Genomic DNA, 115,343 nt, shown 5'->3' with positions numbered 1-115,343 from the left:
TGGCCGTCGCAGAGGAAGCGGTGCGTCTCGATCGTGCACAAGCAGCGCGGGCGGTGGACCGCAAACAGCGTTTCCTGCGCTTGTTCCCTGGTGAGGAGGAGCTTCTTCACTCGGGTGATCAGCCGGTGGGCAGGGAACTTTTCGCCGATGGCGGGTTGCGGGAAGTCAACGATCTCTTTGACGACGACGAACTTGGTGAGGAATTTCTCGAATCCATCGATTTCGACGATGAGATCCGAGAGGAACACCTCAGTGACTTCCGCGCGAAGGTCCGCGAGGCCGACATGGGCTTGTGCGTCACGCTCTACAACCTCGGCGGTAGCCTGCACAACCTGAACCGGGTCGAGGAGGCGCTTGCGGCGGACTCCGAGGCGGTCGAAATCGCCCGACGCCACCACGATGACGGCCCGAAACTCGCAATAGCATTGAACAACAAGGCATGCGTCCTGGTGGAGCTGGGGCGTCCGGAGGAGGCGGTGGTGGCCGCTCGGGAAGCTGTCGCACTGCTCACCACACTCGTGGTCGCCGATCCTGACGAGCATGAACCGACGCTCGCGCTCGCCTTGCACACGTTGTCCCTGTCGGCACCGGATCGCGAGGAGGCGCTGAGTGCTTCGATGCAGTGCCTGGACATTTACCGACGCCGGTACCAGCTCGATCCGCACGGTCTGGCGGGACGACTCGCCGAGGCGCTGACGGATCACGGCCGCATACGAGCCCGGCGAGGCGAACACGCCGAGGCGCTGGCCGCCGCGGCGGAGTCGGTGGCGATGTACGAGCGGCTGGCCGCCCAGAATCCGGCTCGCTACCGCGGCGGACACGCATGCGCACTGTTGAACCTCGCGGAGGTCCACGCGGCTGCGGGAGGCGCGCAGCTGGAGGCAAGCATGGCGGCGGAACGGGCGGTCGCACTATACGAGGCGCTGGCCGCGGACCTGCCTGAGGCGTATGAGCACCGTCTGGCCCACGCACGCTCCGTCCTACGTCCGTGATGTGCTGCGAACCCGCAGCACGCCGATGCCGCCGTCGACGCCCTCGAGGCGGTCCCCGGCCGCTTCGTGCTGGCGTACGGGAACATCCAGCAGGGGCCGTGGGAGTTGGGCGACCAGCCCGGAGTTCCGCGACGTCGTGCAGCGCCGGAGGGCGAGCAAGGGCGACATGCTCGGCTTCCAGATGGCCTTCGACCTCCACGGCGACCCCGCCTTCCCGGAGCGGGCCGCCTTCGAGGTAGCCCGCCGAACTCGGGGTACCGGTCACCACCCATGCCGGTGTCTGGGGCGCCACCAACGACGACGGCATCCGGCTGATGCACGAGAACGGGTTCATGACCCCGGCCACCGTCTACGTGCACGCGGTCACGCTGACCCGGGACTCGTACAACCGGATCGCCGCCACCGGCGGATCTGTCTCGCTCTCTCCACGGAGAGCGAGCAGAGCGCCGGCCAGGGTTACCCACCCACCTGGCAACTGCGGCACCACGACATCCCGGTCTCGCTCTCCATGGACACCAGCGTCTGGTGGAGCGGCGACCTGTTCACCGCGATGCAGGCCACGCTCGGCGCGGACCGTTCCCGGGAGCACCTGGAGGCACACGCCCGACAGGACACCGTCACGCACTGCCATCTGCGCGCCGAGCAGGTCGTCGAGTGGGCCACCCGGGGCGGCAGCCGCGCCCTTCGGCCTGGACGACCGGGTGGGCAGCCTGGAGCCGGGCAAGAAGGCGGACGTCGTACTCGTCAAGAACGACGACTCGCCGGTGATGTTCCCGATCCTCAACCCATACGGCCACGTCGCCTTCCATGCGCAGCGCGGTGACATGCTGGACAACCCGTACACCTACAACGAGTGGGACGCCGGCTCGGCCCAGTGGAAACGCGGAGTCCGGCGATCGACAGTCGATCTCCAGGTGGCGAGTTCGTGCTGGTCATGGGCGACCGGGGCGGCGGGTAGAGTTGCCGTCGTGCCGGCCCGTCGCGGGCGTCGAGCGTCACCTGAAGGGACTGTGCATTGACACCGCCAGCGGGCAGCACGTCGGGTACGTCCGTCAACCGCCTGGCCACCGCCATCCCGCTACTCGCGGTGGCGGCCCTGGCCGCGGTCTGGGGACGCAGCCTGCCGGCGGCGGTCGAGGTCGTCGTGGTGATCCTGCTGGCCGGCTCGGTACTCGCCGCGGTGCACCATGCGGAGGTCGTCGCCCACCGGGTCGGCGAGCCGTTCGGTTCGCTGATCCTCGCAGTCGCCGTGACCGTCATCGAGGTGGGGCTGATCATCACGCTGATGGTCTCCGGCGGTCCCGGCACGGCCTCGCTGGCCCGGGACACCGTTTTCGCGGCCGTGATGATCACCTGCAACGGCATCGTCGGGCTGTCCCTACTGGTGGCCACCGCACGCCGTCGGGTGACGTCGTTCAACGCCGAGGGCACCGGCGCCGCCCTGGCCACCGTCGTCACGCTCGCCGCGCTCAGTCTGGTGCTGCCCACCTTCACCCTCGGTACCTCGGGACCGGAGTTCACCGGTGCCCAGCTGGCGTTCGCCGCGGTCGCGTCACTGGTCCTCTACGCCCTCTTCGTGGTGGTGCAGAACGTCCGGCACCGGGACTACTTCCTGCCGGTCGACGACGGCATCATCCAGCGGCGCGCCAAGCCCAGGACGACGCCGGCACCGAAGCCGAAACCGAAACCGGCGCCGGTCGGCGGCAACGCCGCGGTGAACGACAACGCCGCAGTGGACGGCAACGCCACGGTGGACGACGACGAGGAGCACGCGGCAGCGCCTCCCACGTCGACCACGCTGGTCAGCCTCGGCATGCTGGTCGCCGCCCTCGTCGCGGTAGTCGGCCTTGCCAAGGTGGAGTCCAAGACCATCGAGGACGGGGTCACCAGCGCCGGCCTGCCGCACGCGGTCGTCGGTGTGGTCATCGCGCTGCTGATCCTGCTGCCGGAGACCATCGCGGCGGTCCGCAACGCCCGCCGCCAGCGGGTGCAGATCAGTCTCAACCTCGCTCTCGGCTCCGCCATGGCCAGCATCGGCCTCACCATTCCGGCCATCGCGATCGCCTCGCTCTGGCTGGACGGCCCGCTACTGCTCGGTCTCGGTTCGACCCAGATCGTCCTGCTGGCGCTGACCGCCGGGGTCGGCATCCTGACCGTGATGCCCGGCCGGGCCACCGTGTTGCAGGGCGCCGTACACCTCTCCGTCTGCGCCGCGTTCCTGTTCCTGGCCGCCAACCCCTGACGCCGCGCCGTCGAGGCCGACGTCGAGGGCGGGGACCGGGCGAGAGCAAAGGGGTCAGCGCGGCGGTGTGGCACCGGCCGGATCGGGCTTGACCGCGCGGGTCGCGAAGTAGCCCGGCAGCCAGCCGGCGGTGGCGTCGGAGTGGTGCGGCGCCTCGGCGAATCCGACGACGACGAAACCGGCGGCGAGCTGACCGCCGATCTGCTCGGCCAGGCTGTGACTGTACTCCAGTGGTGCGTCCGGCCCCCACAGCCGCTCGCGTTCCTCGGCCGGCACGTGCGTGAGATCGCTGTACGGAAGCCGGTGCCGCACCAGCAGCTCGCCGCGCCCGTCCAACGCCTCGTGGTCGAAGAGGTAGACGTCGGGGTTGACGAAGCCGCAGAGCAGCGCGCCGCCCGGCCGCAGCACCCGGAAACACTCCCGCCACACCGGGCCGAGCTCCGGGACGAAGAGGTTCGAGACCGGGTTGAAGACCAGGTCGAAGGAGTCGTCGGCAAAGACCGACAGGTCCCGCATGTCGCCGAGTACCGTCCGCAGCGCCAAACCGTCCCGCCGGGCCACCAGCTCGTCCTGGTCGAGCTGCCGGGGCGAGTTGTCGAAGACGGTGACCCGGGCACCGGCGGCGGCGAGCGTCGGGCCCTGCTGCCCGCCGCCGGAGGCCAGGCAAAGTATGTCCGCGTCCGCCAGGTCAGCCGGAAACCACGCCCGGTCCACGGGCTGATGACCGATGAGTACGACGGACCAGTCGCCGGCCCGGGCCCTGGCGACCGTCTCCGCCGAGACCGGTCGGGACCACTCGTTGCCCTTGTCGACCTGCCGGTCCCAGGCCGCCCGGTTGTGCAGCACCGGATCGAGGTTCATCGGCCCACGTTAGCGGCCGGCCCACGGACCGCCGGGCGAATTTCCCACGCCGTGCTGGGGCTGGCCGTGCTGGGGCTGGCTGTGCTGGGGCTGGCTGTGCTGGTGCTGGGCGGGTGTCGGCTGGCGGTGCTCGACCGGACCCCGGTGCGCCGACGCCAGCCAGGCCGGCAGGCTCTCCGGGCTCACCGGCTCGCCGTAGAGGCCGCCCTGGGCGCCTGAACAACCGGACCGGGCGACCGCGTCGAGCAGGACCGGCGAGGCGATCCCGGCCACGACGGTGGGCATGCCCAGGGACCGGGCCAGTTCCACGGTCGAGCGGACCACGACGGCGTCCTGCGGGCTGTCGAGCATCGGCTCGACGAACGACGGGTCCAGCTTCAGCTCGTCGACCGGCGTGCTGCGCAACCGGGTCAGGGACGGAGCCGACCGGCCGTAGTGGTCGAGGCAGAGCCGGACCCCGAAGTGCCGGAACTGACCCAGCGCCATCGCCGTCCGGCGGGCGTCGACCAGCAGCACCTCCTCGGCGATCTCCAGGGTCAGCGCCGCCGAGGGCATGCCCACCTTGTTGATCATCTTCGCCACGTCGTACGGAAGGTGGGAGTCGAGCAGGTCGGCCACCGAGATGTCCGCGGCAACCCCCAGGTCGTAGCCCTTGGCACGCCAGGCCGCGCAGCTCTCCGTCGCCGACCGCAACAGGAGCCGGGTGAGTTGCCGGGTCAGTCCGACCTGTGCCGCCAGTCGTTGCAACCGCTCCGGCTCGATCCAGCCGTAGACCGGGTGACGCCAGCGCAGCAGCGCTTCCAGCGCCACCGGGCGGCGCGTCGCCAACTCGATCTTCGGCTGGTAGTACACGAAGAGCTGCTCGTTCTCGACGGCGCGCAACAGGTCCGGCAGCAGGTGCGAACTCAGGTCGCCGCGCAGGCTCGGATCGTAGATCTCGACCTCCGAGCGGTTCGCCTTCGCCGCGTGCAACGCGTCGGCGGCGCAGTGGATCAGCTCGGCGGCGGTGGTCGCGTGCCCGGGCGCGATGGCCACCCCGGCGCTCAGCTCGATCCGCACCGGGACCGGGCCGGCGGTGACCGGACTGCCCAGGCTGCGCAGCAGGTGAGCGGTGTCCCTGGCGATGCTCTCCGGGGTGCCGGCCGCCACCGTACGCAGGATGGCGATCTCCGCGCCGCCGAGCCGCACCGCGACCGCATCGCCCGGCAGCGCCGCACGCAACCGGGAGCCGACGGTGTGCAGGATCGTGTCGCCGGCCGTGTACCCGAGGGTGCGGTTCATCTCCCGCAGATGGTCCACGCTCACGATGGTGAGCGGCAGCGCCGCGCCCGGCGGCAGGCCGCCGAGCATGCCGGGCAGCGCCGAGTCGAGCACCCGCCGGTTGCCCAGGCCGCTCAGCTCGTCCGTCGTCGCCTCGACCCGGGTACGGGTCAACTCGCGGGTCTGCTCGAAGGTGAGCGCCGTCCGGACGCCCGCCGCGACCAGGCACCCGCCGGCCAGGACGATCGAGACCGGATGCAGCGGTACGAGCGTGCCGACGATCAGCACCCCGAGCGCGCAGAGCGAGAAGAGGATCGGCACCAGCAGCGCGGCGAAACCCTTCACCTCGTCGACCCGGCGGCGGCGGCGCAGCGAGCCGGCCAGCGCCATCAGGCCGAGGCCGACCATCCACACTCCGTCGATCCAGGTACCGTCCTGGTAGGTGTCGTCGGCCAGGCTGAACAGGTATGCCGTGTCGGCCACCGCGAAGGCCCCGGCACCCAGCCCCAGCAGCCACCACACCGGATCGGTACGCCACCGCACCATGGCCAGCGCCGCCACCGCGACGACCGTCAGCACCAGGTCGCCGATCGGATAGCTCAGGTTGGTGACGGTCTCCCCGAACGCCGCACCGGCGCTGGTCGGCAGCACGTCGGTGAGCGTCACCGCCGAGAAGACCGCCCCGGCGGCCAGCGAGGTGACCACGCCGTCCAGCCACACCGAGGCGGGTAGGCGACGTACGGTGGCCCGGGCCAGGGCGATGAAGCCGACGTACGCCAGCGGGTAGAGGCCCACGTAGAAGACGTCCGCGAGGGAGGGCACCGGGATGTCACCGGCCTCGGCACTGGCGAAGTTGGCCGCCCAGTAGATGTCGCCGGCCGACCACGAGGCGATCCCGGCCCCGACGCAACCCCAGGCGAGCCGGTTCTGCCGAACCAGGATCGGCCGGGCCAGCGCCAGCAGTGCGGCGGCGACCAGCACCGCGGAATAGCACCAGGTGTCCAGGAAGACGGGTCGCTGGCCACCGAACGGGATCAGGGTGCTGACCGCGTACGCCACGGCGAGCGTCGCGACCAGCACCTTGGCCGCCCGGTAGAGGGGCGAGTCCAGTACGGCCAGATCGGGGTCCAGGGCGGGGTCGGCCGCGCGGAGACTGCTCACTACTGTCCTACTTCCGATCCGGGTGCGAAGCGTCGCCGGGCAGGGCGGTGGGCGCCGGCCGGTTCGCCGCAGACGTGAGCCCGGGGCGGCCCACCAACCGGGGATGGACCTGTTCGGCTGGGCCCGTCAACCGTTCGGGGACACCGGTGCGGGAAACGGAAATGCCTTCGCGGCACCGGACTTTGCCGGTGGACGCAGGTGCGCCCCGCTGCCCGCATCCGCGGCCCCATTGGTCGCCACGCCTGGCAGCGTCGGTCGCCATTGCTCTGCTCGCCCCGTCTGAGCACCGACTTCAATATCCGAAATCACGCACTCGTCGGTGCGAGCCGCGCGCCCTGCGCTGTGCCGGACCGTAAGCTATCACGCCCGCTTTCCGTCCACAATCAACACCCGCTCCGCACTTCCCGACGCGTGGCACACGACAGGTGCGGCGGCTCGATCTGATCATCGTGGCCAATATGATCATGTCATTCCCGCCGCTCCGCCACCCTCGCCGGCGACACCGGCTCGTCAATCCGGACGAGCCGGACCCTGGGCAGGAAGTTCACCCTGTCGTCCCGACCGCCGGCACTCGGCATCCGCATTCGCGCAGGCCCCCACACAGTCGCTCGTACCGTTTGCGGAACTGACTACCCGGTCAGTTTTTTCCGCCTGGTGCGAACACTCGCTTGGTCCTATGGAGGTGGTGCGGGGTAAAGTCCGGCACAGAGACCAGCCAACGGGAGGAGTCGGGGCGTGGCTAAGCAAGTAATCCACAAGTTGGTCGATGACCTGGACGGCGGCGACGCCGACGAAACCGTCAGGTTTTCCCTCGACGGGGTGCAGTACGAAATCGACCTTTCCGCGAAGAACGCTGGTAGGTTGCGGGACGCCTTCGCGCCGTACACGGCATCCGGCCAGCGCCTCGGTCGGGGCGCAGCGGCGGTCGGTGGCCGCTCGGCCCGGAGCAGGAGCGGTGCGGCCGGAACCCGGGAACAGAACAAGGCCATCCGGGCCTGGGCCAAGGAGTCCGGCCGGGGGATATCGGATCGTGGGCGTATCCCGCAGGAGATCGTCGACGAGTACCACGCGACGACCGGTCGGTGAGTCCCGGTTCCGGCCCCGTGGAGGCGGCGCGGAAATTGGGATTGCCGCCCGTCGCAGAACTCGTCGACTGTTGTCGTTTGCTGACCTGATCCGGAGTTTGTGCGTTCGTCGTGCGGGGCTGTGTCGAAGGGCGGGGTCGGCACGGTCACGCGGCAGGGTCGCGGTCCCGCATGGCAAGGTCGGCGGGGCTGCCCGGCAGGGTCGACGAGGTCGCACGGCGGGGCGGCGGGGCGACGAGTTCGGGCGGCAAGGCGGCGAGTCGACGGCCGGCGCGCGAGCCGTCGGCGATGCGCTCAGCCGGGTGGCGGCAGCCCGGCGGTCAGGTCCAGCGCGGTCGCGATGAGTGCGTGCGCCCGGGTGGTGATCGCGGTGAGCAGCCCGTTGGCGTGCTCGTCGCTGTGCCGGGCGGCGGCCTGGAGGGCGTGCAGGGCGTTGTCGAGTTGGTCGAGCCTGGCGTCGAGGTCGTCGGCTACCGGTCGGCGCAGGGCCGCCGCGATCTCCTGCAACGGCACTCCGTGCGCCTCCAGTGCCCGGATCGTCGCGATCCGCTCGACCACCTCGGGCTGGTATAGCCGGTAGTTTCCGCCGGAGCGGGCAGCGGGGGTGATGAGGTCGAGACTGGTGTAGAAGTCGACGGTACGCGGGGAGACGCCGGCCTGAGCCGCCACCTCACCGATCCGCAACAGAGTCTGGTCGACGACGGTCCACCTCCGCGCCTCGTCCCCTTCCGCCGGAACCTTACAACGGCCGGACGGTACGGCCACAGACGCCTGCCGCCGGTCGGCCGACCGACCGGCGGCACCGGCACGCCGCTCAGTCGGCCGGGGTGCCCGACTTCCCGGTCGCGCCCTCGGCCTCGGCCCCGGCCCGGATACCCGCCTCGGCCCGGATACCCGCCTCGGCCTGGATACCTGCCTCGGTCGAGGGTGACTTCACGTAGGTGGGGTGCAGGTGCACGGGCTGTGCCGCGCCGCGCTGTGCCGCGCTGCGCTGCTGGCGGGCCCGGACCCGCAGGTTGAGGAACTCGACGAAGATGGAGAACGCGATCGGGCCGTACACGTAGCCCTTCGGGATGTGCTGGTCGAAGCCCTCGGCGATCAGGCTGGCGCCGATGAGCAGCAGGAACGACAGGGCCAGCATCTTCACCGTCGGGTGGGTGTTGACGAAGCGGCTCACGGCACCGGCCGAGACCAGCATGATCACCATCGCCACCACGACCGCCGCCACCATGATGAACAACTGGTCCACCATGCCGACAGCGGTGATCACCGAGTCGAGCGAGAAGACGATGTCGAGGACGAGGATCTGCGCGATCACCGCCGCGAACGACGAGGTGGCCCGGGCCGATTTGCCGTGCTCGGCACCTTCCAGATGCTCGTGTATCTCGTAGGTCGCCTTGCCCAGCAGGAACAACCCGCCCAGTAGCAGGATCAGGTCGCGGCCGGAGATCTCCTGACCGACGACCGTGAACAGCGGCGCGGTCAGCCCGATCACCCAGGAGAGCGACGCCAGCAGCAGCAGCCGGGTCACCAGGGCCAGTGACAGCCCGATGGTGCGGGCCCGCGCCTGCTGATGCTCGGGCAGCCGGCCGGCCAGGATCGAGATGAACACCACGTTGTCGATGCCCAGCACGACCTCCAGCAGCAGCAGCGTCGCGAACGCCACCCACAGCTCGGGACTGCTCAAGAACTCCATGTCACCCTCGACGTCTCGGCGGGCCGGCGGGGGCCGCCAGCCAGATCCGAGAACCATACAGCCTCACGTAATGGTGAGAGCGTGCCGGCCACGACCGGATGCCGGCCACCGGGGTACGTCGGGCGCGGTTTCCGAAGTGCACCTCCGGACCGCGTCCGCGACCACCGTTCCCGCCGAGCCGGCGCCGGGCCTCGCCACGGCACCGCCGGGTCAGGGGGCCACGGAGCGGCCGGGTCAGGGGGTTACGGAGCGGCCGTTGCCGGCCGGCAGTGCGCTCAGCGAGAAGCGCTGACGGAGACTGGTCATCATCGGGTGCAGGGCCTTCACCGTCTCCCGCCGGTCGCCGCCGGCGTCGTGCAGCAGCACGATCGAGCCGGGACGCACACCGGAGGTCACGACGCGGCTGATCGTGCCGCTGCCGGGCCGGGTCCAGTCCCGCGGGTCCACCGCCCAGTGCAGTGACGTCATGCCGAGCCGCCCGGCCACCGCGACCACGGCCCGAGTCCAGGCACCACCAGGCTGCCGGAAGTACCCGATCTCGACCCCCGGCGCGGCGGCCTGGATGGCCCGGTTCGTACGCGTCAGGTCCGCCATGATGGCGGCCGGGGACCGACGGCCGAGGCGTACGTCGTGCGACCAGGAGTGGTTGCAGAGGGTGTGGCCGTCGTCGGCGATCGCCCGGACCAGTTCCGGATGGGCCCGCACGTTGACCCCGACCACGCAGAAGGTGGCCCTGACCTGTTGCCGTCGCAGCAGTGCGAGAACCTGCGGGGTGTAGCGGGGGTCCGGACCGTCGTCGAAGGTGAGCGCCACCTGTGCTGACCCGCTGGTGATCCTCGCCCCGAACGGTCCACCGGGCTCGGGTCCGAGCCGCCGGACGAGGTCCGATGCCGCACGGTCGCCCGGGTCGGCGGCCCGGACGGTCGGAGTGGGTTCGGGCGGAACCGGTCCGGTCGCGGTCGGCGCGACGGCCGCCGTCGACTGCCGCGGGGCGCGCGAGTCCGCGACGGCGTCGACGAGCAGATAGGAGCCGGCGACGATTCCGCCCACACCCAGTACGGCGGCGATCGCGATCCAGGGTCTCGACATGCCGGCGAGCTTATGTAGTTTTGATAACTAAAAGGATGGAATGCCGGATTTACCAGGCGCCGGGACCACCGACCAGCGAGGGCAAGCGGACGCGACTAACACAGAGTCATGGTATAGATACTTTCAGTACAGATTCGCGTAACCTGTCCGGTTTCGGGTCGTTCTGCGGATGGAAGGGCGCGTGTGAACAGGCGTCTTCCACTCGCTGCCGCCTGACTTCCACGGGGGAAACGTGACATCCATTCGGAGAAAGCTGTCCATCCTGGCGGTGACCCTGGTCGCCGGCGCTGCCGTACTGCACCTCCAGTCACCGGCGCTGGCCCAACCCGGTTCCGCCAGCGCCCGAGGGCTGGGGGTCGACCTCTCGGCTACCGTCGGCGGTCTCGTGGTGATCGAAGCCGACGCCGTGATCGGCAGCGCGGTCGCGCCAGCCGGTGGCGGCACCGACACCTCGACCCTGGTGGACATCTCCCTGACCGGTGCGACCGGGGTCACCGCCTCGGGCACCGTGGAGGAGGTCACCGCCACCCGTGGCGCGACCGAATCCTCCGCGTTCTCCGCCGTCACCGACCTGAACCTGACAGTGCTCGGCATCGACGTGATCCAGGCACCCGAGGCGACCGCCGTGGTCACCTGCCCACTGACCGGGGCGCAGACCGCCGAGACCACGCTCGCCGAGATCCTCCTCTTCGGTCAGACAGTGGTGCTGACCGCGAACGGCCCCAGTGTGCAGGGCAGCGGGGCCGTCGCCGTACCGGGACTGCTAGACGCTGCGCTGAACGCGACGTTGACGCGTACCGAGACCACCACCGCGGACGGCGCGGCGGCGACCGCCATCCTGGCCGCCCTCACCCTGACCGGGACCGTGGCCGGTGAACCGGTGACCATCCCGGTCGGCACGGTGGTCGTGGCCCAGGCGACCTGCGAACGTCCGCTGGCACCAGCGCCGCCGACCAGCACCGCCATCGACCCGGACTCCGGACCGCAGTCCGGCGGCCAGACCGTCACCATCACCGGCACCAACTTCGTACCCGGCCAGACCACCGTCACCTTCGACGGAGTACCCGCCACCGACGTCACCGTGGCCCCCGGCGGCACCACCCTCACCGCCGTCACCCCGGCGAATCCGATCGGCCCGGCCGACGTGGTAGTCACCACCCCCGGCGGCTCGGCCGAACCACTCGACTACACCTACCTCGCCGACGGCAGCGACGCCACCTTCACCGGGCTGACCCCACCCTCCGGCCCCACCAGCGGCGGCACCACCGTCACCATCACCGGCACCGGCCTGACCGGCGCCATCGCGGTCGACTTCAACGGGCTGCCCAGCACCGACTTCACCATCGACCCGGCCGGTACGACGATCACCGTCGTCACCCCGCCGAACCCGGCCGGTCCGGCCCTGGTCGAGGTGATCTTCCCGGCCGGCCGGGTCACCGCGCCGACCTTCAGCTACGTCGCACCGACGATCACCTCGATCGTGCCGGACACCGGCCCGAGCGCCGGCGGTACCCGGGTGACGATCACCGGAACCGGCTTCACCGACGCCACCGGAGTCACCTTCGACGACAACCCCGGCACCGACCTGGTGGTCGACCCGAGCGGCACGTCGCTCACCGTCACCACCCCGCCGGGCCCACCCGGACCCGTCGACGTCCTCGTGCTGATACCCGGCGCCGACGCCGCGGCGCCCGGTGGCTTCACCTACCAGGCGGCCGCGCCGACCACCACCGCCATCGACCCGGACTCCGGACCGCAGTCCGGCGGCCAGACCGTCACCATCACCGGCACCAACTTCGTACCCGGCCAGACCACCGTCACCCTCGACGGAGTACCCGCCACCGACGTCACCGTGGCCCCCGGCGGCACCACCCTCACCGCCGTCACCCCGGCGAACCCGATCGGCCCGGCCGACGTGGTAGTCACCACCCCCGGCGGCTCGGCCGAACCACTCGACTACACCTACCTCGCCGACGGCAGTGACGCCGTGGTGACCGGGCTCGACCCGACCTCCGGCCCGACCAGTGGCGGCACCACCGTCACCATCACGGGCACCGGCTTCACCGGCGCCACCGGCGTCAGTTTCGACGGCGTCGCGGGCACCGGCTTCACCGTCGACCCGGCCGGCACGACGATCACCGTCGTCACCCCGCCGAACGCCGCCGGTCCGGCCGACGTCAGCCTGGTCTTCCCGGCCGGCACCGCCGCGGGCGGCACCTTCGGCTACATCGGACCGACGGTCACGTCGGTCTCCCCGCCGGCCGGGCCGAGCACCGGGGGCACCCGGGTGACGGTCACCGGCACCGGCCTCACCGGCGCCACCGGAGTCGACTTCGGCGGCAACCCCGGCACCGACCTGGTAGTCGACCCGGACGGCACCTCGCTCACCGTCACCACCCCGCCCGGCACGCCGGGCACGGTCGACGTCACCGTGCTGCTACCCGGCGCCGACGCCGTCGCCGAGGACGGCTTCGACTACCAGGCGGTGGCCCCGGTCATCAACACGGTCGATCCCGGCCAGGGGCCGACTGTGGGTGGCCCGGTCGTGACGGTCGGCGGTATCGGCTTCGTGCCGGGACAGACCACCGTGACGATCTGTGGTCGTACCATCCCGGCAGGTGAGGTCACTGTCAGCCAGGACGGCACCTCGCTGACGTTCCGCGCACCGGCCTGCCCGCCCGGGGACACCGCGATCACCGTCGGCACGCCGGGGGGCGTCTCCAACACGCTCTTCTTCCGGTACGTCGGGGTGCCACCACTTCCGGTCACCGGTGATCCGGTACGCCCGCTGATCGGCTTCAGTGCGGCAGTGACGGCGCTCGGGATCGTCCTGTTGCTGTCCACCCGCCGACGCCGTACCGGTGACCCGGTCGGCTGAGCAGAAGCGGACGCCTCGCGGGCCTCGGGACCAACCGTCCCGGGGCCCGCGACACATCTCGTGCCGCGCCGGCCGGCAACGGGGGTCGACCGGTGACGCCGCTCGGGTGCTCGTTCCGCTGAGCATGCGGGCAGCAGCCTCAGGTGCCGAGCATGCCGACAGCTCCGGGGGGCTCGGGTGGGGCGGCCTCAGGTGGTCGGGGTGGGCAGCGCGGGTGCCGGACCGGGGTCCGGGAGTGGGTCCGCCACACCGAGCGGGGCGTACCGGCCGGTGGAGAGCGGTCGGAACCGCGGCGGCGCCGCGGCCACGACCTCGTCCTCGTCGAGCCGGCCGGCCAGGTAGCGGCTGGTGTCGTCGAGCCGCAGCACCCGGAAGCCGGGCTGCTCGTGCAGCCAGCGTCGCACCTCGGCGGCGGCGAACCAGCCGTTGACCCACCGAACCGGCCACCAGCGCCAGCCGAAGGACAGCAGGGCCGGCGGCGTGGCCTGCCATATCGAGGAGCCGTCGAACTCGACCCGCAGTCGCCGCCCGCGCAGCCGGCGCGGCCGGTGCACCAGCAGGATCCGCCGGTCGTCCACGCGTTCCCCGGTGACGATCCGGAAGTAGTGCTCGGCAGCCCACTGGCCGTCGCCGGAGAGTACCGACCATGGCCGCACGTCGCCCTCGGGAAGCGCACCGACGTCGCCCCGGAGTGCCGCCGCGAGGTCGCGCAGACCGATGCCCGTCCGGCGGCGGCCGATCCGCCTGCCGAGATGTTCCGCCAGCAGTACGAGCCGGAACACCGCCAGCCGGTGCCGGGGCTCGGTCAGTCGCAGGTAGCGGACCAGTCCGCCGACGCGGTGCCGGCTACCCGACGCGGTGCCGAGCAGTCGGCCGGAGGTACCCGGGTCACGGCTGGCGAGCGCCTGCGGAACCGTCCAGAGCCGGTGCCCGGCGTCCCGCAGCGAGCGGGCCAGCATCAGGCCGTGCCCGTGGACCGGGAAGCGCTCGTCGAGGACCCACTCCTGCTCCAGCACCTCGCGGCGGAGCAGCAGGCAGTCGCAGGAGGCGAGTTGACGTGGCCGGGTCAGGGCGTCGCCGCCCGACGGGATCCGGTGCCGCGCGGGCCGGAAGCCCGGGAGCCGGCGCAGCGACGGGGCGCCGGCACCGACGACGGAGCGGAACCCCGGCAGCGGAAGGTCCGGCTGCCGGATCGTCCCGTCCGGGTCGAGCAGCAGCGGTCCGACCCCGGCGGCGTCGGGCCGGTCGCGGAGGAAGCCGGCCATGAGGTCCAGCGCGCCGGGACGGATCCGGACGGCGCCGGTGAGCAGCAGGATCAGCTCACCGACGGCCTGCCGGTACGCCTGGTTCACCGCCGCCGCGTAGCCGACGTTGCACCGGTTGCGGATCAGCCGTACCAACGGATCCGCCGCGAGCATCTCGGCGGATCCGTCCGTCGAGGCATTGTCGACGGCCACCACCTCGAACGGGAGGGCGCCGTCGCTGGCGTCGCGAAGCGCGTCCAGGCAGCGACGCGTCTGCTCCCGGGCGTTCCAACTGACCAACAGCACCGAGACCGCCGGGCGGTTCACGGCCGCCCCGTCACCCGGATCGGCAGCGTGCCGGGGCCGCCGCGCCGAGCGCCCCGACCGGCCCGGTGCGGTGGGGCCTGGTGCGGCGGCGCGCTACGACGGCGGTACGCCGGCCTGCTCCGGACACCCGGGTGCGGGTTGCTGGTCAGCACGTCGGCCTTCCTGCTGCGGTGTGGTCTGCCGGTGCGCCAGGACTCCGACGCCCGTCTTCACCAAGCTTAATCCGCATGAATCCGTCATATCTGCCGAATCACATCTCCGGCGACCGGTGGTCGGCACCCCCGCACGGTCACGACGGCAGCGAGACTTCGCCGTCCCAGGACGGCAGCGAAAGTTCGCCGTGTCACGACGGCAGCGAAAGTTCGCCGTTCACCCGGCGCGGGATACCCAGCGGGTTGCTGGCGCGCAGGGCTGCCGGCAGCAGCTCGTCGGGCATCCCCTGGTAGGCGACGGGACGCAGGAAGCGGCGAACCGCGGTGACCCCGACCGAGGTGTGCAACGAGCCGGTGGTCGCCGGCCACGGCCCGCCGTGCTGCATCGCCCAGGTCACCGCCACCCCGGTCGGCCAGCCGTTCCAGATGACCCGACCGGCCCGCCGGGCCGCCAGCTCCACCACCCGGGCCGCCACCTCGTCGGCTTCCTCGCCGTGCACGGTGGCGGTCAGCGCGCCCGGGACCACGGCGAGCGCCGCCAGCAGTTCCGCCTCGTCGGCGTACTCGACCAGCAGGGCGGCCGGGCCGAAGCACTCCTCGAGCAGCCGGTCGGCATACCGAACCAGGTCACCGGCGGAGACGGCCAGCAGTTGTGCGCCGGCCCGGAAGCCCGGCTCCTCGACCGGGGCGGGCGGCACCACCGTGCGTACCCCGGGCACCGCGGCCAGCGCGGCGGCCCCCTCCTGGTACGCGTCGCGGATCCGGGCGTTCAGCAGCGGGCCGAGCGACGCCTCCCCGACCGCCTTGCCGAGTACCCCGTCGAGGTGGTGCCCGGCGGGCAGGAAGAGCAGGCCGGGCTTGGTGCAGAACTGGCCCGAGCCCATGGTGACCGAGCCGACGAAAGCCTCGGCGATCGCGTTGCCCCGGGCCGCCAGTGCGGCCGGGGTGACCACGGTCGGGTTCAGCGAGCCGAGTTCGCCGTAGAACGGGATCGGGTCGGGGCGGCCGGCGGCCAGGTCGGCCAGCGCCCGACCGCCCGCGGCGGAGCCGGTGAAGGCGCCGGCCGCGATGGCCGGATGGGTGATCAGCTCCCGGCCGGCTTCCATCCCCCGGACCACCGCGAAGGTGCCGACCGGGGCGCCCCCCTCGGCCAACGCGCTGGTGACCAGCGCACCGCACAGGTCGGAGAGCCCGGGGTGACCGGGATGTGCCTTCACCACCACCGGGCAGCCGGCGGCGAGCGCGCTGGCGGTGTCGCCGCCCGGCACCGAGAAGGCGAGCGGGAAGTTCGACGCGGCGTAGACCGCCACCGGGCCGACCGGGACCAGCATCCGGCGTAGGTCCGGCCGGGGTGCCGGCAGCGCATCCGGATCCGGCAGGTCGATCACCGCCTCCAGGAAGGACCCTTCCGCCACGGCGTCGGCGAACATCTCCAGCTGCACCCGGGTACGGGTCAGCTCGGTGTGCAGCCGGGGCGTACCGAGGCCGGTCTCGGCGTCGCCGAGCGCCACGATCTCGTCCCGGGAACCCTCCAGCGCGGCACCGATCCGGCGGAGCAGTTCCGCCCGGGTGGTCAGCGGCAGGGCCGCGTACGCCGGTACGGCGGCGGCCACCACCCGGCACACCGCGTCGAGTCCGTCGGTGCCGGTGTGCGGCACCGCGTCGCCGTTCGGCGCACCGGTGTAGGGGTTCATCGGCTGGTCGGTGTCCATCCCAGTCTCCGTCGGTCCAGTGGTGGTCACGGGGCGAGTACAAGTGTGCGCAACGTACTGTCCAGGGCGGTCGCCTCCACCCCGCCGGGCCAGCCGCGCAGCAGCGTGCCGCCCTTGGCGACGACGACCACCGCCGGAGGTTCCCGGACCGCGTACGCGCGCGCGACGCGCTGGTCGGCGTCGACGAGTACCGGATATTCCACCCGGTGCCCGCGAAGGTACTCCTGGAGGGCGTCCGGTTCGTCGTCGCCGGCCACGCCGACGAAGACCACCCGGTCGCGCAGCTCGCGGGCGAGCTGGCTGAGGCCGTCCTGCCGGGCGGCGCAGGTGTTGCACCAGGAGGTGAAGAAGGTCAGCACCACCGGCCGGTCAACCCACAGGTCCGCCAGCGCGAGCGGACTGCCGTCGGTGAGCGTACCGGTTGCCTTCGGCGCGCCGGGCAGGTCGGTCGGCGCGGGACGCAGCGCGAGGTCGGCCGGCGCCGGACCGGGCAGCACGGCGGCGCCGCCGGCGGTCGGTGGGGCCGGCTCGCGGCCGCCGCCGTCCCCGGTGCAGCCGGCCGCGACCACCGTGGCAGTCATCACCAGCCCGACCAGGACGGCGAGTCGGTGCCGGCGGGTCACGACGGCACCACCGCGACCAGCGCGGGTCCCTCGCTGTCGTCCCGGGTCAGCTCGATCGGCCGGCGGTCGTCCACGACCAGTCGGTACGCCTTCCGGTCGGCCACCGTCACCGGTACGGCGAACTCGCAGAACGTCGGGATGCGGGACACCTCCAGATCCTCGGTGAAGGTCCGGACCGACTTCCCCGGCGGCAGCGCACCCTCGGCCAGCGTCTCTCCGTCGCCGTCCACCACTCGGTACGCCGCCCGGTTGTGGAAGTAGGTGTACGGCCCGGTGCCGGCGCACTCGACACCCTCGGGTCGGATGTTGATGTCCCGGACCAGCACCCGGACGGTCAGCTCGGCGCGCGGCTCCTCGCCGCCGCAGCCGGCCAGCGCCGCGAGCAGCAGCAGCGCCAGCAGTGGCAGCGGCAGCAGGAGCCGTGACCGCAGTGGCAGGGGCAGCAGGGGCCGTGACCGCAGTGGCAGGGGCAGCAGGGGCCGTGACCGCAGTGGCAGGGGCCGTGGCGGCGCCGCCGGCAGGCGAGGTCGCATCTTCCCTCCCCCAGGGTTGGCGGCGAGCTGCCCGGGGGGGCGGCGCGCCACCCCCCGGGCGTCCCGCCGGGTGCGTCAGGACTTCTGGACCCGGCACTGCCTGGTCACGGACTTCGTCGGGTCGCTCTCCGAGGTGGCGGTGAGCCTGACGACGCCGGTCTGGGTGGCCGACGGGGTCGCCCCGACCGAGACCCGGACCGTGTCGGATTTGCCGAACCCGGCCGTGGCCAGCGCGTTCGGCAACTCGACCCGCCAGCCCTTTCCGTTGACCGTCGCGGAGAGGCGGTAGACGTCGGACTTCAGGTAGGCGGTGACGTTCTCCGGGTGCGCCTGGCCGCCGGCCGCGTACGCGCCGGTGTTGGTCAGGGTGAACGAGCAGGTCACGCCCCGGTTGGTCGGCCGGGTCGCGGTGGTCACCTCGCCACTGGAGAGGGCCACGCCGTGGCTGGCCGGCCCGGCGCCGTCGAGCGAGCGCACCGCCACCGTGTACGACAGCACGCCGTCACCGTCCCGCTTGTGGTCGAGCACGTAGAAGTGCAGCCGGTTGGCCTCGTCCACGTACTCGTACTCGCTGCCGGAGCGGGTGCCGGCGTGGAACAGCGCGTCGGAGAGCTGCCGGTAGTCCCCCATGGTGATCTTCTGCGGGGTGCCGTCCGGCCGGTAGAAGTCGATCATGTCGATGTCCTGCGGATTGGCGTCGACCACCCAAACGAAGGGCGCGCTGTCGGCGTTCTTCGTCTTCGACAGCAGTACCCCGCTGTCCGGGGTGAACGAGTCCGCGCCCATCCGGTCCACGACCTCGACGGTGTAGTTGTTGAAGCTGCCGCCGTCGCAGAGCGGTTCGGTGCTGGTGTCGCAGGCCGGTGACCGGTCCCGGTTCATCGCGATGTTGATCCCGGTGAGCCCCTTCGGGCCGGCGTCCACCGCCCGGGCGGTCACCGTCGCCACCACCATGCCGGAGGTGGCCAGCGCCTCCCGGTTCAGCCGCAGCAGGTGCTCCTCGCCGAGCAGACCGATCTTGACCTTGTCGCGGACGGTGTGCAGCGAACCCATCGAGCCGCCGTTGACCGGCGGGATCTGCCACCGGGTGTGCGGTCCGCCGGGCCCGTTGAACGAGCCGCGCGACATCATGCTCCAGATCCCGGTGTACGCCCGCCGCAACGGCACGCCGTACGGGTTGTTGTAGTTGTCGCCGATGCTGAGCAGGTGGCTCAGCTCGTGCGCGTACACGCCCATGCCGGAACTCTCGGCCTGGGTGGAGGAGCCACCTCCGGCGTTCGGCCAGATGGTCGAGGCCGCCTTCCAGGAGGTCCACTCGACGTACCGGGTACGGGCGTGGTTCGGCAGGTTCGGGTCCGGCGGGCCCCAGGCGTCCGGCACGTCCTCCTTGGTCTGGAACATCATCTGGCCGAACTCCTGCCAGGTGGACGACTCGTCCTGTCCGGCGGAGAGGATGAAGACCAGCTCGAACGAGTCGGCCACCTCGTCACCGACCGCCGCCCGCCAGGCACCCAGCCCGTCGGTGCGGATGTTCTTGGCACACTGCTCGCCGGCGGGGCAGGCACCGGGGTTGAAGCCGTTGTCGATGCCGTACTGGTAGGACTTCGCCGGCATCTCGTACGGGCCGAACCCGGTCAGGTCCACCCCGTACCGTCCGTTGGAGTCCTGCATCCAGTACTCGTGCAGGGTGTGGCCGCGGTTGAGGTCGTTCGGCCGGTTGAGGAAGTCGGTGTAGAAGGTCGCCACCTGGTCGCGCGGGATGTTCGCGGCCGTCGACTGGGGGTTGCCGAAGACCGTCGACCGGGGCCGCTGGGTCACCACGAACGGCTGGTCCGGATAGTCGAGGGTGACCAGAGCGATCTTGAAGTTGCGGACCGAGCCGGCGATGCCCGGGTCGGCCCAGTTCGTGTTCGGCGGGGTGACGTAGTCGTCCCAGCTCATGCCGTCCGGGTTCACCCAGGACTGCGGGTCGAGTACGTCGAACGGGCCGTTGCCACCGGCCGGGTTGCCCGGTGCGGCGGTGGCCGGCGTGCTGGCGGCGCCGGCGACCAGCGCTGCCGCGAGCGTCGCGGCCAGCGCCGACTGCCACGCCCGTGGCCTGGCGGACAGTAGGTGCATCCAGTCACCTCTCGTTCTGCCTCGGGGCGCCGGTCGGGGGTTCGTCCGGCACTCCCGACGTCGATCATCCATGATCATGCCGACGCGAATCTATGCCACGCGGCCCGCGCCGTCACCCTACTGATGCCGCCAGGTCCCCCGGCCGCTTCAGACACCTGCCGAACCCCGACCGCCGCCCGGACCGCTCGACTCTCCACAAGGGACGGTCAGCCTGGGGCGGAGGTCGGATCCGGAAGCTCTCCGCGAACGGGTCCGCGCGGCAGGCTCACGGTGCCGTCAGCCGGCCGCCGCCGTAGGAGTTGAGCAATGCCTGACCGCCCGGGTCGTCGGCGCCGAGCAACTCCACCGTCGCCTCGGTCACCTTGCGCAGCAGTTCCGCCCGGGCCGCCCGGACGGTGGCCAGGATCTCCTCGGCCACCCGGTCGGCGGGCTGTTGCCGGGTCCGCTCGTCCAACCGCAGTCCGACCAGCGCACCGGCCGGGTCGAGCGTCGCCTCGACCAGCCCGTCGGCGCCGCGGACCGTCACCCGCAGTCCGGCCAGCCGGCGGGGACAGCTCGGCGGCCCGCTCCGCCCGGTCGGCGAAGGACGACTGCCAGGCGTCGACCCGGCGCTGCGCCGCGTCGAGTTCCGCGCCGTTCTCCCATCTGCCGGCATCCGCTGCGGCCACCGCGTCACCCCCCGGTCCCAGTCTGCCCGGCGCCGACGGTTTCCGGTCGCCCGGCGCCGACGGTTTCGGTTGCCCGGTCAGGGGATCTCCAGCACCGGCCGCACCGGCGTCTCCCCGGCGAGGTCACCGTCGTAGACCGCCTCGGCCAGGCACGCGTCCCGGTAGGCGGTGGCGAGGGTGAGCCAGCTCAGGAAGTCGCCGAGGTGTGACCGGAACCGTCCGACGGCGCAGGGTTCCGGGTCGGGCCGCCGGCCGGCGCTGGAGACGGCGCCCCGGATCCCGGGTGAGCGGGCTGGCGGGTGCTCGACAACCAGACGGCGCCGGAGTTGCCGGACCCGGCCGCGCCGGACCGGCCCGCCAGGTAGTCGGCGATCCGCGCCTCGGTCCAGCCGTGACTGGCCCGCAGCCCACGGGCGATCGTCGCCAGATACGCCGGTGCCGGCGGGTTCGCGGGTACGTCCCCGGCCCGCCACGGCGCGGTCAGGGTGAGCACCGGATGCCCGTCCAGGATGCCGGCGCAGAGCACCGTCTCGTAACGGCCCGGACCGGTGCTGACCCGCCCGGTGGCGACCGCCGCCTCGACCAGGTCCAGCGGACCGCCCGGTACCCGGTGCATCTCCTGCGCGGCCACGTCCGCGAACTGGTCGGCGCTGAGCAGGTACGCCCGGGCCGCCACCACCCCGGGCAGCTCCGGGTCGTAGAAGGCCATCCCGCCGGTCCAGGTTCGCGACTCGAGCGCGAAGTAGAGGCCGCCGGGCAGCAGGACCGGGCGGTCCTGCCGGGGCGGGGTGCTGTCCCGGCAGCCGGGGTGCTCCCGGAGCCCGCCGACCGGCCGGCCACCGGCCAGATAGCAGCCGAACCGGTCGGCGTCCATGTTCGACCCGTAGGCCGCGTACCAGACCGGGTCGGGGCCGGCCGGTCGGGCGGACGGGTCAGGCCGCCGGGACGTACTTCTCCAGGTCGTCGAGGATCCTGCCGGCGGCGGTTACACCGATCCCGGTCATCCAGGTCTCGTCGGCCACCACGTACGCCTTGCCGGCCCTGACCGCCGAGAGGTTCTTCCAGAGGCTGCCGCCGGTCACCTTCGCCTGCTCGGCGGCGGCCTTCTCGCCGTACGCCGTGACGAAGATGATGTCGCCGTCGACCTCCGGGATCCGCTCCGGGCTGACCTTGTCGAACCGCTTGTCCTCCTTGGCCGCCAGCAGTTGCCGCTCCGGCCGGCCCACCCCGACGTCACCGAGGACGAGGCCGGAGAAGGAGTCCGGACCGTAGATCCGGATCTCGGTGGGCAGGAATCGGACGATGGAGATCTTCCGGGCGGCGGCGTCGCCGAGCCTGGCGCCGAGTTCCCGGGCCCGCTTCTCGTAACCGGCCAGCAGGTCCCTGGCCTCCTGCTCCTTGCCGAGCGCCTTGCCGTCGAGCAGGAAGTTCTCCTTCCAGGTGATGCCGACCTTCTCGGTGAAGACGGTGGGCGCGATCGCGGAGAGCTCGTCGTAGAACTTCTCCTGCCGGAACTTGCTGCCGAGGATCAGGTCCGGCCGCAACGCGGTGATCGCCTCCAGGTCCGGCTCGGCGAGCAGCCCCACCGGCTCGATCCCGGCGACCTTCTCCGCACCGAAGTACGACGGCCAGGCGCCGACCTCGGTTCGGGCGGCACCGACCGGCACGACGCCGAGGGAGAGGGCGGTGTCGAACTTGTCGGTGTCGAGCACCACCACCCGGTTCGGCTGGGCCGGCACCTCGGTGCTGCCCATGGCGTGTGCGACGGTCCGGGTCCCCTGCCCGGCGGCGTCCTCCCCGACCACCGGGTCACTGCTGGTGCAGCCGGTCAGGCCGGCACCGAGGGCGGCGACGGCGAGCAGGGTTATGACGGTGCGGCGCATGGCGTACCTTTCTTCAGCGTGAGCGTGCCGAGCGTCGGGACGACGAGTGGTGCCCCGGTCACCGGGCAGGGCACGACGACACAGTCGAGCCCGAACACCTCGCGGACCAGGTCCACGGTGAGCATCTGCCGGGGCGGCCCGGCCGCGACGACCGTGCCGTCGCGCATCGCGATCAGGTGGTCGGCGTACCGGGCGGCCTGGTTGAGGTCGTGCAGGACGGCGACGACGGTCCGGCCCCGCTCGGCACGCAGCCGGTGCAGCAGGTCCAGCACCTCCACCTGGTGGGCCAGGTCGAGGAAGGTGGTCGGCTCGTCCAGCAGCAGCGCCTCGGTGTCCTGGGCCAGCGTCATGGCGATCCAGACCCGCTGCCGCTGCCCGCCGGAGAGGGTGTCGACGGGGCGTTCGGCCAGTGCCGAGACGTCGGCCAACGCCATCGCATCCCGGACCGCCGCCTCGTCCTCCGGCGACCACTGCCGCCACCACCGCTGGTACGGCTGCCGCCCCCGCCCGACCAGGTCGGCCACGGTCACCCCCTCGGGCACCAGCGGGCTCTGCGGGAGTACGCCCAGCCGGCGGGCGACGGCGCGGGTCGGCAGTTCCCGGATCGCCGCCCCGTCGAGCAGTACGGTGCCCCGGCGCGGGGTGAGCAGCCGGGCCATGGTCCGCAGCAGCGTCGACTTTCCGCAGGCGTTCGGCCCGACGATCACGGTGAACGCGTCGGAGGGCAGGTCCAGGTCGAGGCCGTCGAGCACCGTCCGGTCCTCGTACCCGACCGCCAGGTCGCGGGTGGAGAGCATCTAGGACACCTTCCGTCGGCCACGGAGCAGCAGGTAGATCAGGTAGGGGCCACCAAGGGCGGCGGTGAGTACCCCAGCCGGAAGCTGGGTGGGTGCGAAGAGCCGGCGGGCGGCCAGGTCGGCGAGGACCACCAGCAGGGCGCCGACCAGGGCGGCGCAGAGCAGCGACGGCCGTTCGGCCCGGACCAGCCGGCGGGCCAGTTGCGGGGCGACCAGGGCGACGAAGTCCACGGCACCGACCTGGGCGGTGACCATCGCGGCGGCCACTACCCCGGTGGTGGCCAGGCCGATCCGGCGGGCGACCGGGCGCAGCCCGATGCCGCGTGCGGTGTCGTCGTCCAGCGCGCTGCCGTGCAGCGCCCAGCCGGCCCAGAGGAGCACCGGCAGCAGCACCAGCAGGGTCGCCCCGAGATAGCCGGTCTCCTGCCAGCCCTTGCCGGCCAGGGTGCCGACCAGCCAGAGCTGCGCCCGGATTCCGTCGATCGGGTCCGCCGAGAGCATCACCACCTCGGTCAGCGCCCGCAGCGCCACCGCGACGGCGACGCCGGCCAGCACGAACCGCTGCGCCGCCAGCCCGTGCCGCAGCCCGAGCAGCAGCACCGCGACCGCTGCCAGCAGGCCACCCGCGAGCGCCGCCGGAGCGATCAGCACCGCGCTCGCGCCGGTGGTCAGCGCCACGGTGGCGGCGAGTCCGGCGCCCTGGCTGACGCCGATCACGTCGGGACTGGCCAGCGGGTTGCGGGCGACGCTCTGGATCAGCGTGCCGGCGATGCCGAAGACGGCACCGACCGCCGCCGCCAGGACCACCCGGGGCAGCCGCAGGTCGAGGACGACGAGGTCGTACCGGGTACCGGCGCCGGCCAGCGCGGCGAGCACGTCCTGCGGGGCGACGTACGGGGTGCCGAGGCAAAGCGCCAGCACCATGGCGGCGGCGAGCAGGACGACGAGTACCCCGCCGACCAGCAGCGGCCGGTGCCGTACGACCAGTCGGGCGGGACCGAGCCGGATCCGGGTCCGCCCGGCCGGCACCGCTGCCGCCACCGCCGGTTGGCTCCGGGCGGTAACGCGGGCATCGAGTTGGCCGGGAGTGGTCACTTCGCCACCCAGTTGATCGCGGGCGGTCATGTGGTCACCACCCGGGCCCGGCGGATCAGCAGGGCGAGCAGCGGCGCTCCGACGAGCGCGGTGACGATGCCGGCCGGTACCTCGCTGGGCGGCGCGACCAGCCGGCCGACGACGTCGGCGGCGAGCAGCAGTGTCGGCCCGAGCAGCGCCGCGACCGCCAGGGTCCAGCGGTGGTCGGCGCCGACCAGGGCGCGCGCCAGGTGCGGGACGGCGAGACCGACGAACGCGATCGGCCCGGCCGCCGCGACCGCCGCCCCGACCAGCAGGACCGCGCCGGCCCCTCCGGCGAGCCGGACCAGTCCGACCCGGTGGCCGAGCCCCCGGGCGACGTCGTCACCGAGGGCGAGCGCGTCCAGACCGCGCGCGGCGAAGCCGGCCAGCAGGACGCCGGCCAGCACGAACGGGGCCACCTGCCCGGCGACGGCGACGTCCCGGCCGGTCAGCCCGCCGACCACCCAGAACCGGTACTCCTCGAAGGTGCGGGCGTCGACGGTCAGCAGCGCGATGACCGTCGCGCCGATGCTCGCGTCCAGGGCGACGCCGACCAGTGCCAGGGTGACCGGGCTGGCCCCCTCCCGGGCCCGGTTGGCGATGCCGAAGACGAGCAGGCCGGTGAGGAGGGCGCCGACGACTCCGAACCAGACATAGCCGGCGAGGGTCCCGATCCCGAACACCGCGATCGCGAGCACCACACCGAGCGACGCCCCGGCGCTGATCCCGAGGATCCGGGGTTCGGCCAACGGGTTGCGGGTCAGCGCCTGGAGCAGTACTCCGGCCAGGGCCAGGGCGGGGCCGACGACCAGGCCGAGCAGGGTACGCGGCACCCGCAGTTCCCGGACGATCGTGCTCGCCTCGCCGCCGTCCGGTGCGACGAGCGCGTCCCAGACCTGGGCGGGTGCGAGCGACCTGCTGCCGAGTGCGAGGCTGGCCAGCACCGCCAGCACCAGCATTACGGCCGCCGTGCCGGTGACCGCGACGCGCCGGCCGACCCGACGGCGTGGCCGGGTCTCCGGCCTGGTCACCCCGGCCGCTACCGTCGTCACGATCTTCCTCGCACCTCTCGTATTAGGTTCGGCTAACCTTACGATCCGGGCTGTGCCGCGCCTAACCGGGATGACGGATCTCACCGCCGCGACCTGCGCCTCCGTCAGCTGCGGGACGGTCCCGGCGGCGCCGAGCCACACGTCGAACACGCAAGGTCACGTAACGATCACCTGTCGTCCGGACCGACGTCGACGCTGGGACTGGCGGACTTGCCGGCCGGAACTAGGCTGAGGCCGCCTCCAGCCGTCCTGGACCAGGCAGCATCCCGTCGCGACCGGAGCACCGGGCGAGCGCCACCCCGCCCGGACCAGCGCCGACTGGCGGCTCGGAGACGTGCGCTGGTGGGAGGTCATGGGATGAGACTGACGAGATTCGCCGCCGCCTCGGTCGCCGTCGCGGTGCTGGCCTGGCCCGGCGCCGCAACCGCATCCCCGACCTTGGCCACCGCATCGGCATCGGCATCGGCATCGGCATCGGCATCGGCATCGGCATCGGCATCGGCGCCCAACGACGACTTCGACGACGCGACCACGGTCAGCGGACCACTGCCGTTCACCGACACGGTCCCCAGCGCCGACGCCACGACGGCGCCCGACGACCCGACCACCTGCGACGGTGCCCTCTCCTCCATCTGGTACCGCTTCACCCCGCAGCGCGGTGGCACCTACGCGGCGGGCGGCACGGCGCAGCCGTACGGGGCGTACCTGGCCATCTTCACCGGTGAGCGGGGAAACCTGACGCTGGTCCACTGTGGCTACGGCATCCTCGGCTGGTCCGCCGAGGCCGGCACGACGTACCACTTCATGGTCAGTGCCTTTTCCTGGGCGCCGCCCGGCGACTTCGTCTTCACCCTGGACGGACCGGCGACCACCGATGTCACGTTCCACTCGCAGGGACAGCTGAACCGCGGCAACAGCGCTCCGCGAATCTCCGGCACCCTCACCTGCTACGCCACCGGGCTGGCCATGGTCTTCGTCGAGGTGTCCCAGCAGAACCGCGGCGGAACCGCCACCGCCGGTGCCATGACGACGAGGACCGACTGCGACGGGACGCCCAAGGTCTGGGTGCTGGACACCAACCTCTACGAGGGCTCGTTCAGCAGAGGTCAGGCGACCGTGACGGTCCGCGCGGAGGGCTGTGTCAACGCCGAGGTGTGCGTGGTCGACGTCGCGGCCGGCACGGTCACCCTGAAACGGCGTTTCGCACCACCCGGCTGGCCGGTCTGACCGGGCCGACGGACGACCGCCACGAGCCGGTGGGCAGGCGGACCGGTCAGTCCCCCTGGCCGAGCACCGGCGGCGGCGCGTCCGTCTCGTCGCTCCACTGCGGACCGCCGTCGCCGGACCACGCCGTCGGCTCGGCCGCCAACCGCGGATCGGTGACCGGGTAGCCGTCGGCGGGCCGGCCGCTGAGGCCGGCCGCACCGGCGGCGCCGGTCATCGGCACCGCGCCCGCGGTCGCGGCCCCCGCACCGGCGGTCCCGACACCGGAGCCGGGACGGCCCTCGGCAGCACCGGCCCGGGTGATCAGGTGGTTGCCGACGCCGGCCAGGGCCGGTCCCGCCCCACTCAGCACGCTGCCGGGCTGGGCGGGTGCGGACGCGGCCGGCGGTACGGCGGCGAGCGCGGCACCGCCGGGTGCCTCGCCGAACGCCCCGGCACCGGCCAGCGCGGTGCCGACCACCGGCGCGTCGGTGGCCAGCGGCGACGGCTCGGGCATCGTGACCGCCGCCGGCAGGTGGAGGTCGTCGACCAGCCCGCCGAGCACCGGCAGGTCGCCGGGTTCGAGCGGAATCGTCGCCGGCCAGCTCCGGTGATCGGTGACGGCGTAGTCGGCGGCCAGCCGGGCCACCTGCGCCGCGACCCGCTCCCGCGCCTTGGCCCGCTCCTCCTCGGACAGGGTGTGCCCGAGCACCGGGGAGAACTCGTCGTAGCGTGCCTGGGCCAGCTCGGGCCGGTCCGCCTCCGCCTGGCGCTGCGCCTCGGCGAGCGAGCCGGACATCACGGTGAGCCCGCCGCGCATCGCCGCCGCCTCCTCGGCCAGCTTCCCGGCGAAACTGATGATCAGACCCAGCCGGTACTGGAACTCCCGGCTGCCCGGCCCGGTCCAGCCGGGCAGCACCCGGGCGAGGTCCTCGTGCAGCCCGGATGCGATCGCCCCGACGCGCGACTCGACGGTGTGCCAGGTGTCGGCGATGCCGTCCACCTGCGCCGGCAGGCCGGCCATCAGCAACCGGTAGAGCTCCTCGTGGCTCTGCTGCCGGTAGCGCTCGTGATATTCGTCGGCCATCGAAACTCTCCGCACCTCCCCGGACGATCGGTCGTTGCCGGCGTCGGACGCCGGGACGGATGTGCCGCGCGGGTCAGGTCGCGGGGGGTTTGTCGCGTCGGCCACCATGCAGAGCCTCACTCACCGCGCCGAGGGCGCCTGCGATCTGTCGGGCGTTCGTGCCGCTGAGTTCGTCGACGGTCCGGTAGCTCTCGATGATCCGGGCGGTGGCCGCCTGTGCCACCGTCAACGCGGCGACCAGCCGGCGCAGCCGGGCGACGTACTCGTCGTGCAGGTCCTGGTGCCGGTCGGCGGTCTTCTGCGCGTCGTGGAAGCCGCCCAGCGCGGGCCGGTCGCTGCCCGGCGCGGTGCTGAGCGCGGTCAGCGCGGCGTACGCCGCCTCGATCCGGGGCTGGAGCCGCTGCTGGAAGTCCCGCAGCGACAGGAGATTGACGGCGAACTCGTCGGCGGCCATCGCAACCTTCCAAGCGCCGAGTCGGGGTGACGGCAAGTGTAGCCAACGATGCGTAGGGTGCCGGGCAGCTCTCCGGATAGTATCCCGGGTCGTGGAGGTCACCGAGGCACAGTCTCGCCTTCCGGGCACCCGCGAGAGTGCCGCGGGCACCGTGCTGTTCCGCCGGCCGCCCCGCCAGCCGTCGCCGCCGCTGCCCCGCGGCGAGCTGGTCCTGGAGTCGCCGCCGGAGCTGTCGGAGCCGCTGCCCCGCAACCTCCTCCAGCTGATGATGCTGGTCCCGATGGTGGCCGGGGTCGCGGCGATGGCAATCCTCTACTCCGGACGCGGCGGCGGAGTGCTCACATACGTCGTCGGCGGCCTCTTCGGACTCTCCATGTTGGGCATGGCCGCCACCTCGCTCGGCGGCGGGCACGGCAACAGCCGGGCCGAGCTGGACGCGCAGCGCCGCGACTACCTGCGCTACCTGACCCAGAGCCGGCGCAGGGCCCGCAACGCGGCCGCGCAGCAGCGCACCGCGCTGCTCTGGCGGCACCCGGCCCCGACCGCGCTCTGGGCGGTCTGCGCGTCCCGCCGAATGTGGGAGCGGCGCAGCACCGACGACGACTTCGCCGAGGTGCGGGTGGCGACCGGCACCCAGAAGCTGTCGGTGACGATCAAGCCGCCGGAGACCAGGCCGGTGGAGGACCTGGAGCCGTTGACCGCGCTCGCGCTGCGCCGCTTCGTCCGGGCCCAGTCCGTGGTGCCGGACCTGCCACTGGCGGTCCAGCTCCGCTCGTTCAGCCGGCTGGTGCTGCGCGGCGACCGGGAGCCGGTGCTCGACCTCGCCCGGGCGCTGCTCTGCCAGCTCGCGACGTTCCACTCGCCGGACGACATCCGGATCGCGGTGGTGATCGCGCCGGAGCGGCGGCCGGACTGGGACTGGGTCAAGTGGCTGCCGCACGCCCAGGACGACCGGGTCACCGACGGAGCCGGCGCGACCCGGCTGGTGTTCGAGTCGTCGAGCGCGCTGGAGGACGCGTTCCGGGACGAGTTCGCCGCCCGGCCACGGCACTCCCCGGACGCCCGGCCGCTGACCACGGCGGCGCATTTGATGGTGGTCCTCGACGGCGGCGACGTGCCCGCGACGTCGCAGCTGCACGGTGCGGGCGTGCTCGGCTGCACCGTGCTGGACCTCTCCGGGATGGTGCCCCGGGACGCCGGCCGCTGGCTGCTCTGCCTGGACGTCGGGGCCGAGGCGCTCACCGCGGACCGGGGCGACCGGAGCATGTCGCTCGGCATACCGGACCGGCTCACTTTCGAGCAGGCCCGCGGGCTGGCCCGGCAGCTCGCCCCGCACCGCCTCTCCCGGCACGTCGAGACCGAGGAGGCGACAGCACGGGTCACCGAGCTGCCCGAACTGCTCGGCTTCGGCGACGCGGGCGCGGTCGACCCGGCCCGGAGTTGGCGCCCCCGCCCGGACCGGGACCGGCTGCGCATCCCGCTCGGCATCGGCGCGGACGGCTCGGTGGTGGAGCTGGACTTCAAGGAGGCCGCCCAGGACGGGATGGGCCCGCACGGACTGATCATCGGCGCCACCGGCTCCGGCAAGAGCGAACTGCTGCGCACCATCGTGGTCTCGCTGGCCGTCACGCACTCCTCCGAGGAACTCAACCTCGTCCTGGTCGACTTCAAGGGCGGCGCCACCTTCGCCTCGCTGGACGCGTTGCCGCACACCAGTGCGGTGATCACCAACCTGGCCGACGAGCTGGCCATGGTGGACCGGATGGAGGACGCCGTCGCGGGCGAGCTGGTCCGCCGGCAGGAGCTGCTGCGGGCCGCCGGCAACTTCGTCTCGCGGTACGAGTACGAGAAGGCGCGCCGGGCCGGTGAACCGCTCGCACCGATGCCCAGCCTGCTGATCATCTGTGACGAGTTCAGTGAGCTGCTCGCCGCCAAGCCCGACTTCATCGACCTCTTCGTCACCATCGGCCGGCTGGGCCGCTCCCTCGGGGTGCACCTGCTGCTGGCCAGCCAGCGCCTGGAGGAGGGCCGGCTGCGCGGGCTGGACACCCACCTGTCGTACCGGATCGGGTTGCGGACCTTCTCGGCAATGGAGAGCCGGGTGGTGCTCGGCGTACCGGACGCCTACGAGCTGCCGAACGCTCCCGGGCACGGCTACCTGAAGGCCGGTACGCAGACCATGTTGCGCTTCCGGGCCGCGTACGTCTCCGGCCCGTACCGGACGGCCGTGCCGAGCGGCCTGGTGGCACAGGAACTGGTACGCCGCCGGATCATGCCGTACGGCACCGTGCACGTACCGGTCCCGCCGGAGTTGCCGGTGGCGGTGCCCGACGAGCCGGCCGAGTCCGCCGGGAGCCGGGCCGACGCCGGCCGGCAGACCAGCATGCTCGACGTGATCGTGGACCGGCTGCGGCACGGCCCGCCCGCGCACCAGGTCTGGTTGCCGCCGCTGGACGTGGCGCCGGGGCTGGACGCGCTGCTCGGCGAGCCGGTCGTCGACGAGCGGCGGGGCCTGGTCACCGCCACCTGGCCCGGCGTCGGCCGGCTGGTGGCGCCGGTCGGCATCGAGGACCGCCCCTACGAGCAGCGCCGGGACCCGCTCCTGGTGGAGCTGGCCGGGGCCGGCGGCAACGTGGTGATCGTCGGCGGGCCGCGTACCGGCAAGAGCACCCTGCTGCGGTCGCTGCTCTGCGCGCTGGCGCTCACGCACAGCCCGCGCGAGGTGCAGTTCCTCTGCCTCGACTTCGGTGGCGGCACGCTGCGCTCCCTGGAGGGGCTGCCGCACCTGTCCGGGGTGGCGGTACGCCGCAACCACGAGGCGGTCCGCCGTACCGTCGCCGAGGTAAGCGTCCTGCTGGACGAGCGGGAGGCGCGCTTCGCCGAACTCGGCGTCGAGTCGATCGACGCGTACCGGGAGCTGCGGGCGGGCGGGCAGGTCACCGACGACCCGTTCGGCGACGTCTTCCTGGTCGTCGACGGCTGGGGCACGGTACGCGAGGAGTTCGAACAGCAGGAGGAGGTGATCACCCGGCTCGCCGCCCGCTGTCTCGGCTTCGGCATCCACGTGGTGCTCACCGCGACCCGCTGGTCGGAGATCCGCTACAACCTCCGCGAACTCTTCGGCACCCGGCTCGAACTGCGGCTGGGCGACCCGAGCGACTCCGAGCTGGACCGGCGGGCCGCGGCGAACGTGCCCGAGAACTCCCCCGGCCGCGGCGTCACCCGGGACAAGTTGCAGTTCCTGGCCGCGCTGCCCCGGATCGACGGCCGGGCCGGGCCGGACGACCTGCCGGGCGGCACCGCCGACCTGGTGGCCCGGGTCCGGGACGCCTGGCGGCACGACCCGGCCCCGGCGGTACGCCTGCTGCCCCGGATGCTCCCCGCGGACGAGCTGCGCGACGTCACCGGGCCGGGCATCCCGATCGGACTGAACGAGACCCACCTGGCCCCGGTGCACCTGGCCTTCGACACCGAGCCGCACCTGATCGTCCTCGGCGACGCGCAGTGCGGCAAGACGAACCTGCTCCGGCTGATCGCCCGGACCATCGTGGCCCGGCATACGCCCGACGAGGCGAAACTGGTCATCGTCGACTACCGCCGTACGCTGCTCGGCGCGGTCGACGGCGAACATCTGCTGGACTACATCCCGTCCGCGCAGGCCGCGACGGCGATGGTGGGCGGGATCGCGCAGGCGATGGCCGCCCGGCTGCCCGGCCCGGACCTGACCACCGAACAGCTCCGCAACCGTTCCTGGTGGGCGGGGCCGGACATCTACCTGCTGGTCGACGACTACGACATGGTCGCGGCCAGCAGCGGGAACCCGTTGGACGGGCTGGTGGATCTGCTCTCGGCGGCCCGGGACATCGGGCTGCACCTGATCCTGGCCCGCCGGTGTGGCGGGGTCGGGCGGGCACTCTACGAGCCGGTGCTGCAACAGCTCACCGACCTGAACACCCCGGGACTGCTGATGTCCGGCAACCCGGACGAGGGCGCCGTACTCGGGCACGTCCGGCCCAGCCCGCAGCCGCCGGGCCGGGGCACGCTGATCCGGCGCAGCGACGGGATCAACCTGGTGCAGACGGCGTGGCTCGATCCACAGTGAACGCGGCGTTGCCGCGATCCACAGTGCTTGGTGGCCGAAGGGTGGGAGCCGGGCCGGCCCGAGGGCCTGAAGTGTCACCGGTCCGCGGGTCGGCGTTCGGGCGATGTGGCGGGCGGCGGCCATCGGCTACCCTGGCCGGATAGAGACGCCGATGAGTCTGGCGTCCCGCCGCTGCCTAGTTCCCGGAGGGAAGCGTGGCACAGACATTCGCCCACGAAGAGGGTAACGCCCAGCAGGCCGCACAGCTCGTCGACAGCGCCCGTGGCGCGATCAACTTCCAGGTCAAGAACATCGAACTGGCGGTGCACCAGCTCAGGTCGCGGGGCTGGGAGGGCGAGGCGGCGAACAAGTTCTACGCCGTGGCCGCCGAGATGGTCGACGGGGCCCGCCGCCTACAGGCCAAGATGGACGAGATGCGGGTCGGCTTGGAGGACGTGAACCGCACCTTCACCGACGTGAGCGAGACGATGTCGTCCTCGGTCAACACGATCAACGTCTACAACATCACCTAGGCCGGTCGTCCGGTCGGACCGGCAGGTGGGTCGGAAGCCGTCTCGGGAGCGCCCGTGCGGACCACCCCAACCGTGCACACGGAGGAACCCATGAGCAACCAGATCCGGATGGTCCACGGTGAGGCAGAGGCCGCGGCCATGAAGCTCAAGAAGCACGGCACCAACATCGAGGTCACCACCAAGAACTTCGTCGCCGACATCGCCAGGATCCCGTGGGACAGCGACGCCCGGGCCGAGTTCGAGGTCTGGAAGGCCCAGATGGAGCAGCTCTGGAACGAGTTCCACCAGGTGGTGCTGAAGGCCGGTACGGTCGTCGCGGACGCGAGCGAGTCGCTCAAGGAGGCCGACCGGCGGGCGGCGTCGATGATGGGCCAGAGCGGTCGATGAGCGGTCCGGTCGCTGCCGCATGCTGAGGTAGCCGGGAGGACTTCCCTCCCGGCTACCGTCGCGATCCGTCCGTTCCGGCTCCGCGCCGGGCGGCGGTCAACCGAGCACACCGTCCGGGGCGTCACCGGAGGCCCACGGGTCGCCCTCCTCGACCAGCCAGCTCGCCGCCTCGCGCTCACCGGAGTCGCCCGCCGCACCACCGTGCCCGGCGAAGCCGCCGACGCCCATCATCGACGTGCCGGCTGCCGCCCGGCCGGCTCCGGCCGCACCGGCGGCACCGACCCCGGTCATGCCGACCCCGGCGACGCCGCCCTGCATCGCGACGGCCGGGTTCCCGGCCGAGGCGCCGCCCAGCGCCAGCCCGGCCGCCCCGGCCCCGCTGAGGGCGCCGGCACCGCCGATCGGGCCACCGGCACCGCCCGCCCCGGCCAGGGCGGTCCCGCCCGGCAGTTCGACGTCGGCGCCGAGACCCGCCCCGCTGCTGCCCACCGGCAGTGGCGCCGGAACCGGACCGCCCGGGAACGCGCCGCCCGGCACAGAAAGGTCCGGCGTCGGAAGCGGTGGCGGCGGGGGCACGGCCGGAACGGTCGGCAGCGAGGTGGTGCCGGCGCCGGTCCCCTGCTGGAACAGGCTGCTGAGATAGTCGGTGGCGAGCTTGACCAACGCCGACGTGAGCTGGGCGTCCAGGGCGGAAGCCTGGGTCGTGGTGGCGGCGATCTGCGCCGTGTACTGCGCGGCGCGCATCTCGTACATCGCCCATCTGGCGGCGCCGCCGTGTGACCAGGTCGCCTTGCAGTATGCCCGCTGGGCGGCGCTCGGCGTCACCTGCCCGGTCGGCAACACCTGGTAGCCGCCGGCCGTGGCGCTGGCGACGATCGCGTCGAGCCGGGCCTTGCTGGCCTGCAACTGGGCGCTGCCGGTGCTGGTGGTCGTCATCGCCTGCGCGACCGTGCCGCTGACCTGCTGCAACGCGTTCAGCGCGACGGTCCGACGGTCCTGCTGCGCGGTGCCGGTCGCACCGACGAGGTTCGGCAGCGTGGCGGCGGTGCCGAAGTCGGTCCTGGTGTTGGTCATGTTCTGGACGAAGGCCTGGACGACCGGGCCGAGCAGTGCCTGGGCCACCCCGGGATCGGAGAGTTTCAGGCCCATGAAGCTGACGGTGCCCATCAGGCCCTCCCCGTCCCCGGCGGCATCCGGTCGTCGAAGCGCAGGGTCGCGACCCGCTCCCGCTGTTGCAGGTCGACCTCCTCGAAGTGCTGCGCCGCCTGCCGGACCTGCACGGCCTGGGTGTCCAGCTCCTCGGCGACGGTCCGGACCGCCGCCGAGACGGCGACCGTGAAGAACTGCGCCACAGTGGCGAAGCTGGGCAGCCCGGCGTTACCGGCCACGGTGCCCTCGACCGCGCCGGTGATCGGCGAGAAGGAGTTGCGGTAATCCTCGGCCAGCCCGGCGATCCGGTTGGCGGCCGCCCGCATCTCCGGTAGCTGTGCCTGGAACTCCGGTGCGCCAGCGGCGACGAGCCCGTCTGGCGCGCCCGTGGCGGAGAAACCGTCTGGAACGCTCAACGCCGTCCTCCCGGTCTGTGACTGCTCGCTGGCACGGAGGAACATCGAGATGGTTCTCCGTAAAATATAGTGCCTGGCGGACAGTGTCCCAACGCGTCTTTCCGGCATCTGTGCCCACGGCCCACCGAGGCATGCGGACGGGATCGTGGTATCGGCGGAGGTCGGGGCGTGGACGCCGACGGATCAGTCGGAACAGGCACGATGCTGCGGAGGTGGCGATGCCGACGGAGGATCCACCGGGCCGGACCGGCGACACCCCGGACGGCGTCCCGGCCGAGCTGGCCGTGCTGGAGGCGTCGATCGCCCGGACCGAGGCGCGCTGGCAGCAGCTGCTGGCCGGCACCTACCAGGGCACCGACCCGGCCCGCCTGGTCACCGCTGTGGTGGACGGCGAGGGCGTCGTGGTCGAGGTGAGATTCGTCAGGACGATCACCCGGCACGACCCCGCGGTGGTCGAGCAGGCGGTGCTGGCCGCGGTCTCCGCCGCCCAGCAGCGGCTCGGCGCCGCGCTCGCCGACGTCACCGCCGAGGTACTGCCGCCCGGCGCGGAACCGGCGCGGGGGCGTACCGGCGCGGAACCGGCGCGGGGGCGTACCGGCGCGGACGCCTGGCGCCGGACCGGAGCCGAGCCCGCCGACGGGCCGCAGGCCGGCGGTGGAGTGTTGGGAGGGGAGGGGTGATGACCCGACACGAAGACCCGGGCGACGACGTGCCGCTGGTCTACTCGCCGCACGACGAGGCGGGCTACGAGGAACTGGCCCGACGGGCACTCGCCGCCCTGGCGACGATGGACGGTGAGCTGGACCGGCTGGCGGAGACGCCTGTCGAGGGACACAGCCGGGACGGCCGGGTCAGCGTCCGGGTTTCCGGCGCCGGCACTGTCACCGAGATCCGGCTGCGCGGCGGGGCACTGCGGCAGTACCCGCCCGACAAGCTCGGCGAGGTGGTCACCCGGGTGATCCAGGACACCCAGCGGCGGGCCCGCGCGGCGTACGAGCGGGCGGCGGCGGAACTCGCCCCGCCCGAGGTGGCCGAATGCGACCGGCTGCTCCGCAGGACGCCACCGCCCCGCCGGACGGGGGCGTAGCCGGGCGCTCGCCGTACACCCGGTCCTCCGGGTCAGGTGGGCCCGGGACCCGGCTCCGGCGCCCGGCCGCCGCCCCCGGCCGGGCCGGTCGGGGCGAGCGTCGGCAGCGGCGAGAGCCGTAGTGCGGCCTGCGGGTCGAGCGGCACCCCGGTCGGCACCAGCGCCAGGATGCTCGCCGGCACCTGCACCGGCTGGACACCCGCGTAGCCGAGCGAGGTCTGCACCTTCTCCAGCTCGGGCCGGGCCAGCGGGAACTTCACTCCCTGGTCGGTGACGAGATAGACGTTGCCGGCGGCGTTCGCCCCGATCGGGTTGGCGGCCCGCACCAGGGCGGCGTGCCCGCCGGGCAGTGCCACCCGGTCCGCCGGGCGTACCCCGTCCGGCCCCGCCCCCGTCGCGGCCGGCGGCCCGTCGATCGGCGGGACCTCGGCGGGCACCGCGCCGAAGGTCTCGACGGTGACCGGATGCTCCGCCGCGCCGACGTCGTCCCGGTAGCTCGCGCAGACCATCGGTGCCGGGGTCTGCGCCCCCCGCACCTCCGGCACCGCGTCGGGGAAGCCCGGCGGCTCCGCCACCCGGTTCACGATCAGCCCGCCGGCCTGCTGGGCGGAGATCTCGTTGACCGCACGGCCGGCCGCCTCCATCAACCGGGCGGTGACCGCGCCGACCGGGGCGAGACCGTCGGGAAGCATCACGTACGACCTGCCGGCGGCCCGGAACAACTGCCCGATCCGGGTCGGCTGCCCGCCGATCGTCGGCTCGGCCGGCGTGCCGGCGCCGGGCAGGACGAGCGCCACGAGATCCGGCCCCGGGGGGACGGAGTTGAGGAACGCCTCGCCGACCGCGACCGGCGGGATCCCGGCCCAGCCGAGGGCGGCGAGCACGGCGTTGCCCCGGATCCGCAGCCGGTGCTCGTTCCAGAGCAGGTAGCGGTCGCCACCGTCCACATCGACCAGCAGGCCCTGCCGACCCACCGGCGTACCCCCGGACGGTGCCCGGCCGAACAGCACATGGGTGGCCCGGGCGACCGAGGTCAGCGAACGGGGTGCGCTGCACACGCTGATCGGCAGGCCCAGCAGCGCCGACCGGGTCGGCAGCGAGTCGGGCGCGCCGGGGATCCCGATCGGCAGCCCGCGCGGCACCGCCCGCAGCGAGGACTCCGCCATGGTCCGCACCGCCGGCTCTGGCTGGCCGAGGATGAGCAGCGCCGACGTCCAGTTGAGCACCGGATGCAGCCGGCCCTGCGTGTAGACGAACTTCGCGCCGGTGTTCCGCTCCACGATGATGGCGTTCTCCACCGGCTGCCGGCCGCCCGGCCGGAGCAGCCCGTAGACGCCGAAGCCGGCGAAGAGCAGCACCGCGACCAGCAGGCCACCGAGCATCGCCAGGGCGTACCGCCGCATCGGCAGCTCGTTGGTCTCGGGCTCGCCGGCCAGCAGCGCGGAGACGATCCGCCGGATGAGGAACCGGTAGGCCTGCACCTGTTCCCGACGGCTGCGCATCCCCACCCCGCCTTCGCGTCGATGCGACATCTTAGCGTCGGCACGTAGGGTGTGTGCCATGCCGGAGTTGATGGCTGTCGGTCGATCCACCGGCCGGTTCGGCACGGTCCAACTCGTCGCCGTCGAGCTGGCGCTCTTCGCCACCGGCGCCGCCGCCTACGCGCTGCCCCCGGTGCCGGGCGCGCTGGCCGGTGCCGCCACCGGGGTGCTGCTGCTCGGCACCTTCGGCCGGGCGGGCGGCCGCTGGTGGTACGAGGTCCTCGGCGCGCGGCTGCGGCTGACCCGACGCCGCCGCGCGGGCGTACGCGCGCTGCGCCGGACCGGCACCGGGGATTCGCTGCTGGTGGTGCTCTCGCCGACCCCGGTCACCAGTACGGTCAACGACCGTTCCGGCACGATCGGAATCGGCCAGGACGCGCTCGGCTGGTTCGCGGCGATCGCGATCCGGCATCCCGACGGGCTGACCGGGGAGTCCCGGACGGCGTTGCGACTGGACTGGCTCGCCACCCTGGCAGCCGACCCGGCACTGCCGGCCAGCACGGTGCAGCTCGTGCTGCGGCACTCGTCGCTGCCGACCGCCGCCGTCGACCCGCGCTCCGCCGCCAGCCAGTCCTACCTGGAACTCTGCCGGCTGCTGGCGGTCCCGGTGCACCACGACGTCTGGATCGCCGCCCGGGTCTCGGCCCGGGACGCGGCGACGGTGGCGGCGGACCGGGGCGGCGGGCTGGCCGGCGTACACCGGGCACTCGTCGCGGCGATCACCCGGGTCGGCACCGGACTGGCCAGCCTCGGCGTCGAACACGCCGTGCTGGACGGGGACGGCCTGCGGCAGGCGGTGGCGTACTCCTGCGGTGTCGAGGGGACCGGGGCGCCCGGTCCCGGCGCGGAGCGGTGGTCCCGCTGGCAGGGCGGTTGGCGGGTGCAGGTCTGCTTCGCGGTACGGGCCTGGCCGGCGAGGCCCGCCGTGGACCCGATCCGGGCCCTCACCCAGGTGCCGTCCGCGCTCGACGTGAGCGTGGCGGTGGTGTTCGGCCGGCGGGACGGCTCCACCGGGCCGGAGCGCAGGACCGGCGCCCGGACCCTGGTCCGGGTCGCCTGTGCCCCGGAGACGGTCGAGGAGTGCGTACGCCAACTGCTGGCCAGCGCGGCCGGCGCCGGTGTCCGGCTGGTCCGGCTCAACGGCGAACACGGCACCGGGCTGTATGCGACGGCGCCCACCGGCGCCACCCTGGGCCTGGTGACCCGGTGACCGCCACCCGCGACGTCACGTCCACGCCCCCGGCCGGGTCCGTCGGGACGGGGGCCCGCGATGTCGACAGGTGACCCGAAGACCGTCGCCCCGGAACGCCGGCTCGGCGGCGACCTGCTCGGCCGGCTCAGCCTCGACGTCGACGCCGTCGGCGTGCTGCTCGGCCGGGACGCCGCCAACCAGCCGGTGCTGGTGCGGCTGTTCCGGCCCGAGCCGCTGACCGTGGCGTTCGTCGGCGACTGGTGGACCGCACAGCTGCTGGTCTTCCGCTGTCTCGGTCACGGTGCCCGGGTCGCGGTGGACGCCGTGGACGCGGTCGTCCCGGCGGCGGCCGGCACCATCGCCACGCTGGCGCACTGGCTCGCCCTGGACCGGACCGCCGGAGGTGCCGGGGATCGGGTGTGGCGGTCGGCGTACCCGGGCGGTGACGAGCCGGCCGATCCGACCCGGCCACTGCTGCGGCTGCGCGACGTCGGCGTGCACGGCCCGGAACGCCGGCCGCCGACCCGGGCCTGGGAGACCCAGTTGACCGTGCTGCCCCGGTTGACCCCGGCCGGCGTACCCGCGCTGGCCGGCGCCGACGTGGTGCTGGCGCAGCGGCTGACCCAGCCGGAGGCGGCGCTTGTCGGTTCGGCACTCGCGCTGCCCCGGACGGTCTGGTCGGCGCTGACCACGATGGGCAACGAGATGGTCGCCGCCTTCGGCGGCGGCGCCGCCCGCTATGCCTGGCTCACCCCGACCCGGTTCGAACGCCAACTCTTCGGCTGACGGGCAGGCGCGGCGGGCCCCCGAGCACCCGACCCGAAGTGGGCTGTGAGGCGGCGGGGATCAGCCTCGGATCGCGCGGATCCAGTCGAGCAGCCCGCTGACCCACACCGCCAGCGGGAATACGGCGAGGACGAGCAGAACCTCGACGATGTCGAGAGTGCGTCCCCAGATCGGCGAACCCGGCCGGCGCCCGGCGGCCAGCGCGAAGCCGACACTGATCGCGGCGACCAGCAGCAGTACCCCGAGCAGCAGCGTCAGCCGCCACACCAGTCCCAGGTCGTCGTAGGCGGCGACCACGGCGGCGGTCAGGGCCACGGCTCCCGCGCCGAGCAGCGGCAGCCGCTGCGCCCGGCCGAGGAACCAGCGGGCCCGGGCCATCATCGTCAGTCCCAGCACGGCGCAGAGCGCCAGTCCGGCGATCCCGTCGGCGGCCACCGCGACGGCGGCCACCGCACCGATCAGCGACAGCGCGCTGAGCAGGCTGGCCAGGAAGGCGTCGGCCCGGTCGGCCCGGGCGAACGTCTCGTGGCCGTCGACCGTGTGGACGTCCTGGCGCAGCTGCTCCGGGTCGGTCGGCACCGGCGAGACCGGCAGCCGGCCGAGCCGGTAGGCGAACATCGGCAGCAGCGGGAGCGTGGCGAAGGCCAGGGTGACGGTGATCGCCGCCGCCGCCGGGGTGCCCACCCCGAAGAGCACCCGGATCGCGGCGGCCACCAGCAGCGCCACCGCACCGGCAGCACCGCACAGGAAGACCGGCCCGGCGTCGCCGACGCCGATCGCGGCGGCCGCCGCCACCAGCACCACAGCGGTCGCGGCGACCAGCACGTGCGGCGGGGCGAGCTGGCCGACGGTCCGGTCACCGGCGAGCACCAGCAGCCCGCCGACCGCCGCGTGGCAGAGCGCCACCAGGGCGAGGACGGTGGCGCTCTGTGGATCGCCCACGGCCCGGGCCAGCACCACCGCGCCGAGCAGCAGGGCGGCGGCGAGGCCGAGTCCGACCAGGCCGCCGGGCAGTTGCGGCGGCCCGGCCAGCAGTACCGCGACCGCGCCGCCGAGCAGGGCCACCACCCCGAGGGTCAGCCCGAGCGCCCGGGTGGCGGCCGGGCTCCACCGGCCGGTACGTCGCTGTGCGGCGGTGGCGACGGCGTCCACCACGTCGTCGAAGACCGGCAGCGGCGCCTCCTCGCCCCGGGGACGCAGGTAGAGCAGCTCGCCGTCGCGTACCTCGAGTTGGGCCGGGGTGCGCGAGCTGTCCAGCGCCGCACCGCCGAGCCGGGACAGCGTCCAGCCGTTGCGCGCCGCCGAATCGTCGGCCAGGGCGTCGCCCGCCCAGCTGAGCACCGTCGGCAACAGGTCGGCCAGGGGTACGTCCGCGGGTAGCGCGAGATCGACGCGGTTGCGTGGAGCTACCACCGTGACCCGGCTGAACCCACTGGCCACGCCTCAACCTCCGTGTCGACGATGCCGGGACATTATCACCGCTCGGGCACACCGGGAGGTGCCCAGGCACCGCTCGGCTTCGCCGGTCGACTTCAGACGATCGACAGTGCACCGGCTGTCACTTCCGGGCCGTCCGCCAGCCCCGGCGGCGGCCACGCCGGACGACGGGTACCGAGGCCAGCAGGAGTGCCGCCAGCGCGACGCCGATCACGGCGACCACGCCCGAGACGGCGCTCACCGCGCCCAGCGGGCCGGGGCGGGCGGCCGGGCGCGGCACGCTCACCGCGGCGCCGGGTTCGGCGGCGCCGGCCGGGCGCAGCGCGCCGACCGCGCGTACCGGGTTGACGACCCCGTGCCCCACCTGGGAGTTCCACAGCCCGTCCGGGTGGTCGGCGGTCTGGGTGATCCGGTCGGCGACCTGCTCGGGCGAGAGCGTCGGGTCGTACGCCCGGATCAGCGCGGCCAGCCCGGAGACGTACCCGGCGGCGAAGCTGGTGCCGCCCTCGGCGGTGAACAGGTAGCCTCCGCCGGCCACCGCCGGGCCGGCGATCCGCTCGCCGGGTGCCGCCACGTCGACGAAGTCGCCGCTTGTCGACGTCTGCACGTGCGCGTCCGCGGCGTTCACCCCGGCCACCGCCAGCACCCCCGGATAGGCCGCCGGAAAGGTCGGCTGCCCCGCCTGCGCGTTCGACTCGCCGGCGTTGCCCGCGGCGGCGACCACCACGACCCGGCGGTCCAGGGCGTGCGCGACGGCCGACTGCAACTGCCGGGTCGGCGGGGTGGTCAGCGACAGGTTCACCACGTCGGCCCCCGCCTCGTCGACCGCCCAGCGGATCGCCTCGGCGATCCGGCCGGAGAGATCGGCCTCCTCGGACCTGCGCTGGTCGCGGAGTACGCGTACCGGCACGATCTCGGCTCCCGGTGCGACGCCGTAGAAGCGGAAGCCGGCGCTGACCGCCTCCCGGCCGGCGATGATCCCGGCGATCAGGGTGCCGTGGCCGTTCTCGTCGCACCGGCCGTCGCCGTCGGAGTCGGACAGCAGGTCGCGGCCGGGCAGCACCTTCCCGGCCAGGGTGGGGTGGTCGGCGGAGACACCGGAGTCGACGACGGCGACCCTGATCCCGACCCCGGTGCTCAACGGCCAGGCGAGATCGGGGCGGAGCCGGGTCAGCGGCCAGGGCGCGGCGGCGAGCGGGTCGGTGACGGCGGGGCCGCAGCGGGCGGCGGCGTACCGGTGTGGAGGGCTGGCCGCCGCCGGGCCGCCGGCCGTGGCGATCAGGCCGGCCAGCAGCGCGGCCAGCACCGACGCCGTACGCCGGGCCGGGAGGGGTGCCGGTCGGCCCGGCGCCGCGCCTGCCGCCGTACGTCGGGTGCGTCGCGCGTCCGGGTCAGCTCGCACTCTCGCATTATGCCGCCGTACCCGGGAATCCGGACCTCCCGTCCGTCCACGGTGGCCGGTGCGGTGCCGCTCGGCGGGCGGGTCCGCCGTGCGCCCCCGGTGGGACGGCCCTTGGCAGGATACGAACGATCGTGCTATCAATACCGGGTGAGCAAGGGTGAAGCCACCCGCCAGGCGGTGCTGGCCGAGGCGACCGAGGTCGCCAGCCGGCTCGGCCTGGGCGGCCTCACCATCGGTTCGCTCGCCGCCCGGCTCGACATGTCCAAGAGCGGCCTCTTCGCGCACTTCCGCTCCAAGGAGACGCTGCACCTCCAGGTGCTCGGTTACGCCCGGGACATCTTCACCGCCGAGGTGGTCCGCCCGGCGCTGCGCGCCCCCCGGGGCGAGGCCCGGATGCGGGCCCTCTTCGACAACTGGATGCGCAGCGTCGGCCTGGCCGGCGCCTGCCTCTTCGTCTCGGCCGCCACGGAGTTCGACGACCAGCCCGGCCCGGTCCGGGACCAGCTGGTGGCCGACCACCGGGACCTGGCCGACGCGATCGCGCAGATCTTCCGCACCGGGATCGCCGAGGGGCAGTTCGACGAGGGCGCCGACCCCGAGCGGTTCGCCCACGACCTGCACAGCGTCATGCTCGGCGCGTTCCACGCCCGCCGCCTGCTGCACGACCCGCGCACCGAGACCTGGTCCCGGCTGGCCTTCGAGGCCCTGCTCGACGCCGCCCGGCCGAAGTCCGACTGACACCAAACCGAGGAGCCGTCATGGCCAGTCCATCTACCCGAGGCAAAAAAAGCACGATCGTTCGTTCGTTTCAGCAGACTGTCGTCACCATCGGGTTACGGGCTGCCTTCCGTACCCTGGAACACCTGGCGCCGGACGTCGGAGGCCGGCTCGCGCTGCGGCTCTGGTGCACCCCGCCCCGCCGGCGCACCGTCCCCGGCGCGACTCCGCCGCCCGGAACCGGCGGCGCCACCACCTTCACCGGCCCGCACGACGGGGCCGCCTTCTCGCTCGAGGTCGACGGCGGTACGGTCACCGGCCGGGTCTGGGGCAGCGGCCCGCTCGTCTATCTCGCGCACGGCTGGGGCGGCTCCGCCGGCCAACTGCACGGATTCGTCCCCACGCTGGTGGCGGCCGGCTACCGGGTGGTCAGCTGGGACGCGCTCAGCCACGGCCGCTCCGGACCGGGGGCGCTCGGCCCACACCGGGCGACGCTCGCCGAGTTCGCCGACGTGCTCGCGGCGGTCGTCCGGGCGCACGGCCCGGCGCACGCCGTGATCGCCCACTCGCTGGGCGCCAGCGCGACCGGGGTCGCCGTGCTGGACGGACTGCCGGTGGGCCGGCTGGTGATGATCGCCCCGCTGGCCGACCCACTCCCCTACATCCGGGTGTTCCAGCACAGGCTCGGCATCGGGCCGGTCGTCGGTGAGCGGCTGGTCGCCGCGATGGAGTCGCTGGTCGGCCGTTCGATCACCGACTACGACCTGCTCTCCCGGGCCCGCCGCTCCGCTGGACTGCCGCCGCTGCTGGTGATCCACGACCGCCGGGACCGCGAGGTGATCCCGGCCGACGGTGCCGCGACGGCCGCCGCCTGGCCCGGCCGGCTGTACCGCACCAGCGGGCTCGGGCACGGCCGGATCCTCGCCGACCCCGAGGTCGTACGCCGGGCCGTCGACTTCGTCCGGCAGACCGGCCCCGACAGCACGCTCCCGGCCGACACCGCACCCCCGGCCGACAACCCGCTCCCGGCCGACACCGCACCCCCGGCCGACAACCCGCTCCCGGCCGACACCGCACCCCCGGCCGACAACCCGCTCCCGGCCGACACCGCACCCCCGGCCGACAACCCGGTCCCGGCCGACAGCGCGGTCCCGAGCGGCCTCGACCAGATCCCCGGGATACCCGTGGAGCGGGCGCATCCGATGTCCCAGGGGGCCGCCTGACGGGTGTCCCGCCATCGGCTGACCCGACCCGGACGGCGGCCCGGAAACGTGAAACCCCGTGCCACACTTGCCGGATGCGGCGACTGGTGACCCCGGTGGTGGTGGCGGTGCTGGCCCTGCCGTTCGGCGGCGCGGCGGCCCGGCCCGCCGCCGGCCAGCCGGCCGGGCAACTGACGACCGGCACCCGCACTGCGGCCGGCGCCGCCGCCGGCGCCCGGGTCTGCACGGTCGACGACGAGCGGCTGCCCGAGGTCTCCGGGCTGGCCGCCGTCGGCGACGGCTACGTCGTGGTCAACGACAGCTCGGACGCGGACGACCGGCGACGGATCTTCTTCCTGGACCGGGACTGCGCGGTCACCCGTACCGTCCGCTATCCGTCCCGGCCCCGGGACACCGAGGACCTGATCCGGGCGCCGGACGGCACGATCTGGGTCGGCGACATCGGCGACAACGACCGGGAACGCGAGACCGTGGCGCTCTGGAAACTCGCGCCGGGCGCCCGGTCGCCGGTGCTGCACCGGGTCAGCTATCCCGACGGCCCGCACGACGCGGAGGCGCTGCTGCTGACCGGCGACGGCACCCCGGTCATCGTCACCAAGGACCCGGGCATCCCCGGCCTCTACGTCCCGGCTCGGACGCTGCGGGCCGGGCAGACCACAGCGCTGCGCAAGGTCGGCCAGTTCACCCTGCCGACCAGCACCACCAGCAACCCGTTCTCGTTCTTCGGACGGCAACTCGTCACCGGCGGGGCGGTCAGCCCGGACGGCGGCCGGGTGGTGCTGCGCACCTATGCCGACGCCCTGGAGTTCGAGGTGACCGGCGGTGACGTGGTCCGCTCCGTCACCGAGGGGACCCCCCGGGTGGTGCCGCTGCCCGACGAGCCACAGGGCGAGACGGTCACGTACAGCCCGGACGGTACGGCGCTGCTGACGCTCTCGGAGAAGGCGGAGGGTGGGTCGGCCACCGATCCGGCACTGCTGCGCTATCCGCTGCCGGACCGGGAGCCCAAGCCGGCGCCCGCGACCAGCACCCCGGCTCCGGTCGCCTCCGACGGTGCCGGGTCCGGCGAACGGTCGGCGAACTCGACTCTCGACATCACCGGCCGCTTCGTCGGTGCGGTGGTGGCGACCCTGCTGGTCATGCTGGCCTTCGGCGTCTTCGCCGTCCGGCGGGCCCGCCGCGGGCCCGGCCGAGGACGCTAGGGCGGTCGGCCCCGGGCGGGTCGGCGGGAGAACCCCGCACCGCGGGCGTTCACCGTCGGGGGTGACCCCGGCGGTTTCGCTGGGTACCTGGGAAGGAGTCGAACGAAGGAGCTGATCATGGCCAAGCCACCCGTCGTGGACCATCCCAGCTGGCGCAGGGCGCTCGACGAGCTGCGCGTACGCGAGAAGGCGGCCACCCGGGAACTCGACGCCATCGCCGCCGAGCGACGAAGACTCCCGATGGTGAAGATGCCCGAATACACCCTGGTCGGCGCCGAGGGACCAGTTCGGCTCGTCGAGATCTTCGAGGGCAGGTCGCAGTTGATCGTCTACAACCACATGTGGGACCCGGACGCCGAGTGGCAGTGCGGCGGCTGCACCAGTCTCACCTCGTCGTACACCCGGCTGGACTTCCTCGACAACTACGACGCACGGTTCGTCATCGTCACCCAGGGCCCGATCGAGGCGGCCCTCGCCTACGCCGAACGCGTCGGCAACACGATGACGTGGTACTCCACCGCCGACAGCCCGTTCGGGGCAGACGTCGACGCGCCGCCCGGCGGCGGCTTCGCGGTCAACGTCTTCCTGCGTGACGGCGAGACCGTCTACCGCACCTGGCACACGACCGGTCGCGGCGTCGAACAGCTCACCTTCACGTTTCCGCTGGCCGATGTGCTGCCCTACGGACGGCGGGAGGAGTGGCAGGACTCTCCCGAAGGCTGGCCGCAGGGACCGACCTTCAACGCCTGGCTCGACTCCCCCGACATCGCCCGGCTCTACGGTCGGGTGTCCTGATCCGCCCGCCCGCCCGCCGCGACCGCCGGCCGGGTCGCGGGCTCGGCGGCCCGGTCGGCGGCGGGGCCGTTCCCGGCACCGCCACTACCGGGAACTGCTGGCGACCATTCCCGCCGCCCGGACGTTCGACCCGGCGGAGCTGACCGCCTCGCAGATCGCCGCCGCGATCGTGCACGAGCTGGCCGGTCAGCCCTGGCCCGTCAGCCGTCGGCGCCGTCGAAGAGCCGGCGGTACTCGCCGTAGCCCTCGCGCTCCAGGTCCGCCAGCGGTACGAAGCGCAGCGACGCGGAGTTCATGCAGTACCGCCTCCCGCCCCGGTCCCGTGGGCCGTCGTCGAAGAGATGCCCGAGGTGGCTGTCCCCGTGCGCCGACCGCACCTCGGTCCGGACCATCCCGTAGCTGGCGTCGGCGATCTCGACGACGTTCGCCGCCTCGATCGGGGCGGTGAAGCTCGGCCAGCCGGTGCCGCTGTCGTACTTGTCGACCGAGGCGAACAGCGGCTCGCCGGAGACGACGTCGACGTAGATGCCCGGCTCCTTGCTGTCCCAGTAGGCGTTCCGGAACGGCGGTTCCGTCCCGCTCTCCTGCGTGACGTGGTACTGCTGCTCGGTCAGCCGGGAAACGGCCTCCGGGTCCTTGCGGTACTCCTTCGACACCACGGTCCTCCTTACCCCGGATCCTGCCCGGACGGGTGCGCCGGGCACTGCCGCCACGGCCCGCGGCGGGCGACGGTTCCAGCCGGGAGGGCTGGCGGCAGGACCGGACTGCCCTACCCGACCGCCGGCACCGGAAACACGGCTGCCGGTTCCGGCTCCGGCGGGGCTGCCGGCTCCGGCGGGGCTGCCGTTCGCGTGCGGTTGATCCGCTGGTCACCGAAGGGCGGTGGGCAGGCGGTAGCCTGCGCACCGCCCCCGGGCGCGGCGACCGACGCGACGACATCCGGTTCGTCTGGACCGGTGACATCGCCGGCCAGGGCTGGGGCATCGCCCCCGACCTCGGCGGGATGGGCATCTTCCGGGCGATACGCGAAACCCGCCCCGACTTCTACCTGTGCAGCGGCGACACCGTCTACGCCGACGGCCCGCTGACCGAGACGGTGGCGCTGCCGGACGGGCGGACCTGGCGAAACATCGTGACGCCGGAGAAGAGCAAGGTCGCCGAGACGCTCGCCGAATACCGGGGGCAGTTCGCCTACAACCTGCTCGACGAGCACTTCCGGGCCTTCGTCGCCGAGGTGCCGCAGGTCAACCAGTGGGACGACCACGAGGTGACGAACAACTGGTATCCCGGCGAGAACCTGGACGACGCCCGGTACACCGAGCGCCGGGTCGACGTACTCGCCGCCCGCGCCCGGCAGGCGTTCCACGAGTGGGTACCGACCCCGTCGGACGATCGGCTCTACCGGCGGCTGCCGTACGGGCCGCTGCTGGACCTCTTCGTGCTGGACATGCGTACCCACAAGGACCCCAACGACGGCAACACGTACGCCGACCCGAGGCGCGGACTGCTCGGCGCCGAACAGCTGGAGTGGCTGGTCCGGGAGCTGAAGCGGTCGACGGCCACCTGGAAGGTGATCGCCGCCGACCTGCCGATCGGGCTGGTGGTGCCGGACGGCGCGACCGCCCAGGAGGGGATCGCCCAGGGCGACGGCGGCGCGCCGGCCGGCCGGGAGCTGGAGTTCGCCGAGATCCTCCGCGGCACGCACCGGGCCGGGGTACGCGGCATCGTCTTCCTCACCGCCGACGTGCACTACCCGGCGGCGCACCACTACGACCCGGCCCGGGCGGCGGTCGCCGACTTCACCCCGTTCTGGGAGTTCGTCTCCGGCCCGGCGCACGCCGGTGCGTTCGGGCCGAACACCCTGGACGGCACGTTCGGGCCCCAGGCGGTCTTCGTGCACGCCCCGCCGCGGGCGAACACGTCGCCGGCCGAGGGCTACCAGCACTTCGGCGAGGTGGCCATCGACGGGCCGTCCGGGGCGCTCACCGTGCACCTGCGGGACCAGGACGGCCGTTCACTCTGGACGACCACGCTGCCGGCGCCGCGCTGACGGGTGCCCCGGCACAGGTGGCGGCGTACCACCTGATGCGCTGCCGCTGGTGACCGGGCACCGCCGGGTCGCGGACCTGGCTGGCCCGGTCACCAGGGGCGTGCGCCGGAGCCGTCGGCGCCGACCCCGGTGCCGACGATCCGGCTCGGCTCGTCCAGCGCGGCGAGCTTGCCGCGTACCCTGCCCGCCTCGACGTGGTCCACCTCGTGGAGCACCTGCAACGCCTCCCGCCAGACGTCCCCGGCGGCGCGCGGGTCGCCAAAAGCGTGGTGGGTGTCGCCAACGTGCGACAGCGTGATGCCCTCCAGGTGGCGGTCGCCGATCGTCCGGAACAGCCGCAGCGCGTGGTCGTAGCAGCGCAGCGACCGGGACCGGTCGCCGAGGTGGTGGTGGACCCGGCCCAGGCTGCCCCAGGTGTTGGCCTGGCCGCCGCGGTCGTCGAGTTCCTGGAGCCGCACGAGGGCCCGCTCGCAGTAGGCCAGCGCCGAGGAGTGGTCCGCCAGCAGGGTGTGGCACCAGCCGACCGCGTTCAGCGCCCGTGCCTCCCCGTGCCGGTTGCCGGCGGCCCGGAGGAGGTCGAGACCCTGCCGGGCGTGGTCGAGCGCCTCGGCGAGCCCGCCCCGGCGCTCCCACATCAGCGACAGGTTCAGGTGGGTGTGGCCCTGCCCGGCCTGGTCGCCGGCGTCCCGGTAGAGCACCAGGGCGTGCCGGAGCTGGGCGTCGGCGTCGTCGAGCCGGGCCAGCCGGGTGTACGCGCGGGCGAGGAAGCGGTGCGCGACAGCCTGCGCCGTCGGGTCGGCCAGCCGGCGGGCGGCGGCCACCGCGGCCCGCTGGGTGCCGACCAGGTCGTACCAGTGGCTGCTGCGGTCCAGGTAGGTGCCGAGCGCCCAGGCGAGCTGCCAGGTCTGCGCGTCGCGTCCGGTGCCGGCGGCGTAGTCCAGCACGGCCAGCAGCACGACGCGTTCGGCGGCGAACCAGTCCAGTGCCCGCTGGTGCTCGCCGGGACGTTCCGGGGTCACCCCCGGACCGGGCCGGCCGGGTGGGACCGGGCTCGGCTCGGTGCGCAGCAGTTCGTCGGCGGCGTTGCCGCTCTGCACGTAGTGGTCGATCAGCCGGTCCACGGCGCCCCGGCGGCGCGGCTCCGAGTCGGTCCGCTCGGCCATCTCGGCCGCGTACGCCCGCAGCAGGTCGTGCGGGGTGTACCGGCCGTCGGAACGTTGCCCGAGCAGGTTCGCGCGGGTCAGTTCGGCGAGCGTCTCGCGTACCTCGGCGGGTGGCCGGCCGGCCAGACTCGCCGCGGCGGCGGCCGACAGGTCCGGGCCCGGATGCAGGCCGATCAGCCGGAACAGTCGGGCGGCGGCGGGGCGGAGGGAGCGGTACGACCAGGAGAAGACCGCCCGCAGGTCGGTGGTCGGGTCACCGGTGCTGAGCGCGTCGAGCCGGTCGGCGCCCCGGCGCAGCTGGTTGGCGAGGTCGGCCAGCGAGAGGTCCGGGTCGGTGGCGACCCGGGCGGCCACGATCGCCAGCGCCAGCGGCAGCCCGGCGCACCGGGCCAGGATCTCGGCCACCGCCTGGGGTTCGTCGCCGGCCCGGTCCCCGCCGATCCGCCGCAGCAGCAGCTCCCGGGCCTCCCGGGCAGGCAACGGACCGACCGGCACCGGTCCGGCGCCCTCGATCGCGACCAGGTCGGCCAGCCGGGCCCGGCTGGTGACCAGGACCAGGCAGCCGGGGCCGCCGGGCAGCAGCGGGCGGAGCTGGGCGGCGTCCCGGGCGTTGTCCAGCAGCACCAGCATCCTGCGGTGGAACATCTGGCTGCGGTAGAGCGCGGCCTGGGCGTCGAGGTCGGTCGGGATCCGTTCGGCGGGAACTCCGAGCGCGTCGAGGAACTGCCGCACCGCCTCGGCCGGCTGCACCGCCGGGCCAACCGGGTCGAAGCCGCGCAGGTTGACGTAGAGCTGGCCGTCGGGGAACCGGTGCGCCACCCGGTGTGCCCAGTGCACCGCCAGGGTGGTCTTGCCGACGCCGGCCGTGCCGGAGACCGCGGCGACCACCGTGGCGGCCGGTCCCGGTGGCCGGGTCGCCCGGTCCAGCAGCCCGTCGAGCCGGGCCAACTCGGTCGTCCGGCCGGCGAACTCGGCCAGGTCCGCCGGAAGCTGCGCCGGCCTGGGCGCGCTCCGCGCGGCGGTCACGGTCACGCTCTCCGGGCGGGGCGGCCGGACGCCCGCCTCCTCGTCGTGCAGCAGCGCGGCGTGTGCGGCCGCCAGCTCCGGGCCGGGCACCACGCCCAGGTCGTCGGCGAGCCGCCGGCGCACCTCGTGGTACGCCGCGAACGCCTGCCCCCGCCGCCCAGCCGCGTGGTACGCCCGGATCAGCCGGGCGTGTGCCGCCTCGTCCAGCGGTGCGGCGACCGCCGCCTCGGCCAGGATCGGCAGTCCCTCGGCGGACCGGCCGGCGGCGATCATCACCTCGCCGTACCGGCCGAGGGCCGCCTGCCGTTCGCCGGCCAGCGCGACCACCTTCGGGTGGCTGGCCAGGGTCGGGATGTCGGCCAGTGGTGGACCGTGCCACAGGGCCAACGCCTCGCCGAGCAGTTCCGCCGCCCGGTCGAACTGCCCGCACCGCTGTGCGGTGGCGGCGGTGCCGATCCGCTGCCGGAACCGTGTGACGTCCAGCCCGGCGTCCGGCAGGTGCAGCGCGTAGCCGTCGCCGACGAGCCGGAGCACGTTACCCCGGTCCCGGGGTCGCCGCTCCGGCTCCAGCAGCCGGCGCAGGTGCTTGACGTGGGTCTGGATGACGTTGGCCGCGCTGGTCGGCGGCTCCCGGTCGTACCAGAGTCCACTCATGAGTTCGGCGCGCAGCAGCGGCTTGCCGCCGGCCAGCGCCAGCAGGCTGAGCACCACCCGTCGGGCCGAAGGCCCCAGGTCGAGCGGTTCACCGTCGCGCCAGGCCCGCACCGGACCGAGCAGCTGAATCCGCACCAGCGCCCCCCGCCGTCCGTCCACCGTTGCCGCCGCGCGCACCGGTGATCGGCGCGGCGGCCGACTGCCGTCGAACTTAATCAGCGTCGGTTGATGTGCCTATCGGACCAACGGCGGTTTCCGTCGGGTAGGTCCAAGCCGCCCTCCGATGCGGACGGCCCGCCGGCGGGGTGCCGGCGGGCCGTCGTCGCAGCGCGGCGCGGGCTACTGCCCGGCGCCGTTCCAGTCGACCAACTGCACGATGACGCCGTTGGGGTCGCGCACCTGGAAGGCCCGCTCACCCCACTCCTCGACGGTGAGCGGCATCGTGATGGTGACGCCCTCGGCCTGGAGGCGGGCGAGTTCGCCCTCCAGGTCCTCGACGACGAAGGCCAGGATCAGCCCGCGGGCGTGGTCGTCGCGCTGGTCGGCCGGCAGCGTCGGCAGGCCCTGCCGGAGGAACACGACGTTCATCCCGACGTCGTCCCTGGTCAGCGAGGCGAAGCCGTCGGCGGCCATCGCCTCGCGGAACCCGAAGTGGGTGACGAGGAAACTGCTGGAGGCGGTGACGTCCGCCACGTTCAACGAGACGGCGGAGGATGTGATCTTCACAAGCGGCTCCCTGACGGTGTACTTGAACTCCTTACATTGTACGCCGTACGGAGTACGGATATTCCCGGCCGGCGTCGGCGGGGTTCGACACGCCCCGGCCCCACCCGGGCGGTTCGCACACCTGTCCGGTAATTTCTGTTCCTGGCCGTCGCCCACCGAGTAGCGGGGCGTAAGGCGGCCCCGCCCGGACAGGAGAACGCACAGGCATGGGTAAGCGGACGGTTCACGTCTCCGACTTCAGTGGCAAGGTGATCCACTCCGCCGACCAGGTGGTCCGGATCGTGGTGCTCGACCACCCCGACCTGGTCGCCGGGCCGGTGCAGCTCGAAGCCGAGCCGACCGAGGTGGAGAGCATCGACGACGCGGCCCTCGACGTGGCCGTGGTGGAGATCCACGACGGCCGGCCCGGCGAGGCGCCCCGCCGGGTGGTGCTCACCGCCAGCGAGTTCGACGCGCTCGCCACCGACGTGCCGATGGCCCAACTGCTACGGACCGCCGAACGGGTACGCCCGGCCAAGGCCAGCCGGGAACGGATCGACTACGGCACTATGGAGCACGCCGGCCGGCCGCACCGGGGGCGGGTCACCGAGGAGGAGGCCCGACTGGTGCGCGAGCACCTCGACGACGTCAACAAGCGCCTCGCCGACCAGGGGCTCCGGCAGATCGACCCGGCCGACCCGGAACACGCCACCCGGTACGGCTTCCCGACCCCCTGACCGGTCGCCCGGCGGGTCACCCCGAGGCCCGGGTGGTGAAGAGTTTCTTAAGCCGACCGGTCCCGGCTCGGCCGGGCGGGCGTCGACGCCTACGATCTGCCGGTGCGTAACAGGTTCACGTCCGCGCTGCTGGTGAGCGTCCTGGTGGCGGTCGCCGGGCTGGCCGGCTGCGGCTCTTCGGCGGACGACCGGCCGGCCGGGCCGCAGTGGGCTCCGGCCGCCGCCGGCAGCGGCGCGGCGACCCCGCCGCCGTCCACCCCGGCGGGCCCGTCGACCAGCCCGAAGCCGTCCGCCTCGTCCCGGGCACCGGCGGCGTTGCCCAGACCCGGCAACCCGGACGGGCGGGCCGCCGTCCCCGCCGAGGCCCGCGCGGTGGACACCTCGGAGCCGACCCGGGTGATCGGCACCGGTACGCCGGCGAGCTGCACCTCGGAGGCGGTGGTCGCGGCCGTCGCCAAGGGCGGCGTGATCACCTTCTCCTGCGGCCCCGCCCCGGTGACCATCACGATGAAGGCGACCGCGAAGATCCGTAACTCGACCGGTCCCCGGATCGTGCTCGACGGCGGCGGCCGGGTCACCCTCAGCGGCGGCGGCAAGCGCCGGATCCTCTACATGAACACCTGCGACCAGGCACAGGGCTGGACCACCTCGCACTGCCAGGACCAGGACCACCCGCAGCTCACCGTGCAGAACCTCGTCTTCGCCGACGGCAACTCCACCGGGCAGCGGGCCGAGGGCGGCGGTGGCGGCGCGATCTTCGTCCGGGGCGGTCGGTTCAAGGTGGTCAACTCGCGGTTCGTCCGCAACCGCTGCGACCAGACCGGCCCGGACCTGGGCGGCGCGGCGATCCGGGTGCTCAGCCAGCACCGGGGACTTCCGGTGTACGTCGTGCACAGCACCTTCGGCGGCGCCGCCGGGCAGGGCGGCAGCTGCGCCAACGGTGGCGCGCTGAGCAGCATCGGAGTCTCCTGGGTGGTGCTCAACAGCGTGCTGAGCCACAACCGGGCGGTCGGCCGGGGCGCCAACCCGGCCCGGTCCGGTACGCCCGGCGGCGGCAGCGGCGGAGCCGTCTACACCGACGGCAACCGGTTCACGGTGACGATCGCCGGCAGCGTGGTGCAGGACAACCGGGCCAACGAGGGCGGCGGTGCGGTCTTCTTCGTCAGCAACGACCGGACCGGGACGATGCGGATCGAGTCGTCGACACTGCGCCGCAACCGCAGCGACGGCTTCGAGACCCGGGGCTTTCCCGGGATCTTCTTCCTCGGTGCCCGCAACCCGACCGTCAGCGGCTCCAGCCTGCGGTGACGGCTGCGGCGTAACGACTGTGGTGCCGGGCCGGCAAAGTGGATAATGGACCGGCCATGGCCGAAGAACAGCTCGTCCTGCTGGACACCGACATCGGCAACGACATCGACGATGCCGTCTGCCTCGCCTACCTGCTGGCGCAGCCGCGCTGCGAGCTGCTCGGCATCACCACCGTCACCGCCGAACCGGAGGCCCGGGCGGCGCTGGCCAGTGTGCTCTGCCGGGCCGCCGGCCGGGACGTGCCGATCCTGCCCGGAGCCGCCGAGCCGCTGGCCAGCCCGCCGGTGCAGGGGCCGCCGCCGCAGGCCGCCGCGCTGGCCCGGTGGGACCACGAGACGTCCTTCGAAGCCGGGGCGGCGGTGGAGTTCCTGCGGCAGACGATCCGCGCCCGACCGGGCGAGGTGACCCTGCTGGCGATCGGGCCGCTGACGAACGTGGCCCTGCTCTTCGCGGTGGACCCGCAGATCCCGGCCCTGCTCCGCTCGCTGGTGCTGATGGGTGGCGCGTTCGGCGCCGTACCGGGTCCGGAGTGGAACATCCACTGCGACCCGTACGCGGCCGCCCGGGTCTACGGCACCGCCGTGCCGGTGCACCGCTCGGTCGGCCTCGACGTCACCACCCGGGTACGGCTGGACGCCGGGGCGTTCCTGGAGCGCTGCGCGAACCCGCTGCTGCGGCCGGTGGCCGACATGGCGGCCTCCTGGTTCGCGCAGCGGCCGGAGGTCACCTTCCACGACCCGCTGGCCGCGGCGGTGCTCTTCGCGCCCTCGCTCTGCACCTTCGCACCGGGCCAGGTGACCGTCGACGTCGACGCCGGGCCGGCGGCCGGCACCACCACCTTCCGGCCGGTGGACGGCGGCGTGCACGAGGTCGCCGTCGACGTCCGCCCGGAGGAGGCCCTGGCGCACTACTTCGAGATCGTCAACCGGGGCCGCTGAGCTGAGCCGCCTCGCCTGCGCCGGACCGGTCGCCCCGGCGCGGACCGGTCGGCCCCGGCAGGCCGGTGTCTGCCCGGCACGAACGGAGCGCGCCAGCGGCGGAACGAACCGGCCGCGGAACGAACCGGCCGCGGATCAGGCCGGTAGGGTCCAGAGGGGCGGGCGCCGGGGCGCGGCGTCGAGCTTGTCGGCGACGGCTTGGTAGGCGGGCTTGCGTACTCCTGCTGGTCTTCACGGCGATCCAGCTCCGGCTCTACCGGAAGGCGGACCTGTGAGCAGCCCGAACCGAGGAGCCGCCGTGACCGCGACAGTGCCGGACGCCCCGCCCGCCCCGAACGGGTCGCAGCCCACCCCGAAACCGGCCCGCCGGCCCACCCTGCGGCGCCGGCCTGGCTGGCCGTCTGCTACCTCCTGCTGGTGCCCGGCGCGATCCTCTTCGTCGCGCCGTTCGCCTGGCTGGTCAGCGCCTCGCGCCAGCACGTCGGCGACATCTTCTCCTGGCCGCCGCAGTGGATACCGGAGAACCCGACGCTGGACGGCTACCGGGGCTTCTTCGGCATCGGCAAGGCCGGCGAGCTGGCCCAGGGCAGCGAGGGTGCCTGGCGCTGGTTCCTGAACAGCGCCTTCGTGGCCACCTCGGTGACCATGCTGCAACTGTTCTTCAACTCGCTGGCCGCCTACACCTTCGCCAAGCGGAAGTTCCCCGGCCGGGACGCGATCTTCCTGCTCTTCCTGGCCACCATGATGGTGCCGCCGCAGGTCACGCTGATCCCGAACTATCTCGTGCTCAAGCACATCCCGTTCTTCGGCGGCAACGACGCGCTCGGCAACGGCGGGCACGGCTGGCTCGACTCGTACTGGGGGCTGATCCTGCCCGGTGCGGTGAGCGCGTTCGGGATCTTCCTGCTGCGGCAGTACATGCTCTCCATCCCGGACGAGCTGCTGGACGCGGCCCGGATCGACGGGGCCGGCGAGTTCCGGGTCTTCTGGCGGGTGGTGCTGCCGCTCTGCGGCCCGGCCCTGGCCGCCACCGCGATCTTCACCTTCACCTACGCCTGGGAGGACTTTCTCTGGCCGCTGATCGTCATCTCCAGCTCGGACAAGTACACCGCTCCGCTGGGTTTGGCCCTCTTCGTGGTGAAGAATCGGACATCCTGGAACCTGCTGATGGCCGGCTCGGTCGTCGCCACCCTTCCGATGATCGTCACCTTCCTGGTGTTCCAACGCCGGTTCATCCAGGGCATATCGATGAGCGGACTCAAGGGATGACCGGAAACGACAGCGGACCGACCGGGGCGGGGACCAGGGCGGGGACCGACGCGTCGGCCCGGGAACTGGTCGAGGAGCTGCTGAACGAGGGCAACGGGGTGCTCCGGCTCGGGCCGGCCTTCGTCGCCCGCGACCTGGTGCCGCCGGGCCGCCGGCTGGGGCTGCCGGAGCAGGCGTACGACCTCGGCGAGCGGGGCTTCGTCTGCGAGCGCTGGCTCGGTTCGACCACCCGGGCGGACAACCGGATCGGTCCGCCGGACGAGGGGCTCGGGCAGGTCGTCGACCGGGACGGGCGGGCCCGGGTGACGCTGCGCGACGCGGTACGCGGCGCCCCGGCCGCCGTGCTGGGTGTCGAGTACGCGGCCAGCCACCCGCACGGGCTCGGCCGGCTCGCCAAGCTGCTCGACTACGGCGCCCGGATCCCGTACCACATCCATCCGCCGCAGCGCTTCGCCGAGCTGGTCGGGCGGCGGTCCAAGGACGAGGCGTACTACTTCCCGGCCGGGGTGGAGCCCGGTCCGCACCCGGAGACGTTCTTCGGGGTGCACCCGTGGATCGTCCGGGAGCGGGCCTACGAGGTGTTGCTGCCGTACCTGGTCGACTGGGACAGCGACCTGATCCTGCGGCACGCGCGGGCCGACCTCCAGGTGCCGGACGACGGGTTTTCGGTGCCGTCCGGGGTGCTGCACGCGCCCGGCACCGCGCTGACGGTGGAGCTCCAGGAGGACTCGGACGTCTTCGCCATGTTCCAGGCGCTCAACGCCGGCCGGATCATCTCCAAGGAGCTGCTCTACAAGGACGTCCGGCCGGCCGACCGGCAGGCGCACGGCGAGCGGTTCCCGCTCGGCTTCGTGGAGTGGGAACTCAACGGCGACCCGTACTTCTACGAGAACAACCACCTGCCGCCGCGCCCGGTCGAACCGGACGACGCGGGTGAAAGTGGCCGGGAGTGGTGGATCTTCTACAACACGCCGAAGTTCAGCGGAAAGAAGCTGGTGGTGCCGCCCGGCCGGACACACCTGTCGACCGAGCGCGGGGTGTACTCGATCCTGGTCTGGTCCGGCAGCGGGCGCTACTGCGGCCACGACGTGCGCGGCGGGGACGCCGACCGGGACGAGTTGCTTGTCGCGCACGACACCGCCACGGCACCGCACCCGGTGGAGAACACCGGCGACGACGACCTGGTGGTCTTCAAGTTCTTCGGCCCGGACGTCAACCACGACGCGCCGGCACTCCCCCAAATCACGTCGACCTGACCTCGGAACGACCCCGCCGCCATCGGCCGCTAATGACGTCTGGCTGCCTCGCCAGCCCGACGAAGCCGTGCTCATGCCGGATTCTTGGAGAATTGTGGTTCGCAGCACGCCATAGTTCTCCAAGAATCTTGGGACCTGCCGGCGTAGCCGGCAACTCCCCGGGTGGGGCGCCTGGGCGGGGTATCGGGCGCAGGGCGGATCGTGGGGCCATTTCGGCAACTTCGGCTGTGCTCCTGGTGCCGACGGGACAGGCTTGTCAGCGCGAGGTGGGATTGCATACTGTAGTCAGCATAACGCATACAACTAGGCACGCCGCTGCCGCGTCGCCTCGACGCCGTGCGGACGTCGTACGAGAAGGGAGCAGCCCGTGCGAGTTGCAGTGCTCGGGGCCGGCGCCATCGGCGCGTACGTCGGTGCGTCCCTCTGCCGGGCCGGGGTGGACGTGCGGTTGATCGCCCGCGGCGCACACCTGGCCGCGTTGCGGGCCCACGGGGTACGGGTGTTGAGCCCGCGCGGCGACTTCGCCGCACACCCGTACGCCACCGACGACCCGAGCGAGGTCGGTCCGGTCGACTACGTGTTCCTGGGGCTGAAGGCGCACTCCTACGCCTCGGCCGGCCCGCTGCTCGAACCACTGCTCGGTCCGGAGACCGCCCTGGTCGCCGGGCAGAACGGCATCCCATGGTGGTACTTCCACAAGCTCACGGGGCCGTACGAGGGGCAGCGGATCGAGGCCGTCGACCCGGGCGGGGCGACCTCGGCGGTGATGGCCCCGGAGCGGGCGATCGGCTGCGTGGTCTACCCGGCGACGGTGATCGAGTCGCCCGGGGTGATCCGGCACCTGGAGGGGACCCGGTTCTCCATCGGCGAGCCGGACGGCACCCTGTCGCAGCGCTGCCAGCGGTTCAGCGCCGCGATGGTGGCCGGCGGGCTGAAGTGCCCGGTCGAGCCCCGGCTGCGGGACGACATCTGGATCAAGCTGATGGGCAACGTGTCGCTGAACCCGATCAGCGCGTTGACCAGGGCCACCATGGCGGAGATCTGCGAGAGCCCGGGGACCCGCCGGGTGGTCGAGCAGATGATGGCGGAGACCCTCGACATCGCCGGCCGGGTCGGCAGTACGCCGGAGATCTCGATCGGCAAACGGGTGGAGGGCGCCCGCCGGGTCGGCCACCACAAGACCTCGATGTTGCAGGACCTCGAGGCGGGCAAGGAACTCGAACTCGACGCGGTCGTCGCCGCCGTGGTGGAGATCGCCGACATCACCGGTGCGCCGGCACCGACCCTGCGCACCGTCTACGCCGCGACCGAGCTGTTGGCCAAGACCATGGCCCGGCCGGCGCCCGCCCCGAGCGCGCCGGCGGCCTGACCGGCCGATCGGCCCACTCCCCCGGCCTTCCCACCCCACCGTCCCGGCGCCGGGAAGGCACCGAGGACTCACACCCCGACCACCTGACATCCGACGCCCTGGAGGCTTCCGTGACCCTGATCCGCGACCCAGGTACCGGCTGGGACGACATCTCCGCCCGCTACCGGCCGACCACCCCCGAGGCGTTCGGCCGCTCCGACGCCGCCGGGACCCTCGCCGACGCCCGGCGCCGGGAGGTCTGAAGCCATGGCCAGGATCCCCTGCATGGACGCGGTCGTCTCGGTGCTCGCCTCGGAGGGCGTGGACGTCGCCTTCGGTTGCCCCGGCGCCGCGATCCTGCCGCTCTACGCGGCGCTGCGGCGCAGCGACATCCGGCACCTGATCGTCCGGCACGAGGAGGGCGCCACGCACATGGCCGACGGCTGGGCCAGGACCAACGGCCGGGTCGGCGTCGCGATCGGCACCTCCGGCCCGGCCGGCACGAACATGATCACCGGGCTCTACACCGCCCAGGCGGACTCCATCCCGATCATCTGCATCACCGGCCAGGCGCCGACCACCAAGCTGCACCAGGAGGCGTTCCAGGCGGTCGACATCGTCGAGATCGCCAAGCCGGTGACCAAGTGGGCGGTGCAGGTCAGGGAGGCGGCGCAGGCGCCGTGGATCTTCCGGGAGGCGTTCCGGATCGCCCGCTCCGGGCGGCCCGGACCGGTGCTGATCGACCTGCCGATCGACGTGGCACGGCAGGAGATCGAGTGGGACGCCTCGATCGACGCCCCGCTGCCGGTGCCCCGGGTCGAGCCGCACCCGCCCCGGGTCGAGCGGGCCCTGGACATGCTGCTCGCCGCCGAGCGGCCACTGATCCTGGCCGGCGGCGGGGTGATCATCGGCGAGGCGACGGACCTGCTCCGGGAGGTCGCCGAGACGCTGGACGTGCCGGTCCAGGTGACCCTGATGGGCAAGGGCGCGATCCCCGAGGACCACGACCTGTTCGCCGGGATGACAGGCATCCAGACCACCCAGCGCTTCGGCAACGCCTCCTTCCTGGAGTCCGACCTGGTGCTGGCGCTCGGCGCCCGGTTCGGCGACCGGCACACCGGTGACCTGGCGACCTACCGGGGCGACCGGAAGTTCGTGCACGTCGACATCGAGCCGACCCAGCTCGGCAAGGTGTTCGGCCCGGACCTCGGGATCGTCTCGGACACCGGGGCGTTCCTCGCCGCGCTGCTGGCCGCCGCACGCCGCCGGGGGGTGCGGCGGGACCGGGGCGAGTGGGTCTCGCGGGTACGCACGCTGCGCGCGACGCTGGGCCGCCGGGACGACTTCGAGGACGTACCGGTGAAGGCGCCCCGGGTCTTCAGGGAGATCAACGAGTACTTCGGCCCGGACACCTACTTCGTCACCGCGATCGGCCTCTACCAGATCTGGTCCGGCCAGTTCCAGCAGGTCTTCAAGCCCCGGCACTACCAGGTCTGCGGGCAGGCCGGACCGCTGGGCTGGGAGATCCCGGCGGCGATCGGGGTGAAGTGCGCCAGGCCGGACGCCGAGGTGGTCGGCGTGGTCGGGGACTACTCGTTCCAGTTCCTGGTCGAGGAGCTGGCGGTGGCCGCGCAGTACGACATCCCGTTCGTGCTGGTGATGCTCAACAACGAGTACCTCGGGCTGATCCGGCAGGCCGAGATCGGCTACGAGATGAACTACGAGGTGGACATCCACTACGACGAGTACGGCACCGACAACGTCAAGGTGATGGAGGCGTACGGCTGCTCCGGCCGCCGGGTGCTCCGGCCCGACGAGATCGCCAACGCGCTCGCCTGGGCAAGCAAGGAGGCCCGCCGGACCAGCCGGCCGGTGCTCGTCGAGGTGATGATCGAACGGGAGGGGAACACCGCGCACGGGCTCTCGATCGCGCAGGTGAACGAGTTCGAGCCGGTACCGGAGATCGAGTACCGGGACCCGGTCTCGGGCTGAGCCGAGAGGAGCCGAACCGGCCGACGGCGATCGGTCCCCCGCCACGACAAAGCGGCGGGGGACGATTGCATCTGGGCGACTGTATGCTATAACCCACAAACGGCCGGCAGACCCGCCGCCGCCGCGCGGCCGGTCCCGCCGGCCGACGACTCTCTCGCAGCCGGAGGTGCTCCATGACCGATTGGGGGGGCTCGCCCTCGCCCGCCGACGCCAACGGCGGCCGGCGTCGGGCGAGCACGACCCGCCGCACGCCACGCGCCGTGCGGCAGCCCCTTGAGCGGCCCGCGCCACTGCGCCAGGCGGTCTACGACGTCATCGCCGAGATGATCATCAACCGTGAGCTGCGCCCCGGCGAGCACCTGGTGGAGAACGAGCTGGCGGCCCAGCTCGGCGTCAGCCGGCAACCCGTGCGGGAGGCGCTGCAACGGCTGCAGAGCGAGGGCTGGGTCGACCTGCGCCCGGCCCTCGGCGCGTTCGTGCACGTGCCGACCGAGGAGGAGGCGGACCAACTGCTCGCCACCCGCACCCTGCTGGAGTCCGAGTCCGCCCGGCTGGCCGCCCGGCAGGCCACTCCGGAACAGGTCGAGCGGCTGCGCGAGCTGCAACAGGCCGGCGAGCAGGCGTTGCGGGACGACGACCAGGTGGAGCTGGTCGCGGCTAACGCGGCGCTGCACGCGTACGTGGTGGAGATGTCCGGCAACAAGGTCCTCGCCGAACTGATCGCGATGGTCGACCGGCGGGTGCGCTGGTACTACGCCCCGATCGCCCGGTCCCGGGGCCGGGAGGCGTGGGACGAGCACGCCGAGCTGATCGAGGTGATCGCCAGCCGGAACGGCCGGCGGGCCGGCGAGATGATGCGCCGGCACACCGAGCGGACGAGGGAGAGCTACCACCAGCGCCGCAAGGAGGCGGCCGAGCGGGAGGCCCTGGGCTGATCCAGGCCGGGAAACCCGTGCCGGGTTCCGGGTTCGGGTTGACTAGGGTTCGGTGTCGACATCGGCGGGGCCGCACCGACGTTCCAGGCGAGTGACGGAACGCACCGTCGCACGAGCCCGAGGTGGTCCGATGAAGTACGTGATCCTGATCCACTCGAACCCGCAGCCGTGGGGGCACCCCACCAGCGACTACCTGGCCGAGCACCAGGAGCTGCCCGAGGAGCTGCGTCAGCGGCTGAACGCCGACTTCGAGCAGGTGATGACCGAGTTGCAGGCCAACGGTGAGCTGCTCGGCGGCGAGGCGCTGGGCGCCCCGTCGGCCGCTCGGCTCTACCGCTGGCGCGACGGCGCCCCGCTGGCCAGCGACGGCCCGTACTCGGAGGCGAAGGAGCATCTCGCGGGCTTCTTCCTGGTCGACGTGCAGGACCAGGCCCGCGCCGAGGAGGTCGCCGCGAAATTCGCCGGCCCCGGGGAGACGGTGGAACTGCGGCCGATGATGTGGCCCGGTGGCGACGACCAGTAGCCGGCCCACCGGCGCCGGGCCGGCGCGGTCCGCGACGGTGTCGGGCCGGGAGGCGCTCGCGGAGGTGTGGCGCCGGGAGGCGCCGCACGTCCTCGGCGCGCTGCTGCGCCGGTACGGTGACCTGGCCGACTGCGAAGACGCCGTGCAGGACGCGGCGGAGGCCGCCGCCGCGCGGTGGACCGTCGACACGGTGCCGGACGACCCCCGGGCCTGGCTGATCCGGGTCGCCTCGCGACGCCTGATCGACCGGTTCCGCGCGGATTCCGCCCGCAGCCGCCGCGAGGTGCTGGACGCGGCCCGCCGGCCGGAGGACGTCGGCGTCGCGCCGGCCCCGGACGAGGTGCCGGAGCCGGCGGTCGACGACACCCTCCGGCTGCTCTTCCTCTGCTGCCATCCGGCGCTGAGCCGGCCGTCACAGGTGGCGCTCAGTCTGCGCGCGGTGGCCGGGCTCGGCGTGGAGCAGATCGCCGCCGCCTACCTGGTGCCGGCCCGCACCATGACCCAGCGCCTCACCCGGGCCCGCACCGCGCTGCGGCAGGCGGGCGCCCGGTTCGGCATGCCGGCGGAGTCGGAGTTGCCGGCCCGGGTCGCCGCGGTGCTGGACGTCTGCCACCTGGTCTTCACCGAGGGCTACACCCGGACCTCCGGCGAGTCCCTGCTCGACGTCCCGCTCGCCGAGGAGGCGATCCGGCTCACCCGGCAGGTGCACGCCGCGCTGCCCGAGCACGCCGAGGCGGCCGGCGCGCTCGCGCTGATGCTGCTCACCCACGCGCGGTCGCCGGCCCGGACCGACGCCGCCGGTGACCTCGTACCACTGGCCGAGCAGGACCGGAGCCGCTGGCGGCGGGACCTGGTCGAGGAGGGCGTCGCGCTGCTGGAGGCGCACCTGCCCCGGGGGCACGTCGGCCGTTACCAGCTCCAGGCGGCGATCGCCGCGGTGCACGCCGAGGCGGACCGCTACGAGGCCACCGACTGGCTCCAGATCAGCGTGCTCTACGACATGCTGCGCCGGATCGCGCCCGGCCCGACCGTCACGCTCAACCACGCGGTCGCCGCCGCGATGGCGCACTCCCCGGCGGTCGGCCTCGCCCTGCTCGACCCGCTCCGCGCCGACCCCGCCATGCGACGGCACCACCGGCTGTACGCGGTCCGCGCCCACCTGCTCGAACTCGACGGCGATCGGGCCGGCGCGACCGAAGAGTACCGGCGGGCGGCACGGTTGACCGCGAGCCTGCCGGAGCAGCGCTATCTCAACCGCCGGCTGGCCCGGCTGGAGAAGCCGCCGGCCCGGCTGGAGAACCGGCCCGGGTAGCCGCTCCCGCCACCCGCCCCCGTGCCGGTCCCGCCCTGTGCCGGTCCCGGCCCCTTGCCGGTCCCGCCCCGTGCCGATCCCGCCCTGACCTGCCTGCGTCCGGTCGACCGCCTCACAGCCGGATGGACTTCTTGTTCATGAACTCCTCGATGCCGGCCGGGCCGAGTTCCCGGCCCATCCCGGAGCGTTTGATCCCGCCGAACGGCAGGTCGGCCTGTGACCCACCGGCGCTGTTCAGGTAGACCATGCCGGACTCGATCTGCCCGGCGACCCGGCGCAGCCGGTCGGGATCGGTGCCCCACACGCTGGCGCCGAGCCCGAACGGCGAGTCGTTCGCGATGGCGACCGCCTCCTTCTCGGTCTCCGCCCGGAAGACCAGTACGACAGGGCCGAAGATCTCCTCGTGGTAGGCGTCCATCTCCCGGGTCACGTCGGTGAGCACGGTGGCCTCGAAATAGGCCCCGGGCCGGTCGACCCGGCGCCCACCGGTGCGCAGCGTCGCGCCCTGCCGGACGGCCTTCTCGACCTGGCCGGCCACCTCGTCGGCCGCCGCGACCGACGCCAGTGGCGGCAGCTTCGTCGCGGGATCGCCGGGGTCGCCCGGCACGAAGGTCTCGGCCACGTGTTTGGTCAGCCGGTCGACGAACTCCTGGTAGATGTCGGCGAGCACGATCATCCGCTTCGGCGCGTTGCACGACTGGCCGCAGTTGCGCATCCGGGCAGTCGCGGTGGCCTGCACCGTCCGGTCCATGTGGTCGGTGTCCAGCAGGATCAGCGGGTCGGACCCGCCGAGTTCCAGGACGGCCTTCTTCAGGTTCCTGCCGGCCTCGGCGGCGACCGAGATGCCCGCCCGCTCGCTGCCGGTCAGCGAGACGCCCTGGATGCGGGGGTCCGCGAGCATCCCGGGGATCTGCGAGCTGGACGCGAAGATGTTCACGTACGCGTCCCCGGGCACCCCGGCGTCGTGCAGGATCCGCTCGATCGCGGCCGCCGACCGGGGGCAGATCGAGGCGTGTTTCAGCAGGATCGTGTTGCCGAGCACCAGGTTCGGCGCCACGAACCTGGCGACCTGATAGCAGGGGAAGTTCCACGGCATGATGCCGAGCAGCGCCCCGACCGGGTTCTTGGTGATGACGGCCCGGCCGCCCCTGATCTCCAGCGGTTCGTCGGCCAGCAGCGCGGGCCCGTTGTCGGCGTAGTACCGGAAGATGTCGACGACGACGCCGATCTCGCCCCGGCCCTCGTTGATCCGCTTGCCCATCTCCAGCGTCATCGTCGCGGCCAGCTCGTCGGCGCGCTCGGCGAACAGGTCCGCCGCGCGGGCCACGATTTCGGCCCGCTCGGCGACCGGTCGACGCCGCCACGACAGGTATCCCCGGTGGACCCGGTCGATCGCCGCCCGGACCTCTCCGTCGGTCGCGTTCTCGATCTCCTCGACCAGTTCACCTGTCGCCGGGTCGGTAACTGTGTACATAGGGATTCCAAGCTCCGTTCTCTACCGGCGCTGGGTCACCGACCCTGCCCGGTCGTCGACGCGCACTCCTGGGATGCGCCGGTGACGGTCTCACCGCTGCACTGTGATGCCCTTGGGGTTGAGGTGGGCGATGTTGCCGCTCTCGGTGCCGTCGGCGGGGTCGATGACGCAGTCGACGAGGGCGGGCTTGCCCAGCGCCAGTGCCTCGCGCAGGGCGGCGGCGACCTCCACCGGCGTGGTCGCCCGGTAGCCTCGGCCACCGAAGGCGGCGATCATCAGATCGTGCCGGGCCCGGAGGGCGGTCGGTGCCGGGTCCGCGGACTCGGACGCCTCGTCGCCGCGGTAGACACCGCTGTTGTTCAACACCACCGTGACGACGGGCAGGTCGTAGCGGCAGATCGTCTCGATCTCCATGCCACTGAACCCGAACGCGCTGTCGCCCTCGATCGCGACGACCGGGTCGCCGGTCTCGACCGCGGCGGCGATCGCGTAGCCCATGCCGATGCCCATCACGCCCCAGGTGCCGCTGTCCAGGCGGTGTCGCGGCACCTGCATCCCGATCGTGTTGCGGGCCAGGTCCAGCGCGTTGGCGCCCTCGTTGACGACGTATGTCCGGGGGTTGTCCCGGAGGACGTCGCGGATGGCCTGGAGGGCGCCGAGGAACTTCATCGGGTGCGCCGTCTCGGCGGCCTCGAGGCGCTTGGCCATCTTGCCGACGTTCGCCGCCGAGCGGGCCGAGAGTTCGTCCCGCCACTGCGTCGGGACCGCGATCCGGTCGGGTCCGGTCCGGTCGATCAGGGCCTGCATCACCGAGCCGACGTCACCGACCAGCGGTGCCGCGATGGGCTGGTTGCTGTCCATCTCGGTGCTGGCGATGTCCACCTGGATGAACTTGGCGTCGGCGTTCCACTGCGGTGCGTCGCCGTGTCCGAGCAGCCAGTTCAGCCGCGCGCCGACGAGCATCACGACGTCGGCCCGGCGGATGGCGAGCGACCTGGCGCTGGCCACCGACTGTGCGTGGTCGTCGGGCAGCAGGCCCTTCGCCATCGACATGGGCAGGTAGGGCACGCCGGTGAGCTCGACGAACTGGCGGATCTGGTCGTCCGCCTGGGCGTACGCGGCGCCCTTGCCGAGCACCACGAGCGGGCGCCGGGCGTTCGCGAGCAGCTCGATCGCGCGGTCCAGGGCCGCGGGTTCGGGCACCTGGCGCGGTGCCGGGTCGACGACCCGCCACAGTGACGCCGCGCCCAGCTCCGCGTCGATGACCTCACCGAGGACCGCGGCCGGGATGTCGAGGTAGACCCCTCCCGGTCGTCCGGACACGGCGGTACGGATCGCCCGGGCCACGCCGCGACCGATGTCCTCCGCCCGCTGGACCCGGTAGGCCGCCTTGCAGAACTGTCGAGCCGCCGAGAGCTGGTCCATCTCCTCGTAGTCGCCGCGTTGCAGGTCGACGAGGTGCCGTTCGCTGGACCCGGAGATCTGCACCATCGGGAAGCAGTTCACGGTGGCGTTGGCCAGCGCCACCAGCCCGTTGAGGAATCCCGGAGCGGAGACGGTCAGGCAGATTCCCGGCTTCTTCGTCAGGAAGCCGGCCGCCGCCGCCGCGTGCCCGGCGGCACTCTCGTGCCGGAAGCCGATGAAGCGGATGCCGGAGGCCTGTGCCAGCCGGGCCAGGTCGGTGATCGGGATGCCTACGACGCCGTAGATGGCGTCGACCTCGTTGAGCTTGAGCGCGTCGACGACCAGGTGGATCCCGTCGGTGAGTTTCTCCGCACCTACGAGACCGCCAGCTTCGGACTCCCGGAGGGAAGCGATGGTCATGATCAGAGTCCTCCATCATCGTCGTGCGTCCCCGACGATTGCATACCGTATGGGGTAGGCAATAATCGTGGACCATCTGACGGTGGGGTGTCTAGGGGTGACAGGACGTTTTCCGGGCCGGCCGCCCCGTTCCGGCGACGAGCCGGCGATCGCGCTCCGGCCCGGCGACGCTGGTGGCTTTGGTCACTAGATCGTTTTTTGTATACCGAAGGCGGTATCCTAGGGGGCGTCGAAGACACCTGTCGCCGGAGAAGAGCACGAGGGTTTGTGGCAAGACGGCACCGGGTAGCTCCACACCGGAGGAATCCGCGTACGGTGCGGACCGGCGTGCTCCGGGTTGCCAGGCCGCAGCCCCGCACGGCCGCCGCGGGCGATCCCCGCCGGTCGTCGATCCGGCGACCGACATGGGTCCGCCGCCACGCGACGAGGCGTGCCGGCGGAAAGATCCGGCGACCCGGGTGTGCCCGGCCCCACCAGGCACACCCGGATGTCCTGCCGGACCACCGTCGGCGGACGGATCGTCGTCCGGTCCGGTGCGCACGGTCCCGGGAAGCGTCGTTTCCCGGGAAGAACGACAAGCAGGAGTGATGCTGTCATGACCACCTGGCGGACGTTCTCACGTTCCCTGACCCGACTCTCCGACCGGCTGGCCCTGCCGACCGGCTCCCCGGCCGACGGCCGCTCCCTCGGGCTCGGCCTGGCCGCCGCGCTGGAGAACCAGCGTCGGGCCGCCCGGCCGAGCGACGAGGAGATCGAGCGCTTCCTCCGTGGCTCCGCCACGGACGAAGACCTGATCAAGGTCTGACCTGCCGTCAGACCGCGTCCCGATCCGCCGTCACGGTGTCGCGGGCAGCGGGGGTCTCCGCCCCCACCCCCTCCGTGGCGGCGGTCGGCCGTTCGCGCCGATCCCGTCGGGACTTTGCCAGGCTGGCCACGGTGGTGACCAGCAGCGTGCCGACGATGACCCCGAGCGAGACGGCGATCGGCACCGACGGCGCCCAGGAGACCCCGTCGTGGTGCGCCGCCTCCAGCACCAGCTTGACCCCGATGAAGGCCAGGATGAACGCCAGGCCCTTGCTCAGGTAGACCAGCCGGTCCAGCAGCCCGCCGATCAGGAAGTACAGCTGCCGCAGCCCCATCAACGCGAAGGTGTTCGCGGTGAAGACCAGGTACGGCTCCTGGGTCAGCCCGAAGATCGCCGGGATGGAGTCCAGCGCGAAGAGCAGGTCGGTGGTGCCGATGGCGACCATCACGATCAGCATCGGCGTCACCATCAGCCGGCCGTCCACCCGGGCCAGCACCGAGGCACCCCGGTACGACTCGGTGGTCGGCAGGATCCGCTTCGCCGTACGCAGTGCGATGTTCTCGGAGAACTCGTCCTCCTGCTGCGGCCCGACCAGCTTGACCGCGGTGTAGATCAGGAAGGCGCCGAACAGGTAGAACAGCCAGTCGAACCGGGTGATCGCCTGCGCGCCGACCGCGATGAAGACGCCCCGCATCAGCAGTGCCAGCACGATGCCGATGAGCAGCACCTTCTGCCGGTACTTCAGCGGCACCGCGAACCGGCTCATGATGATGATGAACACGAACAGGTTGTCGACACTCAGCGAGTACTCGGTGAGCCAGCCGGCGAAGAACTGCCCGCCGTACCCGACCCCGGCCGTCGCCGTCAGCACGATCCCGAAGGCGACCGCGGCCAGCACGTAGAAGCTCACCCAGGCCACGCACTCCCGGAAGGCCGGCTCGCGCGGATTGCGGGCGACCAGGTAGAAGTCGAAGGCGATCATCACCAGGAAGCCGGCGATCGTCACGGCCCAGACCCAGACCGGCAGGTTCACGGCTCTCCCTTCGCTCGGCCGAGGGTCGCGGCGGTCCGGCGTCGCCCGGCGGCCCGAGCCCGCCGACGGCTCTCCCGGGCCTTCCACTGCGCCTCGGCGTGTCGCAGGTAGAAGGCGTACAGCCGGTCGGCGGCCGGATTGCGGTGCCGGACCCGACGCAGCCAGCCCGGAGCGATCCGCTCGTGCAGCCAACTGAACCCGATCGCGAAGCCGAGGCTGACGATCGCCTGGTAGGCGAGGAAGCCGGGCAGGTCCGGCGGCAGCACCGGCCGACCGGTGAGCAGCAGGGCTACCAGCAGCTCGTGGACCACCCGGGCGAGCGGAAAGCCGAGGAACCAGTAGAGCGCCACCGGGGCGAAGACGCCCGGCGACACGATGCCGGAACCGAGCAGCAGCCCGAAGCTGCCGCCGAGCAGCACCAGCGGCAGGCCGAGCCCCAGGCCGGTGGCCAGGGCCCAGCCGGTCGGTTGGCCGGCGAGCAGGGCGAGCCCGCCGGCCGCCACCCCGGCGGTCGCCCCGATGCCGGCTCCCGGCAGGGCGAGCTCACCGAGGTGGCGTACGTCGCCGCCGGTCATCCCAGCACTCCACCGGGCCGGATCGATTCGGTGTGCCGGCTCATATGACGACACCGAACCGGATCAGGCTGTAGACCAGCATCCCGAGGTAGAACACCGCACCGAACCCGATCACCGCGTTCTGCAGGATGCCGGGACGGATCGGCTTGGGCAGCATCCGGTTGTTCACCAGCAGCAGCACGACGCAGTACGCGCCCATCGCGAAGGTGGAGAGGAAGGCGAGTACGTCGAGGATCGCCCCCGGGCCGTCGGCCGGACCGAAGTTCAGGATCAGGATGCCGAAGGTGATGACACCCCAGAGGAACCCGGCGTACAGCTTCGACACGCTGAACCGCTTCGCCCCGGGTACGAAGTGGTAGGTCATGTCCGCCTGGCCCCGGGAGAACGAGTCGAAGAGGCCGAGGGTGGCGTTCAGACCGATCAGCGCGATGAAGCCGAGGAAGACCCCGTGCAGCACCGGCGCACCGGCGGAGGCGAACGCCTCGGCCATCGCGGTGAGTGCCGCCTCGCGCTCGCCGTCCCGGATCACGTCCCCGACGCCCGGGTTCTCCCGGACGGCGGTCTGGGCCAGCACCGTGAACGAGATGGTGACGAGCATCGTGACGCCCCAGAAGAGCAGCAGGGCGTCGAAGGTGACCCAGCGCCGCCAGCCCTTCCACTTCTTCATCTCCGCCGGGTTGTCGGTGTCGAACATGAAGCCCCGGGAGGGCATCTCCTCCTGCTCCCCCGCGTGCCGCAGCCCGCGGATCTTGGGGATGTGCGCGCCCATCCCGGCGCCGGAGTCCCGCAGGTGCAGCGTGTACCACATCTGCTGCATCCCGGACGGGCCGGCGAAGGCGATCGCTCCGACGATCACCGGGAACCAGGCCGCCGACATCGCCTCGCTGGGCAGGTAGCCGAAGTGGAACATGCCGGCGAGGGTGGAGGTGACGTCGCTCCACTGCCCGACGATCGAGGCGACCACCGAGGTGCCGACCACGAGTACGCCGATCAGCAGCCCGAGCAGGCTCTCCAGCAGCGGATAGATCACCTTCGCCAGGCTGAAGACGATGCCGACCAGGATCAGCCCGACACAGGCACTCACCGTCCAGGGTATTCCGGTCACCTGCTCGAAGGCGGCGGCCCCGGTGGAGAGGTGTCCGGGCCAGATGTAGACCAGGATGGCCACGCTGAAGAAGAACCACATGAGGGGTTTGAAGACCCGGGCGGCGCCGAAGAAGATGCTCTCGCCGGTCGCCATCGCGTACCTGGCCATCTCCAGCATCACGAACGCCTGGAGGGTCACGCCGATCAGGAAGAGCCACCGGATCTCCGGTCCGAAGATCAGGACCAGCCGGGGCCACATGTACGACTCGCCCATGCCCACGCCGAGCGCGACCAGGAAGACGGTCGGGCCGAGCAGGTGGACCGAGGGCGGAGCCTTGGGAAGTTCCCGGATCGGCATCGGTTCGAGCCGTCCGGCCCGCCACACGCGCTCCTCGGCGGGCGGGGCCGGCGGTACGGTGCCGCCGCGCTGCTCGGGCAACGCGGCGGTACCGGCCGCCGGGGTGGTACTCGTCGGCTGGGTCGGGAAAGGGCTGTTCGAAGCGTCCACGCTGGACCTCCTCGGGACTGTGCCGTCGTACGGAGCCGGAGGACGGACCGGCTCCGACGCATGTGTCCGTTGACCCCTGGCCGCAGGGCGGGTCGCCGTCTCGCTCAGTGGCCCCTCCCACCGCCTGGTCTGGCGGAACCGTGCACTGCTCGGCGGCCCTCCGGTCAGCCGCCGAGCAGACCGGCGGAACGTGCCCACCGGTACTTGGCACCGAGCACCGCGACCGGCTTCTCCGTGGTGTACGGATAGGCGACGATCCCGTGCCGGTACAGGTGTTCGCTGGCCTGGTCGACCTCGACGTCTCCGGCGAGCGAGGCGACCACCGGCTTGTGGACGCCCTTGGCCCGGAACTCCTCGACCACGTCGACGACCAGCTCGGCGAAGACCATCGGCGGGGTGACGATGGTGTGCCAGTAGCCGAGGATCAGCGCGTGGATGCGGGGGTCGGACAGGCCGAGGGCGATGGTGTTGCGATAGGTGGCCGGCGGCTCACCGCCGGTGATGTCGACCGGGTTGCCGGCCGCGCCGAACGGCGGGATGAACCTGCGGAACGCCTCGTCGAGGTCCGGCGGGATCTCCATCAGGGTGAGTTCGTTGTCCACGCAGGCGTCCGAGAGGAGCACCCCGGAGCCGCCGGCACCGGTGATGATGACGACGTTATCGCCCTGCGGGGTGGGCAGCAGCGGGATGCCCCGGGCGTACTCGAGCAGGTCGTTCAGGCCCGGTGCCCGGATCACGCCGTTGGAGCGCAGGATGTCGTCGTAGACCTTGTCGTTGCCGGCCAGCGCGCCGGTGTGCGAGCTGGCCGCCCTGGCGCCCTGGGCGGTGCGGCCCGCCTTGAGCACCACCACCGGCTTGGTCTTCGAGACCCGGCGGGCGGTGTCGGCGAACGAGCGGCCGTCCTTGAGGTCCTCCAGGTGCATGGCGACGAGCTGGGTGTTCGGGTCGCTCTCGAAGAAGGTCAGCAGGTCGTCCTCGTCGATGTCGGCCTTGTTGCCGACCCCGACGATGGCGGAGACCCCCATCCGGGCGGCCCGGCTGAAGCCGAGGATGGCCATCCCGATGCCGCCGCTCTGCGAGGAGAGCGCCACCCCGCCCTTGACGTCGTACGGGGTGCAGAACGTCGCCGACAGGTTCTCCGGGGTGTAGTAGTAGCCGTAGATGTTCGGGCCGAGGATGCGTACGCCGTGTTCGCGGGCGATCCGGACCACCTCGGCCTGCAACTCGTGGTTGCCGGTCTCGCCGAAGCCGGACGGGATCAGGATCGCCCCGGCGACGCCCTTGGCGCCGACCTCGGCCAGTGCCTGCGGCACGAACTTCGCCGGGATGGCGAAGACCGCCACGTCGACCGGGCCGGGCACGTCGGAGATGCTGCGGTACGCCTTGCGGTCCAGGATCTCGGTGGCCTTCGGGTTGATCGGGTAGATCTCGCCCCGGTAGCCGCCGTTGACCAGGTTCTTCATCACCGAGTTGCCGATCTTGCCGGCCTCGGCCGAGGCACCGATCACCGCTACCGAGGCGGGCCGCATGATCCGGTTCATGCTGGCCAGGATCTCCTCGTCGGTGAACCGCTCGGGCGTCGCCGCGGCGGCCGGGTCGACCAGGATCCGCACGTCGACAGCCGTCGCGCCGGTGGCGGTGGCGAGCACCGGGTTGAGGTCCACCTCGGCCAGCTCGGGGAAGTCGGTGACCAGCTCCGACAGCCGGACGACGAGGTCGGCCAGCACCTCCCGGTTGGCCGGCTCGGCGCCGCGTACCCCGCGCAGGATCTCGGCCGAGGCGATGCCGTCGATCATCGACAGCGCGGTCCCGGTGTCGGTCGGGGCGAGCCGGAACTGGACGTCCTTGAGCACCTCGACGAGTACGCCGCCGAGGCCGAAGGCGACCACCTTGCCGAAGGTCGGGTCGGTGACCGTACCGACGATCACCTCGTGCCCGGAGTCGAGCTGCTGCTGCACCTGCACACCGATGATCTTGGCATTCGCCTGGTACGCCCGAGCGTTGGCGATGATCGTGTCGTACCCGGAAGCCACCTCCTCGGCGGTGCGCAACCCGACCAGTACGCCGCCGGCCTCGGTCTTGTGCAGGATGTCCGGCGAGACGATCTTCAGCACCACCGGCAGGCCGATCCGCTCGGCCAGCGCCACCGCCTCCGGCGCGCTGCCGGCCAGCCCCTCACCAGGGGTGGCGATCCCGTACGCCTCGACCACCAGCCGCCCCTCCGGAGCGGTGAGCGAGCTGCGGCCCTGCGCGGCGGCCTGGTCCAGCACCCGCCGCACTGCATCGCGGTCGTGGCTGCTGTCGTTGGATGGCATGACGTCGTCTCCTTTGCAACGCCGGTGCCGGCGGGGCCGACGGCCGGGGAACGTGCGGGGTTCTCGTCGGACGGGGCGGTGGTGGACGCGGTGCGCCACCGCAGGCGGCTCAGACGGCGCCGGCGGCGCGCAGCTCGTCGACCTGCTCCTGGGTGTAGCCGAGTTCGCCGAGGACCTGGCCGGTGTGCTCGCCGAGCAGCGGTGAGCGTTCCACCTCGACGTGCGAGTCGGAGAGCTTGATCGGGTTGCCGACCGTCTTGTACGCCCCCCGTGCCGGGTGCGCGACCTCGACCACCGAGCCGAGCTGGGCGAGGGTCTCGTCCTCGATCAGCTCCCTGGTCGACAGGATCGGCCCGCACGGGATGTTGTGGGCGTTGAGCTTCTCCATGACCTCCTGCTTGGTGTGCCGCTCGGTCCACTCCTCGATCAGCGCGAACGCCTTGTCGAGTTTGGAGAGGCGCACCTGCGGGGTGTTCCAGGCCGGGTCGTCGGCCAGCTCCGGCCTGCCGATCAGCTCGCAGATCGGCTTCCAGCCGACCGGTTGGATGATCACGTAGATGTAGTCGTTCGGCCCGCCGGGGGCGCACCGCACCGCCCAGCCGGGCTGGCCGCCGCCGGAGGCGTTGCCGGAGCGCGGCACCTCGTCGCCGAAGCTCTCGTTCGGGTACTCCCCCAGCGGGCCGTGCGCCAGCCGCTGCTGGTCACGCAACTTGACCCGGCAGAGGTTGAGCACCGCGTCCTGCATGGCGACCTGCACCCGCTGGCCCCGGCCGGTGTGGGTGCGCTGGTAGAGCGCGGCGAGGATGCCGGCGACCAGGTGGATGCCGGTGCCCGAGTCGCCGATCTGCGCCCCCGTCGCGGTCGGCGGACCGTCCTCGAAGCCGGTGGTGCTCATCGCCCCGCCCATGGCCTGCGCGATCACCTCGTACGCCTTGAAGTTGGCGTACCGCCCCGGGCCGAAGCCCTTGATCGAGGCGTAGACCAGGCCGGGGTTGATCTCCTGTAGCCGCTCCCAGGGGAAGCCGAACCGCTCCACCACGCCGGGGCCGAAGTTCTCCACCAGGACGTCCACCCCGGAGACGAGCCGGGTGAAGACCTCCTTGCCGCGCTCGTTCTTCATGTTCAGCGTGATGCTGCGCTTGTTGCTGTTCAGCATGGTGAAGTAGAGGCTGTCCACCTCCGGGAGGTCGCGCAGCTGGCTGCGGGTGATGTCACCCTGGCCCGGTGCCTCCAACTTGATCACGTCCGCGCCGAGCCACGCCAGGATCTGCGTGGACGAGGGGCCGGACTGTACGTGTGTCATGTCGAGGACCCGTACGCCCTCCAGTGCCTTACCCATGCCAACCTCCTGTGCGCGGCCCCGCCGGGTACGTCCGGCCGTCGAGCTTCGGGATTGCATACCGTATGGGGTAGGCAATATCGTGGCGCATGTAACAGTGGAGTGTCTAGGGGGTAGCGGGACGTTTTCCGCCGAAGCCAGCGAGGCCAGGCGGTCGGGCACCCGCTCGTCGACGCCGGCCAGAGCCGGCGTACCGCCGCCCGGCACTTCCGTCCGGTCCGATCTCCCCGGCCCGGTCCGATCCCCACTCCCACTCCGCCGCCCGGCCCGGGACACCCCGTCGCCGGCCGGCGGAGCCAACCCATCGAAGGTCGAGCAGAAGGGAGGCCCGGTGGACCTGCTGGAGCACCAGGCACAGGAACTCTTCGCCAAGCACGGCGTACCGGTCAGCCGCAACCGCGTCGCCAGCACCCCCGACGAGGCCCGGACGGCCGCCGCCGAGATCGGCACCCGGGTCGTGGTCAAGGCCCAGGTCAAGACCGGCGGCCGGGGCAAGGCCGGCGGCGTGCGACTCGCCGACGGCCCGGCGGCGGCCGGGGACGTCGCAGACGCGATCCTCGGGATGGACATCAGGGGCCACACCGTGCACAAGGTGCTGGTCACCGAGGCGAGCGACATCGCCGAGGAGTACTACGTGTCGTTCCTGCTCGACCGTTCCCAGCGGTCGTTCCTGGCACTGGTCTCCGCGCAGGGCGGCGTCGAGATCGAGCAGGTGGCGGCCGAGAACCCGGAGGCGCTGGCCCGGACCTGGGTGGACCCGGCCGGCGGCTTCGACCTCGACGCCGCACGCCGGCTCGCCGCCGCCGCCGGCCTGCCCGACGACGTACGCGAGGACGTCGCCCGGGTACTCGTCCGGCTCTGGCACGTCCTCCGCTCCGAGGACGCCACCCTGGTCGAGATCAACCCGCTGGCCCGGCTCGCCGACGGCAGCGTACGCGCCCTGGACGGCAAGGTGACCCTGGACGACAACGCCCGGTTCCGCCAGCCCGGTCACCCGCGATACGACGACGTCACCGCCACCGACCCACTGGAGGTACGGGCCGCCGGGAAGGGCCTCAACTACGTCAAGCTGGACGGCTCCGTCGGAGTGATCGGAAACGGCGCCGGACTGGTGATGAGCACCCTCGACGTGGTCGCCTACGCCGGCGAACGGTACGGCGGGGTCAAGCCGGCCAACTTCCTCGACATCGGCGGCGGCGCCTCGGCCGAGGTGATGGCGAACGGGCTGGAGATCATCCTCGGCGACCCCGACGTGCGCAGCGTCTTCGTCAACGTCTTCGGCGGGATCACCGCCTGCGACGCGGTCGCCGACGGCATCGTCTCGGCGATCGGACTGTTGACCAGCCGGGGCGAGGCGATCACCAAACCGCTGGTCGTCCGGCTGGACGGCAACAACGCCGCGCGGGGGCGGCAGATCCTCGCCGAGGCTGACCTGCCCGGCGTACGGCTGGTCAGCACGATGGACGGTGCGGCGCGGCTCGCCGCCGAACTCGCCGGCAAGGGGGCGTGAAAGCCATGGCCATCTTCCTCACCGAGAAGAGCAGGGTACTGGTGCAGGGCATCACCGGTACCGAGGGCACGAAGCACACCCGCCGGATGGTCGCCGCCGGCACCAACATCGTCGCCGGGGTCACCCCGGGCAAGGGTGGCCGGGACGTCGACGGCATCCCGGTCTACGACAACTGCGCCGAGGCGGTACGGGCGACCGGTGCAGACGTGACGGTGGTCTTCGTACCGCCCCGGTTCGCCAAGGCCGCCGTGCTGGAGGCGGTCGACGCCGGCCTCGGCCTGGCCGTGGTGCTGACCGAGGGGATCCCGGTGCACGACACCGCCGAGTTCTGGGCGTACGCCCGGAGCACCGGCAACCGGACCCGGATCATCGGGCCGAACTGCCCCGGACTGATCAGTCCCGGACAGTCGAACGCCGGCATCATCCCGGCCGACATCACCAAGCGGGGCCGGATCGGGCTGGTCAGCAAGTCCGGCACCCTTACCTACCAGATGATGTACGAGCTGCGCGACTTCGGCTTCTCCACCTGCGTCGGCATCGGCGGGGACCCGATCGTCGGCACCACGCACATCGACTGCCTCCAGGCGTTCGAGGACGACCCCGAGACCGAGGCGATCGTGATGATCGGCGAGATCGGCGGGGACGCGGAAGAGCGGGCGGCGGCGTACATCGCCGAGCACGTCAGCAAGCCGGTGGTCGGGTACGTCGCCGGGTTCACCGCGCCGGAGGGCAGGACGATGGGGCACGCCGGGGCGATCGTCTCCGGCTCCTCCGGTACGGCGCTGGCCAAGCAGCAGGCCCTGGAGGCGGTCGGGGTCCGGGTCGGCCGGACGCCGTCCGAGGCCGCCGCACTGATGCGCGAGACGTTGCTGACCCGCTGAGACGTCGACGGGAACGCCGGGTGCCGGGTCGGGCGGACACGACCGGTACCCGGCGTACCCGAAGGTCTGCGACCGGTGCCCGGCGGACCCGAGGGTTGGCGACCGGTCCCGGCGGAGGCCGACTCCGCCGTCAGCCGGAAGGGCTGCTCGGGATGAGCCGGTGCGGGCCGGTGTAGACGTTCATCGAGTTGCCCCGGAGGAAGCCGACCAGGGTGAGCCCGGCGTCCGCGGCCAGGTCGGCGGCGAGCGAGGAGGGCGCGGAGACCGCGGCCAGGGCCGGGATGCCGGCCATCACCGCCTTCTGCACCAGCTCGAACGAGGTCCGCCCGCTGACCATCAGCACCGTGCCGCGCAGCGGCACCCGGCCGTTGCGCAGCGCCCAGCCGACGACCTTGTCCACCGCGTTGTGCCGGCCGACGTCCTCGCGCAGGCAGTGCAGTTGCCCGTCGGCGGAGAAGAGCGCCGCCGCGTGCAGTCCCCCGGTGCGGTCGAAGACCCGCTGCGCGGCCCGCAGGGTCGCCGGCAGCGTGCTGAGCACGTCGGGATCGAGCCGCAGCGGGTCGTCCCGCACCGAGAAGGCCGCGACGCCGCGCACCGCGTCCAGGCTCGCCTTGCCGCAGAGCCCGCAGGACGAGGTGGTGTAGAAGTTGCGTTCCAGCGAGGGGTCCGGCGGTGCGACCCCGGCCGCCAGCACCACGTCCAGCACGTTGTAGGTGTTGACCCCGTCGGCGGTGGCGCCCGCGCAGTAGCGGATGCCGGCGATCTCGCCGGCGGCCCGGACCACCCCCTCGCCGACCAGGAATCCGGCCGCCAGGTCGAAGTCGTCGCCCGGGGTCCGCATGGTCACCACCAGGGAACGCCCGTTCACCCTGGTCTCCAGCGGTTCCTCGGCCGCCAGCGTGTCCATCGGCTCGCTGCGCACTCCGTCGACGATCCGGACCAGCCGGCGCCGACTCGTCACCCGTCCCATTCCGCCTCCTCCGGCGATCCTCCACGATCCGGCCGTCCGGTCCGACCGGGCTGCCGCCCCTCGACTACGGTCGTCGCTCCGGCTGCCGCCGCTCGGATTGGTCACCGCTGCTCGGACTGGTCACCGCCGCTCGGACCGGTCACAGCCGGTCGGCGCCGAGCGGTGACGGCAGCCGGACCACCGCCAGGCCGGGCTGGCGCATCCAGCGGGTCAGCGCCGCGCCGAACAGGCCCAGCGAACCGGCCACCAGGAACGGCAGCACCGAGTCCGGAGTGGTCACCACCAGCCCGGCGAGCACGATGCCGAGCAGCCCGCCGACCGCCTTCCCGGTGTAGACGATGCCGTAGTTCGGCACCGTGGCGGCATCGCCGAACCAGTCCCGCACCAGGCTGACCAGCAACGAGTAGCCGGCACCGGTCCCGGCGCCGGCCAGCGCGGCGAACCCGAGCACGGCGGCCGGATGGTTGTCGTTGGCCGCCGCCGCGAGCAGCCCGAACTGGGCGATCCCGCCGACCAGCAGGGAGAGGCCGAGGGTGCCGCGCCGGCCGATCCGGTCGGCGAGCGAGCTGGTCACCGCCCGGCCGATCCCGTTCGAGCCGGCCAGCGCGCCGATCCCGGCCACCAGGGTCAGCGCAGGCAGCCCCTGGGTGTACGCGGCGCCGGCCAGGTAGGCGATGTCGAACAGCGCCATCGTCGCGGTGAGTACCACCACCACGAACATCATCGGCAGCATGCCGCTGCGTACCGCCGCGCGGGGCGGGTAGGGGCGGGCGGCGGGACGGTTGTGCGGGATGCTGCGGTTGAGCCGCCGGTCGACCGCCCAGCGCCGCGGGTCGATGTGCGCCGGCCACCAGTTGCGGGGTGGCTTGCGCATCAGCACGCCGCAACCGGCCAGCACGGCCGCCACGGCCAGGCCGGTCCCGGTCAGCACGCCGGACCGGTTGCCGGCGTCCAGGCCGTAGCCGGCGAGCACGACGAACGGGATCGAGCCGTAGCCGAAGGCGGCACCGACCACCGCCACCCGGCCGGCGATCCGCTCCGGGAACCACTCGGTGACGCAGGCGACGCAGGTCATGTAGACAAGTCCGGCGCCGACACCGCCGAGCACCGAGTAGCCGAGCAGCACGCTGCCGAGGTCGGCCCGGTGCGCCAGGGTGAGCAGCGCGGTGAGGCAGCAGGCGGCCCCGACCAGCATGGGTACGGCCAGCCGTCCGCGCAGCCGCTGGTACCACCAGCCGGCCAGCGGTGACGTGGCCGCCTGGCAGACCACCCAGAGGCCGAGTACCCCGAACGCCTGCCACAGGCTCCAGCCGTTCGCCTCGACCAGGGTGGGCAGGGCGGCGCCGTAGCCGTACTGGAACAGGCTGATCGCCAGCATCGCGGCCCAGGGCAGCAGCAGCATCCACGCCCGGGACCGGCCCAGCAGGGTGCGGTCGCTCTCGCCGACCCGGTAGCGGCGACCGTAGAGATCGCTGATCTCGCGCACCGCCGTGTCGTTGCCGGAGTCCGTCATCTGGTGCCCCCAACCGACCACTGTATACTGTATATGTTGTGCAGTTATTCTCCATTACAATCGGATGGCTGTCCAGGTCGCCGGGACAGCGCAGCGAGGAGATGGCATGCGTGGGCTGGACGGACGGACCTGGCGAGTCGCAGAGTGGTCCCGGCGGGCCGAGTCGCGGGACCGGCGGGCCGAGACAAGGACCCGACGGGCCGAGACGCGGGATCGGCGGGCCGAGACGTGGTCCCGACGGGACACCGAGCGATGAGCGCGGTCGCCTGGCCGGAGGCCCGGCGGCACGCCCGCGAGGCGGCCCGGCCACTGGAGGGAGTGCAGCGGCGGCTGCCCGACGCGTTGGGCTGCACCCTGGCGGTGCCGCTGGTCGCGCTCTCCGCACTGCCGGCCTACGACTCCGCCGCGATGGACGGGTACGCGGTGGCCGGCACCGGCCCGTGGCAGCTCACCGGACGGGTGCTGGCCGGCGATCCGGGCAGCCCCGAGCCGCTGGCCGCCGGCGAGGCGGTCGAGATCGGCACCGGGGCCGTGGTGCCGGCCGGAGCCGCCGCCGTGCTCCCCTACGAGCGGGCCACCCGGACCGGCCGGACCGTCGGCGGACCGATCGAGCCCGGCCGGCACGTACGCCGCCGGGGCGAGGACTGTCCGGCCGGCCGCGAGGTCCTGCCGGCCGGCACGGTCGTCAACCCGGTCGTGCTCGGGCTCGCCGCCAGCCTCGGACACGACACCCTGACCGTGCACCGCAGGCCCCGGATCGGCACCGTGGTCACCGGTGCCGAGCTGCGCACCGCCGGCCTTCCGGCAGCCGGACAGGTGCGGGACGCCATTGGGCCGATGCTGCCGGGGCTGCTCCGGGCCGCCGGGGCGGAACCGGCCTGGGAGAGCCGGGTCGCCGACGACGCCTCCGCACTCGTCGCCGCGCTCCTGCGCTGCGACGCCGACGTGCTGGTGGTCTGCGGTGCCACCTCGGTAGGGGCCGCCGACCACCTGCGCCGGGCGCTGGACACGCTCGCCGTCGAAGTGCCGGTACGCGGCGTCGCCTGCCGTCCCGGGCACCCGCAGCTGCTCGCCATCCTGCCGGACGGCCGGTACGTCGTCGGCCTGCCCGGCAACCCGTACGCGGCCCTGGTCGCCACGTTGACCCTGCTCTACCCGCTGCTCGGCCGGCTCGCCGGCCGAGCCGAGCCACCGGCCCTGACCACCCGGCTCGGCGCGCCGGTGGCCGCACACCACCGGGACACCCGGCTAGTCCCGGTGGTCCGGGTCGGGCCGGCGGCGCTGCCGGTCGGGCACGATCGGCCCGGTTCGCTCTGGGGCGCAGCCGGGGCGGACGCGCTCGCGGTCGTGCCGCCGGGCTGGACCGGCGCCGAGGTCGAGGTGCTCCCGCTGCCCGCCGCCGGGATCGCGCTGCCGCCGCCGAGCTAGTGCGACCGGTCTGTGGTGGCCAGGCCGGGAGTTCGAGTCCGGAGCGGGCGGCGCCGGCGCCGGATCACCCATTCCGCGACGGTCACGTTGATCAGCCATGCGGCCGTCATGGTGCCGGTCCTGCTCGCCGGGGTCAGCGCACCGACCGAGACGAGCCAGGCCACCTGGGTGAGGAACTGGGTACCCGCGCCCATCGCGATCGCGTAGCCACGGATCATCCAGGCCCGGTGTGCGGCGAAGTCGCGGCGCCGGACCGCACGGAAGCCGAGCACGATCGACACGGTCATGAAGACGCACACCACCACCCGGACGGCCACCAGCGCCGAACTGTCGACGGCCGCGGGCGGCAGGAAGAGGGTCAGCCACAGACCGGTAACCGCGGTTAGCAGACCGGCCACGACCAACAGCCGCCCGGCGTACCGGTGCCAGCTCCGGTGCCGCCGCCGGAAGCCGGGTGCGAACTGGAAGGCACCGAGAACGCTGAAGACCGTGACGCTGACGATGTGCAGCAGTACGGGCACGGGTGCGGAGCCGATCCGGTCGCTGTCCGGCAGCACCCGCCCGCCGCCGGCGAACTCGACCAGCCGGACGCTGCCGGCGAGCACCGGCACGGCGGCGAGCAGCAGCAGGCCGGTGAGGACGAGCCGGTCTGACCTGGCGGGATGTGTCACGATGTCGATCCCTTCACGCTGCGCGAACCTGGTCTCGTCGTTCGCTGTCAGTCGATGGTCCCGAGACGCTTAGCCGGACACATCGGAGCGCGGGCCGGCGCCGCCCCGGTCGTTGGTCGGGCTGCGGAGCCGTACTTTGGGCCGGTCCGCCGGCCACCCGGACCCCGTACCATCGGGTCGTGCGCGAGCTGTTCCGCTCCGTCTGGACCGAGCCCCGGGCCCCCGACCCGCCGGTACGCCTCTGGCGGGACTGGGCGCTCGTCGGCGTGGTCGCACCGCTCGTGACGGTCGAGGGGCTCTTCCGGCCCGACCTGCCGGCCGCGACCCGCGGCTACGCGCTGACCGCCGCACTCGCCCTGGTGTACACACTGTTGTGGCGCCGGACCAGGCCGTTGGCGATGGTCGCGATCGCCTTCACCGTCAGCGGCGTCGCCCCGCTCCTGCTCGGTCACGAGCCACAGCTGATCACCGGGGCGTACCTGCTGATACTGCCGTACGCCCTGTTCCGGTGGGGTTCCGGTCCGGAGATGGTGGCCGGCGGCGCGATCGTGCTCGGCAAGATCAGCTTCTCGGCCGCCCTCGGCGACCTGGGCGGCACGGACCTGGTCGCCGGGTTCGCGGTGATCTGCGCGGCCTTCGCCGTCGCCACCGCGTTCCGCTACCGGGCGAGGCTCTGGGCCCGCGGCCTCGACCAGGCCAAGCTACGGGAACGGGAACGGCTGGCCCGCGACCTGCACGACACCGTGGCCCACCATGTCTCGGCGATGGCGATCCGCGCCCAGGCGGGGATCGCGGTGGCGCAGGCGCGACCGGAGGCCGCGGTCGACGCACTCCGGGTGATCGAGGCCGAGGCGAGCCGGGCCCTCGCCGAGATGCGGACGATGGTCCGCGTCCTGCGCCATGCCGAGCCGGCGGAGCTGGCGCCGAGCCCCGGCATCCCGGAGATCGCCGGGCTGGCCAGCCACTCGCCGCCGGGCCCGGTGATCGACGTGCAACTCGCCGGTGACCTCGACGGCATCCCGTCGACCGTCGGCACCGCGATCTACCGGCTCGCGCAGGAGTCGGTGACGAACGCGCGCCGGCACGCCCGGCACGCCACCCGGATCGAGGTCCGGGTCGCCGCCGACGCCGGATCGGTGCGCCTGCGGGTCAGCGACGACGGCGAGCCCGGCCCGGTCCGGCCCACCGGTCCGAACGCTCCGGGCGGATTCGGGATCGTCGGCATGACCGAGCGGGCCGGCCTGCTCGGCGGCACCTGCGAGGCCGGTCCGCAGCCGGACCGGGGCTGGGCGGTGGCGGTGGCGCTGCCGGTTACCGGGTCGCCGACCGGAACCGCCGGATAGCCGGCATGACCATCCGGGTGGTCGTCGCCGACGACCAGGAGATCGTCCGGACCGGGCTGGCGATGATCCTGGACGCCCAGCCGGGGATCGAGGTCGTGGGCGAGGCCGCCGACGGCCGCCGGGCGGTCGAACTCGCCCGGCGGCTGCGCCCGGACGTCTGCCTCTTCGACATCCGGATGCCCGGCACGGACGGCATCGAGGCCACCCGTCAGCTCGCCGGACCCGCCGTCGCCGATCCGCTCGCGGTGGTCGTCATCACCACCTTCGATCTCGACGAGTACGTCTACGCGGCGCTGCGGGCCGGGGCGCGCGGCTTCCTGCTCAAGGACTCCGGCACCGCGCTGCTCACCCAGGCCGTGCACGCCGCCGCGGACGGTGCGGCGCTGATCGCACCGAACATCACCACCCGGCTGTTGCGGGCGTTCGCCGACGCGGGACCCGGCACACCGCCGAGGCAGCCGGTCGACCCGCTCACCGAGCGCGAGGAGGAGGTGCTCGTCGCCGTCGCGAGTGGTCGCACCAACGCCGAGATCTCCCACGAACTGCACATCAGTCTCAGCACCGTCAAGACGCACATCACCAGCCTGATGGCCAAACTCGGCGTCCGTAACCGGGTCGAGATCGCGATCTGGGCGTACGAGACCGACCGGGTGCGGAGACGACCGGGCCGGCCGGGATAGCGCTGCGCTCAGTGCCGGCACGGGGCGGCCGGGTCCAGCCAGTCGGCGGCCACCCGCGCCGCGGTCGCCGCGACCAGTTCGGCGGCCCGGTCGAGGCAGGCCGCCGGGTCCGGTTCGAGGTCGGTGAGCGGGTAGGCCGCCCGGATGCCGGCGTCCCGGAGTGCGTCCGGGCCGATGTCGACCTGGCCGGCGACCGCCACGACCGGTACGCCGGCCCGCGCCGCCGCCCCGGCCACCCCGACCGGCGCCTTCCCGCGCAGGCTCTGCGCGTCGAGCGAACCCTCGCCCGTGATCACCAGATCGGCACCGGCCACCGCCTCGGCGAAGCCGAGCAGGTCGAGCAGGTACCCAATGCCGGGCCGGAACCGCGCCCCGAGGAAACCGAGCGCGGCGAAGCCCACCCCGCCAGCCGCACCCGCACCCGGCCAACCGCACAGCGGCCCTGCCGGAGCAGCCGGTGCCGGCGACAGGTCCGGCGTCGCGGCCGGCCCCGACGTGGCGGCCGGTGCCGGCAGCAGCCCCGCCTCGCGGACGGCCGTTTCGACCAGTCCCGCCCAGCGGCGCAGTCCCGCCTCCAGCACCGCGACGTCGTCCGCGCCGGCACCCTTCTGCGGGCCGTAGACGGCGGCGGCACCGGTCGGGCCGAGCAGCGGGTTGTCCACGTCCCCGGCGACCACGAACCGGGTACGTCGGACCGCCGGATGCAGCCCGGTCACGTCCACCCGGTGCAGGTGGCGCAGGGCCGCACCGCCCGGCGGCAACTCGGCGTCCCGCCCGTCGAGCAGCCGCACCCCCAGCGCGCCGAGCAGCCCGGCCCCGCCGTCGGTACTCGCGCTGCCGCCCAGTCCGAGCACCAGCTCGGCGCAGCCGTGCTCCAGGGCGGCCCGGATAACCTGACCGGCGCCGCGACTGCTGGCGTGCAGCGGATCGGGTGCCCCGTCCGGCAGCCGGCGCAGCCCGCAGGCATCGGCCAGTTCGACCACCGCCACGCCGTCGGCGTACCCGAAGGCGGTCCGGACCGGGGCGCCGGTCGGGCCGGCGACGGAGACCGGGATCCGGCGGAAGCCGGCCGAGACCGCCGCGTCGAGGGTGCCGTCGCCGCCGTCGGCGACCGGGAAGCCGCGTACCTCGGTCCCGGGCGCGGCCCGGCGCAGCCCGGCGGTCAGCTGGTGCACGACCTCGGCGGCGGTCAGCGAGCCCTTGAACTTGTCCGGCGCCAGCAGCACGTGCCCCATCGGCGCGGCGGCGCTCAGCCGGCCGACCGGCGGCCGGAGAGCTGCTCGACCAGCTTGAGCAGGGCGCTGTGGTCCAGCCCGCCGTCGCCCTGTGCCCGGAGTGCGGCGATGAGCTGGGCGACCGCCGCACCGAGCGGGATCACCACCCCGGCGTCCCGGGCCGCCGAGGTGACGATGCCCATGTCCTTGTGGTGCAGGTCGATCCGGAAGCCGGGCTGGAACTCCCGGGCCAGCATCCCGGCCGCCTTGCGGTCCAGGATCCGGTTGCCGGCCAGGCCACCGGCCAGCACCCGGACGGCCGCCTCGGTGTCCACCCCGTACGCCTCCAGGAAGACGATCGCCTCGGCGACCAGCTCGATGGTGCCGGCCACGATGAGCTGGTTGGCCGCCTTCACGGTCTGTCCGGCGCCGGCCGGACCGACGTGCACGACCGTCGCGCCGAGCACCTCCAGGAGGGGCAGCGCCGCCGCGAAGTCCGCCGGCTCGCCACCGACCATTATGGAGAGGCTTCCCTCGACCGCACCCGCCTCGCCGCCGCTGACCGGGGCGTCCAGCACCCGCACCGAGCGGATCCGGCCCGCCTCGCCGACCTGCCGGGCGGTGGTCGGCGAGATGCTGCTCATGTCGACGTAGAGCTGGCCGGGGCGGGCGTGCGCCAGGATGCCGTCGTCGCCGAGCGCGACCGCCTCGACGTCGGCCGAATCCCGGACCATCGTGATCACGACGTCGACCTGCCGCACCAGCTCGCCGATGCTGGCGGCGACCTTGCCGCCGGCCTGCTCCAGGGCGGTGTTGCGGTCCGGGCTGACGTCGTGGCCGACGACGTCGTGGCCGGCCCTGACCAGGTTGACGGCCATCGGGCCGCCCATGATGCCGAGGCCGATGAACCCGATGCTTGTCATCTCAGCGCTTCCCTTCGTCGGTCTGGTCCGCACCGCTGCCCCGGCGGTGCCGGGGCAGCCACTCGAAGCTCTCCGCGCTCGGCCCGTCGGGCAGGTACTCCAGGCCGACCCAGCCGTGGTAGCCGGCCCGTTCGAGCTGGTGGAGATGACCGTCGAGGTCGAGTTCGCCGGTGCCGGGCTGGTGTCGGCCGGGCGCGTCGGCGATCTGCACGTGCCCGATCCGGTCGGCATGCTCGGCCAGTACCTTCGGCACGTCGTCGCCGTTGACGGTGAGGTGGTAGAGGTCGGCGAGCAGGGCCAGGTTGCGGACGTCGCGTTCGACGAGCAGCTGGTCGAGTACGGCGACCGCGTCGGCTGCGGTGCGCAGCGGGTAGGGCTGCGGGCCGCTGACCGGCTCGACGAGTACGGTGCCGCCGATCCGGGCCACCGTGGCGGCGGCGAAGGCGAGGTTGGCCACCGCCGTCTCCTCCTGGACGGTCGGATGCAGGTCGGCGGTCCGGTTGCCGTATAGGGCGTTGAAGGACCGGCAGCCGGTGGCCGCACCGATCATCGCGACCAGTTCGACGTTCTCCCGGAACTCGGCGGTGCGGGCCGGCCAGGAGAGGACGCCCCGGTCGCCGCCCGGCATGTCCCCGGCGAAGAAGTTCAGCCCGACGAGTTGCACGTCGGCGTCGTGCACGGCGGCTAGGAACGCCTCCACCTCGCGGGCCGGTGGCACCGCCTCGGCGAACGGCCACCAGAACTCGACGGCGTCGAAACCGGCCGCCTTTGCCGCCGCCGGCCGGTCCAGCAGGGGCAGCTCGGTGAAGAGGATCGAGCAGTTCACGTCGTAGCGGAGCTGGTGTCCGGGCACGGGCCCTCCCTGGCGGCTCGGCGACACTGCTATTACCTACAGAATTCTGTATGCAGTATGGAAGTCAAGTCAAGGCACCAACGGCACCGTGGCCCCGCGCTCGGCGAGCGCGGGGCCACGACAGGGTGGAACAGGTGGATCAGAGCAGTTGGACGGCGGCCAGGGCCAGCGGGTCGAGTGCGTCCGGGTCGGACTCGGCCCGGGTCAACAACTCGGCCCGCATCCGGGGATCCCAGAACGCCTGGATGTGCTCGGCGATCGCCGCCGCCGCCTGCTCCGGCGCCTGGTGCCGGAACTGCACGGCGATCTCGTTGGCGAGCCTGACCTGTGGCGACATCGGCTCAGTCCGCCATCGCCGGAAGCTGCTGCCGGGCCGCGGCCGCCTCGACCGGCGGATTCTTCAACCCCACCTGCACCGCCGTCACCTTGTATTCCGGACAGTTCGTCGCCCAGTCCGAGTTCTCCGTGGTGACCACGTTCGCCCCGGTCACCGGGTGGTGGAAAGTGGTGTAGACGACCCCGACCGGCATCCGGTCGGAGAGCACCGCGCGCAGCGAGGTGGCACCGACCCGGCTGGCCAGGGTGACCTCGTCACCGTCGGTGATGCCCCGGACCTCCGCGTCGTGCGGATGGATCTCGAGTACGTCCTCCGGATGCCACGCCACGTTCCCGGTCCGCCGGGTCTGCGCCCCCACGTTGTACTGGCTGAGGATCCGCCCGGTGGTCAGGATCAGCGGGAACTTGCGGGTGCTCCGCTCCCGGGTCGGCACGAACGGCGTCTGCACGAACCGGCCCCGCCCCCGGACGAAGCCGTCCATGTGCATGATCGGGGTGCCCTCCGGCGCGGCGTCGTTGCAGGGCCACTGCACGCTGCCGAGCTTGTCGAGCTTGTCGAACGACACCCCGGCGAAGGTCGGGGTGAGCGCCGCGATCTCGTCCATGATCTCGCTCGGGTGGTCGTAGCGCATCGGGTAGCCCATCGCCTGGGCTATCTCGGCGACGATCTGCCACTCGTGCTTGCCGGTCCTCGGCGCCATCACCGGGCGTACCCGGTTGATCCGGCGCTCGGCGTTGGTGAAGGTGCCGTCCTTCTCCAGGAAGGAGGTGCCGGGCAGGAAGACGTGCGCGAACTTCGCCGTCTCGTTGAGGAAGAGGTCCTGCACCACGAGCAGTTCCAGCGCCTCGAGCGCGGCGTGCACGTGCCTGGTGTTCGGGTCCGACTGCGCGATGTCCTCGCCCTGCACGAAGAGCGCCCGGAAGCTGCCCTCGATCGCCGCGTCGAACATGTTCGGGATCCGCAGCCCCGGCTCGGGCAGCAGGGTACTTCCCCACATGTTCTCGAAGACGCCGCGCACCACGTCGTCGGAGATGTGCCGGTAGCCGGGCAGCTCGTGCGGGAACGACCCCATGTCACAGGAGCCCTGCACGTTGTTCTGCCCGCGCAGCGGGTTGACCCCGACGCCGTCCCGGCCGATGTTGCCGGTCGCCATCGCCAGGTTGGCCATCCCCATCACCATCGTCGAGCCCTGGCTGTGCTCGGTGACACCGAGGCCGTAGTAGATCGCCGCGTTGCCGCCGGTGGCGTAGAGCCGGGCCGCCGCACGGACCTCCTCGGCCGGTACCCCGGTGAGTTCCTCGACCGCCTCCGGGCTGTTCTCCGGCCGGGCGATGAACTCGGCCCAGCCGTCGAAGTCCTCGCAGCGCTCCTCGACGAAGCTGCGGTCGACCAGCCCCTCGGTCAGCACCACGTGCGCCATCGCGTTCACCACCGCCACGTTGGTGCCGGGGGCGAGCTGGAGGTGGTGCGCCGCCTCGATGTGCGGCGAGCGGACCAGGTCGATCCGGCGCGGGTCGACCACGATCAGCTTGGCGCCCTCGCGCAGCCGCCGCTTCATCCGGGAGGCGAAGACCGGGTGCCCGTCGGTCGGGTTCGCCCCGATCACCATGATCACGTCGGACTGTGCCACCGAGCGGAAGTCCTGGGTACCGGCGGAGGTGCCGAAGGTCTGCTTCAGGCCGTACCCGGTCGGCGAGTGGCAGACCCGGGCGCAGGTGTCCACGTTGTTGTTGCCGAACGCCGCCCGGATCATCTTCTGCACCACGTAGACCTCCTCGTTCGTGGTGCGCGAGGAGGTGATGCCGCCGATCGCCCCGACCCCGTGCCGGGCCTGGATGTCCTTCAGCTTCGCGGCGGTGTGGGAGATCGCGGTCTCCCAGTCGACCGGCCGCCACTCGTCGGTGATGGAATCCCGGACCATCGGGCTGAGCACCCGATCCGGATGGCTGGCGTAGCCGAACGCGAACCGGCCCTTGACGCAGGAGTGCCCCTCGTTGGCCCCGCCGTCCTTGTAGGGCACCATCCGGACCAGCTCGGCGCCGCGCAGCTCGGCCTTGAAGGAGCAGCCCACGCCGCAGTAGGCGCAGGTGGTGACGACGCTGCGGGTCGGCATGCCGAGCTGCACCACCGACCTCTCCTGGAGGGTCGCCGTCGGGCAGGCCTGCACGCAGGCGCCGCAGGAGACGCACTCGGAACTCATGAAGTCGGTGCCGCCGGCCGACACCTTCGAGCCGAAGCCACGCCCCTCGATGGTCAGCGCGAACGTCCCCTGCACCTCGCCACAGGCCCGGACACAGCGGGAACAGGCGATGCACTTGGACGCCTCGAAGTCGAAGTACGGGTTGCTGGAGTCGGTCTTCTCGTCGAGGTGGTTGGCGCCGTCGTAGCCGTACCGGACCTGGCGCAGCCCGACCACTCCGGACATGTCCTGCAACTCGCAATCGCCGTTCGCCGAGCAGGTCAGGCAGTCCAGCGGGTGGTCGGAGATGTACAGCTCCATCACGCCCTGGCGCAGCTTCGCAAGCTTCGGCGACTGGGTGGTCACCCGCATCCCGTCGGCGACCGGGGTGGTACAGGAGGCCGGGCTGCCCCGCCTGCCGTCGATCTCGACCAGGCAGAGTCGGCAGGAGCCGAACGCCTCCAGGCTGTCGGTGGCGCAGAGCTTCGGGATCTCGATCCCGCTCAGTGCCGCCGCCCGCATCACCGAGGTGCCCTCGGGTACGGCGACGGGGTGCCCGTCCACCTCGACGGTGACGGTCGCCGGGCCGGGCCGGGCCGGGGTGCCGAGGTCGGGTTCCTTCAACAGGCTCATGACGCCGCTCCGCTACGCTCGCTCATGGTCTGGCCTCCTCGTGTCGGCCGGCGGACTTCTCCCCCCTGGCGGTGAAGTCGTCCGGGAAGTGCAGCAGTGCGCTGCGTACCGGCATCGGTGTCAGGCCGCCCATCGCGCAGAGCGACCCCTCGGTCATCAGCTCGCAGAGATCTCCCAGCAGGGCCAGGTTGCCGTCCGGGTCCTGGCCGGCGGTGATCTTGTCGATCACCTCGACGCCCCGGACCGCGCCGACCCGGCAGGGGGTGCACTTGCCGCAGGACTCCTCGGCGCAGAACTCCATTGCGAATCTCGCCATCGCCGCCATGTCGACGCTGTCGTCGAAGACCACGATGCCACCGTGTCCGAGCATCGCGCCAGCCGAGGCGAAGGCTTCGTACTCCATCGGCAGGTCCAGGCCGGACGCCGGCAGGTACGCCCCGAGCGGGCCGCCGACCTGCACCGCCCGGACCGGCCGCCCGGACCGGGTGCCCCCGCCGTAGGTGTGCACGAGTTCGCCCAGCGTCATGCCGAAGGCGGTCTCGAAGACGCCGCCCCGGGCCACGTTGCCGGCCAGTTGGAACACCTGGGTGCCCCGGGACCGCTGCACCCCGAGCGCCTGGTACGCCGCCGCGCCGTCGGCGAGGATCGTCGGCACCGAGGCCAGGGTCAGTACGTTGTTCACCACTGTCGGCCTGCCGAACAGGCCGGTGATCGCCGGGATCGGCGGCTTGGCCCGGACCATGCCGCGCTTGCCCTCCAGGCTCTCCAGCATCGCGGTCTCCTCGCCGCAGATGTAGGCGCCCGCGCCGACCCGGACGTGCAGGTCGAAGTGGAGCCCGGCGCCGAGCACGTCGGTGCCGAGCCAGCCCTGCTCCCGGGCGATGCCGATCGCCTGGCGCATCGTCCGCACCGCGTCCGGGTACTCGGACCGGATGTAGACGTAGCCCTCGGTGGCGCCGACCGCGTACCCGGCGATGGTCATCCCCTCGATCAGGGTGAACGGGTCGCCCTCCATCAGCATCCGGTCGGCGAAGGTGCCGCTGTCGCCCTCGTCGGCGTTGCAGCAGACGAACTTCAGCTCGCCGGGGGTGTCCAGCACGGTCTGCCACTTGACGCCGGCCGGGAAGCCGGCACCGCCCCGGCCGCGCAGCCCGGACCCGGTGACCTCGCCGACCACCTCGGCCGGGGTCAGCGCCAGGGCGCGGCGCAGCCCGGCGAGGCCGCCGTGTCCGAGGTAGTCGTCCGGGGAGAGCGGGTCGGTGACGCCGACCCGGGCGAAGCAGAGCCGGGTCTGGTCGCGCAGCCAGGGCAGCTCGGCGACGACGCCGTGGCACAGCTCGTGGTCGGCTCCGTCGAGCAGGCCGGCGGCGACGAGCTCGGCCACCTCCTCCGGCGCGACCGGGCCGTACCCGATCCGGCCGCGCGCGGTGACCACCTCGACCAGCGGCTCCAGCCAGAGCATGCCGTGCGATCCGTTCCGGACCACCCGGACCGGCCGGCCCGCCTCGGCGGCGGCCCGCTCGATCTCGGCGGCGACCAGGTCCGCGCCGACCGAGAGCGCGGCCGAGTCGCGGGGTACGTAGACGACCGTCACCGGCCCGGCGCCCGGACCGCCGTCGCCGCTGACGCGTCCACCGCCGTGGTTGGCAGGGCGTCCACCGCCGTCGGCGCTCACGCGTCCACCGCCGTGGTTGGCAGGGCGTCCACCGCCGTCGGCGCTCACGCGTCCACCGCCGTGGTCAGCAGGGCGTCCAGCCGGGCCGGGGTGAGCCGCCCGTGCACCCGCTCGTCGATCTGGCCGGCCGGGCCGAGCGCGCAGTTGCCCAGGCAGAACACCTGCTCCAGGGTGACCGAGCCGTCCGGTGTGGTCTGTCCGACCTTGACCCCCAGGGTCCGCTCGGCATACTCGACGAGCCGTTCGGCGCCGACCGACTGGCAGGCCTCGGCCCGGCAGAGTCGCAGCACCGTCCGACCGGCGGGTTCGGCCCGGAAGTCGGTGTAGAAGGTCACCACGCCGTGCACGTCGGCGCGGGAGATGTTCAGCTCGTTGGCCAGCACCGGCACGACGCCGGGGTCGACGTAGCCGAACTCGGCCTGGATCCGGTGCAGGATCGGCAACAGCGCACCGCGGTCGCCACGGTGTGCGGCGACCATGGCGCGCACCCGATCCGTCACCGAGGGGTCCGGACTGGCCACGGCGATCCACCTCCACTCGGGCTGGCTGGACCTCCACCATACGTCGCTCTGGATACCGTATGCAATATCGCTTGCCGGGTGACCCCGGCGGACGGAGGACCAGTTGATCAATATCCAGTATCGCCTGCGGGAAGGCGTTCCGACAGGGGCACGCCACTGACGGACGGCGATGCCGGCGAACCGGCCGCACCAGGCGGCACGGCCGTGTGCTGTCCCGCGCGCGGTCAGCCGATCGCGGGACTGCGCCGCTCCAGCAGCACCACGTCGCGCCACTTGCCGTGGTGCCGGCCGACCCGCTCGCGTACGCCGACGACCCGGAACCCGGCCCGCTCGTGCAGGGTGAGGCTGGCGGCGTTCTCCGGGAACACTCCGGACTGGATGGTCCAGATCCCGGCGGCCTCGGTCGAGGCGATCAACGCGTCCAGCAGTGCCCGCGCCACTCCCCTGCCCCGGGCGGCCGGATGGACGTAGACGGAGTGCTCGACCACTCCGGCGTAGACGGCCCGGGCGGAGACCGGGCTGACCGCCACCCAACCGAGCACCGCGCCGTCGTCGTCCACCGCGACCAGCCGGTGCGCGCCGAGCCGACCGGCGTCGAAGGCCGGCCAGGTCGGCGCGGTGGTCTCGAAGCTGGCCTGCCCGCTGTCCAGCCCGGCCTGGTAGATCGCCAGCACGGCGGTGGCGTCGCCCGACTCCATCTCCCGAATCCGCATGGTCGTCCGGCCTCAGTCGGTGAAGTGCGGGTTCCCGGCGGTCAGCCGGAGGGTGAAGGCACCCGGGCTCCGGTTGACCGCCACGTGGTTGCAGGACTGGTAGGTGATCCACATGCCGAGCCCGCCGGCAGCGCCGTCCGCCGCCGGCAGCAGCCCGGCGAAGGGGTCGGCCGGGCCGCCGCCCGCGTCGCTGACCGCGACGACGATGCGGTCCGCGCCGGCCCAGAGCCGGAACCGGACCGGCGGGCGACCGTGCCGCAGGGCATTCGTCACCGTCTCGCTCACCGCGACGACCAGGTCCTCGACCGCCTCCGTACCCAGCAGGCCGGTATCGGCCGCGTAGACCGCCTGTCGGGCCAGGGCCGGCGACGGATCGACGAGTTCGACCGCCGGGGGCGTCCGCTGGAGCGGGTCGGGCACCGGCGAGCGCGGCTCGGTCAGATACGCCTTCGGCTCGGTGTACGTCTCGCTCGGCCGGCGGCCCTCCGCCGTCACCACCCGCGGATGGGTACGCAGCACGTCATCGAGCACCGCCGCGGGGGTCACCCGGATGTCGTACGCGCACATGCTCCAGAGCGGGAAGCCGTCGTACGCGTGGTTGATCGCCGACTCGTAGCGGGCCCACCAGTCCCAGGTCGGGCCGAGGGCGGCCAGCGGCACCTCGCCGATGATCCGGATCTGCCGGGCGCCTCCGGCGACGTATCCGGCCAGCATCTGCTGGTAGGCGCGGATCGCCGCAGCCGGGCGGGCGTAGAGGTCGCCGCCGGGCAGGAAGGTGACGCCGGAGTCGGCCGGCAACCCGGACCGGACCAGTCCGGCCGTCCGCTCCCCCAGCGACACCACGGTCGGCTCCCCGGCCGTGACCCCGCCGAGCAGGAACGGCAGCACGACGGCGAGCAGTTCCTCGTCGGAGCGGTACGGCACCGCCTCGTGGAAGTAGCCCTCGTGGCCGGCTGCGGCTCCGGTCCTCATCGGGCCGCCTCCACCCGGATCCCGGACAGCCCGATCAGCTCGACGAGCCGCGCGGCGGCGCCCCACGGGGTACGCAGCACGGCGGTGGCGTCCCGGCCGCCGGCGTAGTCGCGCAGCCGGGTCAGGCAGTGGTGGTCGATGAACCGCAGGTCGCTGGCGCGCATCACCAGCTCACCGCGTACCGGGCTCAGGTCGGCGTGCTCCAGTGCCGTGGCGAACATCTCCTCGTTGAACGTGTCCAGCTCGCCGGCCAGCGCCGCGGCGCCGTCCCCGGGCGGGCAGGCGTAGAGCCGGAACAGGACGTCGGGGACGTTGCTCACCGGGTGCAGGCAGGCCAACTCGGCGACGATCCGGTCACCCAGCTCGGCGCGCCGGTAGCCGCACATCCCGGAGAGCGGATGGAGCCGCATGTAACGGTCGATCCCATGCTCGTAACGGGCGAACGACGCGACCTGCACCGGAGTACGCACCAGCGGCGTCACGTCCGCCGCCACCCGCAACCCCCGGTAGCCGGCGGCCAGGGCCTCCTCGGTCGCGGCCGTGAACCGCCGCACCTGCGCCACCGGGTCGACGACGCCGTCCTGGTAGGCCGCGTCGAGGCCGACCACCTGGGCGGCACCCCGGCGCAGCGCGTCGGCGAAGCCGGCCAGCCCGGCCAGTCGTTCGGCGGCCTCCGCCGGCTGTCCCGGCACCGCATACCAGACCCGCTCACCGGCGGCGAGGCCCTCGGCGAGGAAGCGCCGGGCTCGGCGGTCGAATTCCGCCGGTTCGTCGTAGGCCCAGCAGACATGGCCGTACGGTGCGGCCGTACGAGGGTTGATCATGCTGGCGCCCACGTCTGAGAGTCTAGGCCGCACAGGCCCGCCGGTCATCCGCCGGGTGACCGGCCCGTCGCCCTCCGGCCCCGCCCCGACCTGGTCCTGCGCCGGTCGGCGGGTTTGCCGGCACGAGGCCGGGGTAGCCGCCTTCCTCCTAGCAGCGTCGCCGGTCGGAAGGGGCGTGCGATGAGCGGTCCGGATCAAGCCGTGGGAAGTCAGCCGTGGCTGCACCAGCACGACGGGCGGATCCAGGATTTCGGCACCGTCCGGCAGTTCCCCCTCGGGCTCTCCTCGGACGCCCGGATGTACTCCTGCCAGCGGCTCAACCAGGTCCTCGCGGACACCCAGATCCTGTACGCCCTCTACAAGAAGCACCACTGGCTGATGCGTGGGCCGACGTTCTACCAACTCCACCTGCTGCTCGACAAGCACGCCGGTGAGCAGCTGGCGCTTGTCGACATGCTCGCCGAACGGGTGCAGACGCTCGGCGGGGTGGCAGTGGGCGACCCCCGGCACGTCGCCGAGATCACCCGGATCCCCCGCCCGCCGGACGGCGCCGAGCAGGTACCGGTGATGCTCTCCCGGCTGCTCGACGCGCACGAGACGATCCTGATCGACGTACGCGACGCCGCCGGCCGGGTGGCCGAGACGGGCGACGACGGCAGCAACGACCTGCTGGTGTCGAACGTGCTGCGCACCGGCGAGTTGCAGGCGTGGTTCCTCGCCGAGCACCTGGTCGAGATGCCGCTGGCCCGGAGCTGACCGGCGCGCCCGTGGCCGGGTCAGCTCCGGTAGACCTCCAGCTCGGCGAGCTGGCCGGCGGGCCAGCCGGTGTTGCCGGTGAACTCCAACCGGACGTACCGGGCCGGGGTGGCCGGGAAGGTGACCGTGACCGTGTTGCCGCCGGCCGGGTCGAACAGCCGCCCGGCGGACGCCGAGAGGGTGCCGAACGAGCTGCCGTCGGTGCTGCCGCGCACCGCCAGGGTCTGGGTGCGGGCGCCCCAGGCCGGTGACGGCGGCAGTCTGAGCACCAGACGGCCGACCGTCGCGGCGGCGCCCAGGTCGACCTGCACCCACTGCGGGAAGAGGTGGTTCGGGCTCTCCCAGTAGCTGTCCGGGTTGCCGTCGACGATGTTGCCGGAGCCGTAGTGCTGGACGTGCCCGCTCTCGGTGGTCGGCCGGCCGCGCGCCAGGTTGGTGTTCGGCTCGGGGTCGCCGCTGACCGGTGGCGTCGGGCGGACCGGGGTCAGCGGAAGCTGGCCCTTGAGCATCCGGCCGCCGTCGGCGGTGATCCGGAGGTAGTAGTCGGACGAGCAGAAGGTGCCGTCCTCGTCCAGCGCCCGGATGCCGGCCCCGGCCGGGGTGGTCGCCTGGGTCTCGCTGGTCTTGGCGATCTGGTTGCCCTCGTTGAACTCGTCGAACATCGACACGTAGAGGCCCTGGGCGCCGAGCCGGACCATGTTGTAGAGGTGCCGCCAGTAGAAGTCGCCGTGCCGGCGGTGCCCGGCGGAGAGGTCGCCGGGCATCACGCACGGCTGGTAGTCGACGCCCCGGGCGGCGCAGTCGGCCTGGTCGGGCTGGTTGACATTGGTGTAGAACCAGTCGAGCCCGTCGAGGGTGCCGGTGCGGCCGACCATCCACGGCGAGATCATGTCGAACGCGCGGTAGACCTCGGTGAACCCGGGCCGGGAGTCGTTGATCCCCTCCCGCCAGTACGTCGGCACGCCGCCGATCACGTAGCAGCCCTGTGCCTTGAACCAGTTGACGACGTCCAGGCACGGTGCCGGCGGGAAGGGTCGCCCCGGATCGTCGAAGCCGAAGCCCCAGACGCAGACGACCGGCCTGCCGTTCTGCCGGGCGTACGCCGGGGAGGCGGTGTGCGCGGACATCTTCGTCGACCAGTCGGTCCTGATCTCGCTGGCGAAGTTCGTCCAGCTCGTGACGTCGTACATGATGTAGTACCTGCGGCCGAAGCGCTCGGCCGCGGAGCGGACCTTGGCCGCCATGGCGTCCCGGGTCGGCCCCTCGTCGCCCATCGGGTTGAAGCGTTGCAGCGCCGCCGTGTCGCAGTGGTAGTCCCGCATCCACCGGAAGTGCGTGTCGACGGTCTGCTGGTCGTAGGAGGAGAAGAGCGTCGCCGGGGTGCCGTTGCCGAGGTTCGGGTACGCCGTGGGATAGCCCCGGTCCAGCTCGCGCAGGTCCGGCCAGGAGACGATCGTGGTGTTGGCCGGCGAGGGCGCCTGGAACCGGTCCCGGCTCCAGTGCCACCAGCCGCCGATCGGTGCACCGTCGCCGGGGCAGGCGAACCAGCCCTGGTAGCCGACCGAGATCTTGCCGACCACGTCGCCGGGCGGGCTCGCCGCCCGGGCCGGGGCGGCCAGCGCGGCGAGCAGTTCGGCGGTGGAGGCGGCGGCCAGGGCCCCGCCGGCCGCTGCGGACATCAGGATTCGTCGGCGTGGCACTGCCATGGCGGCCGCTCCTCGGAGGGAAGGGATGCGGGTCGATGCCTCAGCCTGCCAGTTCCCGACACATCTCCGCAATACTTCGACACACGGCCGAAAAATTTGGGCAGTGTCGAGGAAATTCACGAGTCGGATGGCTCGGCCCGGCGGGACCGCCGGTCGCGGCGAGGCTCCAGCCGAGCCCGCGCCCGGGCCACCTTGACCGCCCTGGTCAGGGTCTCGATGTCGTACGCGCCGTAGTGCCGACGGTCGTTGATGAAGAAGGTCGGGGTGCCAGAGACGCCGCTCAGGTCGGCCGAGTCGACGTCCTTGGCCACCCGCGCGGCGTGCTCGTTCGCCATCAGGTCCGCCTGGAACTGCGCCTGGTCGAGGCCGAGTCGACCGGCGTACCCGACCAGGTCTTCGGTGCGCAGCCGGTCCTGGTGGTCGAGCAGCAGGTCGTGCATCTCCCAGAAGGCACCCTGGGCGGCTGCCGCCTCGGCCGCCTCCGCCGCGAGCTGCGCCTGCGGGTGCACGTCGGTCAACGGCAGGTGCCGCCAGACGTACCGCAGGTCGACGTCGGCCAGCAGCTCGCGTACCGCCGGTTCGGCCTGGCCGCAGTACGGGCACTGGAAGTCGCCGTACTCGACCACGGTGACCGAGGCGTCCACCGGGCCACGGACATGGTCCCGGCGCTGGTCGACCGGCAGGACGAGGTCGACCAACTGGTCCACGTCGCCGAGCAGCGCGCGGATCCGTCGCGGCTTCGGCAGCGCCGCGGTGACCCGGAAGACCACCCAGGTGAGCAGGGCGGCCACCACCGACGCCGCCAGGACCCCGATTTTCGCCTCGGCGAGCTGGTCGTCGCCCCGGAAGGCGAGCGTGGCGATCAGCAGGGACAGGGTGAAGCCGATGCCGGAGATGGTGCCGCTGCCGAGCACCCCGGCCCAGCCGACCGACGGCCGGATCCGGCCCCGGGTGAGCCGGTCCAGCAGCCAGGTGACCCCGACGACCGCGACCGGCTTGCCGACGACGTAGCCGAGGAAGACGCCGAGGGTCACCGGGGCGGTGACGGCCCGGGCCAGGAACTCGGCGTCGAGCGCGATGCCGGCGTTGGCCAGGCCGAAGAGCGGGACGATCAGATAACTCGACCACGGGTGGTAGATCCGCTGGAGCCGGTCGTTCGGCGACAGGGACCGGGCCAGACCGACGGTGGCGTCGCGGGCCAGCTCGGCGGTGGGCTGCTCCCGGAACAGCTTGAACAGGCCACTGGCGTACTCCAGGGCGCCCCGGGCCGGCGAGTAGGCGGTCGCGGTGAGGCCGATGGCGAGCCCGGCGACCACCGGCTCCACGCCGCTGGCCAGCAACGCCGCCCAGAGCGCGACGCAGAACGGAAGGTAGACCAGACCCCGCCGTACGCCGAGGGCCCGCAACCCGAGCAGCACCGCGAAGAGCCCGATCGCCACGCCCAGCGGCAGCACCTCGACCCGCTCGGTGTAGACCACGGCGATCACCACCAGCGCCACCAGGTCGTCGACCACGAACACGGTGAGCAGGAAGATCCGCACCTGGTCGGGTATGCCGCGGCCGAGCAGTGCGATCAGGCCCAGCGCGAGCGCGGTGTCGGTGGACATCGCCACACCCCAGCCGTGCGCGCCCGGTCCACCCAGGTTGACCAGCAGGTAGATCCCGACCGGGATCGCCATCCCGACCAGGCCGGCCACCAGCGGCAGCACGAACCGGCGGCGGTCCCGCAGGTCACCGAGATCGAACTCCCGGCGCGCCTCCAAACCCACCACCAGGAAGAAGAGCGTCATCAGGCCGCTGTTCACCCAGGTACGCAGGTCGTAGGAGACGCCGGCACCGCCGAGCCGGATGGAGAGCTCGGTGCCCCACACCGCCTCGTACGACGACTCGTCGAGATTCGCCCAGACCAGCGCCGCCACGACGGCCGCCACCAGCACCCCGGCGCTGCCCGACTCGGTGCGGACGAACCGGCGCAGCGGCGCGGCGATGCCCTGGGCCCAGGCCGTCCGGCCGGACATCCGCGACGCGTTCGCATCCGGATCGGTCACCGGTGTCCCCCGTCCGTCGGCTGTCCCCTGTCCGTCGGCTGTCCCCTATCCGTCGGCTGTCCCCCGTCAGTCGGCTGTCCCCGGTCCGTCGGCGGTCCCCGCAGCCGGCGACGAGGATCCGGTCAGACCGGCCTTCCGGGCGGAAACCCGGCCGCACTCGGCCGCGCCGCGCCGGGAGTCGATCCCCCGAGATTTACCACGTCCGCCCCGCCCGGTCGGGCCACTCGGCCGAACCTCCCGGCGGAATCCGCGCCCGGCGCCGGGCGTTGTCCCAGGCGAGACGGCGGAGCGACCGCCGGCTGGAGTCGGAGGAGAGCAGTCATGAAGGTTCGCAGCTCGCTCCGGGCGTTGAAGCAGAAGCCCGGCTCGGTGGTGGTACGCCGGCGCGGCCGGGTGGTCGTGGTCAACCGCGCCAACCCGCAGTGGAAGAGCCGCCAGGGCTGACCGCAGGACCGCCCGCCACAGGACCGCCCCACGCCACAGGACCGCCCCACGCCACAGGACCGCCGCACGTCAACCGCGTCAACCGCGTCAGCCCGTCCGGCCGGTCGGTCCGGTGCGCCCGGGTGGACCCGGTCAGTGACGGGGGTGGATATATTGTGACGGTTCCATCACACTGCGCAGGTCGATGTCCGCGAGGCATGGAGGATGCGTGACCGACTGGTCGGGCGAGCGATCGCCGGGACTGTCGCACCGGGAGATGGCCCGGGTCCAGACCGTCGCCGAACTGGCCGCGCTGCTGCGACACCTGCGCCGTCGGGAGGCCCGGCTGGAGGGGGCTAGCCCGCTCACCTACCGTGAACTGGCGGCCAAGACCGGCTGGTCCCGGGGAATCCTCGGCGAGTACTTCGCCGGCCGGGTACTGCCGCCGACCGACCGGTTCGACATCCTGATCAGGCTGCTCGGCGCCACCCCCGGCGAGCAGGGTGCCCTGGCCACCGCCCGGGACCGGGTCGAGGAGCGACGCCGCCCCGCCGGCCCGGCCGAGCCGGTCACCCCGGCCCCGGCGTCCCCGCGCCAGCTTCCGCCGACCGTACCCGGTTTCACCGGCCGGGCCAGCCAGCTGGCCGAACTCGACCGACTGCTGGAGGCCGACCCGGCAGCCCCGGTGGCGCTGATCACCGCCGTCTCCGGCACGGCCGGGGTCGGCAAGACGGCGCTGGCGCTGCACTGGGCGCACCGGGTCGCCGACCGGTTCTCCGACGGACAGCTCTATCTCAATCTGCGCGGCTTCGACCCGACCGGATCGCCGGTGGCGCCGGCCGAGGCCATCCGTGCGCTACTCGACGCCCTCGGAGTGCCACCGCAGCGGATCCCGGCCACCCTGGACGGGCAGGCGGCCCTCTACCGGGGCCTGCTCGCCGCACGGCACACCCTGGTGGTGCTCGACAACGCCCGGGACGCCGACCAGGTACGCCCGCTGCTGCCCGGCGGCCCCGCCTGCCGGGTGCTGGTGACCAGCCGCAACCAGCTCGCCGGGCTGGTCAGCACCGGAGGCGCCCGGCCGATCGTGCTGGACCTGCTCAACTGGGCCGAGGCCCGACAACTGCTGGCCGCACGGATCGGCGCCGAGCGGGTGGCGGCCGAGCCGCGGGCGGTGGACGACATCGTGAACGCGTGCAGCCGGCTGCCGCTGGGGCTGGCGATCGTGGCGGCCCGGGCCGCCCTGAACCCCGGATTCGCCCTCGGCGCGCTCGCCGCCGAACTCGGCGAGGCGCGGGGCGGGCTGGCGGCGTTCACCGGCAGCGATCCGGCCTCCGACGTACGCGCGGTCTTCTCCTGGTCCTACCGGGCGCTCGGTCCGGAGACCGCCCGGCTGTTTCGGCTGCTCGCCCTGCACCCCGGGCCCAGCGTCGGGACACCGGCCGTGGCCAGCCTCGCCGGGCTGCCGCCGGGCGAGGTCCGGCCGCTGCTCGCCGAGCTGACCGACGCCAACCTGGTCGCCGAGCACGGTCCCGGCCGGTACGCCTGTCACGACCTGCTGGTCGCCTACGCCGCCGAGCTGACCGTCGCGGTCGACCCGGAGGCCGAACGGCGGGCGGCGAGCCGACGGGTACTCGACCACTACCTGCACACCGCGCACGCCGCCGACCGCCGACTGGACCCGCACCGCGACCCGATCCCGCTGCTGGCCGCCTCGCCCGGCGTCACACCGGGCCGGATCGCCGACCACGGCGCCGCGCTGGCCTGGTTCGACCTCGAACTGCCGGCACTGCTGGCCACCGCCGAGGAGGCCGCGACCGCCCGGCTCGACCGGCAGCTGTGCCGGCTCACCCGCACCATGGCACACGTGCTCGAACGCCGGGGGCACTGGCACCGGTGGGCGGCGGTGCAGGAGCTCGCGGTGGCAGCGGCCCAGCGGCTGGCCGACCCGGCGGAGGAGGCGCACGCCCGGCGGAGTCTGGGCCGGGCGCTGGTCCACCTCGGGCGGGTCGAGCCGGCCGTGGACCAGTTGGACATCGCGGGTGAGTTCTACCGGGTGGCCGCCGACCGGCTCGGGCAGGGCCGGATCCAGTTCGACAGGTGCTGGATCGCGGTCCGGCAGAACCGCTACCCCGACGCGCTGCGACACAGCCGGGCGGCCCTCGACCTGTTCACCGCCGCCGGCAGCCGCTCCGGGCAGGGGCGGGCGCTGAACAACATCGGCTGGTGCCTGAGCTGGCTCGGACACCACGAGGAGGGCGTCGAGTACTGCCGGCAGGCCCTCGACGTGCTGCTGGAACTCGACGACCGGTTCGGTGCCGCCGACGCCTGGGACAGTCTCGGGCACGCCCAACACGAACTCGGCCGCTACCGGGAGGCGGCCGAGTCGTACCAGCACTCGTACGCGCTCTGGCGGGAACTCGGGCACCGCTACCAGGAGGCCGACCTGCTGGCCCGGCTCGGCGACACCCAGTCGGCGATCGGTGACCTGGACGCCGCCTCGGACACCTGGCACCGGGCGCTGGACATCCTGGACGACCTGGACCACCCGGACGCCGAGCAGGTGAAGGCCCGCCTCGACCGGGTCGGCCGGGCACCGGGCCGCTGACCGCGCTCTCCCTCGCCCGGGCCGCTCTCCCCTCGCCCCGGCTGCTGCCCCGGATCTCCCTCGCCCCGGCTGCTGCCCGATCCGGTGATCACCGGGCCACGGCAGTAATTTCACCAATACCCCGCCCCGGGTCGCATCGGTAGGTTCGAATCGCCCCAGGACGTGAGGAGAGGCCGTGACGGTGACTGTGCCCCAGCTCGGCGACCTCGTCGGCCCGGCACCGGCGACCACCCGGTCCGTCGGGCCGGCGACCACGCGGTACACCATCGACAGCCTGGCCCGGCTGGTCGGGATGTCACCGCGCAACATCCGGGCGCACCAGGCGCGCGGCCTGCTCGCGCCGCCCACCCGGTCCGGCCGGACCGCCTACTACAGCCCCGGGCACGTACGCCGGCTGGAGAGCATCAAGTCGCTGCAACGGCAGGGCTTCAACCTGGTCGCCATCGAGGCGATGCTCGGGGTGCGTAATCCGGCGCCGCCGGCCACCGAACCGCTGACCGCCGCGCTGAACCGGCTGGCGGCCGAACACCCCGCCCTGCTGCACAACCTCGCCCGGCACGGCGTACTGGCCCGCGCCGGGGACGGCTCGGTCACCGCCACCCGCCCCCGGGCGGTGCAACCGGCGCTCGACCTGCACCAGGCCGGCGTACCGGTGCTGGCCGCCCTGCGCCTGCTCGGCGAACTGCTCGACCGGCTCCGCCCGGTCACCGACGAACTGGTACCGGCCGCCGGCACCCGGCTGTCGCAGCTGCGCCGGACCGGCGCCCCCGGGACGTCCCGGCAGCAGCCCGACCACGAGACGGCGGCGCTGACCCAGAGCCTGGCCCGGCTGCTCAGCGAGGCGTTCCGGGTGGTGGCGGAGAACTCCTGCACCGTCACCACCACCGGAGCCGACACCGCCAGCACCACCGGAGCCGACCGCGACCGTTGGCCGTGCGCCGTCGGCGCTCGGCACGGCTGTCAGGCGGTGGCGTCCCGGCCGGCGTAGCGGCCCGGGGTGGTACCGAGGTGCCGGACGAAGTGCCGGTGCAGGTGCGCCTGGTCGTGGAAGCCCACCGCCACCGCCACGCTGGCCGGTCGCTGGCCGGCCAGCAGCAACCGGCGGGCCCGGTCGAGACGCCGGCCCGTCAGGTAGGCGTGCGGCGGCAGGCCGTAACTGCGGGTGAAGCACCGGACCAGGTGACTGGGATGGGCGTCCAGGATCGTCGCCGCCTCCCGCAGCGACATCCCGACGGGGATCCTGGCATCCAGCAGCTCACGCAGCCGGGCGGCCAGCCGGTCCGACCGGCTGCTCCGGGTGCCGGTCCGGAGCGCGTCGAGGTGCCCGTGCAGCCGGTCCCGGATCAGGGCGAGCCGGGACTCGGCCTCGAACGTGTCGCCGGGATGCGCCGACGCGACGTGCAGCTGGTGGATCCGGTGCCGCAACAGGTCGTCGTGCAGGACGGGACCGTCCACCGCGCTGCCGACCAGCCGCTCCGGCAGTACGGTCGTGTCGAGATAGAGCACCCGCTTGCGGAAGCCGGCCGGGGTGGCGCTGCGGCCGTCGTGGGTGACGCCGGGCGGGAGCAGCACGGTGCTGCCGGCCGCCACCCCGTGCTGGTGCCGGTCGAGGGCGAAGTCGACCGACCCGCCGTCGAGGATCATCAGGTCCCAGGTGTCGTGGGTGTGCGCCGGATAGGCGTGCTCGGCGAAGCGGGCGTGGAAGACCTCGGCGATTCCCGGCACCCTCGGTCGCCAGGCGTTGATCGTCGTACCGGGCCGCTGCGCTGCCATGTCAGGAACGTACAAGACAGCTGCGATGCGACGCGGGACGCTGGGCGGCCGGGGCGGCGGTGACCGTGCCCCGACCGGAATCGTCGAAGGGCGTTACGCGTGGCCGAGTTTCCCGTACCTGTCAACCTCGCCGAACGGCTCGGCCGGTTCACCGAGCTCTGGGCGCAGAAGAAGGTGGCCGACCTCAACGACTACGAGATCAAGATCGCCAAGGTGAAGGGCGAGTTCGTCTGGCACCGCCATCCGGAGACCGACGAGTTCTTCCTGGTGGTCAGCGGACGGCTGACCATCAGGATGCGCGACGGGGACGTGGTCCTCGGACCCGGTGAGCTGTTCGTGGTGCCCCGGGACGTCGAGCACTGCCCGGTGGCGGACGAGGAGACCGCGATCCTGCTCGTCGAACCGGCCGGGACGCTCAACACCGGTACGGCCGGCGGGCCGCTGACCCGGGCCGCCGAGGCGCTCACCGATCCCGTCAACCCCGGGCCAGCAGACCGACCAGGGCGGTCCGGGAGGTAACCCCGAGCTTTCGGTAGATCCGCATCAGGTGCGCGTCGACGGTACGCGGGCTGATCTGGAGCTGCCGGGCGATCACCCGGGAGGTGGCACCGGTGACCGTCAGCTCGGCGACCTCGCGTTCCCGTGCGGTGAGCAGCGTCAACGGGTGGGCCGGCTCGGTGGCCGCATCGGCTCCGGCCGCCGGACCGGCCGGCCGGGACAGCCGGGCGGCCAGCCGCCGCTGCGCCCGGTCCGCCTGCCCGGCCAGCCAGCGGGCGCCGCTGGTCGCGAACAGCTGCTTGGCCCGGCCGAGCTGCTCCCGGGCCGACTGCGGATCCCCGGTCGCCGCCAGCGCCTCGGCGAGCACCATCCGGGCCTGCCCCTCGGCCACCGGCATACCGGCCGCGCCGAGCTGTTCGACTGCCGGTGTCACCCGCGCGACGGCGTCGCCCGGGGCGCCGTGGGCCAGGGCCAGCGTCGCACCGGCCGTGCCGACCAGGCCGAGCCGGCCGGGCAGGTCACCGGCGGCACCGGCGGCCCGGGCAAGCCAACGCCGGGCCGATGCCGGTATCCCGGCCGATCCGCCGCCGGCCGGGATAGCGGCTACCGGCCCGTCAACTGCCGGCCCGCCGCCTACCGGCCCGCCGCCTACCGGTTCGGGCCGACCGGGCGTGGCGGCGGTGAGTGCCCGGACCACCAGGACGTTCGCCTCGGCCGGACCGAGGCAGCGGTACGTCTCCGCGTCGGCGAGCAGCTCCGGGCAGCCGGTGTCGTCGCCAACCGCCGCACCCGCCTCGGCCAGGTGCATCCGGGCCACCGCCCGGTACAGGGTCGAGCGGGCGGCGGCGCCGCCGCGCAGCCGCTCCAGGACCGGGCGTACGGCGTCCGGACCGGCCAGCCAGAGCAGCGGCCGGAGCCGGACGGCGGCCGCCAGCGTCGCCGCCTCGGCCCCGCCCTGCCACCTGGCGATCTCCTCGGCCTCCTCGGCGTCGCGCAGCGCGTCGTCGACCCGGCCCACCGTGCCGTAGAGCACCGAACGGGCCGCGTAGAGCAGCGGATGTACGTGGATCCGGCCGTACCGCAGCCCGACCTCGATGCCCCGCTCCGCGTGCGCCAACCCGTCGGTGACCCGGTCCAGCATCGTCTCGATCCAGGCGAGCAGGGCGATCGCGCCCAGCTCGTCCCGGAGCGCGGCGTCGCCGAGCGCGTCGATCAGCCGGGCGGCGTACGAGACCCGCAGCCGGGCGGTGGGCAGCGGTTCCCGGGCGACCGCGCAGGCGGCCAGTACCGTGCTCGCGGCCGCCTCGATTCCCTGGTGGCCGTCCTGCCGGGCCCGGTCCATGGTCCGGCGGGCGTGCCGGGAGCCGGTCCGCCACCGGCCGGCCAGCATCTCGGTGACCGCGAGTTCCAGCCGCAGCATCGCCTGCGGCGTACCGGTGGCACCGAGCCGGTCCAGTTCGGTGCTGAGCAGCGCGTTGGCGACGTCGAGCCGGCCGGCCAGCCGCTCCAGCACGGCGAGCTGTTCGACCGCCGCGTGCCGGTGCGGGCCGGCGACCGCGACGAGGTCGTGCAACACGGTCCGTGCCTCGTCGAACTGGCCGGTCACCCCGAGCGCCTTGGCGAAGAGCAGCCGCAGCTCGGCCCGGCGGTCCGCCCGGCCGGGGCCGTCCGGCAGCGCGGCGAGGGCGACCCGCAGCCAGCCGGCGCTGGTGCTCGGCGCCGTACCCATCGTGGTCGTCGCGGCCGTGGCGAGCACCTCGGCGGCGGCCTCGTCCCCGGGCCGGATCGCCTTGCCGAGGTGGTGGGCCCGCAGTGTCAGCGGGGCGCCGGTGCGTTCCAGGTGGGCCGCGGCCCGGCGGTGCGCGGCCAGCCGCCAGGCCGGACCGGCCAACCAGTACGCGACCGCCCGCACCAGCGAGTGCCGGAAGTCCAGCTCCGCACCGACCTGGCGGAGCAGGTCGCGCACGACCAGTGCGTCCAGCGCGATGGTGGTGCGCTGCGGGTCGAGCCCGGCCGCCGCGGCGACGGTGCCGATGTCGAGGCCGGGTCCGACCACCGCGGTGGCCTGGAGCACCAGCCGTTCGGTCGGACCCAGGCCACGGACCTCGGCAGCCATCGCACCGTGCAGCGCGTCGGTCACCGGCTCGTCGGGGAAGTCGCCACGGCGCAGCGCGCCGAGGACCTGCGTCGACGTGCCGGCGAGCAGTTCCAGGTAGAGCGGGTTGCCGCCGCTGACCTGGTACAGCAGCCGGCGTCGGGACGCCGGCTCGGCCGGCAGCAGCCGGTCCAGGTCGGCGCCGGTCAGCGGGGCGAGCCGGAGCCGGTCGGGCAGCGGCGCCAGGTGGGCGAGTTCCTCGGCCAGTCTCGGCGGGCACTGCTCGGACCGGAACGCCAGCACCACCGTCATCCGGGCGTCCGGCGGATGCCGCAGCAGATAGCCGAGGAACTCGACGGAGGCGTCGTCGGCCCACTGCACGTCGTCGCAGACCAGCAGCGCCCCGCCGGGACGGGCGGCGGCGGTGACCAGGCCGCGCAGCCGCCGGTGCCGCCGGTGCCGCTCGACCGCCGCGGTGGCCGGCCCCGGTCCGCCGGGGTCGGGCACCGGGAGGCTGTCCAGCAACGCGTGCAGGTCGGCCCGATGGTCGGGTACGCCGGCCAGCGCGTCCAGCAGCACGCCGTACGGCAGGGAACGCTCGAACTCGGTGGCCCGGCCGAGCAGCACGGTACGTCCCCGCTCGCCGGCCACCCTCGCGAACTCGGCGACGAGCCGGCTCTTGCCGATCCCCGGTTCACCCTGGAGCACGAGGAAGCGGGGCCGGGACCGGTCGGAGTCGAGCAGCGCCGCCATCCGGGCCAGCTCGGCGTCGCGCCCGACCAGGGCGGCAGCACCGGTCTGCGGCCGCCCGGAACGTGCTGCGGCCGTCGGCTCCGACGGCGATCTGACCGGCACCCGGGACCTCCAGGACGTGCGTTGATCCTGGTCCGAGGTAACCGCGTAGACCTTCGTCCATGCCAGGGTAGATCGGGCCGAACTATGAGCGGTAATCAGTCCATTGACACCGCGGGGCGTAGACCATATGGCCGCCACCCACCGCCCCCGGGTCGGAGCGGGCGGCGTTCTCGCAGGTGGCAACGGTCAGGCGGGCGGGTCGGCGGGATCGGCTGCCGCGCTCACGGGCCCGCCGCACGGCGCCCGGCCGGGCGGGCGGAATCGCGGATGGTGCCGGCTCCGGTGCCCGGAATTTGGTGCGTCCGTCCCGCGCTACGGGACACGTCGGTCCCGCGGGTAGGACCGGGCGGCAGCGCAGCGCGGCGTACCCCGAAAGGTTCTCCGCACGCCCGTGCTCGGGCGGGGCGTCAGCGGCGGAACCTGGCGACGGCGCTTCGGGCCAGGCGCATGCCGGCGATCCCCGGCAGCGCCCTGCCGGCGATCCTCCGCACGCCCCCGCCGGTCATGTCGGGCATGCGTTTGCCGATCAGCTGACGCACGCCCTTGCCGGCCATGCCCTCGCGGCCCATCCCGCGCATGCCCTTGCCGGCCATCCCGCGCATGCCCTTGCCGGCCATCCTGCGGACGTTCCTGGTCTGCCGGCTGATCCCGTTCACCCGGCGCAGCATGCCCTGCACCACCTGGCCGGGTTTCTGCTGCTCACCGGCGAGCGCGGTGACCACGATCAGCCCGCCGGTCAGGGCCGGGATGACCCACTGCAACACCCGCAGCTGCCGCTGCCGGGCCGCGACACCGGCGGGTGTGCCGTTCTGCGGGGCCGTCGTCGCCGCAACCGGTGCCGCGCTGCTCTTCTCCAACTGCATGCCGAGCATCCGGCTGTAGCCGGTGGCCGCCAGCGCCGCCACCGTCAGCCCGGTCTTGACGGCGCTCATCCGGCCCACCCCGGCCTGCACCAGCATTCGTGGGCTCTCGGTGATCAGTTCACCGGCGGCGCCAGCCACGTGGGTGCCGATCGCCGCCGCGTTCACCGGGGTCCACTTGGCCCAGCCGGCCGAGGCGACCCCCAGCCGCTGACGCGAGTCGCTCACCTTCGCCGCCGCGCCGTTGACCCCGATCGCCCCCATCAGGGAGCCGCCGAACCAGGCAGCCAGGCCGAGATCGTGCATCGAGCGCAGTACCGTATGCCGCTCCGACATCTGCCAACCTCCGTACTAGGAGATCCGCGGGTACCCGTACCAGAGGCTTCCAATCCCGCCGTCCGCCGCCGACAGGCCGATCCCACGCTGGTGCGCACGTAGGTCGGATCAGCGACCCACAGCTGGTTCGGGCGGCTGCGGTGAAGTCACGTTTGACCAGGTCACGATGCCGGTCGGTCTCGGCGGCCGGCCGGGCTAACGGATTTCATGCGACGGAGTGGGTGATCGCGGCCAGGTATTCGCCGGTGACGAGGTCGACGGGGAGGGCGAGGGTGAGGGTGGGCTCCCAGGCGACCCGGTTGGGTCCGGTGCCTCCGCTCCAGCGCGCGGCGAATTGGGGGGTGGTGAGTGCGGCCCCTGGTTGGGGCAGGAAGGTTCCGGCGCCCGTGGTTTCGACCGGAGGTCCGGAGGTGTAGACGATGCTGCCCTTGTGAACCCGGTGGCCTGCGGTGCCGTTGCCATGGACGAAGTCGGTGATGGCGACGGTGGCGGTCCAGGTCCCGGAGGCGGTGCCGCGGTCGTCGATGACGCTCACCAGGCCGATCGGTCCGTTGAGGGCAGGGGTGCCGGCAGCGACTGCGGGGAGTACGACGCTTTCGGGGGCTCCGATGTTCAGTCCGGTGGGTCCGGCTGACACGGTGACGGTGACGGTGCCGGTGGAGGTGCCGTTGCCGGGGTCGGTGGCGCGGTAGGTGAAGGTGTCCTGGCCGACGAAGGTGGGCGCCGGCGTGTATGTGCAGGCGGCCGGGGTGCAGCTGTACTCGCCGTGGGCGGTGGTCCCGCGGGTCGGTACGACGGTGAGAGTGTCGCCGTCGATGTCGGCATCGTTGGCGATGACGTCGATGACGACCGGGGTGCCGCTGGTGGTGGTCGCGGTGTCGGGCGCGGCGACGGGTGGGTCGTTGACCGGGGTGACGGTGATGGTGATCCTACTGCTGGCGGAGCGGTTGCCGGGGTCCGTGGCGGTGTAGTCGAAGCTGGCCTGCCCGTGGTAGTTCGGCGGGGGGGTGTAGGTGCAGGTACCCCCCGTGGTGCAGGTGAGACTGCCCTGACCGGGGGATGGTTGGCTGACGGTGAAGGTCAGGGTGTGCTGGTCAGGGTCGCTGGCATAGGTGGTCAGGTGGAGTTCGAGAGGGGTGTCCTCGCCTGTTGTCAGGGTGCCCGGAGAGGCGGTCGGGGCGTCGTTGACGTCCACTCGGGTGGGATCGGTGGCGCCGGGCGAGCCAGGGTCGTCGGTGATGTCGGTGTAAGTGGTGCTGCTGGTCGGTGATCCGTAGGTGATGGTCGCCTGGTTCGTGATGATCAAACCGGCCGGTGCGGGATCGTTGACGCGGACGCGGAAGCGCAGCACCTGCTGGCTGCCCGGGGCCATGGTGCCTCCGCTGGTGGCGGTGGCGCCGGTGCCGAGGTTGAGAACGAGCCGGTTGTTGGCGGTGTCGAGCCGGGCGTTGTCGTCGCCGGCGGCGTCGGTACGGGCGGTGCCGTTGATCGACATCGACCCGCTGATGTAGGTGGTGCCGGTCGGCAGTGGGCTGACCGCCTGGACGCCGGTGGCATTCTCGCTGCCGGTCGAGTTCACCGTGGTGGTGTACTCGATCACGTCACCGGGGTTGACGGTGGACCCGCCTCCCACCCGGGCCACGGTGTTGGTGGCGGTGATGTCCGGCTCGTAGATGTCGATCACGGTGAACAGGGCGACTGCCTCGTACGACTCCCCGCTGGTGGTGAAAGCGACGGTGGCGGACGTCTGGCCGTTGCCGATCGAGCCGCTGGGCGCGGTGACGTAGTCGGTGTCGAAGCCGAGCTGGTTGACGTAGTCGGGGTTCTTGCCCGTGACCCTGGCGCCGAGCCGGGTGACCGAGCTGTTGAAAAAGTTGGTCGCGGGGTTGAGGCTGTCGCTGAGGGCGACGCCGTTGAAGGAGATCCCGTCGCCGGTGGTGGCGAGGTCGCCTTCGGAGGCGACCGCGCCGATTCGGGCGTTCACGGCGCCGGTGGTGGGGGTGCGGAAACCGGAGATGGCGGTGGTGACCCGGTTGTCGGCGGTGGTGGCGGCGAGCTCGGCGTAGCCGTCGAAGATGGCGAGGTTCCGCAGCGGCTGGGTGCTGTCGCGGATCGCGGCGACGATGGCCCAGCCACCTCGAGCGTTGGTGCCGAGCGAGGTGGTCAGTCCGGCGACGGTGTAGGTCCCGCTGGTGCGAACCAGTGCGGTCACCTCCGCGAACCCGGAGTAGGGAACGCCGCCGGTGGTGCTGACCGCACCGGTGGTGACCTGCCCCTGCAGTGCCGTGTAGCCGCTGCCGGGTCGGGCGAGGGAGATGTTCTGGCGGCTGTTGTTGGTGGCGGTGGCGCTGCCCATCCAGTACAGGCCCGCCCAGAGGACGGTCGCGCCGGTGGGCACGCTCAGGACGGCGGAGCTGGAGTTCGCGGTAGACGCGACATTATCGGCATCGACATACTGGGAGGTGTAGTTGTTGTTGTTGACCACGGCGCCCGCCTGAGCGGACGGACAGGTCGGCGTTCCGGCTACGGCGGGCGCCAGGCAGGTGACCAGGGCGTTGCCCGCGAAGATCACATCGCCGCGTTCGGAGGCCTGAAACCGCGGGGTGAACGGCCGGACGAGGGCTGCCTCGGCAGGCCGCGCGGTGACGACCAGCCCGGTCGCGACCGTCGCCAGGACCGTCACGCCCAGGGAAAAAACTTGCCTGCGCCACCTCTCTCGGCCAAGCCCGTTCACACCTGAACGATTCCGTATCGGCGCCGCGGCGGCACGATCGACCCGGTACGTGACCAGTGGTCGAAAGCTTCTCGCGAACGCGGCGCCGCTTCGGGCTCGTCGTGTCGTCACGGTTACCATCAACGAGAATTGCCCATAAAGGTAACAGTCGGGCTAATCAGGAGAAACATGGTATTTGGCCTGGTAACCCCCATTACGCTTCATGTCACTACCGGACAACGACCGCCGCTACCCGGCGTCGCGTTATCGAAAGTGAGAGAAGCATGCGTCATACCCGTACCGCGGCCGTGGCGGTGGCCGCGTGCGCGGCTATTGGCCTACTCGCCGCGCCCGCCGCAGCGGCACCGACCGACACCACCGTGGTCACTCTCAACGTCGTCGGTGCCGGACTCGACATCGAAGCACCCGAGAGCGCCTTCCTCGGCAGCGGACTGCCTGGCACCACCCTCACCGGATCGATCGGCACCGTCCGCGTCACCGACCAGCGCGGCTCCGCCGACGCCTCCTGGACCGCCTCGGTTACTTCCACCCACTTCGAAACCGGCGGTGGCAGCCCCACCGAGCGCATCCTGGCCGAACAGATCGACTACTGGTCAGGCCCGGGCGCCGAGCAGCTCGGGACCGGCACCTTCATCCCCGGCCAGCCCACCGCCGCCGACGCCGAACCGCTCAGCACGGTGACCCCCCTGGTGGCCTTCCAGCATGTCGGCGGGACAGGCGTCAACAGCGTGGCCTGGTCACCCACCCTCATCGTGCACATCCCCGCCTCCGCGGTGGTGGGCACCTACACCGGGACGGTGACACATTCGGTCGCGTAGCCGGGCCGGGGTGCTGACGCTGACAGTCATCTGCGCCAGCACCCTCGGCGGACCAGTCGAAGCCGTCGAATCGGACGACAGCCTCAACACGATCGGCATCAAGCTGCTCGAACTGCCCGTCGACCGGCAGGACGACCCTCGGGCCCGCCGCTACATCATCGACCACCTGCCACCGGGCGCCACAATTCAACGGAAGGTCGAGATCGCCAACCGGACCGAGAAACGCAGGCAGGTCCAGGTCTACGCCGCCGCTGCGACTGTCGACGGCGAAGAGTTCAGCTTCGCCGAGGGACGGACCGCCAACGAACTGTCGTCCTGGACGTCGCTAGGCGTTCCGGACCTCGATCTGAAACCCGGCCAGAAGAAGCCCGCGATCGTCACCATACGCGTGCCCGAGAATGCCTCGACCGGCGAACGCTATGCCGTGATCTGGGCCTCGACCACCTCAGACCCCGTCCCCGGCGCGGTCACGAAGATCAACCGAGTCGGCATCCGCGTCTACCTCGACATCGGCCCGGGCGGTGAGCCCTCCACCGACTTCCGTATCGACGAGTTCACCGCGAGCCGGAACCCGGATGGGCAACCCTCGCTACGGGTCGGCGTGACCAATACCGGCGGCCGGGCCGTGGACCTCAGCGGAAACCTGCTACTCACGCATGAACGGGATGAGATCAAGGCCGGGCCCTTCTCCGTGGTGGAGGGCACCACCCTTGCCCCCGGACAGACCGGCAACGTAGCGATCGCCGTCAGCCGCCGCCTCGACAACGGACCCTGGAGAGCCGAACTCACCCTCGTCAGCGGCCTGGTACAACGCACCGCCGCCACCACCGTCACTTTCCCCGACCCCGGCGGCCCGCCGACAACGTTCAAACCCGGCACCACGCACCTACTCCTCGCCGGATCCGGCGCAGCCGGACTCGTCATCCTGGCCGCACTCTTCGTGATGATCAGGAGGTCGCGGCTGCGTACCTCGCAGCCGGGCCAGCCGGTGCGCCGCCATTGAGCAGCACGCCAGCATCCGGTGCTCTGTCGCTGAGGCCGATCAAGGTCCCCACATCAAGGGCTCTGCGACCTGTTACCCGTTGCCGAACTCCGGGACCGGACCACGGGCGGGCGACCGCGTGGCGACCTGTTCACCTCGACGACGCCGCACCAGGTCGATCCCGTCGAGGACTCTGCCTGCGCGCAGCAGGACGACCGATGCCTCACCTTCGGGGCCTGTCACCAGGTTGGCGCAGAAGTGCAGCCCGCTAGTCCAGCACGATGTCGTCGTCGGGTACGCCCAGGTCCTGCACCCGGTAGTCGATGCTGTGCAGCGGCAGGTTCCGGACGAAGAAGACCCGCGACGGCAGCCCGCTCGACTGCCGGGCCCCCTGGGTGATCCCGGTACCGGTGAAGCAGAGCCAGCTGATCCCCAGCACCTCCCGGATGAAGTAGTCCGGTCCCCACGGGGTGTACCGGCGCTCCCGGGTGGTGCAGCTCGAATACCACGCCTGCTGGTCGTCGGAGTAGTAGTTCCGGGGCGGCCGGCCGAGCAGGGTGCGTTCCTCGTCGGTCGCATCGAAGCAACCCGCCCGGGTCGGATCGGAGAGGATCCGGAACGCCGCCTTCCAGGTGGCCGGCAGCAGGTCCATCTTGCGGCGGTTCAGCTCGCCGAGCTCGAAGGTGAGGGCCAGCCAGGGACCGTTGGAGTTGTCGACCTGCTCGAACGCGTCCCCGATCCAGAGGTTGCCGAGGATCTGCCGCAGCGTGCGGTGCCGCTGCTCGTCGTGGTCGCCGACGAAGACGTACCTGCGGGTGGCGAGGCCGAGTTGCCCGGCCGGGTCGAAGCTGTCCCGGGGTACCAGCCGGACGGCCCGCTCGACGACCGTCCGCTCCTCGTACCGGCGCAGCAGTTCCGCCGGTGGCAGCGCGAGGCGGTGCCGGAGAGTCTGCCCGAGCCGCTGCGCGACCTGCCGCAGACCGCCGGCGGCGGTGACCGGGACGGCCTGTTTGAGCCGCAGGCCGTAGGGCAGTCCGGCGGCACCCGGCGCGCCGTCCAGCAGGATCGGCACGACCCGGTGCGCGGCGTCGGGCCGGCGGGACAGCTCGACGGCCTGGGCGATCTCCTCCCGCTGGTAGTAGGCGCGGTCGGTGCGGGCGGAGATCAGCACCAGGGTGACCGCCGCTCCTCGCTGCGCGGCGGGCAGCCGGTCGTCCCAGTCGTCGCCGGGCAGCAGGCTGCGATGGTCGAGGAAGACCCGGAAGGCGGGACTGAGCAGGTCGTACAGCTCCTCCGCGGCGCTCCGGTCCGCGGCGGCGTACGCGATGAAGAAGTCCCAACGGTCCTCTCGGGTCATGCCCCTGCTCCCTCTCCTCGGCCCCCACTGCCGAACGGGATCGCATCGACGCCCCATCCAAGCAGTCCACCGGGCGCCGCGTCGATGCGAACCACTGGCACGACCGTCGCCGATTGACTGCCCGACCAGCCGGCCGAAGACCGCTTGTCGGACGTACCACCTCATTGGTCACCGCGTGCGCCGCAGCGACGGAACCTGGTCCGGGCCGGCCACCGACGGGTTGTCGGCATCGAGGCGGCACGCCTGTTCGGCGCGGGTGACGGGGTAGCCTCCTGACCGGGGGCGCGAGTGTCGCGCCGCTGTGCCACACTCCGAGGCTGCGCCACCGGACAGCCAGTCCCCGGCCGTGACCAGGCCGGACACCCCCAGAGAATAAGGAAATCCGCCCATGCAGCTCGATGTTCTCCAGTCCCAGCGCCAGTTCCACATCCGGCAGCGGATCCGGATGATGGTCAACCAGTACGAGGTGCACGCGGTCAACCCGGACGGCTCCGAGGGGGAACTGCTGGCCTTCGCGCAGCAGAAGCGGATGGCCTTCAAGGAACAGGTGACGCTCTACACGGACGACACCAAGCAGCGGCCGGTGCTGGGTTTCAAGGCCCGTCAGGTGATGGACCTCGGCGCGACGTACGACGTGACCGACGCGGCGGGCGCTCCGATCGGGCTGTTCCGTAAGGACTTCAAGGCGTCGCTGCTCCGCTCGACCTGGCACGTCGAGCAGCCGGGCCTCGGACAGGCCACCGGCCAGGAGCGCAGCCTGCCGGTCGCGCTGCTGCGCCGCTTCGTCGACTCGCTGTCCTGGCTGCCCTACCACTTCGACTTCACCATCGGCGACCAGCTCGCGTTCTCGGTCATCAAGAAGTGGGGTCTGCGCGACCGGTACGTGGTCGACGTCCACCTGCCGCAGCTCGACCGCCGACTGGTGATCGCGATGGCGGTCGGTCTGGACGCCCTGCAGAGCCGCTAGGCCGACAGGCCGACGGAAGAGCGGAAGACCTTCCGGTGGGCGCCCGGCGCGGACGCACCGGCCCCACCGGCTCCGGCTCCACCGCCGACGATCCGGTACGCCCGACGTGTGCGTCTCCTACGCCACCGCACACCGGTTAGCTCCGCCTGCTCGGCGTCGTCGCCCGGCCGGCCGGTGTCCCGCCCCCGTTGCGGGACCCGGGCGTCGGGCCCGGATCGCGGGAAACGCCGACCGGAACAATTGCACGACCCGTCAGTGCTGGTCAGCGAGGTGTCCGGGACGGCGCGAAGGCCGGCACCCGATCGATCCGGTAGGGCGCGACCACCGGTCC

The 115,343-nt window shown here is 72.8% G+C and carries 94 protein-coding genes and 3 pseudogenes (1 of these 97 only partly in view); 43 read left to right on the top strand and 54 right to left on the bottom strand.

Annotated elements, in window-relative coordinates; translation table 11 throughout:
• From O7626_RS11670 to O7626_RS11660, 3 genes are all read left to right on the top strand, one after another.
• Positions 1 to 992, top strand: partial view of a tetratricopeptide repeat protein gene (locus O7626_RS11670; protein WP_278061180.1) — the 3' portion only. It extends 940 nt beyond the left edge of the window; 992 of the gene's 1,932 nt are visible here — the last part of the coding sequence; its start codon lies beyond the left edge, outside the window; its stop codon occupies positions 990 to 992.
• Between the two features lie 701 nt (positions 993 to 1,693).
• On the top strand, positions 1,694 to 2,011 hold the full coding sequence (locus tag O7626_RS11665) for a hypothetical protein (protein ID WP_278061179.1): 318 nt from the start codon (positions 1,694 to 1,696) through the stop codon (positions 2,009 to 2,011).
• Positions 2,008 to 3,234, top strand: a complete 1,227-nt coding sequence (locus O7626_RS11660; RefSeq protein ID WP_278061178.1) for an ionic transporter y4hA — start codon at positions 2,008 to 2,010, stop codon at positions 3,232 to 3,234. The genes O7626_RS11665 and O7626_RS11660 overlap by 4 nt, the downstream gene beginning before the upstream one ends.
• A gap of 54 nt (positions 3,235 to 3,288) precedes the next feature.
• Here O7626_RS11660 and O7626_RS11655 read toward each other — a convergent pair whose 3' ends face one another.
• Positions 3,289 to 4,095: a class I SAM-dependent methyltransferase gene (locus O7626_RS11655; protein WP_278061177.1), complete on the bottom strand. Its 807-nt coding sequence runs from the start codon at positions 4,093 to 4,095 to the stop codon at positions 3,289 to 3,291.
• 9 nt (positions 4,096 to 4,104) lie between these two features.
• Positions 4,105 to 6,516 carry an EAL domain-containing protein gene (locus tag O7626_RS11650; RefSeq protein ID WP_278061176.1) on the bottom strand — a complete coding sequence of 804 codons (2,412 nt, stop codon included), beginning with the start codon at positions 6,514 to 6,516 and terminating at the stop codon, positions 4,105 to 4,107.
• A gap of 735 nt (positions 6,517 to 7,251) precedes the next feature.
• Here O7626_RS11650 and O7626_RS11645 point away from each other — a divergent pair.
• A complete protein-coding gene (locus tag O7626_RS11645) occupies positions 7,252 to 7,602 on the top strand; it encodes an Lsr2 family protein (RefSeq protein ID WP_278061175.1) in 351 nt (116 codons plus the stop codon).
• A 293-nt stretch (positions 7,603 to 7,895) separates the two neighbouring features.
• Here the strand turns inward: O7626_RS11645 and O7626_RS11640 are convergent, their stop codons facing one another.
• The 3 genes from O7626_RS11640 to O7626_RS11630 all read right to left on the bottom strand — a co-directional run bounded on the left by O7626_RS11640 (position 7,896) and on the right by O7626_RS11630 (position 10,386).
• Entirely contained in the window at positions 7,896 to 8,270 is a 375-nt protein-coding gene (locus O7626_RS11640; protein ID WP_278061174.1) for a MerR family transcriptional regulator, read from the bottom strand.
• 145 nt (positions 8,271 to 8,415) lie between these two features.
• Entirely contained in the window at positions 8,416 to 9,297 is an 882-nt protein-coding gene (locus O7626_RS11635) for a TerC family protein (protein ID WP_278061173.1), read from the bottom strand.
• A 234-nt stretch (positions 9,298 to 9,531) separates the two neighbouring features.
• On the bottom strand, positions 9,532 to 10,386 hold the full coding sequence (locus O7626_RS11630) for a polysaccharide deacetylase family protein (RefSeq protein WP_278061172.1): 855 nt from the start codon (positions 10,384 to 10,386) through the stop codon (positions 9,532 to 9,534).
• A gap of 232 nt (positions 10,387 to 10,618) precedes the next feature.
• Here O7626_RS11630 and O7626_RS11625 point away from each other — a divergent pair, with 232 nt between their 5' ends.
• Positions 10,619 to 13,264 carry an IPT/TIG domain-containing protein gene (locus O7626_RS11625; protein ID WP_278061171.1) on the top strand — a complete coding sequence of 882 codons (2,646 nt, stop codon included), beginning with the start codon at positions 10,619 to 10,621 and terminating at the stop codon, positions 13,262 to 13,264.
• Between the two features lie 188 nt (positions 13,265 to 13,452).
• Here the strand turns inward: O7626_RS11625 and O7626_RS11620 are convergent, their stop codons facing one another.
• The 11 genes from O7626_RS11620 to O7626_RS11570 all read right to left on the bottom strand — a co-directional run bounded on the left by O7626_RS11620 (position 13,453) and on the right by O7626_RS11570 (position 25,396).
• Positions 13,453 to 14,835 (bottom strand): glycosyltransferase family 2 protein, encoded by a 1,383-nt coding sequence (locus O7626_RS11620; RefSeq protein WP_278061170.1) that lies wholly within the window; start codon positions 14,833 to 14,835, stop codon positions 13,453 to 13,455.
• Positions 14,836 to 15,178: 343 nt separating this feature from the next.
• Positions 15,179 to 16,699, bottom strand: coding sequence for an aldehyde dehydrogenase (NADP(+)) (locus O7626_RS11615; protein ID WP_278061169.1), 1,521 nt, complete (start codon positions 16,697 to 16,699; stop codon positions 15,179 to 15,181).
• A gap of 26 nt (positions 16,700 to 16,725) precedes the next feature.
• A complete protein-coding gene (locus O7626_RS11610; protein ID WP_278061168.1) occupies positions 16,726 to 17,322 on the bottom strand; it encodes a TlpA disulfide reductase family protein in 597 nt (198 codons plus the stop codon).
• Positions 17,319 to 17,855, bottom strand: coding sequence for a hypothetical protein (locus O7626_RS11605; protein ID WP_278061167.1), 537 nt, complete (start codon positions 17,853 to 17,855; stop codon positions 17,319 to 17,321). The genes O7626_RS11610 and O7626_RS11605 overlap by 4 nt, the downstream gene beginning before the upstream one ends.
• Positions 17,856 to 17,930: 75 nt before the next feature.
• Positions 17,931 to 19,973 carry a M6 family metalloprotease domain-containing protein gene (locus O7626_RS11600; RefSeq protein WP_278061166.1) on the bottom strand — a complete coding sequence of 681 codons (2,043 nt, stop codon included), beginning with the start codon at positions 19,971 to 19,973 and terminating at the stop codon, positions 17,931 to 17,933.
• Between the two features lie 265 nt (positions 19,974 to 20,238).
• Positions 20,239 to 20,499 (bottom strand): hypothetical protein, encoded by a 261-nt coding sequence (locus O7626_RS11595; RefSeq protein WP_278061165.1) that lies wholly within the window; start codon positions 20,497 to 20,499, stop codon positions 20,239 to 20,241.
• Positions 20,500 to 20,828: 329 nt separating this feature from the next.
• The gene (locus O7626_RS11590) at positions 20,829 to 21,515 is read right to left on the bottom strand and encodes a histone deacetylase (protein ID WP_278061164.1); all 687 of its coding nucleotides are present in this window, start codon (positions 21,513 to 21,515) and stop codon (positions 20,829 to 20,831) included.
• A 58-nt stretch (positions 21,516 to 21,573) separates the two neighbouring features.
• Positions 21,574 to 22,524 (bottom strand): iron-siderophore ABC transporter substrate-binding protein, encoded by a 951-nt coding sequence (locus O7626_RS11585; RefSeq protein WP_278061163.1) that lies wholly within the window; start codon positions 22,522 to 22,524, stop codon positions 21,574 to 21,576.
• Positions 22,506 to 23,321: an ABC transporter ATP-binding protein gene (locus O7626_RS11580; protein ID WP_278061162.1), complete on the bottom strand. Its 816-nt coding sequence runs from the start codon at positions 23,319 to 23,321 to the stop codon at positions 22,506 to 22,508. Before O7626_RS11580 ends, O7626_RS11585 begins: the two co-directional genes overlap by 19 nt.
• Entirely contained in the window at positions 23,322 to 24,446 is a 1,125-nt protein-coding gene (locus tag O7626_RS11575; protein WP_278061161.1) for an iron ABC transporter permease, read from the bottom strand.
• Positions 24,443 to 25,396, bottom strand: coding sequence for an iron ABC transporter permease (locus O7626_RS11570; RefSeq protein ID WP_278066132.1), 954 nt, complete (start codon positions 25,394 to 25,396; stop codon positions 24,443 to 24,445). The genes O7626_RS11575 and O7626_RS11570 overlap by 4 nt, the downstream gene beginning before the upstream one ends.
• A 450-nt stretch (positions 25,397 to 25,846) precedes the next feature.
• Here O7626_RS11570 and O7626_RS11565 point away from each other — a divergent pair, with 450 nt between their 5' ends.
• The gene (locus tag O7626_RS11565) at positions 25,847 to 26,716 is read left to right on the top strand and encodes a hypothetical protein (RefSeq protein ID WP_278061160.1); all 870 of its coding nucleotides are present in this window, start codon (positions 25,847 to 25,849) and stop codon (positions 26,714 to 26,716) included.
• Positions 26,717 to 26,762: 46 nt separating this feature from the next.
• Here O7626_RS11565 and O7626_RS11560 read toward each other — a convergent pair whose 3' ends face one another.
• Together O7626_RS11560 and O7626_RS11555 are read right to left on the bottom strand one after the other, a co-directional pair.
• Complete coding sequence (locus O7626_RS11560) at positions 26,763 to 27,779, bottom strand: hypothetical protein (protein WP_278061159.1); 1,017 nt, start codon at positions 27,777 to 27,779, stop codon at positions 26,763 to 26,765.
• Positions 27,780 to 27,852: 73 nt separating this feature from the next.
• Positions 27,853 to 28,233, bottom strand: coding sequence for a hypothetical protein (locus O7626_RS11555; protein WP_278061158.1), 381 nt, complete (start codon positions 28,231 to 28,233; stop codon positions 27,853 to 27,855).
• Positions 28,234 to 28,324: 91 nt separating this feature from the next.
• Between O7626_RS11555 and eccCa the strand changes: the two genes are divergently transcribed.
• The 3 genes from eccCa (at position 28,325) to O7626_RS11540 (ending at position 33,234) form a co-directional block, all read left to right on the top strand.
• Positions 28,325 to 32,335 (top strand): type VII secretion protein EccCa, encoded by a 4,011-nt coding sequence (gene eccCa / locus O7626_RS11550; protein ID WP_278061157.1) that lies wholly within the window; start codon positions 28,325 to 28,327, stop codon positions 32,333 to 32,335.
• Positions 32,336 to 32,529: 194 nt separating this feature from the next.
• Positions 32,530 to 32,847, top strand: coding sequence for a WXG100 family type VII secretion target (locus O7626_RS11545; protein WP_278061156.1), 318 nt, complete (start codon positions 32,530 to 32,532; stop codon positions 32,845 to 32,847).
• Positions 32,848 to 32,937: 90 nt separating this feature from the next.
• A complete protein-coding gene (locus O7626_RS11540) occupies positions 32,938 to 33,234 on the top strand; it encodes a hypothetical protein (RefSeq protein WP_278061155.1) in 297 nt (98 codons plus the stop codon).
• Positions 33,235 to 33,330: 96 nt separating this feature from the next.
• Here O7626_RS11540 and O7626_RS11535 read toward each other — a convergent pair whose 3' ends face one another.
• Complete coding sequence (locus O7626_RS11535) at positions 33,331 to 34,401, bottom strand: hypothetical protein (RefSeq protein WP_278061154.1); 1,071 nt, start codon at positions 34,399 to 34,401, stop codon at positions 33,331 to 33,333.
• Positions 34,401 to 34,799: a hypothetical protein gene (locus O7626_RS11530; protein ID WP_278061153.1), complete on the bottom strand. Its 399-nt coding sequence runs from the start codon at positions 34,797 to 34,799 to the stop codon at positions 34,401 to 34,403. The genes O7626_RS11535 and O7626_RS11530 overlap by 1 nt, the downstream gene beginning before the upstream one ends.
• 218 nt (positions 34,800 to 35,017) lie before the next feature.
• On the opposite strand from O7626_RS11530, the gene O7626_RS11525 reads away from it, so the two are divergent.
• Together O7626_RS11525 and O7626_RS11520 are read left to right on the top strand one after the other, a co-directional pair.
• Positions 35,018 to 35,479 carry a YbaB/EbfC family nucleoid-associated protein gene (locus O7626_RS11525; protein WP_278066131.1) on the top strand — a complete coding sequence of 154 codons (462 nt, stop codon included), beginning with the start codon at positions 35,018 to 35,020 and terminating at the stop codon, positions 35,477 to 35,479.
• Positions 35,479 to 35,886, top strand: a complete 408-nt coding sequence (locus O7626_RS11520) for a YbaB/EbfC family nucleoid-associated protein (RefSeq protein WP_278061152.1) — start codon at positions 35,479 to 35,481, stop codon at positions 35,884 to 35,886. The genes O7626_RS11525 and O7626_RS11520 overlap by 1 nt, the downstream gene beginning before the upstream one ends.
• A 32-nt stretch (positions 35,887 to 35,918) precedes the next feature.
• Here the strand turns inward: O7626_RS11520 and eccB are convergent, their stop codons facing one another.
• Entirely contained in the window at positions 35,919 to 37,388 is a 1,470-nt protein-coding gene (gene eccB / locus O7626_RS11515) for a type VII secretion protein EccB (RefSeq protein WP_278061151.1), read from the bottom strand.
• A gap of 58 nt (positions 37,389 to 37,446) precedes the next feature.
• On the opposite strand from eccB, the gene O7626_RS11510 reads away from it, so the two are divergent.
• Together O7626_RS11510 and O7626_RS11505 are read left to right on the top strand one after the other, a co-directional pair.
• Positions 37,447 to 38,637 carry a type VII secretion protein EccE gene (locus O7626_RS11510; RefSeq protein ID WP_278061150.1) on the top strand — a complete coding sequence of 397 codons (1,191 nt, stop codon included), beginning with the start codon at positions 37,447 to 37,449 and terminating at the stop codon, positions 38,635 to 38,637.
• A 60-nt stretch (positions 38,638 to 38,697) separates the two neighbouring features.
• Positions 38,698 to 39,405, top strand: a complete 708-nt coding sequence (locus O7626_RS11505) for a hypothetical protein (protein WP_278061149.1) — start codon at positions 38,698 to 38,700, stop codon at positions 39,403 to 39,405.
• Positions 39,406 to 39,465: 60 nt separating this feature from the next.
• Here O7626_RS11505 and eccD read toward each other — a convergent pair whose 3' ends face one another.
• The gene (gene eccD, locus O7626_RS11500) at positions 39,466 to 40,845 is read right to left on the bottom strand and encodes a type VII secretion integral membrane protein EccD (protein WP_278061148.1); all 1,380 of its coding nucleotides are present in this window, start codon (positions 40,843 to 40,845) and stop codon (positions 39,466 to 39,468) included.
• Between the two features lie 118 nt (positions 40,846 to 40,963).
• On the bottom strand, positions 40,964 to 42,244 hold the full coding sequence (mycP, locus tag O7626_RS11495; RefSeq protein WP_278061147.1) for a type VII secretion-associated serine protease mycosin: 1,281 nt from the start codon (positions 42,242 to 42,244) through the stop codon (positions 40,964 to 40,966).
• 147 nt (positions 42,245 to 42,391) lie between these two features.
• Here mycP and O7626_RS11490 point away from each other — a divergent pair, with 147 nt between their 5' ends.
• From O7626_RS11490 to O7626_RS11475, 4 genes are all read left to right on the top strand, one after another.
• Positions 42,392 to 42,982 (top strand): TetR/AcrR family transcriptional regulator, encoded by a 591-nt coding sequence (locus O7626_RS11490; protein WP_278061146.1) that lies wholly within the window; start codon positions 42,392 to 42,394, stop codon positions 42,980 to 42,982.
• 20 nt (positions 42,983 to 43,002) lie between these two features.
• Complete coding sequence (locus O7626_RS11485) at positions 43,003 to 44,184, top strand: alpha/beta fold hydrolase (RefSeq protein WP_278061145.1); 1,182 nt, start codon at positions 43,003 to 43,005, stop codon at positions 44,182 to 44,184.
• A gap of 74 nt (positions 44,185 to 44,258) precedes the next feature.
• Positions 44,259 to 45,386: a hypothetical protein gene (locus O7626_RS11480; protein WP_278061144.1), complete on the top strand. Its 1,128-nt coding sequence runs from the start codon at positions 44,259 to 44,261 to the stop codon at positions 45,384 to 45,386.
• 117 nt (positions 45,387 to 45,503) lie between these two features.
• Positions 45,504 to 46,181: a DUF899 family protein gene (locus tag O7626_RS11475; RefSeq protein WP_278061143.1), complete on the top strand. Its 678-nt coding sequence runs from the start codon at positions 45,504 to 45,506 to the stop codon at positions 46,179 to 46,181.
• A 200-nt stretch (positions 46,182 to 46,381) separates the two neighbouring features.
• On the opposite strand, the gene msrB is transcribed toward O7626_RS11475, so the two are convergent.
• Entirely contained in the window at positions 46,382 to 46,837 is a 456-nt protein-coding gene (gene msrB / locus O7626_RS11470) for a peptide-methionine (R)-S-oxide reductase MsrB (protein ID WP_347404776.1), read from the bottom strand.
• Positions 46,838 to 47,073: 236 nt separating this feature from the next.
• Here msrB and O7626_RS11465 point away from each other — a divergent pair.
• Positions 47,074 to 48,231: pseudogene (locus O7626_RS11465) on the top strand (alkaline phosphatase D family protein); the annotation flags it as partial.
• Positions 48,232 to 48,320: 89 nt separating this feature from the next.
• Here the strand turns inward: O7626_RS11465 and O7626_RS11460 are convergent.
• Positions 48,321 to 51,209: a BTAD domain-containing putative transcriptional regulator gene (locus tag O7626_RS11460; protein WP_278061141.1), complete on the bottom strand. Its 2,889-nt coding sequence runs from the start codon at positions 51,207 to 51,209 to the stop codon at positions 48,321 to 48,323.
• Positions 51,210 to 51,413: 204 nt separating this feature from the next.
• Positions 51,414 to 51,800: a VOC family protein gene (locus tag O7626_RS11455; RefSeq protein ID WP_278061140.1), complete on the bottom strand. Its 387-nt coding sequence runs from the start codon at positions 51,798 to 51,800 to the stop codon at positions 51,414 to 51,416.
• A 206-nt stretch (positions 51,801 to 52,006) separates the two neighbouring features.
• Here O7626_RS11455 and O7626_RS11450 point away from each other — a divergent pair, with 206 nt between their 5' ends.
• The 11 genes from O7626_RS11450 to O7626_RS11400 all read left to right on the top strand — a co-directional run bounded on the left by O7626_RS11450 (position 52,007) and on the right by O7626_RS11400 (position 63,397).
• Complete coding sequence (locus tag O7626_RS11450; RefSeq protein ID WP_278061139.1) at positions 52,007 to 52,516, top strand: hypothetical protein; 510 nt, start codon at positions 52,007 to 52,009, stop codon at positions 52,514 to 52,516.
• 102 nt (positions 52,517 to 52,618) lie between these two features.
• Positions 52,619 to 53,824, top strand: coding sequence for a hypothetical protein (locus O7626_RS11445; protein WP_278061138.1), 1,206 nt, complete (start codon positions 52,619 to 52,621; stop codon positions 53,822 to 53,824).
• A gap of 56 nt (positions 53,825 to 53,880) precedes the next feature.
• Positions 53,881 to 54,762, top strand: coding sequence for a nucleoside hydrolase (locus O7626_RS11440; RefSeq protein ID WP_278061137.1), 882 nt, complete (start codon positions 53,881 to 53,883; stop codon positions 54,760 to 54,762).
• Between the two features lie 417 nt (positions 54,763 to 55,179).
• Positions 55,180 to 56,031, top strand: coding sequence for a carbohydrate ABC transporter permease (locus O7626_RS11435; RefSeq protein ID WP_278061136.1), 852 nt, complete (start codon positions 55,180 to 55,182; stop codon positions 56,029 to 56,031).
• A complete protein-coding gene (locus O7626_RS11430; protein WP_278061135.1) occupies positions 56,028 to 57,287 on the top strand; it encodes a hypothetical protein in 1,260 nt (419 codons plus the stop codon). The genes O7626_RS11435 and O7626_RS11430 overlap by 4 nt, the downstream gene beginning before the upstream one ends.
• 367 nt (positions 57,288 to 57,654) lie before the next feature.
• Positions 57,655 to 58,656, top strand: a complete 1,002-nt coding sequence (locus O7626_RS11425) for a 2-dehydropantoate 2-reductase (protein ID WP_278061134.1) — start codon at positions 57,655 to 57,657, stop codon at positions 58,654 to 58,656.
• A 110-nt stretch (positions 58,657 to 58,766) separates the two neighbouring features.
• Positions 58,767 to 58,898, top strand: a complete 132-nt coding sequence (locus O7626_RS11420; protein WP_278061133.1) for a hypothetical protein — start codon at positions 58,767 to 58,769, stop codon at positions 58,896 to 58,898.
• Between the two features lie 4 nt (positions 58,899 to 58,902).
• Positions 58,903 to 60,627, top strand: a complete 1,725-nt coding sequence (gene gcl / locus O7626_RS11415) for a glyoxylate carboligase (protein WP_278061132.1) — start codon at positions 58,903 to 58,905, stop codon at positions 60,625 to 60,627.
• 173 nt (positions 60,628 to 60,800) lie between these two features.
• Positions 60,801 to 61,562 carry a GntR family transcriptional regulator gene (locus tag O7626_RS11410; protein WP_278061131.1) on the top strand — a complete coding sequence of 254 codons (762 nt, stop codon included), beginning with the start codon at positions 60,801 to 60,803 and terminating at the stop codon, positions 61,560 to 61,562.
• A 130-nt stretch (positions 61,563 to 61,692) separates the two neighbouring features.
• Positions 61,693 to 62,085 carry a YciI family protein gene (locus O7626_RS11405; RefSeq protein WP_278061130.1) on the top strand — a complete coding sequence of 131 codons (393 nt, stop codon included), beginning with the start codon at positions 61,693 to 61,695 and terminating at the stop codon, positions 62,083 to 62,085.
• Entirely contained in the window at positions 62,069 to 63,397 is a 1,329-nt protein-coding gene (locus O7626_RS11400; protein WP_347404775.1) for a sigma-70 family RNA polymerase sigma factor, read from the top strand. Before O7626_RS11405 ends, O7626_RS11400 begins: the two co-directional genes overlap by 17 nt.
• A gap of 112 nt (positions 63,398 to 63,509) precedes the next feature.
• On the opposite strand, the gene O7626_RS11395 is transcribed toward O7626_RS11400, so the two are convergent.
• Positions 63,510 to 64,871 carry an NAD-dependent succinate-semialdehyde dehydrogenase gene (locus tag O7626_RS11395; protein ID WP_278061129.1) on the bottom strand — a complete coding sequence of 454 codons (1,362 nt, stop codon included), beginning with the start codon at positions 64,869 to 64,871 and terminating at the stop codon, positions 63,510 to 63,512.
• Positions 64,872 to 64,961: 90 nt separating this feature from the next.
• Entirely contained in the window at positions 64,962 to 66,695 is a 1,734-nt protein-coding gene (gene oxc, locus O7626_RS11390; protein WP_278061128.1) for an oxalyl-CoA decarboxylase, read from the bottom strand.
• 595 nt (positions 66,696 to 67,290) lie between these two features.
• On the opposite strand from oxc, the gene O7626_RS11385 reads away from it, so the two are divergent.
• Positions 67,291 to 67,500, top strand: coding sequence for a hypothetical protein (locus tag O7626_RS11385; RefSeq protein WP_278061127.1), 210 nt, complete (start codon positions 67,291 to 67,293; stop codon positions 67,498 to 67,500).
• Between the two features lie 7 nt (positions 67,501 to 67,507).
• On the opposite strand, the gene O7626_RS11380 is transcribed toward O7626_RS11385, so the two are convergent.
• The 5 genes from O7626_RS11380 to frc form a co-directional block, all read right to left on the bottom strand.
• Positions 67,508 to 68,533: a TerC family protein gene (locus tag O7626_RS11380; RefSeq protein ID WP_278061126.1), complete on the bottom strand. Its 1,026-nt coding sequence runs from the start codon at positions 68,531 to 68,533 to the stop codon at positions 67,508 to 67,510.
• Positions 68,530 to 69,108 carry a hypothetical protein gene (locus O7626_RS11375; protein ID WP_278061125.1) on the bottom strand — a complete coding sequence of 193 codons (579 nt, stop codon included), beginning with the start codon at positions 69,106 to 69,108 and terminating at the stop codon, positions 68,530 to 68,532. Before O7626_RS11375 ends, O7626_RS11380 begins: the two co-directional genes overlap by 4 nt.
• Before the next feature lie 40 nt (positions 69,109 to 69,148).
• Positions 69,149 to 70,702, bottom strand: coding sequence for an Nramp family divalent metal transporter (locus tag O7626_RS11370; protein ID WP_278061124.1), 1,554 nt, complete (start codon positions 70,700 to 70,702; stop codon positions 69,149 to 69,151).
• A 164-nt stretch (positions 70,703 to 70,866) separates the two neighbouring features.
• Complete coding sequence (locus O7626_RS11365; RefSeq protein ID WP_278061123.1) at positions 70,867 to 73,017, bottom strand: acetate--CoA ligase family protein; 2,151 nt, start codon at positions 73,015 to 73,017, stop codon at positions 70,867 to 70,869.
• 109 nt (positions 73,018 to 73,126) lie between these two features.
• Positions 73,127 to 74,356 (bottom strand): formyl-CoA transferase, encoded by a 1,230-nt coding sequence (gene frc, locus O7626_RS11360; protein ID WP_278061122.1) that lies wholly within the window; start codon positions 74,354 to 74,356, stop codon positions 73,127 to 73,129.
• 331 nt (positions 74,357 to 74,687) lie between these two features.
• Between frc and sucC the strand changes: the two genes are divergently transcribed.
• Positions 74,688 to 75,866, top strand: a complete 1,179-nt coding sequence (sucC, locus tag O7626_RS11355) for an ADP-forming succinate--CoA ligase subunit beta (RefSeq protein WP_278061121.1) — start codon at positions 74,688 to 74,690, stop codon at positions 75,864 to 75,866.
• 5 nt (positions 75,867 to 75,871) lie between these two features.
• Positions 75,872 to 76,747: a succinate--CoA ligase subunit alpha gene (sucD, locus tag O7626_RS11350; protein ID WP_278061120.1), complete on the top strand. Its 876-nt coding sequence runs from the start codon at positions 75,872 to 75,874 to the stop codon at positions 76,745 to 76,747.
• Between the two features lie 130 nt (positions 76,748 to 76,877).
• Here sucD and fdhD read toward each other — a convergent pair whose 3' ends face one another.
• Together fdhD and O7626_RS11340 are read right to left on the bottom strand one after the other, a co-directional pair.
• Complete coding sequence (gene fdhD, locus O7626_RS11345) at positions 76,878 to 77,717, bottom strand: formate dehydrogenase accessory sulfurtransferase FdhD (RefSeq protein WP_278061119.1); 840 nt, start codon at positions 77,715 to 77,717, stop codon at positions 76,878 to 76,880.
• Positions 77,718 to 77,856: 139 nt separating this feature from the next.
• Positions 77,857 to 79,230: an OFA family MFS transporter gene (locus tag O7626_RS11340; protein WP_278061118.1), complete on the bottom strand. Its 1,374-nt coding sequence runs from the start codon at positions 79,228 to 79,230 to the stop codon at positions 77,857 to 77,859.
• Between the two features lie 252 nt (positions 79,231 to 79,482).
• Here O7626_RS11340 and O7626_RS11335 point away from each other — a divergent pair, with 252 nt between their 5' ends.
• Positions 79,483 to 80,658 (top strand): molybdopterin molybdotransferase MoeA, encoded by a 1,176-nt coding sequence (locus tag O7626_RS11335; RefSeq protein ID WP_278061117.1) that lies wholly within the window; start codon positions 79,483 to 79,485, stop codon positions 80,656 to 80,658.
• Here the strand turns inward: O7626_RS11335 and O7626_RS11330 are convergent.
• Positions 80,655 to 81,329, bottom strand: a complete 675-nt coding sequence (locus tag O7626_RS11330) for a DUF2306 domain-containing protein (RefSeq protein WP_278061116.1) — start codon at positions 81,327 to 81,329, stop codon at positions 80,655 to 80,657. The two genes, O7626_RS11335 and O7626_RS11330, sit on opposite strands and share 4 nt — an antisense overlap.
• A 179-nt stretch (positions 81,330 to 81,508) precedes the next feature.
• Here O7626_RS11330 and O7626_RS11325 point away from each other — a divergent pair, with 179 nt between their 5' ends.
• On the top strand, positions 81,509 to 82,672 hold the full coding sequence (locus tag O7626_RS11325; RefSeq protein ID WP_278061115.1) for a sensor histidine kinase: 1,164 nt from the start codon (positions 81,509 to 81,511) through the stop codon (positions 82,670 to 82,672).
• A gap of 5 nt (positions 82,673 to 82,677) precedes the next feature.
• Positions 82,678 to 83,352 carry a response regulator transcription factor gene (locus O7626_RS11320; RefSeq protein WP_278061114.1) on the top strand — a complete coding sequence of 225 codons (675 nt, stop codon included), beginning with the start codon at positions 82,678 to 82,680 and terminating at the stop codon, positions 83,350 to 83,352.
• Between the two features lie 8 nt (positions 83,353 to 83,360).
• Here O7626_RS11320 and O7626_RS11315 read toward each other — a convergent pair whose 3' ends face one another.
• The 10 genes from O7626_RS11315 to O7626_RS11270 form a co-directional block, all read right to left on the bottom strand.
• Positions 83,361 to 84,587, bottom strand: a complete 1,227-nt coding sequence (locus O7626_RS11315) for a glycerate kinase (RefSeq protein WP_278061113.1) — start codon at positions 84,585 to 84,587, stop codon at positions 83,361 to 83,363.
• Positions 84,588 to 84,601: 14 nt separating this feature from the next.
• The gene (locus O7626_RS11310) at positions 84,602 to 85,489 is read right to left on the bottom strand and encodes a 2-hydroxy-3-oxopropionate reductase (RefSeq protein ID WP_278061112.1); all 888 of its coding nucleotides are present in this window, start codon (positions 85,487 to 85,489) and stop codon (positions 84,602 to 84,604) included.
• Between the two features lies 1 nt (position 85,490).
• Entirely contained in the window at positions 85,491 to 86,342 is an 852-nt protein-coding gene (locus O7626_RS11305; protein WP_278061111.1) for a TIM barrel protein, read from the bottom strand.
• A gap of 139 nt (positions 86,343 to 86,481) precedes the next feature.
• Positions 86,482 to 86,679 (bottom strand): formate dehydrogenase subunit delta, encoded by a 198-nt coding sequence (locus tag O7626_RS11300; RefSeq protein ID WP_278061110.1) that lies wholly within the window; start codon positions 86,677 to 86,679, stop codon positions 86,482 to 86,484.
• Positions 86,680 to 86,683: 4 nt separating this feature from the next.
• The gene (fdhF, locus tag O7626_RS11295) at positions 86,684 to 89,491 is read right to left on the bottom strand and encodes a formate dehydrogenase subunit alpha (protein ID WP_278061109.1); all 2,808 of its coding nucleotides are present in this window, start codon (positions 89,489 to 89,491) and stop codon (positions 86,684 to 86,686) included.
• Between the two features lie 22 nt (positions 89,492 to 89,513).
• Entirely contained in the window at positions 89,514 to 91,166 is a 1,653-nt protein-coding gene (locus tag O7626_RS11290; protein WP_278061108.1) for an NADH-quinone oxidoreductase subunit NuoF, read from the bottom strand.
• Between the two features lie 44 nt (positions 91,167 to 91,210).
• Complete coding sequence (locus O7626_RS11285) at positions 91,211 to 91,687, bottom strand: formate dehydrogenase subunit gamma (protein ID WP_278061107.1); 477 nt, start codon at positions 91,685 to 91,687, stop codon at positions 91,211 to 91,213.
• Positions 91,688 to 91,911: 224 nt separating this feature from the next.
• Positions 91,912 to 92,400 carry a GNAT family N-acetyltransferase gene (locus tag O7626_RS11280; protein WP_278061106.1) on the bottom strand — a complete coding sequence of 163 codons (489 nt, stop codon included), beginning with the start codon at positions 92,398 to 92,400 and terminating at the stop codon, positions 91,912 to 91,914.
• 12 nt (positions 92,401 to 92,412) lie between these two features.
• Positions 92,413 to 93,372 (bottom strand): sensor histidine kinase, encoded by a 960-nt coding sequence (locus O7626_RS11275; RefSeq protein ID WP_278061105.1) that lies wholly within the window; start codon positions 93,370 to 93,372, stop codon positions 92,413 to 92,415.
• Positions 93,369 to 94,208: an MEDS domain-containing protein gene (locus O7626_RS11270; protein WP_278061104.1), complete on the bottom strand. Its 840-nt coding sequence runs from the start codon at positions 94,206 to 94,208 to the stop codon at positions 93,369 to 93,371. The genes O7626_RS11275 and O7626_RS11270 overlap by 4 nt, the downstream gene beginning before the upstream one ends.
• Before the next feature lie 168 nt (positions 94,209 to 94,376).
• Here O7626_RS11270 and O7626_RS11265 point away from each other — a divergent pair, with 168 nt between their 5' ends.
• Positions 94,377 to 94,952: a DNA starvation/stationary phase protection protein gene (locus O7626_RS11265; protein WP_278061103.1), complete on the top strand. Its 576-nt coding sequence runs from the start codon at positions 94,377 to 94,379 to the stop codon at positions 94,950 to 94,952.
• Positions 94,953 to 94,975: 23 nt separating this feature from the next.
• Here O7626_RS11265 and O7626_RS11260 read toward each other — a convergent pair.
• Both O7626_RS11260 and nhaA read right to left on the bottom strand, forming a co-directional pair.
• A pseudogene (locus O7626_RS11260) lies at positions 94,976 to 96,658 on the bottom strand (discoidin domain-containing protein); the annotation flags it as partial.
• 116 nt (positions 96,659 to 96,774) lie between these two features.
• Positions 96,775 to 98,676 carry a Na+/H+ antiporter NhaA gene (nhaA, locus tag O7626_RS11255; protein WP_278066129.1) on the bottom strand — a complete coding sequence of 634 codons (1,902 nt, stop codon included), beginning with the start codon at positions 98,674 to 98,676 and terminating at the stop codon, positions 96,775 to 96,777.
• Positions 98,677 to 99,027: 351 nt separating this feature from the next.
• On the opposite strand from nhaA, the gene O7626_RS11250 reads away from it, so the two are divergent.
• The 3 genes from O7626_RS11250 (at position 99,028) to O7626_RS11240 (ending at position 102,725) form a co-directional block, all read left to right on the top strand.
• Positions 99,028 to 99,150 carry a 50S ribosomal protein L36 gene (locus O7626_RS11250; protein WP_030490864.1) on the top strand — a complete coding sequence of 41 codons (123 nt, stop codon included), beginning with the start codon at positions 99,028 to 99,030 and terminating at the stop codon, positions 99,148 to 99,150.
• Between the two features lie 208 nt (positions 99,151 to 99,358).
• Positions 99,359 to 101,737 (top strand): tetratricopeptide repeat protein, encoded by a 2,379-nt coding sequence (locus O7626_RS11245; protein WP_278061102.1) that lies wholly within the window; start codon positions 99,359 to 99,361, stop codon positions 101,735 to 101,737.
• Positions 101,738 to 101,912: 175 nt separating this feature from the next.
• Positions 101,913 to 102,725 (top strand): MerR family transcriptional regulator, encoded by an 813-nt coding sequence (locus O7626_RS11240; protein ID WP_278061101.1) that lies wholly within the window; start codon positions 101,913 to 101,915, stop codon positions 102,723 to 102,725.
• Here the strand turns inward: O7626_RS11240 and O7626_RS11235 are convergent.
• Entirely contained in the window at positions 102,698 to 103,510 is an 813-nt protein-coding gene (locus O7626_RS11235; RefSeq protein ID WP_278061100.1) for an AraC family transcriptional regulator, read from the bottom strand. The two genes, O7626_RS11240 and O7626_RS11235, sit on opposite strands and share 28 nt — an antisense overlap.
• Before the next feature lie 99 nt (positions 103,511 to 103,609).
• Here O7626_RS11235 and O7626_RS11230 point away from each other — a divergent pair, with 99 nt between their 5' ends.
• The gene (locus O7626_RS11230) at positions 103,610 to 104,029 is read left to right on the top strand and encodes a cupin domain-containing protein (RefSeq protein WP_278061099.1); all 420 of its coding nucleotides are present in this window, start codon (positions 103,610 to 103,612) and stop codon (positions 104,027 to 104,029) included.
• Here the strand turns inward: O7626_RS11230 and O7626_RS11225 are convergent.
• The 3 genes from O7626_RS11225 to O7626_RS11215 all read right to left on the bottom strand — a co-directional run bounded on the left by O7626_RS11225 (position 103,986) and on the right by O7626_RS11215 (position 110,837).
• Complete coding sequence (locus O7626_RS11225) at positions 103,986 to 106,958, bottom strand: LuxR family transcriptional regulator (RefSeq protein WP_278061098.1); 2,973 nt, start codon at positions 106,956 to 106,958, stop codon at positions 103,986 to 103,988. The two genes, O7626_RS11230 and O7626_RS11225, sit on opposite strands and share 44 nt — an antisense overlap.
• Before the next feature lie 407 nt (positions 106,959 to 107,365).
• The gene (locus tag O7626_RS11220; RefSeq protein ID WP_278061097.1) at positions 107,366 to 108,154 is read right to left on the bottom strand and encodes a hypothetical protein; all 789 of its coding nucleotides are present in this window, start codon (positions 108,152 to 108,154) and stop codon (positions 107,366 to 107,368) included.
• Positions 108,155 to 108,359: 205 nt separating this feature from the next.
• Positions 108,360 to 110,837 carry an Ig-like domain-containing protein gene (locus O7626_RS11215; RefSeq protein ID WP_278061096.1) on the bottom strand — a complete coding sequence of 826 codons (2,478 nt, stop codon included), beginning with the start codon at positions 110,835 to 110,837 and terminating at the stop codon, positions 108,360 to 108,362.
• A gap of 314 nt (positions 110,838 to 111,151) precedes the next feature.
• Here O7626_RS11215 and O7626_RS11210 point away from each other — a divergent pair, with 314 nt between their 5' ends.
• Together O7626_RS11210 and O7626_RS11205 are read left to right on the top strand one after the other, a co-directional pair.
• Positions 111,152 to 111,706, top strand: a complete 555-nt coding sequence (locus O7626_RS11210; RefSeq protein WP_278061095.1) for a hypothetical protein — start codon at positions 111,152 to 111,154, stop codon at positions 111,704 to 111,706.
• Positions 111,707 to 111,716: 10 nt separating this feature from the next.
• Complete coding sequence (locus O7626_RS11205) at positions 111,717 to 112,709, top strand: hypothetical protein (protein ID WP_278061094.1); 993 nt, start codon at positions 111,717 to 111,719, stop codon at positions 112,707 to 112,709.
• Between the two features lie 156 nt (positions 112,710 to 112,865).
• Here O7626_RS11205 and O7626_RS11200 read toward each other — a convergent pair.
• Both O7626_RS11200 and O7626_RS11195 read right to left on the bottom strand, forming a co-directional pair.
• Positions 112,866 to 112,964 (bottom strand): annotated as a pseudogene (locus O7626_RS11200) (DNA-3-methyladenine glycosylase); the annotation flags it as partial.
• On the bottom strand, positions 112,957 to 114,045 hold the full coding sequence (locus O7626_RS11195) for a TIR domain-containing protein (RefSeq protein ID WP_278061093.1): 1,089 nt from the start codon (positions 114,043 to 114,045) through the stop codon (positions 112,957 to 112,959). The gene O7626_RS11195 and the pseudogene O7626_RS11200, both read right to left, overlap by 8 nt.
• 388 nt (positions 114,046 to 114,433) lie before the next feature.
• Between O7626_RS11195 and O7626_RS11190 the strand changes: the two genes are divergently transcribed.
• Entirely contained in the window at positions 114,434 to 115,012 is a 579-nt protein-coding gene (locus O7626_RS11190) for a hypothetical protein (protein WP_278061092.1), read from the top strand.
• The last annotated feature ends 331 nt before the right edge of the window (positions 115,013 to 115,343 follow it).

This window comes from Micromonospora sp. WMMD1102, from assembly GCF_029626265.1.
Lineage (GTDB): Bacteria > Actinomycetota > Actinomycetes > Mycobacteriales > Micromonosporaceae > Plantactinospora.
Note: the sequence above shows the minus strand (reverse complement) of the source record. Positions and strands in the feature narration are given on the sequence as shown.

Excerpts from the sequence above, each read along its gene's own strand:
- O7626_RS11655 (WP_278061177.1), bottom strand. The coding sequence starts at position 4,095 with ATGAACCTCGATCCGGTGCTGCACAACCGGGCGGCCTGGGACCGGCAG.
- O7626_RS11635 (WP_278061173.1), bottom strand. The coding sequence starts at position 9,297 with ATGGAGTTCTTGAGCAGTCCCGAGCTGTGGGTGGCGTTCGCGACGCTG.
- O7626_RS11630 (WP_278061172.1), bottom strand. The coding sequence starts at position 10,386 with ATGTCGAGACCCTGGATCGCGATCGCCGCCGTACTGGGTGTGGGCGGA.
- O7626_RS11615 (WP_278061169.1), bottom strand. The coding sequence starts at position 16,699 with ATGGACACCGACCAGCCGATGAACCCCTACACCGGTGCGCCGAACGGC.
- O7626_RS11605 (WP_278061167.1), bottom strand. The coding sequence starts at position 17,855 with ATGCGACCTCGCCTGCCGGCGGCGCCGCCACGGCCCCTGCCACTGCGG.
- O7626_RS11600 (WP_278061166.1), bottom strand. The coding sequence starts at position 19,973 with ATGCACCTACTGTCCGCCAGGCCACGGGCGTGGCAGTCGGCGCTGGCC.
- O7626_RS11590 (WP_278061164.1), bottom strand. The coding sequence starts at position 21,515 with ATGGACGCCGACCGGTTCGGCTGCTATCTGGCCGGTGGCCGGCCGGTC.
- O7626_RS11585 (WP_278061163.1), bottom strand. The coding sequence starts at position 22,524 with ATGCGCCGCACCGTCATAACCCTGCTCGCCGTCGCCGCCCTCGGTGCC.
- O7626_RS11580 (WP_278061162.1), bottom strand. The coding sequence starts at position 23,321 with ATGCTCTCCACCCGCGACCTGGCGGTCGGGTACGAGGACCGGACGGTG.
- O7626_RS11575 (WP_278061161.1), bottom strand. The coding sequence starts at position 24,446 with ATGACCGCCCGCGATCAACTGGGTGGCGAAGTGACCACTCCCGGCCAA.
- O7626_RS11570 (WP_278066132.1), bottom strand. The coding sequence starts at position 25,396 with ATGCTGGTGCTGGCGGTGCTGGCCAGCCTCGCACTCGGCAGCAGGTCG.
- O7626_RS11565 (WP_278061160.1), top strand. The coding sequence starts at position 25,847 with ATGAGACTGACGAGATTCGCCGCCGCCTCGGTCGCCGTCGCGGTGCTG.
- O7626_RS11560 (WP_278061159.1), bottom strand. The coding sequence starts at position 27,779 with ATGGCCGACGAATATCACGAGCGCTACCGGCAGCAGAGCCACGAGGAG.
- O7626_RS11555 (WP_278061158.1), bottom strand. The coding sequence starts at position 28,233 with ATGGCCGCCGACGAGTTCGCCGTCAATCTCCTGTCGCTGCGGGACTTC.
- O7626_RS11540 (WP_278061155.1), top strand. The coding sequence starts at position 32,938 with ATGAGCAACCAGATCCGGATGGTCCACGGTGAGGCAGAGGCCGCGGCC.
- O7626_RS11535 (WP_278061154.1), bottom strand. The coding sequence starts at position 34,401 with ATGGGCACCGTCAGCTTCATGGGCCTGAAACTCTCCGATCCCGGGGTG.
- O7626_RS11525 (WP_278066131.1), top strand. The coding sequence starts at position 35,018 with ATGCCGACGGAGGATCCACCGGGCCGGACCGGCGACACCCCGGACGGC.
- O7626_RS11520 (WP_278061152.1), top strand. The coding sequence starts at position 35,479 with ATGACCCGACACGAAGACCCGGGCGACGACGTGCCGCTGGTCTACTCG.
- eccB (WP_278061151.1), bottom strand. The coding sequence starts at position 37,388 with ATGCGCAGCCGTCGGGAACAGGTGCAGGCCTACCGGTTCCTCATCCGG.
- O7626_RS11510 (WP_278061150.1), top strand. The coding sequence starts at position 37,447 with ATGCCGGAGTTGATGGCTGTCGGTCGATCCACCGGCCGGTTCGGCACG.
- O7626_RS11505 (WP_278061149.1), top strand. The coding sequence starts at position 38,698 with ATGTCGACAGGTGACCCGAAGACCGTCGCCCCGGAACGCCGGCTCGGC.
- O7626_RS11485 (WP_278061145.1), top strand. The coding sequence starts at position 43,003 with ATGGCCAGTCCATCTACCCGAGGCAAAAAAAGCACGATCGTTCGTTCG.
- O7626_RS11480 (WP_278061144.1), top strand. The coding sequence starts at position 44,259 with ATGCGGCGACTGGTGACCCCGGTGGTGGTGGCGGTGCTGGCCCTGCCG.
- O7626_RS11475 (WP_278061143.1), top strand. The coding sequence starts at position 45,504 with ATGGCCAAGCCACCCGTCGTGGACCATCCCAGCTGGCGCAGGGCGCTC.
- O7626_RS11450 (WP_278061139.1), top strand. The coding sequence starts at position 52,007 with ATGGGTAAGCGGACGGTTCACGTCTCCGACTTCAGTGGCAAGGTGATC.
- O7626_RS11440 (WP_278061137.1), top strand. The coding sequence starts at position 53,881 with ATGGCCGAAGAACAGCTCGTCCTGCTGGACACCGACATCGGCAACGAC.
- O7626_RS11430 (WP_278061135.1), top strand. The coding sequence starts at position 56,028 with ATGACCGGAAACGACAGCGGACCGACCGGGGCGGGGACCAGGGCGGGG.
- gcl (WP_278061132.1), top strand. The coding sequence starts at position 58,903 with ATGGCCAGGATCCCCTGCATGGACGCGGTCGTCTCGGTGCTCGCCTCG.
- O7626_RS11410 (WP_278061131.1), top strand. The coding sequence starts at position 60,801 with ATGACCGATTGGGGGGGCTCGCCCTCGCCCGCCGACGCCAACGGCGGC.
- O7626_RS11405 (WP_278061130.1), top strand. The coding sequence starts at position 61,693 with ATGAAGTACGTGATCCTGATCCACTCGAACCCGCAGCCGTGGGGGCAC.
- O7626_RS11395 (WP_278061129.1), bottom strand. The coding sequence starts at position 64,871 with ATGTACACAGTTACCGACCCGGCGACAGGTGAACTGGTCGAGGAGATC.
- oxc (WP_278061128.1), bottom strand. The coding sequence starts at position 66,695 with ATGACCATCGCTTCCCTCCGGGAGTCCGAAGCTGGCGGTCTCGTAGGT.
- O7626_RS11385 (WP_278061127.1), top strand. The coding sequence starts at position 67,291 with ATGACCACCTGGCGGACGTTCTCACGTTCCCTGACCCGACTCTCCGAC.
- O7626_RS11375 (WP_278061125.1), bottom strand. The coding sequence starts at position 69,108 with ATGACCGGCGGCGACGTACGCCACCTCGGTGAGCTCGCCCTGCCGGGA.
- O7626_RS11365 (WP_278061123.1), bottom strand. The coding sequence starts at position 73,017 with ATGCCATCCAACGACAGCAGCCACGACCGCGATGCAGTGCGGCGGGTG.
- frc (WP_278061122.1), bottom strand. The coding sequence starts at position 74,356 with ATGGGTAAGGCACTGGAGGGCGTACGGGTCCTCGACATGACACACGTA.
- sucD (WP_278061120.1), top strand. The coding sequence starts at position 75,872 with ATGGCCATCTTCCTCACCGAGAAGAGCAGGGTACTGGTGCAGGGCATC.
- fdhD (WP_278061119.1), bottom strand. The coding sequence starts at position 77,717 with ATGGGACGGGTGACGAGTCGGCGCCGGCTGGTCCGGATCGTCGACGGA.
- O7626_RS11340 (WP_278061118.1), bottom strand. The coding sequence starts at position 79,230 with ATGACGGACTCCGGCAACGACACGGCGGTGCGCGAGATCAGCGATCTC.
- O7626_RS11335 (WP_278061117.1), top strand. The coding sequence starts at position 79,483 with ATGAGCGCGGTCGCCTGGCCGGAGGCCCGGCGGCACGCCCGCGAGGCG.
- O7626_RS11320 (WP_278061114.1), top strand. The coding sequence starts at position 82,678 with ATGACCATCCGGGTGGTCGTCGCCGACGACCAGGAGATCGTCCGGACC.
- O7626_RS11315 (WP_278061113.1), bottom strand. The coding sequence starts at position 84,587 with ATGGGGCACGTGCTGCTGGCGCCGGACAAGTTCAAGGGCTCGCTGACC.
- O7626_RS11310 (WP_278061112.1), bottom strand. The coding sequence starts at position 85,489 with ATGACAAGCATCGGGTTCATCGGCCTCGGCATCATGGGCGGCCCGATG.
- O7626_RS11300 (WP_278061110.1), bottom strand. The coding sequence starts at position 86,679 with ATGTCGCCACAGGTCAGGCTCGCCAACGAGATCGCCGTGCAGTTCCGG.
- fdhF (WP_278061109.1), bottom strand. The coding sequence starts at position 89,491 with ATGAGCCTGTTGAAGGAACCCGACCTCGGCACCCCGGCCCGGCCCGGC.
- O7626_RS11280 (WP_278061106.1), bottom strand. The coding sequence starts at position 92,400 with ATGCGGATTCGGGAGATGGAGTCGGGCGACGCCACCGCCGTGCTGGCG.
- O7626_RS11275 (WP_278061105.1), bottom strand. The coding sequence starts at position 93,372 with ATGAGGACCGGAGCCGCAGCCGGCCACGAGGGCTACTTCCACGAGGCG.
- O7626_RS11265 (WP_278061103.1), top strand. The coding sequence starts at position 94,377 with ATGAGCGGTCCGGATCAAGCCGTGGGAAGTCAGCCGTGGCTGCACCAG.
- nhaA (WP_278066129.1), bottom strand. The coding sequence starts at position 98,676 with ATGTCCGGCCGGACGGCCTGGGCCCAGGGCATCGCCGCGCCGCTGCGC.
- O7626_RS11250 (WP_030490864.1), top strand. The coding sequence starts at position 99,028 with ATGAAGGTTCGCAGCTCGCTCCGGGCGTTGAAGCAGAAGCCCGGCTCG.
- O7626_RS11235 (WP_278061100.1), bottom strand. The coding sequence starts at position 103,510 with ATGGCAGCGCAGCGGCCCGGTACGACGATCAACGCCTGGCGACCGAGG.
- O7626_RS11220 (WP_278061097.1), bottom strand. The coding sequence starts at position 108,154 with ATGTCGGAGCGGCATACGGTACTGCGCTCGATGCACGATCTCGGCCTG.
- O7626_RS11210 (WP_278061095.1), top strand. The coding sequence starts at position 111,152 with ATGCGTCATACCCGTACCGCGGCCGTGGCGGTGGCCGCGTGCGCGGCT.
- O7626_RS11195 (WP_278061093.1), bottom strand. The coding sequence starts at position 114,045 with ATGACCCGAGAGGACCGTTGGGACTTCTTCATCGCGTACGCCGCCGCG.
- O7626_RS11190 (WP_278061092.1), top strand. The coding sequence starts at position 114,434 with ATGCAGCTCGATGTTCTCCAGTCCCAGCGCCAGTTCCACATCCGGCAG.